The following is a 111246-nucleotide window of genomic DNA, read 5'->3' as shown; positions in this document are numbered from 1 at the left end:
GCGGTCACCGCAGGCCGCTGTGGGAGGATCGGCGCTGTGGGTGCCCCTTACACGGGGACGCGCCCGCACCGCACGATCACCGCGTACCGAGACGTACGCATCCGTACAACGTCGCACCCACGAGGAGCGTGCCCATGTCGCCGAATCCGGTCGCCGAGACCGTCGCCTCTTTGATGCCCAGGGCGAAGGAGGAGCTCGCCGAACTGGTGGCCTTCCGGTCGGTGGCGGACTTCGACCAATTCCCGCGCCGAGAGAGCGAGGGCGCCGCCCGCTGGGTCGCGGACGCGCTGACCGCCGAGGGCTTCCAGGACGTGGCCCTGCTCGACACTCCCGACGGCACCCAGTCGGTCTACGGCTACCTGCCCGGCCCGGAGGGCGCCAGGACCGTCCTGCTGTACGCCCACTACGACGTGCAGCCGCCGCTGGACGAGGCGGCCTGGACGACCCCGCCCTTCGAGCTGACCGAGCGGGACGGGCGCTGGTACGGGCGCGGCGCCGCCGACTGCAAGGGCGGCGTGATCATGCACCTGCTGGCCCTGCGCGCACTGAAGGCCGACGGCGGGATCCCCGTGCACGTGAAGGTGATCGCCGAGGGCTCCGAGGAGATGGGCACGGGCGGCCTGGAGCGCTACGCGGAGCAGCACCCGGAACTGCTGGAGGCGGACAGCGTCGTCATCGGCGACGCGGGCAACTTCCGGGTCGGCCTGCCGACCGTGACCGCGACGCTGCGCGGCATGACCATGGTCCGCGTGCAGATCGACACGCTCGCCGGCAACCTGCACTCGGGCCAGTTCGGCGGTGCCGCGCCCGACGCGCTGGCCGCGCTGATCCGGGTGCTGGACTCCTTGCGCGCGGAGGACGGTTCGACGGCCGTCGAGGGGCTCGCCCCGGGCGCGGCCTGGGAGGGGCTGGAGTACGCGGAGGAGCAGTTCCGCCAGGACGCCAAGGTGCTGGACGGGGTGGAGCTGATCGGGTCCGGGACGGTCGCCGACCGCATCTGGGCGCGTCCGGCCGTCACCGTCATCGGCATCGACTGCCCGCCGGTCGTCGGGGCCACCCCGTCCGTGCAGGCCAGTGCCCGCGCGCTGATCAGCCTGCGCGTGCCGCCGGGGACGGACGCGGGCGAGGCGACCAAGCTGCTCCAGGCGCACCTGGAGGCGCACACGCCGTGGGGGGCGCGGGTGAGCGTCGAACAGGTCGGTGAGGGGCAGCCGTTCCGGGCCGACACCGCGAGCCCCGCGTACCAGGCGATGGCGGCGGCGATGGCGGTGGCGTACCCGGGCCAGGAGATGCAGTACGCGGGGCAGGGCGGGTCCATCCCGCTGTGCAACACGCTGGCCGGGCTGTATCCGCGGGCGGAGATCCTGCTCATCGGGTTGAGCGAGCCGGAGGCGCAGATCCACGCGGTCGACGAGAGCGTGTCCCCCGACGAGCTGGAGCGGCTGTCGGTGGCGGAGGCGCTGTTCCTGCGCAACTACGCGGCGAGCTGACCGCCCCGCTCCCGCACGGCGGTCGACCGCCTCATTCCGCACGGCGGTCGACCGCCTCATTCCGCCCGGCGAGTCGACCTTCCGTTCCTTCGCGGCGAGTCGACCTCCCGTTTCTTCGCGGCGAGTTGACCGCCCCGTTCCTGCACGGCAAGTCGACCGCTCTGCTCCTGAGAGAAGGCCCCCGTCAGCGGACGGGGGCCTTCTCTTCGGTCGCCGCGGGAGCGTCCCCGGCCGCCTACTCGGCCGGAGGCTGCCGGCCGCGGTCCCTGACCGACTTCTCGACGATGCGCGCACACTCGGTGAACACCTTCACCTGATCCGGCGTCAGGTCCTTCACGGAGATCCGCTCCAGCGAGCGCCACATCTCGGCGATGGGCTCTTCGAGGGCACGGCCGGCGTCGGTGAGGCGGACCACCATGACCCGCCGGTCGTGAGGAGCCGGCTCGCGGGTGAGCAGCCCCGCCTCCTGCATGCGCCGCAGGGACTTGGAGACGGTGGAGTGGTCGAGGCCTGCCCGTTCCAGCAGTTCGGCCTGGGTCCGGCCGTCGTGGTCGAAGAGCTGCATCAGCAGCAGTTCCTGCCCTGGATGCAGGTTCATGGCGCGCAGCATGGCGGCGGCGTGGGCGCGGTGGGCGCGGGCGAGTTGGAAGATGGCGTAGCTCAACGGTCCCTCGGCCGCCGCACCGGGCAGCTCCGACGAGGTGGTGTCTGACATGGCTGCTCCTTCAGGGCACGGGCGGTGCGGGTCGGATCAGTGGACGGTGAGGACGATCTTCCCTCGGTTGTGCCCCGCGTCGCTGGCCCACTGGGCATCGGCCGCTTCGGCGAGCGGGTAGGCGGCGCTGATCGTGGTGACCAGTGTGCCGTCGGCGGCCTGCCGGGCGAGTTCGCCGAGGCGGGCGGCGGAGCGGCGCTGGGGGCCTTCGGCGAAGACGACGCCGAGTTCGGCGGCGCGGAAGTCGGCGGTGGTGACGATCCGGTCGGTGCCGCCGCGCAGGGTGATGGAGTCCTCCAGCGCGCCCTTGCCCGCGGCGTCGAAGACGGCGTCCACCCCTTCGGGGGCGACGGCGCGCACCCGCTCGACCAGGTTGTCCCCGTAGACCAGCGCGGTCGCGCCGAGTGAGGTGACGTACTCCTGGTTGGCCGGTCCGGCGGTGCCGATGACGCGGGCGCCGCGGGCGACGGCCAACTGGACGGCGATGGTGCCGAGCGCACCGGATGCGCCGTGGATCAGCAGCGTCTCACCGGAGGTGACGTCGAGCAGGTCCAGGACCCGTTCGGCGCCGTCGGTGGCGACCGGCAGGGCGGCGGCGTGCTTCCAGTCCAGGCCGGACGGCTTGGGCGCCAGGACGGCCGCGGACGCCAGGGCGTACTGCGCGTAGGAGCCGGTGTCGGACCAGCCGAGCACCTCGTCCCCCACGTGCAGGTGGTCGACGCCCTCGCCCACGGCGTCGACCACACCGGCGATCTCTCCCCCGGGCACGGCGGGCAGCGTGGTGGGGAAGACGGCCTCCATGCCGCCGGACCGGATCTTGCCGTCGACCGGGTTGACGCCGACGGCCCGGACCCGCACCCGGACCTGGCCGGGGCCGGGCCGGGGAGTGTCGATCTCCGCCTCGTGCAGGACGTCGGTGCCGCCGAACGTGTCGAAAACGATGGCCTTCATGGCCGCTCTCCTCTGGTGGGAAGCTGCCGACCCATTCTGTGGCCGACCACATAAACGTAGCACCATTTATGTGGCTAGCCAAGTAATCGAGGGGCGGTGGGACACGGAAGTGACGAGCACCGGCATTCCCACGGCTGCGTCAGAGGAGCTGCGCCAGGGTGTCGGCTCCCCAACTCGCCCTCTGTCAAGGCGAGTTCAGGCGCGGACATCCCTCGTGCCGCTGCCGCGGGCAGGAATGGCCGCGGCAGGGTCCTGTGCCGTCTCGCCTGCTTCGGTGAGGGCTCGCCGCCCGAGCCTGCCGCCCATCAACAGCATCGCCGTGGCGGCCAGGACGCAGTCCCCGCTGATGGTCCGCCGGTCCGCTCGGCGGGTGGACCGGTCCCGGAGGGGACCGTCGAGCGGCGGGGCCGCAACCGGCTCGCACGACAGCGAGGCGACCGTACCGGCACGTGCGGCCCCGCATTCGCGACGACCAGGGCCGCGTCCCGGGCGAGGACCCGCCGGCTGCGCTCGCGCTCCGCCCGGATGTGAGGGGCGTCAGCCGACCGGGACCCCGGCCTCCAGGTAGAACGCCGCTCCGCGTTCCCGAGCCCGCAGCGCCCACCGCAGCCGCTCGTAGCGCACGGGCGGCAGCAGGCCGGCGGCCTCCTCCTCGGTGACGAAGCGCCAGTCGCGCAGCTCCGGGCCGGGCAGCAGCAGCCGGGCGGCATCGGCGGAGTCGAGGACCCCGCCGTCGAACAGCAGCCGCAGACCGCCGTAGCCGGGCGGCTGCGGGCGTTCCCAGTCGACGACGAGCAGACCGGGCGCCTCGTCGAGGCGGATGCCGGTCTCCTCGGCGACCTCCCGCATCCCGGCCCGGGCCGGCGCCTCGCCGGGTTCGACGACTCCGCCGGGGAACTCCCAGCCGGCCTTGTACGTCGGGTCGACGAGCAGCACGCGGTCGCGCTCGTCGAACAGGAGGACCCCGGCGGCGAGGGTCTCGGCGGTGGGCTCGGGCGTCTGCACGATGTCGCACAGGGGCGCCGCACCGCTGGTGACCGCCTCCGCTATCCGGGCCGCGGCCTGGCGCGGGGTGAGGTGGCTGGTGTCGACCGGATGGGCGTCGGCGGTGAGCCAGGAGGCGAGGGCGGCCCGGTAGGGCTCGATGTGGTCGAAGGACCACTGGCGTATGCGCTCCTCGCCGTCGGGGAGGCCCGGTGGTATCTCGCGTCCGGCTATACGCTCGCGCAGTATCGTTTCGGCCGGGGCGAGCAGGATGTGGCTGACGGCGATCCTGCGGGCGGCCAGACCACCGAAGATCTCGTCCCGGTACTCCTGGCGCAGCAGGGTCATGGGGACCACCAGGGTCCCGCCGAGCTCGGCGAGCATCGCGGCCGCCGTGTCGATCACGAGCCGCCGCCAGATCGGCAGCTCCTGGAAGTCGCCGGCCTCGGCGAGGTGTTTGGGCGGCAGCAGGAACCGCAGCGCTCCGCCGATGACCTCGGGGTCGAAGAGCGTGCTGTTCGGGATCAGTTCGATCAGTTCCTGTGCGGTGGTGGTCTTCCCCGCACCGAACGCGCCGTTGATCCAGACGACGGTCACAGGTCCCCCTCTTCTGTTGGCCCCCTGAGGCTTGCCCGCTCCACCCTGCCACGGAAACCAGCCCCAGTTGAGGGCGCATGACGACGGCGCCGGCGCCCCGCGGTACGGGGGCGCCGGCGCCGTGGGCCGGTGGGCGGCTCGTCAGCCCTTCTTGTTCACCTGGTTCCCGTCCTCGCGGTCCAGGGACAGGCTGTCCTTGGCGACGACGGTGTCGTCGAGGGTCTTGAGGGCCTTGTCCACGTTCAGGTTGCCGAGGCCGTCCCCGAGCGCGTGCGACGGGGTGACCGCCGCGACGACGAAGCCGGTGGCGAGGGAGGCGATGGCGAGCATGCTGCGCTTCTTCATGCCCGGAACAACGCCCCGACCCGGTGCGGGGTCACGCAGCCGCCCGCGGCCGGGGGAACCACGGCCCCGGTCTCAGCCGCCGCCCCAGGCGTCCGGTCCCCCGCCGCGCCACTCGATCAGCCCCGACGCCGCCACGTACGTCTCGTCGGCGTCCTCGATGCCCGCCCGGCGGAGGAACTCGGCGATGTCCAGCAGCCCGTAGGCGATACCGAGGAACTGGTCGTCCACCCGCACCCGCCGGCCGTTGTCCGCGGCGGGCGGGTAGACCACGACGGGTTTCGCGGAAGCCATGCCACCAGGTTCGGCGGGAACGGCCCGCGGCGCCCCCCGGAGGGGGCCGTTCGACCGACCCACGCGAGCGGCCCCGGCGGGAGCACGCTTCGCACGGGCCGATCCGGCAGGCAGACCACCGGGCGGAGACCGACCCCCGGCAGGGCACACCCACCGTGTGGCCGGTCCACCGGATGCCGGCCCGCCGGATGCCCGCCCGCTCGACACCGGCCCACCGGAGGGCGCCGCCGAGCCCCCTCAGCCGCCCACGTACTCCGCGAGGTGCTGCCCGGTCAGGGTGGAGCGGGCCTCGACCAGGTCGGCCGGGGTGCCCTCGAAGACGATCCGGCCTCCGTCGTGTCCGGCCCCGGGACCCAGGTCGACGATCCAGTCGGCGTGGGCCATCACGGCCTGGTGGTGCTCGATGACGATGACCGACTTGCCGGAGTCGACCAGCCGGTCGAGCAGGCCCAGCAGCTGCTCCACGTCCGCGAGGTGCAGGCCGGTGGTCGGCTCGTCCAGGACGTAGACGCCGCCCTTGTCGGCCATGTGCGTGGCCAGCTTCAGCCGCTGCCGCTCGCCGCCCGAGAGCGTGGTGAGCGGCTGGCCGAGCGTCAGGTAGCCGAGCCCGACGTCGGCGAGCCGCTCCAGGATCCGGTGCGCGGCCGGGGTGCGGGCCTCGCCGGCGGCGAAGAACTCCTCGGCCTCGGACACCGGCATCGCCAGCACCTCGCTGATGTCCCGGCCGCCGAGGTGGTACTCCAGCACCGACGCCTGGAACCGCTTGCCCTCGCAGTCCTCGCACGGTGTGTCGACGCCGGCCATCATGCCGAGGTCCACGTAAACGACCCCGGCCCCGTTGCAGGTGGGGCAGGCGCCCTCGGAGTTGGCGCTGAACAGGGCCGGCTTCACACCGTTGACCTTGGCGAACGCCTTGCGGATCGGGTCGAGCAGCCCCGTGTAGGTGGCGGGGTTGCTGCGCCGCGAGCCCTTGATCGGACTCTGGTCGACGGCGATCACACCGGCGTCGGCGGGCATCGAGCCGTGCAGGAGCGAGCTCTTGCCGGAGCCGGCGACACCCGTGACGACCGTGAGCACGCCCAGCGGGACGTCGACGTCGACGTCCTGGAGGTTGTTGGCCGAGGCCCCGCGGATCTCCAGGGCGCCGGTGGGCTTGCGGACGCTGTCCTTGATCCTGGCCCGGTCGCCGAGGTGCCGCCCGGTGACGGTGTCGGCGGAGCGCAGGCCCTCGACCGTGCCCTCGAAGCAGACCGTGCCGCCCGCCGTGCCGGCGCCGGGACCGAGGTCCACGACGTGGTCGGCGATCTCGATGGCCTCCGGCTTGTGCTCCACGACGAGCACCGTGTTGCCCTTGTCGCGCAGGCGCAGCAGCAGGTTGTTCATCCGCTGGATGTCGTGCGGGTGCAGGCCGACGGTGGGCTCGTCGAAGACGTAGGTGACGTCGGTGAGGGAGGAGCCCAGGTGCCGGATCATCTTCACGCGCTGGGCCTCGCCACCGGAGAGGGTGCCCGCGGGCCGGTCGAGCGCGAGATAGCCGAGGCCGATCTCCACGAACGAGTCGAGCGTCCCCTGCAGCGCGGTGAGCAGCGGTGCCACCGACGGCTCGTCCAGCTGCCGCACCCACTCGGCCAGGTCGCGGATCTCCATGGCGCAGGCGTCGGCGATGGAGACCTCGCCGATCCTCGAGTTCCGGGCGCCCTCGCTGAGCCGGGTCCCGCCGCACTCGGGGCAGGCGGTGAAGGTGACCGCCCGCTCCACGAAGGCGCGGATGTGCGGCTGCATCGCCTCCTTGTCCTTGGACAGGAAGGACTTCTGGATCTTGGGGATCAGGCCCTCGTAGGTGAGGTTGACGCCGTTGACCTTGACCTTGGTCGGCTCCCCGTAGAGGAAGGCCTGCATCTCCTTCTTGGTGAACCGCCGGATCGGCTTGTCCGGGTCGAGGAAGCCGGACTGGGCGTACAGGTCGACGGTCCAGACGTTGTCCGACTTCCATCCGGGGATGGTGAAGGCGCCCTCGGAGATCGACTTCGAGTCGTCGTAGAGCTGGGTGAGGTCGATGTCGGAGACCTTGCCGCGGCCCTCGCAGCGGGTGCACATGCCGCCGGTCCGCGAGAACGTCGCCTTGACGGTCTTGGTCTTCTCCGCGCCGCGCTCGACGCGGATGCCGCCGGACGCGCTGACGGAGGCGGTGTTGAAGGAGTACGCGCTCGGGGGGCCGATGTGCGGCTCGGCGAGGCGGCTGAAGAGGATGCGCAGCATGGCGTTGGCGTCGGTGGCGGTGCCGACGGTGGAGCGGGGGTCGCCGCCCATGCGCTGCTGGTCGACGGCGATGGCGGTGGTCAGCCCGTCGAGCACGTCGACCTCGGGGCGCGCCCGGTTGGGCATGAAGCCCTGCAGGAACGCGCTGTAGGTCTCGTTGATCAGCCGCTGCGACTCGGCCGCGATCGTGTCGAACACCAGCGAGCTCTTGCCCGAGCCCGAGACACCGGTGAACACCGTCAGCCGCCGCTTGGGGATCTCGATGCTGACGTCCTTGAGGTTGTTCTCCCGTGCGCCGTGCACGCGGATCACGTCATGGCTGTCGGCGACGTGCGGCTCGGGCGGCTGTCCGTCCGCCGTCCTGGCCTTGCTCATGGTGTCTCCATCTGTCGGGCGGGCCTGCCGCGCTCGGACGATCTCGTCCCCCGCGCCGGGCCGTCGGGCCCGGGGCGGGGTGCGCGCTCCCGTGGTGGCACGGGGGCACGGTGGGAGGTGTGCGGGGGGCAGCTACTGCGGCTTCAGCTGCTGGATGCGGACCATGTTGCCCGCGGGATCGCGGAAGGCGCAGTCGCGGACGCCGTACGGCTGGTCCACCGGCTCCTGCACGACCTCGGCGTCGCCGGCCTGCAGCCGCTCGAAAACACCGTCGACGTCGGTGGTGGCCAGGACGATGCTGCCGTAGGTCCCCTTGGCCATCATCTCGGCGACGGTGCGGCGCTCCTCCTCGGTGACGCCGGGGTCGGCGGCCGGGGGGTGCAGCACGATGTTGGTGTCGGGCCGGCCGGCGGGGCCGACCGTGATCCAGCGCATGCCGCCGTAGCCGACGTCGTTGCGCACGTCGAAGCCGAGGGTGTCCCGGTAGAACGCCAGGGAGGCGTCGGGGTCGTCGTGCGGGAGGAAGCTGGCGTGAATGGTGAGGTCCATGGCCCTCACGCTAGTTTCGGCCCGCGGCGGGCGCTTCTCGATTTCTGACCGGTCTGGTGACCTGCTTGGCCACGCACGACGGGATGCCCGCGGTGGCGCGTGCGGCCTCGCGCCGGTAGGCGCTGGGCGGCATGCCGACCAGTTCCGTGAAGCGGGTGCTGAAGGTGCCGAGCGAGGAGCAGCCGACCTCGAAGCACACCTCGGTGACGCTGAGGTCGCCGCGGCGCAGCAGCGCCATCGCCCGCTCGATGCGCCGGGTCATCAGGTAGCTGTACGGGGATTCCCCGTACGCCTGCCGGAACGCGCGGCTGAGGTGCCCGGCCGACATGTGCACGCCCCGGGCCAGCGCCTCCACGTCCAGGGGCTGCGCGTACTCCCGGTCGATCCGGTCCTTGACCCGGCGCAGCCGGGCGAGGTCGCGCAGGCGCTGCTCCGGGACGGGTCTGCTGCTGCTCACACGCGCGATCGTGCCACATCGCACGGACATGCGGTCGATTTTCGGGACGGCCCCCCTCGTCTCCCCCGCCTCGTGGTCGGGGCGGGAGCGAGGAGCCCTCCGCCTCGCGAGCGGTGCCGGTGTCAGGGTCGGTGCCGGTGCCGGTGCCGGTGCCGGTGCCTGAACGTTCCTGCCCGGTGTCAGACCCCCGCGCCCGCCGTGTCCGTCCGCTTGGCCAGGGCCGCCGCCGCGGCCCCCACCAGCCCCGCGTCGGTGCCCGTCTGGGCGGGCGCGACGGTCAGGTTCCGGACGAAGGACAGGGTGGCGTAGGCACGCAGGGCCTTGCGCAGCGGGGCGAAGAGGACGTCGCCCGCCTTGCCCACGCCCCCGCCGATCACCGCGACGTCGATCTCCACCAGGGTGGCCGTGGCCGCGATCCCCGCCGCGAGGGCCTGCGCGGCCCGCTCGAAGGACGCCACGGCGACCGGGTCGCCGGACCGGGCGGCGGCGGCCACCGCGGCGGCGGAGGTGTCCCCGTCGGGGCCGGGCCGCCAGCCGTTCTCCAGGGCGCGCCGGGCGATGTTCGGGCCGCTCGCGATGCGCTCCACGCAGCCGCGCGATCCGCACGGGCACGGATCGCCGTCGAGGTCGACACTGATGTGCCCGATGTGCCCGGCGTTCCCGGTGGGCCCCGCGTGCAGCCGCCCGCCGAGCACCAGACCGCCGCCGACACCCGTGGAGACCACCATGCACAGCGCGTTGTCGTGACCGCGCGCCGCGCCCTGCCAGTGCTCGGCGGCCGTGATCGCCACACCGTCGCCGATCAGCTCCACCGGCAGGTTCCCGGTGGCGGCGCGGACCCGGGAGACGAGCGGGTAGGCGCGCCATCCGGGCACGTTCACCGGGCTCACCGTGCCCGCCGCGGCGTCCACGGGTCCGGCGCTGCCGATCCCGACCGCCGTCGCACGACCCCACAGCGGTGAGAGGCAGAGTTCGCCGAGCACCCCTTCCACGGCCCGCATCACGGTGTCCCCGTCCTCGCGGGCGGGCGTCGGCCGCTGGGCGCGGACCAGGATCCGGCCGCCGCCGTCCACGAGTGCCCCGGCGATCTTGGTGCCGCCGATGTCGAGCGCGGCCACTAGGTCGGTGTGCATCAGTGTCGGATCTCCCCGTTGAGCATGTGAAAAATGCCGAGAACAGCCATCGAGCAGGGCAAACCGTGTGCCGGCACCGCAGTGGGGGACGGGCCGGAGATTGCGGTGGACAGTCTCTCCCGAGGCTGACAACGTTGTCCAGGCTCTATGCTCGACGCCACATCCTCATACAAAACCCCGGACCTACGCACCCCGTGGACGACAGGACAGGACACCGCACCGTGCCCCAGACCCACCTCCGATCCGCCACGCGCTACGGAAACCGTCCGACCATGAAGGACGTGGCCGCCCGCGCCGGGGTCGGCCTCAAGACGGTCTCCAGGGTCGTGAACGGGGAGCCCGGCGTCACGCCGGAGACGGAGCGGCGGGTCCAGGAGGCGATCGACGCCCTCGGCTTCCGCCGCAACGACAGCGCGCGGGTGCTGCGCAAGGGCCGCACCGCCAGCATCGGGCTGGTCCTTGAGGACCTCGCCGACCCGTTCTACGGGCCGCTGAGCCGGGCCGTGGAGGAGGTCGCCCGGGCGCACGGGGCGCTGCTGATCAACGGCTCCAGCGCCGAGGACCCGGACCGGGAGCAGGAGCTGGTGCTGGCCCTGTGCGCTCGGCGGGTGGACGGGCTGGTGGTGATCCCCGCCGGGGACGACCACCGGTACCTGGAACCGGAGCTCAAGGCCGGCGTGGCCACGGTGTTCGTGGACCGCCCGGCCGGGCACATCGACGCCGACGTGGTGCTGTCGGACAACTTCGGCGGCGCCCGCGACGGGGTCGCCCACCTGATCGCCCACGGCCACCGCCGGATCGGCTTCATCGGCGACATGCCGCGCATCCACACGGCCGCGGAGCGCCTGCGCGGCTACCGGGCCGCGATGGAGGACGCGGGCATACCGGTGGCGGACTCCTGGATGTCCCTCGGGGTCACCGGCCCGGAGCGGGTGCGCAGGGCCGCCGAGGAGATGCTGGCCGGCCCGGATCCGGTCACCGCGATATTCGCCGGCAACAACCGCGTGACGGTCACCGTGATCCGGGTGCTCGCCGCGCACGCCCGCCGCGTGGCCCTCGTCGGTTTCGACGACATCGAGCTCGCCGACCTGCTCCAGCCGGGCGTGACGGTCGTCGCCCAGGACGCCGCCGCCATCGGCCGCACCGCCGCGGAACGCCTCTTCCGGCAGCTCGACGGTTCCCCGGCGGCGCCCGCGCGCATCGAGCTGCCCACCCGTCTGATCACCCGCGGCTCGGGCGAGCTGCCTCCGGCGGACTGAGCGGCCGGTGGGCGGGCACGCGGACCGCACGCTGCGGGCACTCGGACTGGACGGGGTGCCGCGCGAGGAGCCGCTGCTCTACCCCGGTGCCTGGCCCGCCGGCTCCGGACTGCTCGACGGCGACCGGTACCTGCCGCTGGACCGCCTCCGCCACGACGAGCGCACGCCCGTCCTCGCCATCGGGTCCAACGGCTGTCCGGGCCAGCTGCGGCACAAGCTGCGCGCGGCCGGGGCCACCTCCCCGCTGCCGATGGTGAAGGCGCGGGTCACCGGTGTCGACGCGGGGGTGTCGGCCCACGTCAGCCTCGCCGGGTACGTCTCGGCCTCGCCCGTCCTCGTGCCGGGCACGGTACGGGAGCTGTTCGTCCTGTGGCTCGACGCAGGGCAGCTCGCGGCGATCGACGCCAGCGAGGGCGTGCCCATGCCGGGCGGCAACTTCGACCGGGCATGGCTGCCCGACCCCGGTGTGCGGGTCGAACTCGCCGACGGCAGCCGCCTGCCCGGGGTGTTCGCCTACGTCAACCGGCACGGGGTCCTGCACGACGGCACCGGCGCGCCGCGCGTCCACCCGGGCCAGCGGGAGCTGCTCGCGGGTCTGCTGGCGGGCCTTCCGCGCCTGCGGGAGCTGTTCGGCGTGCTCCCCGAGGAGTTCTGCGCACGGGCCCGGGCCGACCGGCGGCTGTGCGAGCGGGGCACGCGGCTGTTCGCCGAGGAGGACCTGGTGACGGCCTCCGGCCTCGAGCGGTACGCCGCGGTGTGGTCGGCGCTGGCTCAGCAGTACCGCAGCCCCGGGACCGGCGCGTCGTTGTCGCCGCCCTTGACGTAGACGTCGCTGACCCACACGTCCCGGTTGCCGCTGTCGTCGTCGGTCCTGGCCCACCAGACGTTCGTCCAGCGGCCGTCGGTCTCCCGGCGGCCGAGGTTCTGCTGGCAGTAGAAGTAGTTGGTGCCGGCGTTGAGGATGCCGGCCTTGGTGCCGGAGGCGGTGTACGAGGCGGCGGTCTTCCAGACGTGGCAGTTGTACTTGCCGCCGCCGATGGCGTGGCAGGCCGGGGTTTGGGTGGCCGTACTGCCGTCCGTCGCGCCCCGGTTCCCGGTACCGGCGGTGCCGGGGTCGCCGCCGTCCGGGGTGCGCCCGTCCGTGCCGCCCGACCCGCCCTCGGGGGCCTTGGCGGCCGGCGGGGTGGCGGATCCCCGGGGAGACGCCTCCTTGCCGGTGGCGGGCTTGGTCGTGCCGTCGTCCGGCCGCGTCGCCGGCCTGCGGGCGCCGTCGTCGGTGCGGGCGGATCGCGAGGCGGCGGCGGCATCGGTGCGCGCGTCCTCCCCGGCGCCGTCCGAGCCTGCGAGCAGGGCGGCCGTGGTCCCGGCGGCGGCCAGGACGACCGTGACGGCCGCGGCGGCGAGCAGGGCCCGGGACGAGCGGCGCCGGGGCGCGGAGGGCGTGGGCAGGGGCCCGGTCGGGGGCTGCCGCACCGTCCCGGCGGGACCGGCGGCTGCCGGGCTCACGGCGGTGACGTCGTGGGCGCCCGGACCGGAACCCGGCCCGGCGGTCTCCTGCCGGCCGGACCCCTCCGGCCCGGCATCCGTCCCCGCGCCGGGCCGCTCGGGCGCGGATCCGGGCGTCGCACCGCCCGCAGGCACCGGCTGATCCGGCTCGGGCGCCTGCGGCCGCAGGGGCTGCGGCGGGCCGAAGCCCGGCGGCACGGAGGGGAGGCTGCGCTCGGTCGCGGCGCGCGGGGACGGGGCGGCCGGGCCGCGCCGCAGCGTGGACGTCGGCCTGTCGGCGCTGCCCGCGTCCGCGACCGACCCGAGCAGCGCGCGGGCCTGCTCCGCCTCCGGGCGGGACTCCGGGCGCTTGTCCATCAGCCGCCGCAGGACGGGAGCGAGCGGACCGGCCCGGCGGGGTTCCGGGAGCGGCTCGGTGACGATCGCGGTGAGGGTGGAGAAGGTGGACGTCCGGCGGAAGGGCGAGGCGCCCTCCACCGCCGCGTAGAGCGTGGCGCCCAGCGCCCAGATGTCGGAGGCGGGACCGGGGTCGGCGCCCTGGGCGCGCTCGGGGGCCAGGTAGTCGAGGGAGCCGACGAGTTCGCCGCTGCGGGTGAGGTGGGTGGCCGAGCCGTCGCCCGGGTCGTCCATGGTGGCGATGCCGAAGTCGGTGAGGACGACCCGGCCGGAGCGGTCGAGCAGGATGTTGCCCGGCTTCACGTCCCGGTGCAGGACGCCCACCCGGTGGGCCGCGGCCAGCGCGTCCACGACCTCGGCGCCGATCCCGGCGGCCTCGTGCGGGTCGAGCGTGCCGCGCTCGCGCAGGACGTCGTCCAGGGACGGCCCGTCGACCAGTTCCATGATGATGAGCGGGCGGCCGTCGGCCTCGGCGATGTCGTGCACGGCGACGACGCCCGGGTGGCGGACCCGGGCCGCGGCACGCGCCTCGCGCTGCATGCGCAGGCGCAGCGCGGCCAGTTCGGGACCGGCGACGTCGGTGTAGGTGCGCAGTTCCTTGACGGCGACCTCACGGCCGAGGACCTCGTCGACCGCCTTCCACACGACTCCCATGCCGCCGCGCCCCAGCCGGCCGGTGACGCGGTAGCGGCCCGCCAGCAGGCGGCCGGCTCCCTCGTCGTGTCCGTACTCCCCCGTCGACACCGCTGCCCCGTTCCCCTGACCCGTCGGACCGGCCGTGGCGCCGGTGCGTGGCGTACAGGTTACGGGGCGGCGGTGACGTGCCCGGCCGGTGCCGGCAGCTGTGACAGGGCCGGTACGTACAGGTGGCGCGGGGCCTCAGGCGGACGCCGTCAGGTCACCGCGCCGGGGCATCGCGAAGCCCTCCAGGTCGGCACGGGTCAGGCCGGTCAGCCGGGCCACCTCCCCGATGTCCAGGGCGCCGCAGTCCAGGCCGCGCAGCAGATAGCCGCTGAGGGCCTTGGCGGTGGCGGGCTCGTCCATGACGTCGCCGCCGGAGCGGTTGGCGTAGCGGGTGAGACGGGCGGCTGCCTGCTCGAAGCCCTCGCGGTAGAAGGCGAAGACGGCCGCGTAGCGGGTGGGGATGTGGCCCGGGTGCATGTCCCAGCCCTGGTAGTAGGCGCGGGCCAGGGCGCGGCGGGTGAGGCCGTAGTGCAGGCGCCAGGCGGCGTGCACCTTCTCGGTGGGACCGACGGGCAGGACGTTGGTGGAGCCGTCGCAGACGCGTACGCCCGTGCCGGCCGCGGCGACCTGCATGACGGCCTTGGCGTGGTCGGCCGCGGGGTGGTCGCTGGCCTGGTGGGCGGCGGAGACGCCGAGGCAGGCGCTGTAGTCGAAGGTGCCGTAGTGCAGTCCGGTGGCGCGGCCCTCGGCGGCCTGGATCATGCGGGCCACGGTGGCGGTGCCGTCGGCGGCGAGGATGGACTGGCTGGTCTCGATCTGGATCTCGAAGCCGATCCGGCCGGGTTCGAGGCCGTGGGTCTTCTCGAAGGCGTCCAGCAGCCGGGCCATGGCGGTGACCTGCTCGGCGTAGGTCACCTTGGGCAGGGTGAGGACCAGCCCGGCGGGCAGACCCCCGGCCTCCATCAGGCCGGTGAGGAAGATGTCGAGGGTGCGGATGCCCCGGGCGCGCACGGCCGCTTCCATGCACTTCATGCGGATGCCCATGTAGGGGGTTGCGGTGCCCTCCGCGTAGGCCTCGGCGACGATCCGGGCTGCGCGGGCGGCGGCCTCGTCCTCCTCGGCGTCGGGGCGGTTGCCGTAGCCGTCCTCGAAGTCGACGCGGAGGTCCTCGATCGGTTCGCGTTCCAGCTTGGCGCGCACGCGGGCGTGGACGGGCTCGGCGAGTTCCTCGGGCAGGCCGAGGACGGCGGCGAAGGAGGCGGGGTCGGGGGCGTGCTCGTCGAGGGCGGCGAGGGCCCGGTCGCCCCAGGAGCGGATCGTGTCGGCGGCGAAGGCGTCGCCGGGGACGTAGACCGTGTGCACGGGCTGGCGGGTGCCGGGGTCCCCGGGGTAGCGGCGCTCCAGTTCGGCGTCGACCGGCGCGAGGGAGGCGCTGATCTCCTCGCTGACGGCGCCCGCGAGGCTCGTCGCCACCTTCTCCTGCCGGCCCTGACCCATCCCGAACCCCTCCTGTTTTCCGCTGTACGGAATCAACAATCCGTAGAGCGAAGTTATCGGCCGACCTCCGGCCCGGTCAACACCGTCGTGACATGCGGTTCCCCATCTCAGGCTCCCCGGGGCTGCAGTCCCGCCCCCATCTTCCGTATTCAGCAGGCAACCTTCATCCTGACGTGCGAGGGAGTGGACCACGTGTCGAACGAGGCCGGAGTGACGCGCCGCCACGGGCTCAAGGCGGCGGCCGCCGCCGCTGTCGCAGGACCGCTGCTCACCACAGCGGGCGCCACCCGCTCCGCCACCGCCGGCGAGCACCCGGGGGCCCTGGACGTCATGACGTTCAACGTGCGCTTCGCGACCGTCGTCGACGAGACCCCGCGCTGGTCCGTGCGCCGGCCGGTGATGCGGGAACTGCTCCGCCGCGAGCGACCGCACCTGCTCGGCACCCAGGAAGGGCTCTACCGGCAGGTGCGCATGATCGAGGCGGATCTCGGCGAGCACTACGACTGGATAGGCACCGGACGCGGGGGCGGCAGCAAGGACGAGTTCATGGCGGTCTTCTACGACACGCGCAGACTCGAGCCCCTCGAGTTCGACCACTTCTGGCTGTCCGGCACCCCGTACACGATCGCGTCGAACACGTGGGACGCGGACTGGCTGCGCATGGTGACCTGGGTCCGCTTCGCCGACCTCGCCGCCGGCGGACGGCAGTTCTACGCCCTCAACACCCACCTGGACAGCGTCAGCCAGTACGCCCGGGAACGCTCCGCGCGGCTCATCGGCGAGACGATCGCCGGCTGGGACCGGTCGCTGCCCGTCGTCGTCACCGGCGACTTCAACGCGGAAGCCCACCACAACCGGGTGTACGACCTCATGCTGGAGACCGGGCTGGTCGACGCCTGGGACGCGGCGGCCTCACGGGGCCCCGCGTACGGGACGCACCACCGCTACCGGACGCCCCTGCCCGGCGGGCGGCGCATCGACTGGATCCTCACCAGCCCCGGGGTGACCACGCACTGGGCCGGGATGAACACCTTCAGCCTGGACGGGACCTACCCGAGCGACCATCTGCCGGTGCAGGCCTCGATGACCCTGGGATGAGCAGGGGCCCCCGTGACCGGCCGGTCACGGGGGCCCCTGCTGCCGCCGGGAGGCGATCAGCCCTTGCGGGCCTTGATCTCCTCGGTCAGGGCCGGGACGACGTCGAACAGGTCGCCGACGACGCCGTAGTCGACGAGGTCGAAGATCGGGGCCTCGGCGTCCTTGTTGACCGCGACGATCGTCTTCGAGGTCTGCATGCCGGCACGGTGCTGGATCGCGCCGGAGATGCCGTTGGCGATGTAGAGCTGCGGCGAGACCGACTTGCCGGTCTGGCCGACCTGGTTGGTGTGCGGGTACCAGCCGGCGTCCACCGCGGCACGCGAGGCGCCGACGGCCGCGCCGAGGGAGTCGGCGAGGGCCTCGATGAGCGCGAAGTTCTCCGCGCCGTTCACGCCACGGCCGCCGGAGACCACGATCGCGGCCTCGGTCAGCTCCGGACGGCCCGTGGACTCACGCGGCGTGCGGCCGGTGACCTTGGTGCCGGTGGCCTGCGCGGAGAAGGACACGCTCAGCGCCTCGACGGTGCCGGCGGCCGGGGCGGCCTCCACGGCGGCGCTGTTCGGCTTGACCGTGATGACCGGAGTGCCCTTGGAGACGCGGGACTTGGTGGTGTAGGACGCGGCGAACACCGACTGGGTGGCCACCGGGCCCTCGTCGCCGGCCTCGAGGTCGACGGCGTCGGTGATGATGCCGGAGCCGAGACGCAGCGCCAGGCGGGCGGCGATCTCCTTGCCCTCGGCGGAGGACGGCACCAGCACGGCGGCCGGGGACACGGCCTCGTGGGCGGCCTGCAGGGCGTCCACCTTCGGGACGACCAGGTAGTCGGCGTACTCGGCGGCCTCGTGCGTGAGGACCTTGACCGCGCCGTGCTCGGCGAGGACGGCGGCGGTGTCGCCGGCGCCGTTGCCCAGCGCGACGGCGACCGGCTCGCCGATGCGGCGGGCGAGGGTCAGCAGCTCCAGGGTGGGCTTGCGGACGGCACCGTCCACGTGGTCGACGTAGACGAGAACTTCAGCCATGGGACTTCTTCTCTCCTGCTTGCGAAAGATGAGGGACGGTCGACGGTCGGGCTCAGATGAACTTCTGGCCCGCGAGGAACTCAGCGAGCTGCTTGCCGCCCTCGCCCTCGTCCTTGACGATCGTGCCCGCGGTGCGGGCCGGGCGCTCGGCCGCGCCGTCGACGGCCGTCCAGGAGCCCTCCAGGCCGACCTCCTCCGCCTCGATGTCGAGGTCGGACAGGTCCCAGGACTCCACCGGCTTCTTCTTGGCCGCCATGATGCCCTTGAAGGAGGGGTAGCGCGCCTCGCCCGACTGGTCGGTCACGGAGACGACCGCCGGCAGGGAGGCCTCCAGGTTCTCGGAGGCGGCGTCGCCGTCGCGGCGGCCCTTGACCGTGCCGTCCTCGACCGAGACCTCGGAGAGCAGGGTGACCTGCGGGACGCCCAGCCGCTCGGCGAGCAGCGCGGGGACGACGCCCATGGTGCCGTCGGTGGAGGCCATGCCGGAGATGACCAGGTCGTAACCGGCCTTCTCGATCGCCTTGGCCAGGATCAGGGAGGTGCCGATGGCGTCGGTGCCGTGGATGTCGTCGTCCTCGACGTGGATCGCCTTGTCGGCGCCCATGGACAGCGCCTTGCGCAGGGCGTCCTTGGCGTCCTCGGGGCCCACCGTCAGAACGGTGATCTCCACGTCGTCGTCGGAGTTCTCGGAGATCTGCAGCGCCTGCTCGACCGCGTACTCGTCGAGCTCGGAGAGCAGACCGTCCACGTCGTCCCGGTCGACGGTCAGGTCATCGGCGAAGTGCCGGTCGCCAGTGGCGTCGGGCACGTACTTCACAGTGACAACGATCCTCAAGCTCACGCCGGCTCTCCTACTGCATCGTCATTTCTCGGCTGCCTCTTGCAGGCAGCATAGGCGCCTCAAGCGGCCGATCCCGGTCGGGGCGACCCACGCTCCGAGCGAAATATTACTCGTCAGTACACAGAGTTCGTTCCCGCTAAGCAAGCGCTTTGAACTGTGACCTTCGCAACGCAGCGTAACCGGAACTCGACGGTCGCGCAGCCCGGTGGGGAGCGGCGTTCAGCCGCCGAGCCGGTGGAAGGCGCCCTGGTGGTAGAGCAGGGGGCGGCCGGCGCCCGTGGCGTCTCCGTGCACCACCTCGGCGATGACGAGCCGGTGGTCGCCCGCGGGCACCCGGGCCACGATCCGGCCCACCAGCCAGGCGGACACGCCGTCCAGCACGGGGACGCCCTCGGGGCCTTCGTGCCAGACGGTGGGCGGGGCGAAGCGGTCGGCCCCGCTGCGGGCGAAGGTGGCGGCCAGCTCCTGCTGGTGCTCGCCGAGCACGTGGACGCCGACGTGCCCGGCCTCGGCCAGCGCGGGCCAGCTGGACGCGCCGGTGCCGACACCGAACGAGAACAGGGGCGGCTCGGCGGACACGGAGGTCAGGGAGGTGGCGGTGAAGCCCACCGGACCGTCCTCGCCACGGGCGGTGACGACGGCGACGCCCGCGGCGTGCCGCCGGAACACCGAGCGCAGCAGGCCGGTCGTGGTCAGGAGGTCCGCAGGCATGCGGTCAGGCTGACGATAAATGGCCGGCGCAGTCAAGTTCGTTCCCTGATGTGGGAGATGGCTCACTGACGGTTTCACGGCGCGTCCACCGCCTCGCCCAGCGCGGCGATGACGTCGGCCTTGCGGGGCTGCCCGGCGGCCCTGCGCACCACCCGGCCGCCGGCGTCCAGGACCAGCACGGTCGGCGTCTTGAGGACGTCGAACCGGCGCACGAGGTCCAGGTGGGCCTCGGCGTCGATCTCGACGTGGGCCACGCCCGGGACCAGTCCGGCGACCTCGCCGAGCACCCGCCGGGTGGCGCGGCAGGGCGCGCAGAAGGCGCTGGAGAACTGCACCAGCGTCGCCCGCTCCCCCAGATCGGCGCCCAGGTCCGCCGCATCGAGCCGCTTGCCGTCGTCCCGCCCGCGCACCCGCACTCTCCCGCTCCGCCGCTTGTGCAGCACTCCGAAGGCGCTCGCCGCCGCGAGCACCGCCACGCACACCACCAGTCCGGTCATCACCTGCTGCAAGCGTTCACGAGACCGCAAAGATTCCCGCCCCCACAACGGCGCCCGGCTGCGGAATGCTTGCTTCCCATGGACATCGATGCAAGAGGGCCGCGTTTCGGCGCGGTGGTCACCACCGTCGTGCTGGCGGCCGTCCTGGTGACGGGCAGCGCGTGGCTGCTGGCGTGGCAGACGCTGGCGTTCCTGCTGGGCGCGGCCGGCGGGGTGCGGCGCTCGCCCTACGGCGTGCTGTTCGCCCGCCTCGTGCGGCCCCGGCTCGGGCCGCCGGCCGCGTTCGAGGCGCCCGAGCCGCCGCGCTTCGCCCAGGCGGTCGGGCTGCTGTTCGCCGGACTGGGTCTCGTCGGTTTCACCGTCGGCCCCGAGTGGCTGGGGTTCGCGGCGACCGGCGCGGCGCTCGCGGCGGCCTTCCTCAATGCGGCGTTCGGGTACTGCCTGGGCTGCGAGTTGTACCTGCTCGTGCGGCGCGCGACGGTGCGCGCGGAGTAATGCGGACGTAAAAGCACGAGGTGAGATCGACGGGCGACGTGACGAGAATCTCTCCGGCTGCGGGCACGAGGACTGGCTACCCGGCCGTTCTTCGGGCACCATCTGCGACAAGCCGTAAACCTACGGCTGCGTAACTTGTCCGCTGGGAATCCCTTCCCAGGCAGAGCAGGAAGGGTCCGAACCGCCCATGGCAGAGCTCGTCTACCGTCCCGTCGTCGGCTTCGCCCGCACGCTGTTCAAGGTGTGGGACCTCAAGATCGACTGTCAGGGTTCGGAGAACATCCCGCGCTCGGGCGGCGCCGTACTGGTGAGCAACCACATCAGCTACCTGGACTTCGTCTTCAACGGCCTGGCCGCGCTGCCCCAGAAGCGCCTGGTGCGCTTCATGGCCAAGGAGTCGGTCTTCCGCCACCGGGTCTCCGGCCCGCTGATGCGCGGGATGAAGCACATCCCGGTGGACCGCAAGCAGGGCGAGGCGGCGTACGCGCACGCCCTGGACTCGCTGCGCTCGGGCGAGATCGTCGGGGTGTTCCCCGAGGCGACGATCTCGCCGTCGTTCACGCTGAAGAGCTTCAAGTCCGGCGCCGCGCGCCTGGCGCAGGAGGCCGGCGTACCGCTGATCCCGATGGCGGTGTGGGGCACGCAGCGACTGTGGACCAAGGGCCAGCCGCGCAACTTCAAGCGCAGCCACCTCCCGATCACGATCCGCGTGGGCGAGGCGATCGAGGCCTCCCGCGACAAGTACGCCGGCGCGCTCACCCGGCAGGTGCGCGAGCGCGTGCAGGAGCTGCTGGAGGCTGCCCAGCGCGCCTACCCCGTCCGCCCGAAGGGCCCGGACGACACCTGGTGGATGCCGGCCCACCTCGGGGGCACGGCCCCGACGCCTGAGCAGGTCCGGGCGGCGGAGGCGCACTGACGCCGGGGCGGCCCCGGCTCAGACGCAGGACTCGGGCGCGCGTACGTCGATCGCGGCGCCCGGGCTGAACTTCGCCAGCAGCTCGGCGAGCTCCCGCGCGGCCTCCTGGACCTCGGCGACGGGCAGGGGCGCCATGCTCTCCAGCAGGAAGATGCCGGACGTCGTCCGTTCGGTGAGGCGCGTGCGCGGCCCCTGGCGCCAGTTCCAGCGCCGACAGGTGACGCCCCGGTCGTCGCACCAGACGACCTCGCCCGCGTCGGGGTGCTCGACGGTCTCCTCACCGCCGGCGACGGTCACGAACTCCTCCCCGCCCGTGGCACGGAGCAGGCGCATGCCGCCCTCGATCCGGTCGAGGTCCTCGCCGCCGACCGGGATCAGGTGGGCGACGGACACGGCGTTGTAGAGGTCGACGAGCAGGTTGATGCGGGGCAGCCCGGCGTCGGACAGGGCCCGCTTGGCCAGTGCCTCGGCGGAGTTGCGCGTGCGGGACGGCTTCGAGCCGAAGGCCGTGTACGTCTCGCGCCAGGCGGCCATGTGCGGGTCCTCGTGCGGGGCGCGGCCGTCCAGCCGGGCCGCCAGACGCCGGGCCGATGCGTCCAGCAGGGCCGCACTCGCCTCGGTGCTGGGCCCGTTGACCAGGCCGTGGGCCTCGACGGCGACATGGGTGAAGCCGGGCGCGAGGGCGCGTACGCCGTCCGACACGGTCAGGGTGAGCGTCATGGTGGGGGCCTTGCCTCGGGAGTGCGGTCGGGGCGGTCGGCCGGGTGCCGCTCGCGGGGCGGCCGGGGCGACCACTGCGGTGCAGCATACCGGACCTCAAAGTCCAGTCGACTGGACGCACAGTGCCGTACGACAGCCCCCTCCCGGATACCCGGGACCGCCCACGCCTTCGACACCGAACGCGTCCGCCGCGCCCCTCGGTGAGGTGCGCGGCGGACGTGTGCAGGGACCGCGGGACGGAGGTCCCCGGGTGGTGGCTAGCGGGCCATCTCTTCCTTCAGGGCCGCGAGGAACGCGTCCACGTCGTCCTCGGTCGTGTCGAAGGAGCACATCCAGCGGACGTCGCCCGCGGCCTCGTCCCAGAAGTAGAACCGGAACCGCTGCTGCAGGCGCTCGCTGACGTCGTGCGGCAGCCGGGCGAACACCGCGTTGGCCTGGACCGGGTAGAGGATCTCCACCCCGTGCACCGAGCGCACGCCCTCGGCCAGGCGCTGCGCCATCTCGTTGGCGTGCCGGGCGTTGCGCAGCCACAGGTTCCGGGCGAGCAGGGCCTCCAGCTGCACCGACACGAACCGCATCTTCGAGGCGAGCTGCATGGACAGCTTGCGCAGGTGCTTCATGTGGCGCACGGCGTCCTGGTTGATCACCACGACCGCCTCGCCGAACAGGGCGCCGTTCTTCGTGCCGCCCAGGGACAGCAGGTCGACGCCGGCCGCGTTCGTGAGCGTCCGCAGGGGGACGTCCAGGGTGGCGGCGGCGTTGGCCAGCCGGGAGCCGTCCAGGTGCACCTTCATGCCCAGCGCGTGGGCGTGGTCGCACAGCGCCCGTATCTCGTCGGGCGTGTAGACCGTGCCCAGCTCGGTGGCCTGGGTGATCGACACGACCTGCGGCATCGCGCGGTGCTCGTCGTCCCAGCCGTAGGCCTGCCGGTCGATCAGCTCGGGGGTGAGCTTGCCGTCGGGCGTGGGCACGGTGAGCAGCTTCAGGCCGCCGACGCGCTCGGGTGCGCCGCCCTCGTCGACGTTGATGTGCGCGCTCTCGGCGCAGATCACCGCGCCCCAGCGGTCGGTGACCGCCTGGAGCGCGACGACGTTGGCGCCGGTGCCGTTGAAGACCGGGAACGCCTCGGCCGTGGGGCCGAAGTGGCTGCGCACCAGGTGCTGCAGGTTCTCGGTGTACGCGTCCTCGCCGTAGGCGACCTGGTGCCCGCCGTTGGCCACGGCCAGGGCGGCGAGCACCTCCGGGTGCACGCCGGCGTAGTTGTCGCTGGCGAAACCGCGGGTCTCGGGGTCGTGGTGGCGGCGGGCGTCGGTCTTCGGCGGGTTCACGGCTTCTCGGTGAGCCACAGACGTTTTCCGTTCACTTCGGCGGCGGGCTTGTCCCAGACCTCGGTGATGGCCTCGGCCAGGTCCTTGACGTCGGTGAAGCCCGCGAACTTCGCGTTGGGGCGGTCGGCGCGCATGGCGTCGTGCACCAGTGCCTTCACCACCAGGATCGCAGCCGCCGAGGTCGGGCCCTCGGGGCCCCCGGCCTTGCGGAAGTAGTCGGCCATGGCCAGTGTCCAGGCCTCCGCCGCGGCCTTTCCGGCGGCGTAGGCGGCGTTGCCCGCGGTGGGCCTGCTCGCCCCCGCGGCGCTGATCAGCACGTAGCGTCCGCGGTCGCTGCGCTGCAGCCCCTCGTGGAAGGCGAGGGAGGTGTGCTGCACGGTGCGGACCAGCAGCATCTCCAGGAAGTCCCAGTCGTCGAGGCTGGTCCTGGTGAAGGTCTCGCTGCCGCGCCAGCCGCCGACGAGGTGGACCAGGCCGTCGACGCGGCCGAAGTCCTTCTCGATGCGGTCGGCCCAGTCGCGGGTGGCCTGCAGGTCGAGCAGGTCGACCGTGTCACCGGTGACGGTGGCGCCGCCGGTGGCGTAGCTCGCCGCGTCGACGGCCTCGGCCAGCCGCTCCGGATCGTTGTCGGAGCCGATGACGGTGGCTCCCGCCTCGGCCAGCCTGATCAGCGCGGCCCGGCCGGCGGGCCCGCCCGCTCCGGCCACCGCGATCACCGCACCGCTGAGCGCCCCGTTCCCCGCCATGGTCTTCGCCTCCTGAGCAGTGTTCTCGGTACGCCGATCGCTCACGCGGCGATCCGCTCGGTGCTGTCCGCAGTGATGCCCTTGGTGGAGGCGATCACGTTCTTCAGCTTCTTGGACAGTGCCTCATAGAACATGCTCAGCGGAAACTCGTCCGGAAGCACGTCGTCGACGAGCTTGCGCGGCGGCTGCGTCAGGTCCAGGGCGTCGGGGCCCTTGGCCCACGTGGAGCCCGGGTGCGGGGAGAGGTAGGTGGAGACGAGCTCGTAGCCGGCGAACCAGTGGACGAGCTTGGGGCGGTCGATGCCGTCGCGGTACAGCTGCTCGATCTCGCCGCACAGCTGGTTGGTGACCTGCGGGGCGCGCTCCCAGTCGATGCTGAGCCGGTTGTCGGTCCAGCGGACGACGTCGTGCTTGTGGAGGTAGGCGAAGAGGAGCTGGCCGCCGAGGCCGTCGTAGTTGCGGACCCGCTCGCCGGTGACGGGGAAGCGGAACATGCGGTCGAAGAGGACCGCGACCTGCACGTCCCGGGCCTGCGGGACACCGTCCCGGGCGAGCTTCACGGCCTCCTTGAAGGCGGTGAGGTCGCAGCGCAGCTCCTCCAGGCCGTACATCCAGAACGGCTGGCGCTGCTTGATCATGAACGGGTCGAAGGGCAGGTCGCCGTGGCTGTGGGTGCGGTCGTGGACCATGTCCCACAGGACGAAGGCCTCCTCGCAGCGCTTCTGGTCGTGGACCATCGCGGCCACGTCCTCCGGCAGCTCCAGGCCCAGGATGTCGACGGCGGCGTCGGTGACGCGCCGGAAGCGGGCGGCCTCGCGGTCGCAGAAGATGCCGCCCCAGGTGAACCGCTCCGGGGCCTCGCGCACGGCGATGGTCTCGGGGAACAGGACGGCCGAGTTGGTGTCGTAGCCGGCCGTGAAGTCCTCGAACGTGATGCCGCAGAAGAGCGGGTTGTCGTAGCGGGTGCGCTCCAGCTCGGCCAGCCAGTCCGGCCAGACCATGCGCAGCACGACCGCCTCGAGGTTGCGGTCCGGGTTGCCGTTCTGCGTGTACATCGGGAAGACGACCAGGTGCTGCAGCCCGTCCGCCCGGTTCGCGGCGGGCTGGAAGGCCAGCAGCGAGTCGAGGAAGTCGGGCACCTGGAAACCGCCGTCGGCCCAGCGGGTGAGGTCCTTGGCCAGGGCCTCGTGGTAGGCGGCGTCGTGCGGGAGCAGCGGGGAGAGCTCCTGGACCGCGTCCACGACCTGGCGGACGGCGAGCTCGGCGTCCGCCGCGGCGGGCGCGCCCTCGGCGCCGAAGTCGATCGACCCGTCCTTGGACTGCCAGGGCCGGATCCGCTCCACGGCATCCTTGAGCACGGGCCATGCCGGGTGCTCCACCACCCTGGCCACGGGAGGAACCGTCTCCTCCGAACCCACTTGCACAAGAATTTCCGTCATGTCACACCCTCCACGGGAGAATCTCACGTATGCAGACCGTATACACACGAGGTTCCGTCCAGCAAGGGCCGCCTCGGGAAAATATCCTGCCTCACCCGGGTCTTCACCGCACTTTTTCCTGTCAACCATGCTTCTGCCCATGCCTGGACGGGGCATGCGCGCACCTCTGCGCAGGGGGCCGGTGCAGGCGATACGGTCGAGTGGGCCGCCAGGCCCCCGCAGCCGCCTGTCGACGGAAGGAAGTCGTGTCTTGAACCTCCTCACGATCGGTCACCGCGGAGTCATGGGTGTGGAGCCCGAGAACACCCTCCGGTCCTTCGTCGCCGCCCAGGAGGCGGGGCTCGACGCCATCGAACTGGACCTGCACCTGAGCAAGGACGGCGCGCTGGTCGTCATGCACGACGCGGACGTGGACCGCACCACCGACGGCACGGGGCCGATCGCCGAGAAGACCCTCGCGGAGCTGCGGGCGCTGGACGCGGGACGAGGCGAGCGGGTGCCGGTCTTCGAGGAGGTCCTGGAGGCCGTCCATGCGCCCCTCCAGGCCGAGATCAAGGACGTGCAGGCGGCGCGCGCCCTGGCCGAGGTGATCAACGCGCGCGGGCTGGCCGCCCGGGTGGAGGTGTCCTCGTTCCACGACGAGGCGGTCGCGGAGATCGCCCGCCTGGTGCCGGGCGTGCGCACCGCGCTGGTGGCCAGCCGCTACGGCACCGACGTCGTTGACCGTGCGGTGGCGGTGGGGGCCGCGACGGTCTGCCTGAACATCCGGCGGCTCACCCTGGAGATCGTGGAGCGGGCCCGGGCGGCCGATCTGCGGATCATCGGGTGGGTGGTGAACACGCAGGACCACCTGCGCCTGGTCCGGGCGTTCGGGCTCGACGGCGCGACCACCGACCACCCGGACATCAAGCGCACGGGCCGCTTCACGGCGTAGGGCCGCGGCCCCGGGGCCGGGTGGCTACCCGAGCCGCTTGACCAGCAGCTCGAACTCCAGGTCGTCGCGCTGCGGAAGACCGAACCGCTCGTCGCCGTACGGGAACGGGGTCATCCGGCCCGTGCGGCGGTAGCCGCGCCGCTCGTACCAGGCGATGAGGTCCTCGCGCACGGAGATCACGGTCATCTGCATCTCCGTCACGCCCCAGGCCTCGCGGGCCTGCCGCTCCGCCTCCGCGATGATCAGCTTGCCGAGCCCGGCGCCCTGGAGCGCGGGACTGACCGCGAACATCCCGAAGTAGGCGTGCTCGCCCTGGTGCTCCAGCTGGCAGCAGGCGACGATCCGGCCGTCGCGCTCCACCGCGAGCAGCCTGCTGCCGGGCGACTCGACGACCTCCAGCACGCCCTGCGGATCGGTCCGCTGCCCTTCGAGGATGTCCGCCTCGGTGGTCCACCCGGCCCGGCTGGCCTCGCCCCGGTACGCCGATTCGATCAGCGCGACCAGTTCGTCCACGTCGGTGTCCGTGGCGTCCCGGAAGGTCAGTGCGGTGGTGGCGGTCTCCATGGGCGTGCGTCTCCGTCTTCCTGGCGCGGCTCGGGCAGGGACGAGCGTAACCCCGCCGCCGGGCCGCGCCGCTAGGCTCCGCGGCATGGTGCATGTACTCAGCAGCCGGATCCTGCTCCGCCCCACCGATCCCGAGCGGTCCCGCGCCTTCTACGGGGAGCAGCTGGGCCTCGCCGTGTACCGGGAGTTCGGCACGGGTCCCGAGCGCGGCACGGTCTACTTCCTCGGCGGCGGCTTCCTGGAGGTGTCGGGCCGGGCCGCCTCCCGCACGGAGCCGGCGGTACGGCTGTGGCTGCAGGTGGACGACGCGGCGGCGGCCGAGGCGGAGCTGCGCGCGAAGGGCGTGGAGATCGTGCGGCCCCCGGTGCGTGAGCCGTGGGGGCTGGTCGAGATGTGGATCGCCGACCCGGACGGCACCCCGATCGTGCTGGTCGAGGTACCGGCGGACCACCCGATCCGCCACCGGCCCGGCATCTGAGGCGAGCGGGGCCGGTACTCGACCGCATCCCCTCCGTGGAGGCCGGTGCTCCGCCGGCGTCCCCGGATGGCATCCGCTCCCGGCGGCGGCTTAGCGTGCTGGAGGGGGCCTCCTGCGGAAGGAACGCCATGAAGCTCGACGCACCGGTGACCGGCGGGCCCTGCTGGGCGGAGCTCGGCACGAGCGACCTGGAGGAGGCCCGGCGGTTCTACACGCGCCTGTTCGGCTGGCGGCCGCAGACCGACCCCCGCCAGGAGGCGGGCGGCTACACCGTCGCCCACCTCGGGGACGCGGCCGTCGCCGCCCTCGCTCCCCTCTACCAGCCCTCCCAGCCGGTGGGGTGGAACGTGGCGTTCGCGGTGACGGAGGCGGACGCGGCCGCCCGAGCGGTGACCGAGGCGGGCGGGACGGTGCTGCTGGACCCGGTGGACATGTTCGACGCGGGCCGCTTGGTGGTGGCGGCCGACCCGGGCGGTGCGGTGTTCCAGCTCTGGCAGGCGGGCACCTTCCCGGGCGCCGGGCTGTTCAACGCGCCGGGCACGCTCGGCTGGGTGGAACTCTTCACCCGGGACCCGGAGCAGGCCGTCGCGTTCTACGGCCGCGTGTTCGGCTGGAGCATCCGCGCCTCGGACCGCTACACGCAGTGGGGGCTCGACGGCGCGGACTTCGGCGGCATGGTGACGATGGACGACAAGTTCCCGCCGGAGGTGCCGCCCCACTGGCTGCCCTACTTCGCCGTCGCCGACGTGGACGGGACGACCGCCGTCGTCCAGCGGCACGGCACGGTCCTGATGGTCCCGACGTCCGTCCCCGACGGTCCGCGCATCGCGGTGCTGCGGGATCCGCAGGGCGCGATGTTCGGGGTGTATCCGGCGGAGTACGACTTCTGAGCGAGGCCGGCGGGGGTGCCCTCCCGGCGCCGGTGCCGTCCGGTCCCCGGCAGGGCGGGTACGGTCCCAGCGCCCTGCCCCGGCTTCCCGCCGCTGCGTGCTCCCCTCAGGACCGCAGCGCCCCCAGGCGGCCCTCCAGCTGGCCGAGCAACTCACCCAGCAGAGCGGCGAGTTCCCCTTGCTCGGGGCTGTCCAGGCCCGACAGCGCGGCGGCCTCGTAGGCGAGCTGGGAGGGCAGGACGGCGTCGACCAGGTCGCGGCCGGCGTCGGTGAGGCGGAGGTGGACGACCCGGCGGTCGCGGTCGTCACCACGGCGCTCGACCAGGCCGCGCTCGGAGAGCTGCTTGAGCCGCTTGGTGACGGCGGCACCGGAGGAGAACGTCTCCCGGGCCAGCTCCCCGGGGGTCAGCTCGTGCCCGGTCCGCCGCAGCGCGCCCAGCAGATCGAACTCCGGCCGGCTGAGGCCCGCCCGGCGCAGGGGCGCGTCCTCGGCCTGCTGGAGGAGCGCGGCGCAGCGGTTGATCCGCCCGATGACCTCCATCGGGCCGGTGTCGAGCCCGGGGTGCACCGACCGCCACTGCCGGACGACGGCGGCGACGGTGTCGCCCCGGCGACCGGGGGCCGGACCGCCCCCGCCCTCGTCGGCAGCGCGAGACACTCCCACGGCCTCGCCGCCGGCGGCCTGACCGGCTCCACTCCCGTCGGAAGCGCAAGACTCCCCTGCGGCCCCGACGCCGGGGTCCTCGGCCCCGGACGGCCGTTCCCGGGCAGCGGCCGTGCCTCCTCCGACCCCTTGCCGTGATCCGGCCCCCCGTCCGTTCCCCCGGGGTGACGATCCCTCGGTCGGCGTCATGCCCGTACGTCCTCCGTCTCCGTGCCCGCGCTCCGCTGCGGGAGCAGCCCCTGGCGTCGTGCCGTAGCGGCGAGCGTACGGTGTCCGGACTGCTCGGTGAGCACGACCCTCTCGTGGGGCAGGGCCCGCTGCCACCATTCACCGGCCGCGGCGTCGGCGGCGGCCCGCAGATCGGCCAGGGCCGCCGCGAGCGCGCGGCGGGCCGATTCCAGGGCGGCCGGATCGGGGTCCGGCCCGGCCGGCAGCCGGGCGGCCTCCTCACGGGCCCGGTCGGCGGCCGCCAGGGCGCGCTCCACCCGGTCGCCCGCACGGCGGTCGGTGACCACCACCGCGGCGGCGAAACCGACCAGCGCACCGACGACGGTGTCCACGACGCGCTCCTTCATCAGCTCCCCGGGCGCCTGGTACCCGGCGAACTCCGTGATGAGCAGCGCCATCGGCGTCACGCAGACACTGCCCAGCCAGTAGTTGCGGCTGATGAGCACCTCCGCGCCGAAGCCGAAGGCCAGGCAGCACAGCACGAGGGCGGCAGGGCCGAGGTGGGCCAGCGGCACGACGGCCAGGAAGACGAGGACGCCGGCGACGTTGCCCACCACGCGCTGCACCGCGCGGCCCCAGGTGAGGGTGAGGTTGGCCTGGTAGAGGGAGGCGGCGGTGACCAGCGCCCAGTACGGGCGGCCGATGCCCAGGGCGAGGGAGGCGTACCCGGCGAGGGCGCAGCCGAGCGCCGTGCGGGCCGCGAGCGGGGTCAGGGGGCCCAGGCGGCTCCACAGCGGCCGGGCCGCCGCCGGCCCGAGGAGTTCCTCGGCGGCGGCGGGCGGGAGACCGGCCCGGGGCACGGGCCCGGTGCCGCGCAGTTCGTCGGCCCAGGCGCGCAGCCGGCCGACGTCCGCCTCCGCCGGGGCGGCGAGGGCCACCTCGGCGCGCACGACGAGCCGCGCCAGTGCCCGCCGGGTCCGCGAGGGGGCCTTGGTGGACAGCAGCGACTGCCAGGCCGTCTGCACGGCGGCGTAGCCGGCCGCGCGGGCCCGGTCCGTTTCCGTCCCGGCGGTTGCGGCGCACGCGGCGGCCGCCTTCAGCGCGGCGGCGGTGGCCCGGCGCTCCGGGCCGTGCGGGCGCAGCAGTCCGGGCGCCATGCACACCAGCCAGGCCCAGGCCCCCGTGGCGGCGGCGAGGGCCAGGTGGCCCGGGACCTGGGCGAGGGTCTGCGGCGCGAACAGCGAGGCCGAGGTGACGAACGTGAGGACGACGTTGCCCGGCGGACCGACGCGGGTGGCGTCGCACAGCACCTTCTGCGCGGCCGCGAGCAGCGCTCCGACGGTGACCAGGACGACGGCGCTGCCGGTGACCGAGGCGGCGACCAGGGCGGCGCCGAGACCGCCGAGCATGCCGAGCACCACCCACAGCAGGGCCCGGGCCCGGGCGGCATAGGGCCGGTTGTGGGTGTACAGGGCGCACAGGGACCCGGCCATCGTGTACATCGCCAGGTCGAGCCGCCCGAGCGCCAGGAGCGTCAGGTTGGGCGGTGCCGTCGAGGCCACCACGCTCAGCGCGGGCTTGAACCAGATCTCGGAGGGCCGGCCGAGGCGCAGCACGCCCGCCGGCGGAAGGCGCCGAGGGGCTGTGGCGGAGGGGGTGGTGCTCATGGCGTTCCAGATTAACAGGTGTTTTACTCGCGAAAGATCTGCTCTCACCTGCCGTGCTCCGGGGAATGCTCCCCGTGTACACCCTTGCGCTCGCGTGCGCACCGCCCGGCCCGGGCATCGAATGACCGACCGTCGAACGGGGAGGTACGCGTGCACGGACCGGCATCGTCCGGCTGGCTGCTGGTGGCGCTCTGCGCGGTGACCGGCGCCTACTGCCTGCTGCGGATGCGCGGCGGGGCCGAGGGGGAACGCGGTGCGGCGGGTGGCGAGGCGCTGATGGGCTTCGGGATGGCGGTGATGGCGGTCCCGGCCGCGGTGTTCACACCGCCCGCGTGGGCCTGGCCCGCGTACGCGGTGGTGTTCGGGGCGGCGGGCCTGCACGCGCTGTGGGCCGCGCGGTCCGGCGCGCACCACCTGCACCATCTGGTGGGGGCCGGGGCGATGGTCTACATGTCCGTCGTCATGGCGGGCTCCCCCGCCCACGCGCACGGCGGGGGCGGCTCGGGGGTTCCGCTGCTGACGGGTGCGCTGCTGCTGTACTTCACCGGGTACGTGCTGCTCGCCGGGGTGCGGCTGGTGCCGGTCGCGGCCGTGGCCGGGAGCGGGGGCGCGGGTGCGGCCGGGGGCGGGAGCACGGGTGCGGCCGGGTGGGGCGACCGGCCGGAGCTGGCGCGGGCCTGCCGCCTGTCCATGGGGATGGCGATGGTGGCGATGCTGCTGACGTTGTGACACCGGAGCGTCGCGCCGCTGCGGCCGACGGGGACGGCGGCGCCGCTGCCCGCGGGCGGCACGCCCCGCGCGCTTCGGCCGCCGCTCCCTCCCGGCGCGAGCCCCGGCACCGGGCAGGCGTCCACCCGGCTTCGGCTGTCCCCGCGCGGAGTTCGGGGGACTCGGCCGCTCACCTGGCTCCGACGGCCGGGGTCGGCTCGGGCGGGCTCCCGAGCCCCCGGCGGCACCGGTACCGGCCCGCCGCCCGAACGCGGCGCGGGTCGGTTCCGGCCCGGGGCTGCGGATTTCGTTGCCTGCGTCACTTCGGCCCCACGAGCCGTACCGCTGGGAGGCGCTCCGCTCATAGGCTGCGGCCATGATGCTCCCCGCGGCGCTGCTGCTGCTCGGCGCCCTGACGGCCGTGGTCGCTCCCCGGCTGCTCGCCCGGGCGGACTGGCCGGACCGCGAGCCGGTGGTGGCGCTGTGGGTCTGGCAGTGCGTGGTGGCGGCCGTGCTGATGTGCTGTGCGCTGTCGATGACGCTGAGTGCGGCGGCGGCCTGGCACGCGGTCGGCGGGCACGTCTTCGCGCCGGCGCCCGGCCCGGTCGTCGAGGCCTACGCCCTCGGCACGGCCGGCAACTGGGCGGCGAGCACCGCGGTGGTGCTGGCCTGCGGCGGGTTGTGGAGCGCGGCGATGCTGGTCCGTGAGATCGGCCGGGCGCGTGCCCGGCGCCGCCGCCGCCGCGCCGACCTCCTGGTCCGGGCCCCGCTGATGCCGGGCGAGGTGGCCGTGTCCGGCCGGCTCGTCGTCCTGGAGAGCGAGCGGCCCGACGCCTGGTGGGTGCCCGGCACCCCGGCGCAACTGGTCGTCACCACGGCCGCGTTGCACCGGCTGAAGGGCCGGCAGCTGGACGCCGTCCTGGCCCATGAGCAGGGACACGCCCGCGCCCGGCACGACTGGCTGCTGAACTGCTCCTCGGCCCTCGCGGGCGGCTTCCCGCGGGTGCCGGTGTTCGCCGCCTTCCGCGACGAGATGCACCGCCTGGTCGAACTCGCCGCCGACGACACGGCGTCGCGCCGCTTCGGCCGGCTGACCACGGCCCTGGCCCTGGTCGAACTGAACGAGCACCGGGGCGTGTTCGGCCCCTGCCCGACGCCGCACGCTCATGTTCCGGCCCGGGTGCACCGGTTGCTCACTCCCCCGGACCGCCTGTCCCCCTCGCGGCGGCTGCGGCTGACGGCGGCGGCCGCGCTGGTGCCGGTGGTGCCGGTGCTGGTGGCGTTCGTCCCGGGGCTGCGGGCCCTGGGCTGATCCCGGCCGCGGCGGTTCCGGCCGGGTGGACGAGGGGTGTCCGGGGCGCGTCACCCGGGTGACGGCAGATCGTTCCCGTGCTGGTTTCGGATCCCCGGGTTCGGCGAGTATCGCTGTATGCACCCCTCGTCCGTCGACTCCCCGCCCCGCCCGGAGCACCGCACCACCGCCACGCTCGCGGGTGCCCTGGCCCTGTGCTCGGCCCTGCTGCTGACCCTCGTCGCGGCGAGATGGAGTCCGCTCGTGGCCGCGGACGGCGACATCGCGGCCACCGCGCACCGCTGGGCGGTCGACGAGGGCGGCGTCACTCAGGCGTGCCGCATCCTGACGGACTGGGTCTGGGACCCGTGGACGATGCGGTTGCTGTGCGCGGCCGTCGTCGTGGCGCTGGTGGTGCGGTTCGCGGCGAGATGGACGGCGGTGTGGCTGGCGGTGGCGGTGGCCTGCGGCACGCTGCTGCAGCAGGGTCTGAAGGCGGCCGTGGACCGGCCCCGACCGGTGTGGCCCGACCCGGTCGACTCGGCCCACTACGCGGCCTTCCCCTCCGGGCACGCGATGACCGCCACGGTGGTGTGCGGACTGCTGCTGTGGCTGCTGCACCGCCACGGCGTGACCCGCGCGGTGTGGTGCACGGCCCTGGCCGTCGCCGTCGTCTCCGTCGTGGGGGTCGGCCTGACGCGGATCTGGCTGGGCGTGCACTGGCCGTCGGACGTGGTGGGCGGCTGGCTGCTGGGCGCGACGGTGGTGGCCCTGGCGGTGTGGGCGCACGCCCGGTGGCAGCCGCGGCGGGCGGACGGACAGGACTGAGAACTCCGGGCCCGTGTCCGGCCGGCAGGTCGAGGCCGGGGCCGGCGAGCGGTCCCAGCCACCCCATGGACCGGCTGAAGGCCCGGCGGGAGATCACCGGCTCGCAAAGCGCCCACGACCGACCCTCCGTACTGCCTCGAACCGGCCCCGCACGGCCCGAGCCCCCACCACCGGTGTACCGCAATCGCCACCGGCCGTACGGCGGCGACTCGTAGGATCGCCCCATGAACGCCGTGCTGTTCGACTTCTCCGGGACCCTCTTCCGGGTCGAGTCCGCCGACGCCTGGCTGCGCGGGGTCATGGCGGGACGGGAAGCACCGCTCTCCGAGTCCGAGCTGGCCGCCGCCGCGCGGGCGCTGGAAGCGGTCGGGGCGTTGCCCGGCGGCGGGGATCCGGCGCGCATCCCGGCGGAGCTGGCCGGCACCTGGAGGGTCCGCGACCGCAGCGCCGCCCTGCACCGGGCCGCCTACACCGGGCTGTCCCGCCAGGTCGCGCTGCCCGACCCGGCGCTGCACGACGCGCTGTACGAGCGGCACATGACCCCGGCCGCGTGGGCCCCCTACCCGGACGCCCCGGAGGTGCTGCGGACCCTGCGCGGGCGCGGCATCCCGGTGGGGGTGGTCAGCAACATCGGCTGGGACCTGCGGCCGGTCTTCCGCGAGCACGGCCTGGACCGCTACGTGGACACCTACGTCCTGTCCTTCGAGCACGGCGTCCAGAAGCCCGACCCGCGGCTGTTCGCGACCGCGTGCGAGGCGCTGGGCGCCGACCCCCGCAGGACGCTCATGGTCGGGGACAACCGGGAGGCGGACGGCGGCGCCACGGCTCTGGGCTGCGGGGTGCACTTCGTGGACCACCTGCCGGTGGCCGAGCGGCCCGCCGGGCTGCTGCCCGTGCTGGAGCTGGTGGGCTGAGTCCCGCGGCGCGAAGCCTCGCTCCGCCCGCGGGCCGGGAAGTGGTAGCCCGGGGACACCACCTGGGAGTTCGCACGTCTGCCTCGGACGATCCCCCGCGTCGCCCGAGGCAGACGGCATCGCCGGCCCAGACCGGGCAGGTCTGGCCGGGCGTCCTCCGAGTATAGTTGGCTGGCAGCCAGTCAACGCAGGAGTTACAGGATGTCCCCGCGCAGCGCCTCGGTCAACGAAGAGTTGCGGCGGCGTTCCCGGGAGCGGCTCCTGCAGGCGGCGGTCGAGCTCGTGAGCGAGCGCGGCTACGAGGCCACCACGCTGGGCGACATCGCCGACCGGGCCGGTTCGGCGCGCGGTCTGGTCTCGTACTACTTCCCCGGCAAGCGGCAGCTGGTGCAGTCCGCCGTGCACCGGCTCATGCACCGCACCCTGGAGGAGGCGCTGGAGCGCGAGCCGCGCACCGAGGACGGCCGGGAGCGGATGGCCCGGGCCATCGACGCGATCCTGGGCCTGGCCCGGGACCGGCCGGTGCTGATGCGCCAGCACATGGCGGGGATCCTGGACACCGAGGGCTTCATGCAGTGCCCGGAGCAGCGCCGGCTGGCGGAGCTGCTGCGCGACACGATGGCGCGGCACGGTTCGCGGGACGTCGACCGCGACTACCCGATGATGCGGGCCCTGCTGATGGGGGCGGTGTACGCGGCCCTGGTGCCGGGCGCGCCGATGCCGGTCCCGGTGCTGCGGGCCGAGCTGTTCAAGCGCTACGGGCTCGGCCGGGAGCTGGGGCTCCCGCCGGAGGCCGGGGCCTGCGGCGGGAGCGGCGACGAGGATCTGTCGCGGTTCTTCGCGACCGGGGCCGCACCGCGGTGCGGTCCGCCGGATCAGTCGAAGTAGTCGGGCTGAGTCTGCACGTTGAGCTCACGCTGGTGGACCCGGCGGGCCGGATCCGTGCGCCGGTCGTCGATCTTCAGGACGTCGAAGCCCCGGGCCATCTCGTTCGAGTAGATGTGGCCGTTGTAGTAGTACGCCGACCAGGAACCGCCCGACCTGATCGTGTCGGTGGTCAGCGGACCGCGATCGAAGTACGCGATCTCCCTGGGCTCGTCCGAGTCGGTGAACTCCCAGACGGAGACGCCGCCCTGGTACCAGGCCTGGACCATGATGTCCCTGCCCTTGACCGGGATGAGCGAGCCGTTGTGGGCGACGCAGTTCTCGGTGTCCGCCTGGTGGCGGGGGATCTTGAAGTAGCTGCGGAAGACGAGCTTGCGCTGGTCGCCCTTGCCGACGATGTCGTAGATGCCGTCCGCGCCGCGGTCCGGGCCTATCTCCGCGTTGCAGGTGGCCGCGCCGCCGCCGCCCAGCTCGTCGGTGAAGACGACCTTGTTCGCCCGCTGGTTGAACGTCGCGGAGTGCCAGAACGCGAAGTTCACGTTGTCCTGGACCCGGTCGATGACCCTGGGGTGTTCCGGGTCCTCGATGGAGAACAGGATGCCGTCGCCCATGCAGGCGCCCGCAGCCAGGTCCCTCGACGGGAGCACCGTGATGTCGTGGCAGCCGGTGGTCTTGGAGACGCCCGGGTTGACCGGGCCGCCCGGGTTGCCGCCGCCGTCCGGTCCCTCACCGGGGAACAGCACGGGGAAGCCGACGACCTCGGCCTTCTCGGGGGCGCGGCGCGGCACTTTGATGACGGAGATGCCGTCGTGCGGCGGCTGGCAGTCGGGGTAGGCGGCGTTCGGCGAGTACGAGGAGACGTACACGTAGACGTTGCGGCGCTCGGGCACCAGCGTGTGGGTGTGCGAGCCGCAGGCGGTCTCCACGGCGGCGACGTACCGCGGGTTGCGCTTGTCGCTGATGTCGAAGACCTTCATGCCCTCCCACGAGGACTTCTCGGTCGCCGGCTGGGTGGTGCTGGAGCAACTGCTGTCGCTGCGCGAGGAGTCCGTCGACAGGAACAGCAGGTCGCCGGAGACGGAGATGTCGTTCTGCGAACCGGGGCACAGGACTTGGGCGACGGTCTCCGGCGCCCTGGGGTTGCCGATGTCGAAGATGGTGAAGCCGTCGTAGTTGCCGGCGAACGCGTACCGGCCCTGGAAGGCGAGGTCCGAGTTCGTGCCCTGCAGCACGTCCTTGGGGACGTTGGCCAGGTGCTGGATGTTGTCGGAGTGGACGATCTCGTTCTGGCCGGGTATGTCTCCGCTGCGGATGGCTTCGCGCACCTCGGCCTGGGCGCTCCTAGAGACCTCCTTCGGGGCGGGCGAGGCGTCTCCGGGGTCGGGGGTGGCCCCTGCCGGAGCCGCCGTGAGGAGCGCGGCCAGCAGTCCACCGGCGGCTGCGACGACTCCCAGTCGTCTGCGGCGTGTTCTGCGGTCGTTCAACAGGATCACTGTTTTCCTCCCTGGTTCCGTTCACTGCGGAACGGTTCACGCACCACGCAGTATCGTCTTCGCCATGCACATACCAATAGGGGGCAACAGAATCGCAATGAAGTTTTGCGATCAATGACCCGCGGAAGCGTGCCAGTACGCGGCCGCACCACGAGGTGCGCCCCAACCCGTCCGCCCCAGGAGGTCGTTGTGCTCTACCGTCGTGCGTCCCGTACGTCCCGCGCGTCCGCCGTCACGACGGGGCTGGTCGTCCTGGCGGTGCTCGGCGCGGGGGGATGCGACTCCGGTGGGGACAAGAAGGCGGCGGCGGACGGTCCCGCGGTGATCGCGCCGGGTGAGCCGGGCGAGGCCAACCGCACCCTGTCCGCCGAGGAGGCAGCGGAGACGCGCACGGAGAACGACTCCCCCAACTCCGCCGACGTCTCCTACGTCCGCATGATGATCGAGCACCACGCGCAGGCGCTGGTGATGACCGAACTCGTGCCAAGACGAGCGGAGTCGAAGGACGTCGAGCGCATCGCCGAGCGCATCGCGGCCGGGCAGAAGCCCGAGATCCAGGCCATGAAAGGCTGGCTGAAGTCGTACGGCAAACCGCTGAAGGCCGAACGGCACGACCACGCGGCGATGCCCGGCATGGCGACCGAGGCCCAGCTGAAGAAGCTCCGGGCGGCCGAGGGCCGCGCGTTCGACCGCCTCTTCCTCACCCTGATGACGACCCATCACCAGGGCGCGATCACCATGGCCACGGAAGTGAAGGGGCAGGGCAACAACATCCGCGTCGAGGAGATGGCCGACGAGGTCATCGCGCAGCAGACGAGTGAGATCACGCGGATGCGGAACATGCTCTGACCGCACCGCCGGTGGCGGCCGGGCCGTCGCGGCACGCGGGCCGCCGGAGGGTCAGCGTCTGGCCCGGCGCGCCGGGAGCAGACCCGCGTCCCTGGCCTGGCCGATCAGCCGCAGCGAGGTGCGGCGGCCGTGACCGGTCGCGGACATCACGGCGAGGACCGGGTCGCTTCCGTCCCGCTGGGCCGCGCGGTACTCCCGCGCGACGAGTCGCCGCCCGTCGGCTCCGCGCGGGCGCACCGGCCGGGCGCGGCGGCCCGAGCCGCCCCCCGCGGCCTGGGAGCCGTCGGCGCACGCCTCGGCGACCGCCTCCTCGATCCAGTCGGCGAGCACCGCCAGGTCGTCCAGGGTCAGCGCGGGCTGCGCCCGCACCTCCTCGACGCAGACGCTGCCGCCGGCCACCAGTGCCAGCGCGTCGACACGGGCTCCGTCCGGGAAGGCCAGACGGAACTCGAACCAGCGCGTGGCGCCCTCGCTCTCCCGCACTTCCCACGCGGGGCGCACGGACACCGCACCGTCCGCCGGAGAGCGATCAGAAAGATGAAGAAAGGATGCTTCGAGCACACACGGAACGTAACCGCATGATCACATTCCCTACAGATCGGACACGCGCCCCCGGCCCCGCACTGCACCCTGTCAGCGCAGCCGCAGGCGCGGCTGCGAAAGGCCCGGGCCGCAGGAGCGCGCGAGCCGGAGGAGGACGCCCGCCCGCCTCGCCCGTCAGTCCGCGAGGCGGGCGGCCTGCCGGGTCGCGGCCTCCAGCAGCGCGTCCAGCAGGCCGGGGAACAGGGCCTCCAGGTCGTCGCGCCGCAGTCCGTTCATCTTGGCCGTCCCGCGGTACACCTGCCGGATCACCCCGCTCTCCCGCAGCACGCGGAAGTGGTGGGTCGTCGTCGACTTGGTGACCGGCAGCTCGAAGTGGGAGCAGGACAACTCCCCGCTGGCGGTGGCGAGTTCGCGCACGATCCGCAGCCGCATGGGGTCGGCCAGCGCGTGCAGCACGCCCTCCAGCCGAACCTCGTCCCGCAGGGGGTGCGGCAGATCACGGCTCCTCACGGCGGGCGTCGTCACGGCGGCCTCACTTCCTCGGGAGCTTCCATAGTACGAGAACCATCATAGTTTGACACTCGCCGTACTACGATGGCTATCGTACGAATAGCCCCCGGCCCCGTGACGAATGGAATCCGCCGTGACCCCGCTCTTCGAGCCCTTCACCCTGCGCGATGTGACGATCCCGAACCGCGTGTGGATGCCCCCGATGTGCCAGTACTCGGCCGCACCGGAGGGCCCGGAGGCCGGCGTCCCCACCGACTGGCACTTCGCCCACTACGCCGCCCGCGCGACCGGGGGCACGGGCCTGATCGTGGTCGAGGCCACCGCCGTGTCCCCGGAGGGCCGTATCACGCCGTACGACCTGGGCATCTGGAACGACAGGCAGGTGGAGGCCTTCCGCCGGATCACCCGCTTCCTCGCGAAGCAGGGCACCGTCCCGGCGATCCAGCTCGCCCACGCCGGCCGCAAGGCGTCGACGGAGCGGCCCTGGAAGGGCGGCGCCCCGGTCGGCCCCGAGGCTCACGGGTGGGACTCCGTCGCCCCGAGCGCGCTCGCCTTCGACGAGCGGCACCCGGTCCCGGCCGAACTGACGGCCGGGCAGATCGAGGACCTCGTCGAGCAGTTCGCCGCCGCGGCCCGTCGCGCGCTGGCCGCCGGCTTCGAGATCGCCGAGATCCACGGGGCCCACGGCTACCTGATCAACGAGTTCCTCTCACCGCACTCCAACCACCGCACCGACGCCTACGGCGGCTCCTACGAGAACCGCACCCGCTTCGCGCTCGACGTGGTCGACGCCGTGCGCGCGGTGTGGCCGGACGACAAGCCGCTGTTCTTCCGCGTCTCGGCGACCGACTGGCTCCACGAGGGCGGCTGGACGGCGGACGACACCGTCCGCTTCGCGGGTGACCTGCGCGCCCACGGAGTCGACCTGCTGGACGTCTCCACCGGCGGCAACGCCTCCGGGGTGCGCATCCCCACCGGCCCCGGCTACCAGGTGCCCTTCGCCGCCCGGGTCCGCGACGAGGCGGGCCTTCCGGTCGCCGCCGTCGGCCTGATCACCGAGGCGGAGCAGGCGGAGAAGATCCTGGCCAACGGCGAGGCCGACGCCGTCCTGCTGGGCCGCGAGCTGCTGCGCAACCCCTCCTGGGCCCGGCACGCGGCGCGGGAACTCGGCGGCGAGGTGAGGGTGCCGGACCAGTACCACCGCTCCGTCTGACTCCGCTCCCCCGCATTCACGGCCGAACCGGTCGTGCACGTCGCCTTCCCGGGCGCGACGCGGCCGGTTCGGCGTTCCGCCCGGAGGGCTTCCGCCTCCGCCGCGCCACGCCGGGAACCGATCCGCCGGTCGGTCACGGCTGCCCACGCCCCGACGGCCGGCGTGCGCGTTCCGCCGGATCGCCACCGCCGTGGGCAAGTACTGGGTGACCAAGCGCGGTCCGGCCTTCATGACGCACGGCTGGACGCCGCCGTGACACGGCTGAGGCAGCGGCTCTCGGAGGCGACACGGACGACGGCACGCCGCCTCGTGGAGGAGATGGCCCTGGTGCTCCAGGCCTCCCTGCTGGTGCGGCACGCCCCGCCCGCCGTCGCCGACGCCTTCTGCGCGACCCGGCTCGGCGGCGACTGGGGGCACGCCTTCGGAACACTGCCCGAGGGGGCCGCCCTGGACGCGGTCGTGGCGCCGGCTCTGCCCGGGGACTGACCCACAGTCGGCCAACCAGCACACAGATCGCGCACAGTCACCCCCCGATTCCGCTTCGTTGTCGGTGCCGTGGTGCAGACTCCCCGTCAGTCGGCACTTCGCCTGGGGAGGACAACGTGTTCAGCGGGATCGACGAGGTCGACTGGGCCTCGCTGCGGTACGCGGACGGCAGTGCGCAGGACCTGCCGGGGCTGCTGCGCGCCCTGGCCTCCGCCGACCCCGCCGAGCGGGGAAGCGCGCTCGACGGGATGTACGGCGCCGTGCACCACCGGGGGGACGTGCACGACGCCGCGCTCGCGTGCGTCCCGTTCCTCCTCTCGCTCGCCGTCCGCGAGGAGGTGCCGGACCGGGCGGGCGTGGTGGAACTCCTCGTCAGCATCGGCGACCCCGGCGGTGACGGCGGCGAACTCGCCGCGCGGGCCCGGGCCGCGCTGCGCGCGCGTGCCGAGGTGTTCGTACGGCTCGCGGCGGACACCGACAGCGGCGTGCGCCGCGTCGTGCCGGGGGCGCTCGTGCGGTTCCTCGACGGGCCGGCCCGGGTGCTGACGCTGCTGCGCGAGCGCATCCTCGTGGAACGGGACGACCGGGTGCTGACGGCCCTGGCCGAGGCGCTCGGCCTGTTCGTCCGGCGGTACGGGCACGCGGCGCCGGCCCGGCCCTCGCGGCGGCGCCGGTTCCGCCGGGGCGTCGACCACGGCGCCGAGGCCGTGCGTCTGCTGGAGGCGCTGAGCGGGCCTCCGTACGGTCCGGCCCTGCGGCTCGCCGCACTCGGTCAGCTCGCCGGGTGCGCCCCCGAGCGGCTGCCCTCCGACCTCGTCCCGGTCGCCGTCGGGCTGCTCAGGGAGAGATCCGGGCGCCGGGCCGCGACGGGATGTGCCTGCGGGGGGCCCGGCCCCGAGACCCTCGCCGGACGGCTGCGCCGGCTGCGTCCGTCCGACGAGGAGGGCTCCCGGCTGCTGCGCACCCTGCACGCCGGGCTCGGCAGCCGCGTGGCCGACCGGGCCGAGCTGCTGTGCGGGCAGTTGACCAGCCCCGATCCCCTCGACCGGTGCAACGGGGTGTGGATGGCGGCCGGGTTCGTCCGGGAGTGGCGCGACGGCCACGAGCGGCCGGTCGCCCTCATCGGTGCCCAACTCGGCTCCGCCGAGGACCGGTTGCACGACGCCGCGGTGACCGTCCTGGCGGAGCTCCACGCCCTCGCCGCACCCGCCGCCGACCGGCTCCACGCCTTGGTGACGTCCCGTCCCGAGTACCGGACACGGCACGGCGAGCGGGGCACCCCGGCCCTGGGCGGTGCGCTCAAGGCCCTGGCCGCAGCCGGGGACGCGCGGGCCGTGCCGGTGCTCGCCGACGTGCTGGCCGGCCCGGTCGTGCCGCACGAACTGGGCCGGGTGGTGCCCCACCTGGGCCGGGCGGCCGCACCGCTGGCACCGGCCCTGCGCCGACGGCTCGCCCGCGTACCGCTCGACGGGGCCTGCGTCCATGAGCAGGCCGTCCCCCTGCTGTCCGCACTCGGGGCCCTGGGCGACGTCCCGTCCCTGCCGTCCGTACTGCGGCTGCTGCGCGGCATGCCGCAGCGGACGCGGGGCCGTGACGCCGTCATGGACGCGGCCCTCCGCGCCCTGGGTGCCTTCGGCGGCGGCGCGCGCGAGGCGATACCGGACCTCAGGGCGTTGCTCGGAGGCAGCGCCGCGGTCGCCGCCGCCGAGGCGCTGTGGCAGGTGTCGGGGGACGCGGACGCGGTGGTGCCGACGCTGCTGCGGGAGGCGGCGGGGCCGGGGAGGGACCGGCGGCGCCGCGCGGCGGCCGTCCTCGCCCGGCTCGGATCGGCGGCGCGCCCGGCCCTGCCGGTGCTGCGCCGGATGGCCGGCTCCGGTGATCCGGCGGACCGCGCGCCGGCGGCGTGCGCGGTGTGGCGGACGACCGGGGAACCGGACGAGGTCCTGCCGGTCCTCCGGGCTCTCTGGACCGGCCATCCGCACACGCGGCCGGAGATCGCGGGCTGCGCCGCCGCCCTGGGGCCCGGGGGCGCCCCCCTGCACGACCTCCTCCGCGCGGAACTCACATCCCCCCGGCGGCACCGGGCCGACCTGGCAGGCAGCCGGGCCCTCCACGAGGACCTGGTGCTGCTGCGGCTGTGCGGGCAGGCGCTCGAGGGCGGCGGCTGAGGTGTCCCGGTGGCGCTCCGGGGGCGTGGCGCGGCGCCGGCTGTCCCGTCCGGCCCTCATCCCGTCGTGCGGCCCCACATCGGGCCGAAGCGGGCCCATTCGGCGTCCCAGGAGTCGATGCGGCGGCGCTCCAGGCGGCGGCTCACCGCACCGCCGAAGAGCAGCGGCACGGTCGCGGCGCAGACGCCCGCCGCCCCGCCGGTCAGCACCGCCCGCAGGCGCGCCTGGGACGCGGTCAGCGGCCGGGTCGCCTGGCGGCCCTCCAGGTCCGTCCACACGCTGACGGGCGCCCCCGCCGGAGTTCCCGCCGGGACCCGGATCTGACCGGTCCGTGAGGAGCCGTCGGGCGCCGTCCACCGCGCGGTCGCCCAGACCTGGTCGGCGCGGGAGGAGGATCCGCTGTCCCGGACCGCCGCACCGGGGGCCCGCTCGGCGAGGTGGGCCACGACAGGGCGCCATTCCGCATGTTCGCGGGCGAGCCCTTCCTCGACCGAGCGGCAGACCGTGGTCGCGGCGAGCACTCCGGCGGCGGCGGTGAGCAGCCAGACGCCCAGCAGGACCCAGGCCTCCAGCCTGTCGGCCCGGCGCTTGAGCGGATTGCGGCGCCAGCGCCACAGCCACACCGTCGGACCACGCAACGCCATCGAAGGCACCTCCTCGCCGGCGGCCGGCCGGGCCGCCGCCCTCCCATACGCGCGGGGACCGTCCGGTGCTCACTGCACGTACCCGCGGTGCGGATAGCGTGCGGACCGGACCGGTGCCGTACCGGCCGCGACACCCCGTTGACCTGCGCCGGAACCGGGTCCGGAGGTGACTGTCAGTGGTCGGGTGCAGACTGGCCGGTGTCGGAGGAGAAGGCGTCGACGACGACGCCGCGGAGGTGATCGGCATGACCGAGGTACTGCTCGCCGTGGGCACGCGCAAGGGCCTGTTCATCGGGCGCCGCCGGGACGGCGGGGCGTGGGAGTTCGACGAGAGTCCCTACTTCAACGCGCAGGCCGTGTACTCGGTCGCCATCGACACCCGCACCGCGTCCCCGCGGCTGCTGGCGGGCGGCGACAGCGCGCACTGGGGACCGTCCGTGTTCCACTCCGACGACCTGGGCCGGACCTGGACCGAACCGGCCCGGCCGGCCGTCAGGTTCCCCAAGGACACCGGGGCTTCCCTGGAGCGGGTGTGGCAGCTGCACCCGGCCGCGGCCGAACCCGATGTGGTGTACGCGGGCACGGAACCGGCCGCGCTGTACCGCTCGGAGGACCGCGGCGAGACCTTCGACCTGGTGCGGCCGCTGTGGGAGCACCCGACGCGCTCGAAGTGGGTGCCGGGCGGCGGCGGTGAAGGACTGCACACGGTCCTCACCGACGCCCGCGACCCGAGAGCGGTGACGGTGGCAGTCTCGACCGCCGGAGTCTTCCGCACCCTGGACGGCGGCACGAGCTGGACGCCCTCCAACTCCGGTGTGTCGGCGGTGTTCCTGCCCGACCCGAACCCGGAGTTCGGCCAGTGCGTGCACAAGGTCGCGCGGGACGCGGCGGACCCGGACCGGCTGTACCTCCAGAACCACTGGGGGGTGTACCGCAGCGACGACGCGGGCGCCCACTGGACGGACATCGGCGAGGGCCTGCCGTCCACGTTCGGCTTCGCCGCGGCGGCCCACCCGCACCGGGGCGACACGGCGTACGTGTTCCCCATCAACGCCGACGCCGACCGGGTCCCGGCGGACCGTCGCTGCCGGGTCTACCGGACGGCGGACGCGGGCAAGAGCTGGGAGCCGTTGTCGGCGGGCCTGCCCCAGGACGACCACTACGGCACGGTGCTGCGCGACGCGCTGTGCACGGACGACGCCGACCCGGCGGGCGTCTACTTCGGCAACCGCAACGGCGAGGTGTTCGCCTCGGCGGACGACGGGGACAGCTGGCAGCAGCTGGCCTCGCACCTGCCGGACGTGCTGTGCGTGCGCGCGGCGGTCGTCGGCTGAGCAGAAACACGGGCCGCTCCGATCCGGAAGGCCCCGCCCGGATCTGCGAGGGATCGCGGATGGCGACGGGGCCGCGGGCGGGCCGGCAGGACCGCGGGCGGGCCGGCAGGTTACGGCAGCCGCCAGTCGACCGGCTGGCCGCCCAGCTTCACCAGGAGGTCGTTGGCCCGGCTGAAGGGGCGCGAGCCGAAGAAGCCGCGGTCCGCCGACATCGGTGAGGGGTGGGCCGACTCGATCGCCGGGAGGTCGCCCAGCAGGGGCCGCAGGTTGCGGGCGTCGCGGCCCCACAGGATCGACACCAGCGGCTTGCCGCGCGCGGCCAGCGCCCGGATCGCCTGCTCGGTGACCTCCTCCCAGCCCTTGCCGCGGTGCGCGCCCGGTTTGCGCGGCGCGGTGGTGAGGGCCCGGTTGAGCAGCAGGACGCCCTGCCGGGTCCACGGCGTCAGGTCGCCGTTGGACGGGCGGGGCAGGCCGAGGTCGGAGTGCATCTCGCGGAAGATGTTCTCCAGGCTCCCCGGCAGCGAGCGCACCTCGGGCGCCACGGCGAAGCTCAGCCCGATGGCCATCCCCGGTGTGGGGTAGGGGTCCTGGCCGACGATCAGGACGCGGACGTCGTCGAAGGGTTGCTGGAAGGCGCGCAGGACGTTCGCGCCGGCCGGCAGGTAGGTCCGGCCCGCCGCTATCTCGGCGCGCAGGAAGTCGCCCATGGCGGCGATGCGTTCGGCCGCGGGTTCCAGGGCCTTCGCCCAGCCTGCTTCGACAAGTTCGTGCAACGGTCGTGGTGCCACGACGCGTCACTCTACTGGCAGACGCGAGGCACTGGCGCCCGCCACCGGTCGTCCCCCCACGGCCGCGCTCGCGCCGCTAGTCTTCCTCCCCGTCGAGGTCGTGGACCCGGACCGGGCGGAACGCGCGGCCGGACCGCCGTGAAGGAGGGATCGTGTCGCGTCCCGTGGACTCCGGGTTCCTCGCCGTGGACTCCGGTGGATCCGGACTCCGGGTGGTGGTGGGGACCGCCGAGCGCGGACCGCTGGCCCGGCGGGCCTCCGCCGAACCCGTCCGCACCGGCGCGAAGGGCATCGATCCCGAGCACTTCATGGCGCAACTCCTCCCTCTCGTGCGGGCGTCGGCGGCGGAGGCCGGACCGGTCCGGCTGACCGCCGCCGTCGTGGGCGCCGCCGGGCTGGCCACCCTGGGCGAGGCCCTGCGTGCGGAGCTGCCGGGCGCTCTGGCGCGGGAGCTGGGTGTGCGGCGGGTGGCACTGGCCGCCGACGCGGTGACGGCGTACGCGGGGGCCCTCGGTGCCCGTCCGGGCGCCGTCGTCGCCGGAGGTACCGGCCTGATCGCGATCGGTACGGATCTGACCGGCTGGCGCCGGGCGGACGGCTGGGGACACCTGCTGGGCGACTGCGGGGGCGGGGCCTGGATCGGGCGGGCCGGGCTGGAGGCGGCGCTGCGCGCCCACGACGGCCGGGAGGGCGGTTCGGCCCGGTTGCTGGCCTGTGCCCAGGAGGCGTTCGGACCCGCGCCGGGGCTGCCCGGCGCGCTGTACCCGCGCCCCGACCGGCCCGCCGTCCTCGCGTCGTTCGCGCCCCGCGTGGCGGGCTGCGCGGACGAGGACCCGGTCGCGGCGGGCATCCTGCGTGCGGCGGCGCGGCACATGGCCGACTCCGCGGCAGCCGTGTGCCCGCCGGGCGGGGAGCCGTGCGTGGCCGCCACGGGCGGCCTGTTCAAGCTGGGCGAGGCACTTCTCGGACCGCTGGACGAGGAGCTGGCGCGGCGGCTGCCGCGGGCACGCCGGGTGCCCGCCGAGGGGGACCCCCTGCACGGCGCGGTGCGCCTGGCGGCCGAGTTGAGCGCCGGCGCCCTCGCCCTGCCGGGTGACGAGACCATGCTCAGCGTCACCACTCTGACGGGCGATTGACCCCTTCACACCCGAACCGTACGCAAGCCATCCGACAAAACGGGACGGATACCGCTCACCTGCACCCTCCCCGAACAGGGGAGCCCAGGAAGCCAGTAACATGCGACGCCATGAGTTCCCCCACTGGGCCCGCGTCCGGCCTGCCAGTACGAATGCCGCGCCCCCGCCAGCCCGGACGGCACCGCCGCCCCGAGCCGCTGGTGGCTCCCGAGGGCGCGCCCGCGCTCGTCCTCGCGGTCCCGGGCACGCCCAGCAGCGCCACGCGTGGGCTCGCCGAGGAGGTCGTGAGCATCGCGCGCTCCGAGCTGCCCGGCCTGGACGCCCGTATCGGGTACCTGGACGGGGACAACGAGGAGTTCCCGACCCTGCAGTCGGTCCTCACGTACGCCGCCGAGGAGCGCACCGCCCGCTTCGAGCAGGCGCGTGCCGCGGGTCTGGACGTGCGGGAGCCGGACGGGCCGGTCGCCGTCGTGGTGCCGCTGCTCGCCGGTCCGGACAGCGCGCTGCTGCGCCGGGTCCGTCAGGCCGTGATGGAGAGCCGTATCGCCGCCGAGCTGACGGACGTGCTCGGTCCGCACCCGCTGCTCGCCGAGGCGCTGCACGTGCGGCTGTCGGAGGCCGGTCTGGCGCGTGCCGACCGTGCCCGGCTGTTCACGGTGGCGACCGCCGCCGACGGCATCGTCCTGGCGTCCGTGGGCGGTGACGAGGCGGTGCAGGCGGCCGGGATCACCGGCATGCTGCTCGCCGCCCGCCTGGCCGTGCCGGTGATGGCGGCGGCCCTGGACCAGGAGGGTTCCATCGCGTCCGTGGCCGAGCAGCTGCGCTCCTCCGGCTCGCAGCAGCTGGCCCTCGCGCCCTACCTGATCGGCCCGGAGATCGAGCCGGGGCTGGTCGAGGAGGCCGCGAAGGAGGCCGGGTGTTCCGCCTCGGAGTCGCTCGGCGCCTACCCGGCGATCGGGAAGCTGGCCCTCGCGAAGTACACGACGGCCCTGGGCATCACGCCGCAGCAGGCGCAGAGCACCCCGGCGCGCTGACCCGCGCCGTCGAATCGCACGACTGAAGGCCCGCTCCGCTCCGGAGCGGGCCTTCGCCATGGTGCGCGTCCTCCCCGTTCGCGCGGGAGGCTCCTGGACGCCGGCGGTCAGCCGATGATCACGCAGGACGCCGCCGGGAGCGCGATGGAGCCGGCGAGGTGCGGGACGCCCGTGTCCGGGTCCACCGTGAACCAGGTGACGTCGCCCGAGCGCTCGTGGGCGACGTACAGGTGGCGGCCGTGGGCCGTGAGGGCGCGCGGCCAGTGCCCCCCGCAGGGAACCGTGGTGAGCAGCCGCAGGCCCTCGTCCTCCACGGCGAGTACGGACAGGACGTCCTCACCGCGGGTGGCGGTCCACACGAAGCGGCCGTCGGACGACACGGCGATGCCCGACGGGTAGGCGTCGCCCTCCGGCACGCCGGGCAGGACCCCGGTCTCCGCGAGGGGTGTCAGCACGCCCCCCTCCGCGTCCCAGCGGCAGGCGGTGACGGACGGGCTCAGCTCGTTGACGACGTACGCGCGCGTGCCGTCCGGGTGGAAGGCCAGATGGCGGGGCCCGGAGCCGGACCCGAGCGCGGTCTCCCGGTGCAGGACCGGGACACCGTCGGTCAGGGCGCACACCCGGACCGAGTCGGTGCCGAGGTCGACGCTGACGGCCCAGCGTCCGCTCGGGTCGGACTGGACCTGGTGGGCGTGCGGTTGCCGTTGGCGGTCCGGGTGCGGGCCGGAGCCGGTGTGCCGGATCGCGCCCGACGCCGTCCCGGCGAGGGCGCCGTCGGGACGCAGGGGGACGGCGGTGACGCCGCCGGAGCCGTAGTCGGCGGTGAGGACGTGCCCGGCGTACAGGCCGAGGTGGGTCGGCCCGTCCCCGACCCGGACGGCCGGCCCGGCCGGCTCGGGCTTGTCGCCGCCCAGCCGGTACGCCGCCACCGCGCCCTCAAAGGTCTCGCTGACCGCGTAGAGGAGGTCGCCGCCGGGCGAGAGGGCCAGGTAGGACGGGTCGGGGACGGCGTCGAAGCTGCTCAGGACGGTGAGCGCGCCGCTGTGGGCGTCGACCTCCGCGGTGACGAGGCCGGGACCGCCGGCCGTCGTGAACGATCCGATGTACGCCCGTCCGCCGTCCGCCACCGCTGTCCCCTCTCGTCCCCGAGCCGTCCGGAAGGACCGCGCAGCCGATCATGCGCGGTCTAGACCAACGGGTCAAGAGTGCCCGGGGAGCCGTCAGGCCCCGACCAGTGGGGAGCCCGAGGGGGCGCGCAGGGGCCGGGAGAGCTCGGCGAGAGCCCGCTCCAGGCCGTGCAGATGGGCCAGCGCGGGCTCCGCGACGGACGCCTCGTCCGCGTCGAGGGCGATGTCCCGGCCCTCGGTGAGTGCCTCGACCGCGTTCTCCACGCGCCGGCAGGCCGCGGCCAGGCGGGCGTCGTGGGAGGCCTCCGGGTCGGCGGCCACGGCGACCAGGCCGCGGATCTCCCGGGCGCAGTCGTCGAGGAGATGCAGCACGTGCCGGGCCCGGCGCTTGCGCCCGAGGACCGGATTGAGCGGGTGCACCAGCGGGGCGACCGAGAGCCGCACCCGGGCGAGGAGCTGCTCCAGCTCCGCCACCCGCGGGGTGGGGTCGGCCTCCGGTACGCCCGCCAGGCGCCGGGCCGTCTCGGTGGCGCAGGCGTGCACACAGCCCAGGGCGCGGCGGATCCAGGCGTCGGTGACGCTGTGGGTGGTGACCGGCAGCACGAGGATCACGGCCAGGACCGCGCCCAGCGCCCCGACCACGGTCTCGGCGAGGCGCAGGGCGAGCAGACCGGGGCCGAGCACCCCGAGGAGGCCGTACAGCAGCCCGGCGAGGAGCGTCACCCAGAGCATCATCCAGGTGTAGGAGACGGCCGCCGTGTAGAAGATGCCGAAGACGCAGAGGGCGGCGAGCAGCGCGGTGGCGACCGGTTCCCCGTGGACGGGCACGGCGATCAGCAGGCCGAGGCCGATCCCGATGACCGTGCCGAGCAGCCGCCGGAAGCCGCGCACCAGGGTCTCGCCGCGCGAGGTGGTGTTGACGAAGATCCACCAGGTGGCGCCGACGGCCCAGTACCAGCGCTGACCGGACACCAGCTGCCCCACGATCAGGGCGAAGCCGGCGCCCGCGGTCGCCTGGACCGCCTGGCGGGTGGTGACGCGGGCCAGCCCGGTGCCGCCCGGCGGGGCGGGCGGGACGGGCAGGGGCAGCCGGCGCTCGTAGCACCACAGGCCGAAGCGCACCGCGGCGGCGGCCAGGACGGACAGCAGGACCGCGGCGTACAGCTCGGGAAGCTGGCCGGTCGTGGCGTGCAGGAACTGCGCCACGAAGAAGTTCATGAAGGCGAACACGCCGAGGCTGTGACCGCGCGGGCCCCACCGGCGCGCGTACACCCCCGCGCCGACCACGGCGAGGAAGGTGAGGTCCCGGGCGACCGGGTGGTCGTGGAGTACGGCCGCCGCCGTGAGGACGGGCAGTCCGACGAGGGGCAGCAGCGCGGTGGTGACGGCCTGGCCGCGGACGGTGGCGTCGGTGACGGTGAACAGGGCGAGCAGCGCGGCGAGGCCGCCGGTGACGGCGCCCGTGAGGGAATGCCCGGCGAAGCCGCACAGGGCGACCGCCAGCGTGATACCGAGCACCGCGCGCGTGGCGAACCGCAACCGCGTCCGCCCCGGATCCGGAGCCGTGAACACCCTCTTCAGCACCGCTTACCGCCCCCTTCGTCAGCGCGTGTCGCGCAGGCATGAAAAAGGCGCCGCGGGGGTCCGCAGCGCCATCGACTCACCTATAGGAGCATCCCTGTCGCCACTGGCTCAACTCGCTGCTTCTAGACTGGGCCATTGGTACAGCCGTGGCGGTGCGGGAACGGCCACGGCAGAGCCATCGGACGAGGAGGACGTGCCATGCCCGTGGACGAGCTCGACACCCGCATCCTGCGGCTGCTGCTGGAGCAGCCGCGCACCAGTGTGCGCGAGTACGCCCGGATCCTCGGGGTGGCCCGGGGCACGCTCCAGGCGCGGCTCGACCGGCTGGAGCGGAACGGCGTGATCACCGGCACCGCGCCGGCCCTCTCCCCCGCCGCGCTCGGGCATCCGGTGCTGGCGTTCGTGCACGTCGAGGTCACCCAGGGGCATCTCGACGAGGTGGGCGACGAGCTGGCGGCCGTGCCGGAGATCGTCGAGGCGTTCTCGATCACGGGTGGCGGAGACCTGCTGGCCCGGGTCGTGGCGCGGGACAACGCCCACCTGGAGGACGTCGTCCAGAAGCTGATCAGCATGCCCGGGGTCGTGCGCACCCGCACGGAGGTCGCCCTGCGCGAGCGCGTCGCGCACCGGCTGCTTCCCCTGGTCGAGTCGATCGGGCGGTCCGCCCGCGGCTGACCTCGCGAGGCCTGCGGACGAGCCTGCGAGGCGTGAGCCTGCGAGGCGTGCGGACGGCGTCCGCGCTCGCGCACGACCTCCCGAAGCCCCGCGGACGGCCTCGGAGAGCATGGCGAACGGCCTCTGAGAGCATGGCGGCATGAGCGGGCTCCGGGGTACTTCGGTCATCTTCGATCTCGACGGCACGCTGGTGGACAGCGAGCCGAACTACTTCGAGGCCGGCCGGCAGACCCTCGCCGCCTACGGCGTGCCGGACTTCACGTGGAAGGACCACGAGCGGTACGTCGGCATCAGCACCCGGGAGACCGTCGCGGACTGGAAGGACCGGTACGCCCTGCCGGCCACCGTGGAGGAACTGCTCGCCGCGACGAACCGGCGCTACCTGGAACTGGCCCGCAGCGGCACCCGCGCCTACCCGGAGATGCGCGGTTTCGTGGAGCTCCTGGCCGCCGACGGTGTGCCCATGGCCGTCGCCTCGGGCTCCTCGCCGGAGGCCGTCGCGGCGGTGCTGACCGGCACCGGGCTCGACGCGCACCTGCGCACGGCGGTCTCCGCCGACGAGGTCGCGCACGGCAAGCCCGCACCCGACGTCTTCCTGGAGGCGGCCCGCCGCCTCGGCGCCTCCCCGGCCGACTGCGTCGTCCTGGAGGACGCCGCGCCGGGCGCCGCCGCCGCGCACGCGGCCGGCATGCGCTGCATCGCCGTGCCGTACGTCCCGGCGCAGGCGGACTCCCCGGAGTTCGCCACGGCCGGCCTCCTCCTCCGGGGCGGACAGCGGGAGTTCACGGCGCGCACCGCGTACGACTGGCTCGTGGAGTCGGCCGCCCTCTCCTGACGACCGCGCGAACGTACGAAATTTTTTGCGGCGGAGCTGATTGTTTCGCCTCCGCCGTCCGTACCTCCTGGTGTTGGGCCGTTCATCTCCAGGAGGCACGATGCGCATCTCGCGCAGCACGGCAGGAACCGCGTTCGTGGGCGGTGCGATGATCCTTACGCTCACCGCGCTCGCCTATCCCAGCATGCTGGGCGTGCAGAACACGGCCGCCAGCCAGGACCGCATCATCGCGAACACCCAGTGGGGCCCGCTGACCGAGGCCGACCGCGACTTCGTGGTCCGCGTGCGTGCGGCCGGGCTGTGGGAGTACCCGCTGGGGCAGATGGCGATGGAGAAGGGCACGACGCCGGCGATGAAGGAGGTCGCCAAGCACCTGCTGGTGGGACACGGCCGCCTCGACGCGTCGTGCCGCAAGCTCGGCACGGACCTGGGCATCACGCTGCCGAACGAGCCCTCCCCGCAGCAGCAGCAGTTCGTGGCGACGGCGGAGGGCGCCAGCGGCAAGGAGTTCGACTCCACGGCGGTGACGATCATGCGCGTCGCGCACGGCAGCATCTTCCCGGCCGTCGCCAAGATCCGTGCGACCACCCGGAACAGCCTGGTGCGGGAACTCGCCGACCAGACCAACGACACCGTGCTCGACCACATCACCATCCTGGAGAAGACCGGCCTGGTCAATCACGAGCAGGTGGCCTTCCAGATCACCGCCCCGGCGAAGCTGCCGCAGGACCAGACGACGCCCCCGCCGCCGCAGGCGGGTGCGCCGGTCCGGGTGCTGCCGGTCCCCGAGAACCTGAAGGACTTCCAGACGGTCGCCCCGAATCCGTCCTTCGCGCCGCAGCCGTCCCCCACGGCGGGCTGAGCGGGAGCGGCGGCGGGCATCCCCTGCGGGCGGGGGTGGTCGGCGGGTGTCCCGTCCGGCTGCGACCCGGCGGCCACCCGGTCCGGGCCCGGGACCGGTTCACCTGCCCTGGCGCGCCCCTGCCTCGGGCCGGATCACCCCGGGCGGCGGGACGAGCCCGGCCCGCCCAGGTGCGCTTCGCACGGGCTCGGACCGGTCGTCCCGCGGCCGGTCACCGCCCGTTCCTCCTGCGTCACGAGCGCCGGCGGGGCTTGCCGCGCCTGCCGCCGCCCTTGCCGGTGCCTCCCCCGGCTTTCCGGGTGCCTCCGCCGCCCTTCGCGGTTCCGCCCTTCGCGGCTCCGCCGCTGCCGCTCCCGCGGCGGTTCGCGCCGCTCGGCCGTCCGGCTGCCGCCGGCTTCCGCCGTGCCCCGTCCTGGTCCGCGCGCCGGGACTTGTCCTGGTCCTGGGGCTGCGTACGGCCCCGCGTGCTGTTGACCGTCCGGCCGCGGACGATGCCGATGAAGTCCTCGATCAGGTCCGTCTTCGCCTCCTCGGGCCAGGCCAGGGCCACGCTCGACGCGGGCGCGTCCTTCAGGGGGCGGTGCGTGAGGTCCTTGCGGTGGTGGAGCCGGGCCAGCGACAGGGGGACGACCAGAACGCCGATGCCGGCCGCGACCAGTTCGATCGCGTCGGCCGTGGTGGCGGGCCGTTCGAGGGCGGGCCGTCCGGGCAGGCCGTGCTCCCAGTCGAGGACGTCGTCCAGGGGGTGCAGCACGATGTCGTCGATCAGATCCTCCGGCGCGACCTCGTCGACGGCCGTGACCAGGTGGTCCTTGGGCACGACGACGACCGTCTGCTCGGTGTAGAGGGGGATCGCGCTGAAGAACGCCCGGTCCACCGGCAGCCGCACGAGGCCCGCGTCGGCGTCACCCTCGCGCAGCCGCCCGTCCGCGTCCGGCGCGGGTACCTGCGTGAGCGTCAGCGGGACACCGGGGTGCCGCTCGCTCCAGACGCGTACCCACTTGTCGGGCATCACCCCGGGTACGTAGGCGAGCCGGAACGAGGGAGACGCAGCCGAGTCTGTCACCCGGCCAGGTTACCGGCCCAGGTCAGCGGCCGTGACGGACGGAAGGCTCCCGGCCGGCCCCGCGCGGTGGCCGTGGTCGGCGGCCGGCCGCACGCTCGATACGCTGGACGGCATGACGTCGCACCAGAGCACCCAGACGATGAAGCCCGCCACCGCGGCGAAGAAGCTGGGTGTGTACCTCGAGGCCACCCCCGCCGAGTTCCGGGAGGGTGTCGTCTCACGCGCCGAGCTGAACGAGCTCCAGGCGAACCCGCCTCAGTGGCTGCAGGAGTTGCGGCGCACCGGCCCGCACCCCCGCCCCGTCGTGGCGGCCAAGCTGGGCGTCTCCATCGCGGGCCTGGCCCGCGGCGGCGTCACCGAGCCGCTCACCACCGAGCAGATCGAGGCGCTGAAGCAGGAGAACCCCGAGTGGCTCCAGCGGGAGCGCGCGACCCAGGCGGAGGTCCGCAAGGAGGCGGCCCGCATCAAGAAGAAGAACGCCGAGCGCGGCTGACCCGGCCCCGTTCCGCACGATCCTGCACGGCCCCGCCCGGTTTCCCCGGTCGGGGCCGTCGCCGTGCCGGCCGGACCCGGTGCGGCGCCGGTGCGGCGCCCGTCCGACCCGAGGCGGGCCGACCGGACCCGATGCGGTGCCGACCGGACACGGTGCCGTGCCGGCCGGACCCGATGCCGTGCCGGTCCGGATCGTGGCGACGAGTGCACGGAGTTGACCGGCACCTTTGCGGATCGCGCCCGCTGCCGTTCGCTTCCGACCGCTGTCCGCACCACCCGAACGCCAGGCCGCGCCACCCCTTCCGGGCCGTAGAAGTATCTACCAGCATGGCTACGGCCGGGCGGGACGCGGAGCACCGCGGGCCTCCCGGCCCGTGTCCCGCGCGCCCGCGGGCGCGGTGCCGCCGACTGTGCCCGGGGTGAGCATGCGCAGCGTCATGTGGAAACAAGCCGTCGAATGGCTCGCCGCGGCCGCCACGGACCCCCAGGCGTGCAAGCGGGAGTGGGACTACGGCGCGGGCACCATGCTCGTGGAGGCCGGGCGGTATTGGGACGTGCTCAGTGTTCCCGACCGGCTGGGGCTGATCGCGCTGGACATCCTGTGGCGCGACCCGCTGAGCCTGCCCGGCCCGACCCTGGTCGACTCGGCCGCGCGCAGGGTGGGGTTCTTCCTGCCGCCCGACCCGGTCAGCGAGTGGGTCGGTGACGGAGTCCGGCACGTGGGCCGGGGTTCCTGGATCGCCGTGCCGCCGCCGTACCGGCCCGCCGGACGGCTGGAGTGGCTCGTCCCGCCGGACGGCTCCGGCGCGCTGCACGCACCCGGCACCCTCGAAGCGGCCCTGCGGGAGGCCACCGGCACCCTCGCCGTGCTGGCTCCCGTCAGCGCGGAGCCGGTGGTGACGGACGGCTGGTGACGACGGCACCCTGCCGGACTGCTCGACCGGGGCAGGCGCATCCGGTAACACTGACCTGACACCGGGACGACGGTACGACGGCGGGGAGAGGCCATGTCACAGCGCCCTGACCTCCGACAGCGCAGGAGTGTGCTGGAGCACGAGTGGTCACGCTGGGTGCCGCGGCTGAGCGTCCCGGGGGCACGTCCGGGCGGCAGCGCGGCCCTGCGGCACGAGGTGACGGAGTCCTGGGCGCGTTCCCTGAGCAGTGTCGACCCGGGCCGGGACAGCGCCCCGGTCGCCGACGGCGGGGCGGTGCACCAGCGGTGGACGTCCTCGCCGCTGTACGGGCCGGTCTCCGGCCTCGCCGGGGAGCTGCGCAGCATCGCCGAGGACGCCGGGTTCGTCACGGCCGTCACCGACGAGTCCGGCACCATCCTGTGGACGTGCGGCGGCCCGGCCATGCGGCGGCAGGCCGAGCGGGTCAACTTCGCCCCCGGCGGCCGCTGGGACGAGCAGGCGATGGGCACCAACGCGCTCTCCCTCGCGCTGCGCACCGGCCGTCCCAGCTCCGTCTTCTCCGCCGAGCACCTGGTGTCCGCCCTGCACGGCTGGGTCTGCTACTGCGCGCCGGTGCACGCTCCCGACGGCCGGGTCCTCGGCGTGCTGGACCTCTCCACCACCTGGGACCGCTCGCACCCGCTGGCGATGTCGACCGTCCGGAGCCTGGTGACCACCGTCGAGGCCCGCCTGACGACCGAGCCGCACCGGCCCGGCCGGCTGCGGATCAGCTGCCTGGGTGCCGAGCGCGTCGTACAGGGAGGGCGCCGACTCGCCCTGCGGCCGCGCCAGTTGGAGATCCTCACCCTGCTCGCGCTGGAGCCGGACGGCTTCACGGCCGAACGGCTGCGCGCCGCGCTCTACGGGGACCGTCCGGTCACGTCCTCCACCTTCAAGGCGGAGATCTCCCATCTGCGCCGGGCCCTGGGCGGCGGCGTCTCCGCCCGGCGCTACGCCCTGACGGTCCCCGTGGCCTGCGACGCCGTCGAGGTGCTGCGTGCGCTGGAGGAAGGCGACACGGACGCCGCGCTGCGCCGCTACGGCGGTCCGCTCCTGCCCCGCTCCGAGGCGCCCGGCATCGAGGAGTGGCGCACCCGCCTGGAGGTGGCCGTGCGGGAGGCCGTACTGGCGAGCCACCGCCCGGAGCACGCCCTGCGCTACGGCGAACGGGCCCCGTACGACACGGAGATACACGAGCACGCGCTCGACCTCCTGGGGCCGCGGGACACCCGGCGTGCGATCGCAGCGGGCCGGCTGACGGCGGCCCTGCGCGACTGACCGTCCGCCGGGCGGCCGGTGCTCCGGCGCACCAACCTTGCGCCAACCTCCCGGGAGCACAGTGGGCGGCGTCCCGACGGCACGGACCGTCGCCCGCCCTTCACCGAGGAGAGCCGCCATGGTGTACGCGCAGCCCGGAACGGACGGCAGCATCGTCACCTTCGCCCGCCGCTACGACAACTTCATCGGCGGCGACTGGACAGCGCCCGTCGAGGGCCGCTACTTCGAGAACCCGACTCCCGTGACCGGCAAGGTGTTCTGCGAGGTCGCCCGCTCCACCGCGGCCGACGTCGACCTCGCCCTGGACGCGGCGCACCGGGCGGCCGACGCGTGGGGCCGCACCTCCACCGCCGAGCGCGCGAGGGTGCTCAACCGGATCGCGGACCGCATCGAGGAGAACCTGGAGAGGATCGCCGTCGCGGAGACCTGGGAGAACGGCAAGCCGGTCCGTGAGACCCTGGCCGCCGACATCCCCCTGGCCGTCGACCACTTCCGGTACTTCGCCGGTGTGGTCCGCGCCCAGGAGGGCAGCATCGCGGAGATCGACGCCGACACGGTCGCCTACCACTTCCACGAACCGCTGGGCGTGGTCGGGCAGATCATCCCCTGGAACTTCCCGATCCTCATGGCCGCCTGGAAGCTGGCACCCGCGCTGGCCGCCGGGAACTGCGTCGTCATCAAGCCGGCCGAGCAGACGCCGGTGAGCCTGCTCTACGTCGTCGACCTGATCGCCGACCTGCTCCCGCCCGGCGTGCTCAACGTCGTCAACGGCTTCGGCGTCGAGGCGGGCAAACCGCTGGCCTCCAGCCCCCGGGTGGCGAAGGTGGCGTTCACCGGGGAGACCACGACCGGGCGCCTGATCATGCAGTACGCCAGCGAGAACATCATCCCGGTGACGCTGGAACTGGGCGGCAAGAGCCCGAACATCTTCCTGCCGGACGTCACGGCCGCCGACGACGACTTCCTGGACAAGGCGGTCGAGGGCTTCGTGATGTTCGCCCTCAACCAGGGCGAGGTCTGCACCTGCCCGTCCCGCGCGCTGATCCCCTCGTCGATCTACGACGACTTCATGGCCCGCTGCGTCGCCCGCACCGAGGCCATCGTCGGCGGCGACCCGCTGGACCCGGCCACCATGATCGGGGCGCAGGCGAGCAACGACCAGTACGAGAAGATCCTCTCCTACCTGGACATCGGCCGGAAGGAGGGCGCCGAGGTCGTCACCGGCGGCAACCCCCGGACCGTGCCCGGCCTGGAGGGCGGTTACTACATCGAGCCGACCGTCTTCCGCGGCACCAACGACATGCGCATCTTCCAGGAGGAGATCTTCGGCCCGGTGGTGTCGGTCACGACGTACGACTCGGTCGACGAGGCTCTCAAGATCGCCAACGACACCCTCTACGGGCTGGGCGCCGGTGTCTGGAGCCGCGACGGCAACACCGCCTACCGCCTGGGCCGCGAGATCAAGGCGGGCCGCGTGTGGACCAACTGCTACCACGCGTACCCGGCGCACGCGGCGTTCGGCGGCTACAAGAAGTCCGGCATCGGACGCGAGACGCACAAGATGATGCTGGACCACTACCAGCAGACGAAGAACCTGCTGGTGTCCTACTCGCCGAAGAAGCTGGGCTTCTTCTAGGCCTGACGCAAGGCCTGATGCTGGGCCGGGAGCAGGGCTGAGGCGGTCTGCAGCGCGGACTGCCGGGTCGCCCGGCGGCACGCACCGTGGTGCGCCGGGCAACCCGGGCCGGGTGGGTCAGGTGCGGGTCCAGCGCTGGTTGCCGCCGCCGGAGCAGGAGTACAGCTGGATCAGGGTGCCGTTGGCGGTGCCGGCCGAGACGGCGTCGAGGCAGAGGCCGGACTGGACGCCGACGATGGTTCCGTCGGAGTTCAGGCGCCACTTCTGGTTGTCGCCGCCCCAGCAGCCGTAGATCTGGACCTTGGCGCCGTTGCCGGTGCCGGCGGCGTCCAGGCACTTGTTGCCGTAGACCCTGAGCTCTCCGGCGTCGGTGTACGCCCACTGCTGGTTGGTGCCGCTGTGGCAGTCCCACAGCTGGAGCTGGGTGCCGTCGGTGGTGCTGGTGCCGGGCACGTCCAGGCAGCGGCCGGACGCGGCGTTCTTGATCTGCCCGGAGCCCGTGGGGGGCGTCGTCGAGCCGCCGTTGAGGGCGTTGAGGACGGCGGTGTAGGCGGGCTTCTTGCTGCCGTCGCCGTTGAACAGCAGCGGCGTGTCACCCGAACGCCACGAGTCGGTGTCGCGCACGCCCCAGACGGTGATGCCGAGGCAGCGCGGGACGGCCAGGCAGTCGTTGGTCACACTCGCGTAGGTGGAGGCGGGGGCGCCCTGGATGTCGAGTTCGGTCACGGCGACGTCGACGCCGAGGGCGGCGAAACTCTGCAGAGTGGTGCGGAAGTTGCTGTTGTAGGGGCTGCCGCTGTTGAAGTGCGCCTGGAAGCCCACGCAGTCGATCGGTACGCCGCGCTGCTTGAAGTCACGGACCATGTTGTACACGCCCTGGGTCTTGGCCCAGGTCCAGTTCTCGATGTTGTAGTCGTTGTAGCAGAGCTTGGCCGCCGGGTCCGCGGCGCGTGCGGTGCGGAAGGCGACCTCGATCCAGTCGTTGCCGGTGCGCTGCAGGTTGGAGTCGCGCCGGGCTCCCGAACTGCCGTCGGCGAACGCCTCGTTCACGACGTCCCACTGGGCGATCCGGCCCTTGTAGTGGGCCATCACGCCGTTGATGTGGTCGATCATCGCCTGGCGCAGCTGGCTGCCGCCGAGGCTCTGCATCCAGCCCGGCTGCTGGGAGTGCCACGCCAGCGTGTGGCCGCGGACCTGCTTGCCGTTCTGCACCGCCCAGTTGAACACGCGGTCGGCGGCGGTGAAGTTGAACTGTCCGCGCTGCGGTTCGGTGGCGTCGATCTTCATCTCGTTCTCGGCCGTCACCGAGTTGAACTCGCGGGACGCGATCGACGTGTAGGCGGAGTCGCCCAGTTTGCCCGAGGCGATGGCGGTGCCGAAGTAGCGGCCGCTCTGCGCCGCCGCGGCGCCGAGCGTGCTTTCCGCGGCGTGCGCGGGCGGCGGCGCGATCAGTGCGGCGACCGCGCACAGGACACCGACGACCAGCGCCGGCAGCAACCGGCGGATCGTCCGGCGGGCGGTTCCGGGTAGGGCGTACAAGCCCATGGCTGTGCCTCCAGAGTAGAGATCACGGACGGTCGGGTGCGCAGGGAAGGCCTCGCTCGACAGGGCTGCTCAGGCCCCTCCGTTCGCCATGTTCGACATGTCGAACAGTGGCCGGGTCTTCGGAGGGAAGAGTGCGGGATTGACAGTGGCTCGTCAACACCTGAGTCCAGAGAAAGTTTCTACTTCTTCTTCGAAACATTCGAAGGGCCCTTGCACAGCGATTGTTTGCGGACACATCGGTGCCGGGCCTTGACCGGCGCACCGCTGATTCCTAGCTTGTGCCGTCGATGATGCGAGGATCGATCGAAACTTTCGACAGTGCCCGAGGAGGCCCTCCGATGTGGTTCCGCCCCCCGTTACCGGTCCGTCCGAGGCGTCTGATCGCCGTCCTCACGCCCCTGTTGCTCGCGGCCGCCTTCCTCGGCGCCCAGCCCGCCCGTGCGGCGGCCGTGGACCCGGGCGCCTCCTACGTGCTGGTCAACCGCAACAGCGGCAAGGCCCTGGACGTCCACAACCTGGCGACCGGCGACGGCGCCCGCATCACCCAGTGGACCAGGAACGACCAGAACCAGCAGCAGTGGCGGTTCGTCGACTCCGGCGGTGGCTGGTACCGCGTCATGTCCCGTCACTCGGGCAAGGTGCTCGACGTCCACAACTGGTCCACCGCGAACGGCGGATCGATCGTCCAGTGGACCGACGTGAACGCCGCCAACCAGCAGTGGCGGCTGGCCGACAGCTCGGACGGCTACGTGCGGCTCATCTCGCGCCACAGCGGCAAGGCCCTCGAAGTGCAGGGCGGCTCCACCGCCGACAACGCGAACATCGTCCAGTACGACGACTGGGGCGGCGCCAACCAGCAATGGCAGCTCGTCAAGGTCGGAACCGGCGACGGGCCCGGCACGTGCGATCTCCCGGCCGCCTACCGCTGGAGCTCGACGGGCGCCCTGGCGCAGCCCAGGCAGGGGTGGGTCTCACTGAAGGACTTCACCGTCGCCCCCTACAACGGCAGGCAGCTCGTCTACGCGACCACGCACGACACGGGGACGCGGTGGGGCTCGATGAACTTCGGCCCGTTCGGCGACTGGTCCGAGATGGCGTCGGCCGGCCAGAACGCGATGGCGAACTCGGCCGTCGCGCCCACGCTCTTCCACTTCGCGCCGAAGAACATCTGGGTGCTGGCCTATCAGTGGGGCCGGACGGCCTTCTCCTACCGGACGTCGAGCGACCCGGCCGACCCCAACGGCTGGTCGTCCGAGCAGGTGCTCTTCTCCGGCAGCATCACGGGCTCCGGCACGGGGCCCATCGACCAGACGCTCATCGGCGACGGCACGAACATGTACCTGTTCTTCGCCGGTGACAACGGCAAGATCTACCGGGCCGGCATGCCGATCGGGAACTTCCCGGGCAGCTTCGGCTCGACCTCCACCGTGGTCATGAGCGACACGACGAACAACCTGTTCGAGGCCCCGCAGGTCTACAAGCTGCAGGGCCAGAACCGCTACCTCATGATCGTCGAGGCGATCGGCTCGCAGGGCCGCTACTTCCGCTCGTTCACGGCCACCAGCCTGAACGGCTCCTGGACGCCCCAGGCCGCGACCGAGAGCAACCCCTTCGCCGGCAAGGCCAACAGCGGCGCCACCTGGACGAACGACATCAGCCACGGCGAACTGATCCGCACGAGCGCCGACCAGACCATGACCGTCGACCCCTGCCACCTGCAACTGCTCTACCAGGGCCGCAGTCCGGCCTCGGGCGGCGACTACGGCCTGCTGCCCTACCGTCCGGGTCTGCTGACCCTGCGTTCCGCCGCCGTTCGCTGACGGCCGCGTCCCGGGGCGGCGGGACACCCGGGGCCGCACGGGCCCCGGCGTCCCGTCGCCCTCCGCCCCTCCACCGCATCCGGTCGGTGATCCACGGCGGAAGTCCTCCGGAGTCACAGCTCGACGAGCGGTCCGGAGGCGACGTATGGAATTGAGAGGTGCGCGGATCCTGGTGCCGGGAGCGACCGGGGAGATCGGTGGGGCACTCGCCCTGCGACTGCACTCCCTGGGTGCCCGTACGGCCCTCGCCGGCCGCGATCCGCACGCGCTCACCCGTGTGGCGGCGGCCTGCGCGGGTGCTCCTTCCCGGACGTTCGAGGCCTGGGACCTCGACTCCTGCGCCCGGACCGTCGACTGGGCGGCCCACGAGCTGGGCGGCCTGGACGGTGTCGTGGTGTGCGTCGGCGTCGCCGCCTTCGGGCCGGTGCGGGAGGTCGGCGACGCGGTCGGCGAGCACCTGGCGGCCGTCAACGCGCTGGCGCCCATGGCGTTCCTGCGCGCCGCCACGGCCCACGTCCGCGAGGGCGGGGTGCTCGCGGCAGTCACCGGGACGGTCGCCGAGGCGGCACCGGCACGGATGGCGGACTACGCGGCGGCCAAGGCGGCACTGGCCACCTGGCTGACGGCCGTCCGGCGGGAGCAGCGGCGCACGGGCGTGACCGTCCTGGAGATCGGACTGCCCCACATGGACACGGGGTTCGCCGGCCGTGCCGTCGCCGGTCAGGCGCCGCCGCTGTCGCGGGGGATGCCGGTCGAGCGGGCCGTGGACGCGATCGTCGAGGCACTGTCGACGGGGGCCGTCTACGTGCGCCCGCGTGCTGGCGCGGCGCTCGACGTGGTCCGGTAGCGCGGTATGCAGAGGAGACGTCTCCCCTCCGAGCTGCCGGCCCGTCCCACGTGGTCCTCCCGCTCGGCCGAGGCCCTGACCCCCCTTGCTCCCCGGCCGGTGCGGCACGTGCTGTTCCGGCAGCGCTGGCACGACCTGGTCTTCCTGCACTGGCCCGCCGACCCCGCCGAGGTGGCGCCGCTCCTGCCGCCCGGAACCGTGCCCGACCTGCACGAGGGCCGCACCTACGTCGGCCTGGTCTTCTTCCGCATGCAGGACCTCGCCTTCGGCCGCACCCCGCCGCTGCCCTTCCTCGGCACGTTCGACGAGGTCAACGTCCGCCTGTACAGCCGCGACGCGCTGGGCCGGCGCGGGGTGGTCTTCCGCTCCCTCGACTGCGACAGGCTGCTGCCGGTGCTGACGGCCCGTGCCGCGTTCGGACTGCCGTACCGGTGGTCCCGTATCCGCAGGCGCTGGTTCGAGGACCGGCTGCTGTACACCACCGAGCGGCGCGGACCGGCGGGCGCGGGGGCCCGGGTCTGGGTGGAGGTGGCGGGAACGCCGGCGGCAGCCGGTCCGCTGGAGCAGTTCCTCACCTGCCGGTGGGGCCTGCACGAGCGGTTCCTGGGGCGTACCTACTACCTGCCCAACGCCCACCCGGCCTGGTCGTTCCGCACGTGCTCCCTGCTGGGCTGGGACGACGGCCTCACGGCCGCCGCGGGAGTGTCCCGCCCGCGCGGGGAGCCCGTCAGCGTCCTCTACTCCCCCGGTCTCCCGGTGCGGTTCGGCCCGCCGGAGGCACTCCCCGGCTCCGGTGGGCCGTTCGGATGACCACGGCGGGGGCCGCGGTCATCCGCCGGGCACCTGCCGGTCCATCGCGGTCAGCAGCTCCGCCGCGGCCCACCGCGGCCCCCGTGCGCGTACGGCTGCGGCCAGAGCCCGCAGGTTCGGGGCGGCGGTGCTCCACACCGTCTCCAGGGCCGCCGGGACGTCCGACGGTTTCAGGTCGTTCGGATCGAGCACCAGCCCCGCTCCCGCGCGCTCGGCGTCCCGGGCCACGGCGAACTGGTCGCTGGAGAACGGCAGGACCAGCGCCGGCACACCCGCCCGCAGGCACTCGGTGAAGGAGTTGCCGCCGCCGTGGTGCACCATGGCGTCCACCTGCTCCAGCAGCGCCCGTTGCGGGACCTGGGGCAGGACGAGGACCCGCTCGTCCGCGAGGTCGGCCAGCGCCCCGGCCCGCTCGCCGGCCGCCACCACGACGGACACGTCCGGCAGGCCCTCGAGGACACCCGTGGCCACGGAACGCAGGACGTCGTCGCGCGCGGACAGAAACGTGCCGAGGGCGATCAGCACCACCCGCTCGCCCGCCGCGCGCAGGGCGTCGAGGCGGGTCCGCCATCGCGCGTCCAGGGGCTCCGGGTCGGCCGCCATGTGCCCGGCGAACAGACGGGCGGGTCCCGGCGGCGGCAGTGGCAGCCACGGCAGGTCCGGATAGGCGTGGACGACGGCGTGCGGTGAGCTCAGGGCGAAGGCCCGGCCCGGGGCCGGCCGGGAGGGCGCGTGGCGGCGGGCGAACTCCGCGAACAGGCCGGTGAAGGCCGTGTCGTTGCGCCGGGCGGCGTACCGCAGTTCGGCCAGCCGGTCCGGAGCGGGCTGCAGAGCCTCCGGCCAGTCGTACGGGACGCCGAACCAGGCGTCGGGGCCGGACAGCACATAGCTGGGATGGCCGGGGCAGAACGTGGCGTAGGGCAGGCCCAGGCAGTGCAGGGCGAGTGTGACCGGGTAGCTGAGCTGGTCCACCACGTACCAGTCGGGGCGCAGCCGCCGGTCCGCCGCGCGCAGCGCGTCGAGCACGCCGTCCGGGTCGGCGAGCATGTCCGCGTGCCGGTGGCGGGCCTGGGTGAGCAGGGTGGCCACGGCCCCCTCCCGGGTGGCGTCGAGGAACTCCCGCAGACGGGCCGCCTCCCGCGCGTCCTGCTCGGTCGCCTCGGCCACCCCCGTGTTGGCGTTGCGGGTCACGGACAGCGGTACGAACTCCACCGCCGCCCGCCGCGCCAGGTGCTCGAACGCCGGCGCACACGCGAAGAAGACCTCCGCGCCGAGGTCGCGCAGAGCGCCGGCCAGGACCGACAGGGGCTGTGCGTGGGACAGGAACGGGGGGCTGACGACGACGACACGTGGCATGCCGACCCTTCGGTGGGAGGCCCCCGCCCGGATGCGGGGGCCGGCGCGACGGGCGCACCGCGGCCGTGTCCGGCCGCCCGGCCCCCGGGGTGGTCACCGCGGGCTGCGAGGTGCATCCGCCGGGCCTGCACCTCGGGAAACACCCTCGTCGGAGCCGTATCGAGACAGGAGAGCGCGTGGCCACCCCCGCCTTCGCAGCCACCTCGGCGACCCCTGGGCCGGGCACGCCGTCGCCCCCCTCCCCGGGGGACGGTGACGCCCTGGTGGCGGCCCGAACCGCCTTCTTCGACGGCTCCGGATGGAGCGCGCACGGCGCGGGAGCGCGAGCCGGCTGGCGCCCGCCCGGCAGGCCGGGCGAACTGCTGCGGCTGCTGGAGGCGGAGTACGGACTCCGCCCCCGTCGCGTGCCGCCCGCAGACGTGCTCGGGCTCGGCCACGAGGACGCGGCCGTCGCCGGTCTGCGGCGCGCGGCCCGCCTGGGCGTGCCGCTGACGCCGGAGGCGCTGCTGGCCCACCGCGGCGGCACCCCGTGGCTGACGGCCGCGCAGAGCGAGCTGTGGCCGGAGTCGGTGCGCTGGCACGGCCCCCGGCACGCGGAGGACGTTCTGCGCACCCTGCTCACCGGGACGTGCGGCGAACCGGCCGTCAGCCAGTGGCTGGACCTCGCCGTGGCCGCCGGTCTGCGTCCCCTCACGGCGGCCGAGGCCGCGCGCATCGCGCAGCCCGGCGCGGACCGGTCCGTGCGCCACTCCGTGTGGCGCTACCTGCACACGCTGCCCGGCGGACCGGAACACCTGCCCGCCCCTTCCACGGCCGAAGACGTGTACGAGCGGATGCTGCTGGCCCCGCCGGTGCTCCTGCCCGGCCCGACAGCCGGCGGACGGACGGGCGTGCTGGTGGGCCAGAGCATGCTGCTGGGCGGGCTGGACACGCCCGGGCAGGGGCTGAGCGGCGGACTGTCCGTGCTGCTCGGCGGGCTGGGCGACCGGCTGGCCGGGACGGACGGGATCGCCGGTGTCCTGACGATCGTGACCGCCGGCCGGCAGGACCTGGCGCGGGACGGCCGGCTCGTCCTCGAACGGGGCCCGGGTCACCTGGTGCTGCGGCTGCCCCTGGACGCACCGGTCGCACCGGCCCCGGCCGAGATGCACCGCCATCGCCCCGCACTCGCGTGGTGGGCGACCCGGCTCCTCACGGGCCTGCCCCGGCTGGTGGACGTCGTGCACGTGAGGTACGCGGACGACGGCAGCCTGGCGCTCGCCGACGCCGCCGAACGTCTCGGCGCCGCCCTGGTCTTCACGGCCACGCCCGACCCCCACCGCGGACTCGCCGAGCGCCACGCGGACCCCGCTCCGGCCGACCCGGGGGCGGCGGAGGCCCTGCGGCACGATCTGCACCGGGTGTTCGTCGCCGACCGTCTCGTGGAGCGGGCGGACACGGTCGTCGGCATCCCCGGACGCGGCGGCACCCGGGACCTCGTCCGGCACTTCCCGGGACTCGGCAGGCTCAACGAGGGGGCCGGGCCCGCCGCGCCGCCCGAGGGCATCGCCCCGTACCGGCCCGCACCCGACGAGAGCGAGCGCCGGCAGGAGGCGCTGGCGGCGCTCTACGGCGGCGGGGGACGCTCCGACGCCCTGGACGACGCCGACCGCGGGCTGCCCGTGCTGCTGTGCGTGGGCCGGCTGCACCCCGTCAAGCAGCAGGACCTGCTGGTGCGGGCGTGGCTGTCGGCGGGCGCGTACCGCACCACCGCACTGGTGCTGGTCGGCGGCAGCGCGGCCGGCGCGACGCCCGCCGAGGACGACATGCGGCGCCGCATCGACGCGCTGCTGGAGGCCGTCCCGCACGCGTCCCGGCGGCTGGCCCGATTGCCCGCGCTGCCCAATGCCGAGGTGCGCCGGCTGGAACGGGCCCTGGGGCAGCGCACGGCGGACGCGGCCACCTGGTACGTGTGCCCCAGCGTGAAGGAGGAGTTCGGTATCGCGGTGCTGGAGGCGATGGACGCCGGTCTGCCCGTCGCCGGGCCCCGGCGCGGCGGGGTGGCGCACTACCTCCGGGACGGGGTCGAGGGCCTTCTGATGGACACCTCCGGCCCGGCCGGGCTGATCGAGGGCCTGTCGCGCATCGCGAGCACGTCGCAGGAGGACCGGCGCCGTTACGCGGAGGCGGGACGGCAGTTGGTGGCGGAGCGGTTCTCGGTGGGCCGCATGGCCGACGCACTGGCCGCGGAATACGTGGCGCTGCGCGGGCGGTGACACCCGGGTTCACGGTGGGCGGGAAAGTGGCCGGACCCGTGTCACGCATGACCCGGTCCACCGTTCCGCCCAGGGTGCTGTCGGCGCCGAGCGGATGAGCACGGCGCCGTGGAGGTCGGTGCACAGGACGCGCTCGACGACGGCGTGGTATCCGCCGTCGAGGCGCCGATGGCGCCGACGCGCGCCGGGGTCAGCCCAGTTGGCCGTCCAGCCACTGCAGGACGTCCGGCGTCACCGGGTCGGTCAGGTCGGCGAACTCCTCGTGCTTCTTCAGGTACTTGGCCACATAGGGGCAGACCGGAACGATCCGCTTGCCGGAGGCGCGCACGTCGGCGAGCGCGCGGCCGACCAGTTCGGAGGCCAGGCCGCGGCCGGCGAAGGCGTCGTCGATCTCGGTGTGGAAGAAGACGCGCTGCTCACCGCGGTCGCGGTAGGCCGTCAGCCCGGCGCGCCGGCCGTCGACGTGGATCTCGTACCGCTGCCGCTCGTCGACGCGCTGCACGGCGGGGGCGGTGGAGGACTCACTCATGGAAAGCCTTTCGTACGGAAGTCGGTGGCCGGGGTCAGGGGCGCCGGGGGTTGCGGCGGGGGGTGATGACGGCGTTCGGCAGGGCGGGGGCGGGCAGACGCCGCCCGGGGTAGCCCTCGACCTCGCCGAAGCGGTCGGATTCCGCCTGCCAGTCCTCGCGGGCCCGGACGATGTCCTCGTGGCTGCGGCCGATGAAGTTCCACCACATGACGATCTCCTCCTCGAAGGGGGGACCGCCGAGCAGGACCGTGCGCGCCGGGGTGGCCGAGTCGTTGACCACGGTCAGGGTGTCGGTGCCGCAGGGCAGGTGGCCGAGGTCCGTGGGGCGCAGCGCGGTGCCGGACAGGCGGACGTCTCCGCTGTCCACGAGCAGGCCGTGTTCGAAGGCGGGGTCCACGGGGAGGGTGAGCACCGCGCCCGGCCCGAGGACGATCTCGGCGCCGAGCAGGGGCGTGAAGGTGCGCACCGGTGAGGTGCTGCCCGCGAGCGTGCCGAGGAAGACCTTGATCTCGGCTCCGTCGCGGTGGACCGTCTCGGGGACGTGGTGCTGGAAGTCGCGGGGAGCGTGCCGGTGCGCCTCGGGCAGGGCCACCCAGAGCTGGACGCCGTGCAGGACGGTGGTGCCCGGGGTGGAGACCTCGGAGTGGGCGATGCCGTGACCGCCGGTCATCAGGTTCATCTCACCGGGCCGGACCAGGGCGTGGGTGCCGATGGAGTCGCGGTGCTCGATCTCCCCGCTGAACAGCCAGCTCACCGTCTGCAGCCCGGTGTGGGGATGCGGCGGCACGTCCATGCCCGTGCCGGAGGCGTCGACCGGGCCGTAGTGGTCGGCGAAGCACCAGGCTCCGATCAGGGTGCGGGCGCGCTGCGGCAGCGTCCGGCGCACGAGCAGCGCACGCGGGCCGCCGAGCGGCACCTCACGCGCCGACAGGACCTCGACGGCGGCGCCCGGCCCGGCCCCGGCGTCACCGGCCGCCGTCCCGCACTTCAGCGCCACCGGTTCGGCTTCCACGTTGCTCACCGGGACCACCCCTCGCCCGCTCTAGTTGTCACATCAACTATGATGCCACGCAGGCAGGTCGGAGGCCACGGCACACCGGTGCCGCGACCGGACGGCCCGAGGGAGGCGTGACGTGAGCGACCGGACCACCGGCCCGGCACATCCGAGGATCTTCGTCGACAAGCGGAGCCCCCAGGCCTTCCGGGCGATGGTGCGGGCCTCGGAGGCGGTCAAGGCGACGGCCGCCGAGGCGGGACTGGACCGCACGACCGTGGAGCTGGTCAATCTCCGCGTGTCCCAGCTGAACGGCTGCGCCTACTGCCTCGACCTGCACACCCGCAAGGCCCTGGAGGCGGGCGAGTCCGCGCAGCGGCTGGGGGTGCTGCCCGCCTGGCGGGAGACGGACGTGTTCACTCCCGTGGAGCGGGCCGCCCTGGAGCTCGCCGAGGCGACGAACGACCCCACGGACACGGCCGCGCAGACGTCCGCCTACGCGGCGGCCCGCGAGGTGCTGACCGAGGATCAGATCTCGGCGGCGATCTGGGTGGCGATCACCATCGGCGCGTTCAACCGCGTGTCGGTCATGAGCGGGCACCCCGTGCGCCGCGCCTGACGGCGCGGCCCCCCCGCCGCCCGTTCGCCCGCCGGCCGGCCGCGCCGTGCCCCACGCCCCATGCCTCACGCCACATGCACTGTGCCCCGTGGGTGTCAGAGCGCGTCGTCCGGCCGACGGATCCCGCCGTCCTCGTGCGCCTGGCGCGTTCCGCCCTCCCGGTTCGCCCCGCGGGGTCCGTCCTCCCCCTTCACCCCGCGGCGCGTGTCCTCTCCCTGCACCCCGCGGCGTCCGTCCTCCTCGTCCATCCCGGCGAGGACGCGCTCGGACAGCTCGGCGAGCACGCGGAGTTCGGCGGGCGTGGCGTGGTCCAGGAAGAGGGTGCGGACGGCCTCCACGTGACGCGGCGCGGCGGCCGCGATCGCCGCGCGTCCCGCGTCGGTGATCACGACGAACGCGCCGCGTCCGTCCTCGGGGCACTCCTCCCGGGCGACCAGACCGCGTCCGGCCATGCGCGCGATGTGGTGGGACATGCGGCTCTTCTCCCACTCCAGTGCGCGGGCCAGGTCCTGGTGGCGTTGCCGCCCGTCCGGGGCGTCCGTGAGGTGGACCAGCACCGCGAAGTCGGCCGTCGACATCCTCGACTCCGACTGCAGCAGCCGTCCGAGGCGCCCGCCCAGCCGTTCCTGCAAGCGGACGAAGCCGCGCCACGCGCGCTGCTCCTCGGGTGTCAGCCCACGCACTGTCTCCGCCATGGCACGAGTGTAGGCAGGGGTGACGGGTCGTCCCCGGGCCGTGCGGGCGGGCCGGCCCGGGGTTCCCCCCGGGCCGGGCCGGCTCAGCCGCGGCCCGTCGCGGAGGCGAAGCCGAGCCAGGTGTGGCGGTTGTTCCACCAGCACCAGCCGACCTTCGGGGCGTTGCGGCGCTCGCGCCCGTCGCGGCCGGTGCCGTTGCTGATCCAGACGGCCGGGGTGCGGGCGTCCAGGGTGCCGTCGGCCTTGCGCAGACGGGAACCGATGGTCATGAAGCAGCGGTTGCGCTCCAGGGCCTCCGGCTGCTGCAGGATCCAGTGCAGGCCCTCGGTGAGCACGAGCGGGGTGCGGTGCTCCCTGGTGAGGGCGGGGAGGGCCTCGTCCGGGCTCCAGTTGGACATGCGGTCGCCCCGGTCGACGCCGGAGACGAAGTAGAGGGCGGTGTCGGGCAGTTCGGCGGCACAGGGGGTGAACGCGTCGACGTCGGGCATGTCGACCACCACGAAGCCCTGCTTGCCGTCCCGGCGCAGCAGGGGCGCGAGGGCGGAGGCCGGCACCAGGTCGGGGTGCACGGCCAGGAGGGAGCCGTCGGCGCCGGCCCGGGCGGCGGCGTCACGGATCTCGTCGGCGGCCAGTCCGGCGATCTCGTGCACCCCCAGCTCGATCAGCCGTTCCGCCTGCGCGCTCGGGGCGGGAAGCGCGGGGAGGACGGTGGACGGGGCGAGCGCGGTGTCGGGCATGAGGCTCCTCGGGTCAGCGGCAGGGGTGAGCCATGAAAGAACGACGGGGCTGACGGAAGTGTTCCCTCCACGTCACGGGGTGGCGCCGCCCCGCGCCTGCCCGCCCTGCAACGGCGCTCCCGGTGACGGTCGTACGGCGCCGCCGCCCGTGTCTGCCCGGCCTTCGGTGGTGCTGCCCGTGCCGGGCAGCCCCTGGCGTTGCCACTCGCGGGGCGTCATGCCGTACGCGGCGCGGAAGGCGCGGCTGAAGTGGCTCGGGCTGACGAAGCCCCAGTGCCGGGCGACGGCCGCGACGCCCCGGTCCGCCGTGCCGGGGCCGAGGAGGTCCCGGCGGCACCGCTCCAGCCGTTGCGTCCGGATCCACTCCCCCACGGTGACGCCCTCGGCCCGGAACAGCTTGTGGAGGTAGCGGACGGACATGAAGTGCGCCGCGGCGATGAGCGGCGGTGACAGCTCGGGATCGGACAGGTGGCGCAGGATGTGGTCCTTGACGCGTACCAGCGTGGCGGCCGCCGCCTGCTCCGCCTGGGGCGCGTACCGGCCGCTCCGCTCGTCGATCAGCACGGCCAGCAGTTCGAGGGCGGTCGCGGCGAACCGGCGGCCGGCGCTGGGGCCGAGGTGCGGTGCCTCGCGTGCCAGGCGGGCGAAGTAGGAGGCGACCAGCGCGGCGCTGCCCTCACGCCCGGAGAAGGCGGTGGCGGTCAGCGCCCGCAGGTCCTCGTCGCGCACCCTGAGCTCCTCGCGCGGGAACTGGAAGGAGGTGAAGCGGAATGCGCCCGGCACCTTCTTGCGGAACGGGCGTGCGGCATCGGACAGGGAGAACTCGCCCGGCCCGATGCGGGTCTCCCGGCCGTCCTGTTCCTTCACCGAGGAACCGCGCTGCTGGAGGGTGAGGATGAGGGCGTCCTCGCCGTCCCGGGCGATCAGCCGCCGGCTGCGCGTGACGACCTGGGGGCCCGCCTGCACCTGCGAGACGCGCAAAGGCCCGAGGCGGTCACCGACGATCCGCCCCGGGGACGGCTCGTCCTGCAGGAGCCGCACGTCGAGCGGGACGAACGTGTGCGACACCGCGTGGTGCCAGCGCTCCCCCCGGTCGGCCGGCGGCAGTGACGCGGTGGAAAGGACGACGGGCACCTGGCTCCCCCTCGGACGTCGTCGGGGCCGGCGGCACGGACCTGCCGCAGACCCCGATGATGTCATCCGGCCCGGCCGCGGCGGTGCGGCGGCGAGCCGAGGGGGACGCCGCTCACTTGGCCAGGAAGGCCAGGAGCGCCGCGTTGACCTCCTCCGCGTGCGTCCACAGCAGGCCGTGCGGGGCGCCCTCGATCTCCACGTAGTCGGCGGCGGCGAGCGCCTTGTGGAAGGGCCGGCCGGTTCCCTCCACCGGCAGGATCCGGTCGGCGGTGCCGTGCAGGATCAGGGCGGGCACGTCGATCGCCGGGATGTCGGCCCGGAAGTCGGTGTACCAGGTGGCGGGGGCGGCAGCGGCGGCGAAGGAGCCGCCCCGGGCGGCCACCTGCCAGCTGTTGCGGACGGCCTCCTCGCTGATCCGGGTGCCGAGGTTCTCGTCGAGGTTGTAGAAGTCCTGGTAGAAGTCGGTGTAGTAGGCGTAGCGGTCGGCCTTCACCGCGGCGATGATCCCGTCGAAGAACTCCTTCGGGGCGACGCCGTCGGGGTTGTCGTCGGACTTCAGCAGGCAGGGCTCCAGCGAGGCGAGGAAGGCGACCTTGGCGACGCGCGCGGAGCCGTGGCGCGCGATGTAGCGGGCGACTTCGCCGGTGCCCATGGAGAAGCCGACGAGGACGGCGTCCCTGAGGTCGAGGGTCTCCATCACGGTGTTCAGGTCGTCCGCGAAGGTGTCGTAGTCGTAGCCGGTCGTCGGCTGCGACGACTGCCCGAAGCCGCGCCGGTCGTAGGTGATCACGCGGTGGCCGGCGTCGAGCAGCGCGGCGCTCTGCCGTTCCCAGGAGTGGCCGTCGAGGGGGAAGCCGTGGATGAGCACGACCGGCTGCCCGGACCCGTGGTCCTCGTAGTAGAGGTCGATGGAGGTGGAGTTCTCCTGGCCCACGGTGATGTACGGCATGTGCTGCGTCCTCGCTTCCGGGCGACTGGTGACGGTACGGGGCCACGCTAGGCCGCGGGGCTTCGGCCCGGTTGCCGCGCCGTGCACGGCGCCTTGCCCGTGGGTGCACATCCGGCCCGTGACCTGCCCGGGGTCACTCGGGCAGCGGCCGGTCGTCCACCACGTGCTTCATGACGAGCGTGGAGTTCAGACGCTGCACGCCGGGCAGCCGGGCGAGTTGACGGTCGTACAGCTGCTGGAACGCGGCGAGGTCGGTGGTGGCCACGCGCAGCAGGTAGTCCGGGTCGCCGAACAGGCGCTGCGCCTGGAGGACGTGCGGGACGGCGGCGACGCCCTCCTCGAACGCGGAGACCGTGTCGGCGTCCTCCCAGCGCAGCGTCACGAAGACCAGCGCCTCGAAGTTCAGGCCCACGGCACCGGGGTCCACCACCGCGCGGTACCCGCGGATCGCGCCCTCGCGCTCCAGGTCGCGCAGCCGGCGGTGACAGGGCGAGACGCTCAGCTTCACGCGGGCCGCGAGCTCGGTGACGGTGAGACGGCCGTCCCGCTGGAGCTCAGTAAGAATTTTCCGGTCGAGGGCATCCATGGCGAAGATTCTGCCTCAGAACCCGCGATCAAGGAGAAAATGAAGGAACACTTTCGGCCGGATCCGGCCTAGCCTTCCTCTCGCACCACGGCACGTGAGAGGGATCGCTTCATGGACACGACGACGCTGGCGGCCTTCCTGGCCGTGGATCTGCTGCTGGTGTTCACCCCGGGCGCGGACTGGGCCTACGCCGTCACCGCGGGCCTGCGGGACCGGACGGTCGTGCCCGCGGTGGCCGGGCTGGTCGCGGGCTACGCCGGGTACACCCTGCTGGCGGTCGCGGGCCTGGTGGTGGTCGTGGCCGGGTCGGCGACCCTGCTGACCGCGCTGACCGTCGCCGGGGCGGGCTATCTGGTGTGGCTCGGCGCGAGCCTGCTGCGGCAGCCCTCCGCGTCCGCTCCCGCCGGGGAGGCCGCCGGCGCGGACGGCTCCTCGGCGCTGCGGGTGATGCTCCGGGGCGCCGGGACCAGCGGGCTGAACCCCAAGGCGCTGCTGCTGTACTTCTCGCTGTTCCCGCAGTTCATCGACCCGGCGGGCGGCTGGCCCGTCGCCGGGCAGACGGGGCTGCTGGGTGCGCTGCACATGACCGTGTGCGCGGTCGTGTACCTGGCCGTCGGCGTCCTGGCCCGCACGGTCCTGCGGGCCCGGCCGGCCGCGGCGCGTGCGGTCACCCGGGTCTCCGGCGTGCTGATGATCGGCATCGGCGCCGTGCTGCTGGCCGAGCGCGCGACGGGGGTCTGGCCGAGCGCCTGACCGGGGCGCGGACCGGAGCCGTCGTGGTGTCGGCGCGCGGTCGCCGCGGGGCCTGCCGCGCGTGCCGGAGCAGGACGGCGGTCACCCGGGGGCCCCGCTGCGGGCGCGCCCGCGGCGGCCGGTGGCGCGACAATCGGGGCAGGAACCCGTGAACGGTCGAGAGGCGTCACACCGGAGGCACCGTGGAGGGACGCGTACCGGAGGGCCTGGCGGTCGTCGTCGACGCCGGCGGGGCGGTCATGGTGTGGAGCGACGGCGCCCGCCTGCTGCTCGGGTTCGACTCCGCCGACGTGGTGGGCAGGCCCGTGACGGACCTGCTCGCCGCCGGGCTCCCGGAGTCCACGCGGCGGCATGTGGCCGACGGGCTCCGCTGGGCCGGCGAGGTGGCGCTGCGGCACCGGGACGGCGACCGGGTCGTGGTCCGGCTGCAGGGGACGCCGCTGGTGGACGCGGACGGCGGTCGGCTGTGGCTGGTGACCGGGACCGCGCCGGCGTACCGGGCCGGACCGGCCGAGCCGGCGACCCTCCCCCTGTGGGACCTCGCACTGGCCCAACTGCCCGTGCCCGTGGCGGTCTACGACCGGGACGCCCGGCTGGTCGCCGCCAACGAGACCATGACCGAGGTGATGGGCCGCACCGAGGAGGAGATGAAGGGCCTCACCCTCCGGGAGATCGAACCCAACCCGCCCTTCGACGAGTACGACCGCCTCCAGCGCCAGGTCCTGCGCACCGGCGAGACGCTCTTCCACGAGTCGCACGGCAAGGCCCCGGGCGAGATCCGGCGGCACGCCTGGTCGATGTTCATGTCCCCGCTGAAGGACAAGACGGGCGCCGTGCGGGGCATGTCGGCGACCGTGTTCGACACGACGGAGCAGTCCTGGGCCCGCCGCCGGCTGGCGGTGCTCAACGAGGCCGGCACGCGGATCGGCAGCACCCTCGACATCACCCGGACGGCCGAGGAGCTGGCCGAGGTCGCCGTGGCCGGCGGGTTCGCCGACTTCGTCACCGTGGACCTGCTGGAGTCCGTCACCGTGGGCGACGAGCCGGGCCCGCTGCCGCGGGACACCCCCGTGACGGTGCGGCGCACCGCGCAGCGGTCGGTGCTGCGGGGCTGCCCGGAGTCGGTGGTCGCCTCCGGCGACACCACCCGCTACCCGGTGGGGACGCTCCCGCTGCGCACCCTGGCCGCGGGCCGGGCCAGCCTGCACCGGCCGGGCGATCCGGAGCTGCGGGGGTGGGTCGCCTCCTCCTCCGCCCGGGCCGAGACCGTGGCCCGGCACATGATCCACTCGGTGGTGCTGGCACCGCTGCGCGCCCGGGGAGTCACCCTGGGCCTGGTCCACTTCCTGCGGCACCGGACCGCGGAGCCGTTCAGCGAGGACGATCTGCTGCTCGCCGAGGAGATCGTCACCCGGGCCGCGGTGAGCGTGGACAACGCCCGCCGCTTCACCCGGGAGCGCCGCACGGCTCTGGCGCTCCAGCGCAGCCTGCTGCCGCGGCGGCCGCCGCGGCTGGCGGCCGTCGACGTCGCCTACCGCTACCTGCCGGCCGGCTACGGCGCGGACATCGGCGGTGACTGGTTCGACGTCATCCCGCTGTCCGGCGCCCGGGTGGCCCTGGTGGTGGGGGACGTGGTGGGCCACGGCGTGCACGCCTCGGCCACGATGGGCCGGTTGCGCACCGCCGTCCGCACCCTCGCGGACGTCGACCTCCCGCCCGACGAGCTGCTCACCCGGCTGGACGACCTGGTCGTCCGGCTGGACCGGGACGAGGGTCCCGGCGCGCGCGGAGCGGACACGCAGTCCGGGCAGGTGGGCGCCACCTGCCTGTACGCCGTGTACGACCCGGTCTCCCGGCGCTGCACGGCGGCCCGCGCCGGGCACCCGCCGCCCGCGCTGGTCACGCCCGGCGGTGCGGTGCGGCTGATGGACCTGCCGGCCGGGCCGCCGCTGGGCCTGGGCGGTCTGCCCTTCGAGGCCGGGGAGCTGCAACTGGAGGAGGGGACCCTGCTCGCCCTGTACACGGACGGCCTCGTCACGGCTCCGGAGCACGACATCGAGAACGGCGTCGGCCTGCTGTGCCGCGCGCTGGGCGATCGTGCGGGCACACTGGACGAGACCTGCGACCGGGTGCTGCGCACACTGCCGGCGGGCAGGCCCGCCGACGACATCGTGCTGATGCTGGCCCGTACGTCCGCGCTCGACGCCGGGCGGGTGCGCAGCTGGCAGCTGCCGCCGGAGCCCTCCGCGGTGGCCCGGGCCCGCAGGATGGCGGGTCAGCAGCTGGCCGCATGGGGGCTGTCGGAGGCCGAGTTCGCGACCGAGCTGATCGTCAGCGAACTCGTCACCAACGCGCTGCGGTACGGCGGCGCCCCCGTCGAGCTGCGCTTGATCCGCGACGCGAGTCTCATCTGCGAGGTGTCCGACGGCAGCAGCACCGCACCGCACCTGCGCCGGGCCCGGGTCTTCGACGAGGGCGGACGGGGGCTGATGCTCGTCGCGCAGCTCGCCGAGCGCTGGGGCAGCCGGCAGACGGCCACGGGCAAGACCATCTGGGCCGAACAGGCCCTGCCCTCGGGCAGGCCGTGAGTCGGCCCGCGCTTCCCCCATTTCAGCGCGGCGCCGCGCACCGGCCGACGTGCCCATCGTCCAGGCCGGAGTCGAAGAGGCCGCGGGTGACAAGGGCGTGGCACGCCGGCAGAGCGTCGACGCGCCCTCCTCGTGGTCCGGTCGGCGGCGCACGGGGCTTGCGGTCCCCTACCCGTGCGGGCCGATACTGGACGACCGGCCACCGCCGTGTCGGGGAGGGACCGTATGACCGTACGCACGGGACGTGTCGAACTGACGCCCGCGGCAGAGGAGTTGCTGCGGCGCCTGACCGCCGCGCACGGGCCGGTGATGTTCCACCAGTCCGGCGGCTGCTGCGACGGCAGCGCGCCGATGTGCTATCCGCGCGGCGAGTTCCGGGTGGGTGCCTCGGACGTCCTGCTGGGCCGGGTGGGCGGTGACACCCCGTTCTGGATGAGCGGCGACCAGTTCCGCTACTGGTCGCACACCCACCTCACCGTGGACGTGGTCCCGGGCCGGGGCAGCGGCTTCTCGCTGGAGGCCCCCGAGGGCGTCCGTTTCCTGCTGCGCTCCCGCCTGCTCACGGACGAGGAACTGCGCCGCATGGAGTCGGAGCCGCCCCTGCCGACCGGCGCGGACGAGACCGCGTAACCGCGGGGATCCCGGCGCCGGTCGGGCTGCGGGGTGTGTCCGGCGCGCGGCTCGGCCGGACTCACAGGGGGCCGGGTGTCGTTCCGCCCTTGAGGCGTTCCAGGTCGGAGGGGCGGACCTGGATGACGACCAGGGCGATCAGCGCGGCCACGGCGGTGAAGACGGCCGCCATGATGAACGCGGCCGAGACGCCGGCGGTGAGGATCTCGTCGGACCAGGGCTTGGGCAGTTGCCCGGTGCGCTCGAACCGCAGCCGTTCCACCGGTGTCGCCTGGCGCAGGAAGTCGGGGACCTGCTTCTCGGCCTCGTTGGTGCTGGCCGTGCCGTACATGGTCACCAGGATGGACAACCCGAGGGAGCCGCCGACCTGCTGGGTGGCGTTGAGGAGCCCGGAGGCCGCGCCGGTCTCGGGGGTGGGCACGTTGGACAGCGCCATCAGGGTCAGCGAGACGAACTCCATGCCCATCCCGAGGCTGAAGACCAGCATCGGGCCGAGGACACTGCCCGCGTAGGTGGAGTGCACGTCGGTCAGGGTGAGCCAGCCCAGTCCGATCGCCGCCAGGATCGCGCCCGTCACCATGAAGGGCTTGGGCCCGTAGACGGGCAGGAACCGCGAGGCCAGGCCGGCGCCGACGGCGATGACCGCGCTGACCGGCAGGAAGGCGAGACCGGCGGCCAACGGGCTGAAGTCCAGCACGTTCTGCACGAACAGGGTCAGGAAGAAGAACATCCCGAAGATCGCGGCGGCGAGGCACAGCATGATGCCGTAGGTGCCCGCGCGGTTGCGGTCGGCGAACATGTGCAGCGGCGTGATGGGCTGTCTCGAGCGCCGCTCCACCAGGACGAACGCCACCAGCAGGACGACCGCCGCGGCGAACGAGCCCAGGGTGAGCGGGTCCCGCCAGCCGTCCTGCGCCGCCCGGATGAAGCCGTACACGAGCAGCACCATGCCCGCCGTGGAGGTGAGGGCGCCGGTGATGTCGAAGCGGCCGGGGTGGCGTTCGGACTCGCGGATCCACTTGGGGGTGGCGAGCACGATCAGCAGTCCGATGGGCACGTTGACGAACAGCACCCACCGCCAGTTGAGCCACTCCACCAGCATCCCGCCGGCCAGCAGGCCGATCGCGCCGCCGCCTGCCGAGACCGCGGCGAACACCCCGAAGGCGCGGTTGCGTTCCGGTCCCTCGCGGAAGGTGGTGCTGATCAGTGCGAGGGAGGTCGGGGAGGCGATCGCGCCGCCCACGCCCTGGAGGGCGCGTGCGCCGAGGAGTTGGCCGGAGTTCTGGGCGAACCCCCCGAGCAGGGAGGCGAACACGAAGAGGAGCACGCCGAAGATGAAGACGCGCCGCCGTCCCAGGATGTCGCCGGCCCGGCCGCCGAGCAGCAACAGGCCGCCGAAGGTGAGGGTGTAGGCGTTCACGACCCACGACAGGCTCGTGGTGGAGAAGTCCAGATCGCTCTGGATGTGCGGCAGAGCGATGTTGACGATGGTGATGTCGAGTACGACCATCAGCTGGCACGAGGCGATGACCAGAAGCGCCATGGCGTTTCCGCCACCACCGGATTCCCTGGTGGTGGTCGCCTGTGGTGCGGCCGGCTGCGGGCTGCTGCCTGCGGTGTCCACCGTTCGACGGTACGCCCGCCTCCTGGGCCTCACCACTCGACCGGCCCCGGCCGGCCACCACCGGGCACGTGGGCGCCCGAACTGAAATCTCCGGGGCGGACGGCGATAATCCGAGCGTGATCCGCGTTCTGCTCGTCGAGCACAGCCGTCTCGTGCGCGGGGCGTTCCACGCCTTGCTGTCGCGCGAGGACGACATCGAGGTCGTCGCCGAGGCCGACGGCGAGGGCGACGTGCTCGCGCGGGCGCTGGCGTGCCGGCCGGACGTGGCCGTGATCGACGTGGACTCCCGCGAGGGCGAGGAACTGGCCGTGCGGGGCGAGCTGCGGGAGCGGCTGCCGGAGTGCCGGATGCTGCTGATGATGGCCTCGACGACACCCGAGCGGCTGCGCCGCCTGCTGGATCTGCACGCCGCCGGGGTCATCAGCACCGACGCCCCGCCGGACCGGCTGGTGTACGGCGTGCGCAAGCTGGTGCGGGGGCAGCGGTTCGTCGACCCGGAGTTCGCGCTGGCGGCGCTGGACGCGGGCGTGAACCCGCTGACCCCGCGCGAGGTGGAGGTGCTGCGGCTGACCGCCGACGGCACGCCCACCCGGGAGATCGCCGAGCGGCTGTGCCTGTCCGTGGCGACGGTCCGCAACCATCTGTCGGCGATCACCCGCAAGACGGGCGGCCGCAACCGCATCGACGCCATCCGGATCGCCACCGAGTCGGGCTGGGTCTGAGCGCCCGCCGCCTCCGTGCCCCGGGCGCCCGGGGGCGCCCCTGAACGCCCCCGGACCGAGGAACGGCCGGGCAGGTCATCGAGGTGTACCTGCCCGGCCCCCGCGGGCCCTCGCGCCCTGTCCCGGGATCTGCCACGAGCATGGCAGAGGCGGCAGGCCGCGGACCAGCACCGTTTGTCACGCCTTCGACGTGAAGCCGTCATCCGCCACCCGGGAGGAACGCCGATGCGGGATGGGTGTTCGGCCGGTGGCTCAGCCCAGGAAGCTCAGGCGCACCGTGCGGTCCGGGTTGTCCCGGTTGGTGTCCACCAGGCACACCGACTGCCAGGTGCCCAGCTCCAGGCGGCCGTCGACGACCGGCAGGGTCGCGTGGGGCGGGACGAGGGCGGGCAGGACGTGGTCGCGGCCGTGGCCGGGGCTGCCGTGCCGGTGCTGCCAGCGGTCGTCGGCGGGGAGCAGGGTGTGCAGCGCGGACAGCAGGTCGTCGTCGCTGCCGGCGCCGGTCTCGAGGACGGCGATCCCGGCGGTGGCGTGCGGGACGAAGACGTTCAGCAGGCCGTCGCGGCCGGCGGCGGCCTCGCGCAGGAACGCCTCGCAGTCACCGGTGATGTCGAGGACCCTCTCCGCGGATCCGGTGCTGACGTTCAGGACTCGAGTGGTGAAGGCATCAGACATGCCCTCCATCCTGGCCCATGCGCCCGGCACCGCCCGGCCACCCCGCCCGGAGGGAAGATCCACGCCTTCGGCCGCGTTGGTAGAAGCGTGAACAATCCGCGCGAGGTGCAGACAGTCGTCATCGGCGCCGGTCAGGCAGGGCTGGCGGCCGCCCACCACCTGCGGCGTGCCGGCTTCGCGCCGGACCGCGACTTCGTCGTGCTGGACCACTCCCCCGGTCCCGGGGGCGCCTGGCAGTTCCGCTGGCCGTCGCTCACGTACGGCAAGGTGCACGGGATGCACGCGCTGCCGGGCATGGAGCTCACGGACGCGGATCCCGCGCGGCCGTCGGCCGAGGTGATCAGCGAGTACTTCGACCGGTACGAGCGGGTCTTCGACCTGCGGGTCAGGCGCCCCGTCGAGGTACGGGCGGTGCGCGAGGGCACCGGCGGCCGGCTCCTGGTGGAGACCTCGGACGGCGACTGGTCGACGCGGACCCTGATCAACGCGACCGGCACCTGGGACCGGCCGTTCTGGCCGCACTACCCGGGCCAGGAGAGCTTCCGCGGACGGCAGCTGCACACGGCTCAGTACCCCGGGCCCGAAACCTTCGCCGGGCAGCGGGTCGTCGTGGTGGGTGGGGGCGCCTCGGGCACCCAGCACCTGCTGGAGATCGCCGGGCACGCGGCGGCCACCACCTGGGTGACCCGGCGTCCGCCCGTGTTCCGCGAGGGACCGTTCGACGAGAACGCGGGCCGGGCGGCGGTCGCGCTCGTCGAGGAGCGGGTGCGGCAGGGACTGCCGCCCCGCAGCGTCGTCTCGGTCACCGGGCTGCCGCTCGACGACGCGATCCGGCGGGGCATCGAGGACGGGGTGCTGGACCGGCAGCCGATGTTCGACCGCATCACCCCCACGGGCGTGGAGTGGAAGGACGGCCGGCACGTCGACGCCGACGTCATCCTCTGGGCCACCGGTTTCCGCGCCGCGATCGACCACCTCGCTCCGCTGCGGCTGCGCGGCCCGGGCGGCGGTATCCGCATGGAGGGCACGCGCACGGTCGCGGACCCGCGGATACACCTGGTCGGCTACGGCCCCTCGGCCAGCACGATCGGGGCCAACCGCGCGGGCCGCGCGGCGGTCCGCGACATCAGGCGCCTGCTGGACCGGGAGCCGGCGGCCGCCGGGGCGGCGCAGGGCCGGCCGCCGTCACCGCACACCGTGGCCCCACCCCGCCACCTCACCCCGCCGCCCGTGCCTGCGGGCTCTTCTGCCGGGCGTTGAACTCCGCGACGTTGCGCTGGTGTTGCTGGTAGTCGGCGGTGAAGCGGGTGTCGCCCGGGCGGACGGTGACGAAGTACAGCCAGTCGCCCGGAGGCGGGTTGACGGCCGCGCGCATCGCCTGCTCGCCCGGGTTGTCGATGGGCGTCGGCGGCAGGCCCATGCGCTGGTACGAGTTGTAGGGGCTGTCCATCTGCGTGTCGCGCAGCGTCGTACGGAGGGTGGAGCGGCCGAGGGCGTAGTTGAGGGTGGAGTCCATCTGGAGCGGCATGCCGCGCTCCAGCCGGTTGAAGACGACCCGGGCGACCTTGCCCATGTCCGCCTTGGTGGCCGCCTCCGCCTGCACGATGCTGGCGATGGTGACGGCCTGGTAGACGTTCATGGCGTTGCGCTGGGCTCCGGCGGCGATGGGAGCGCCGTTGAACTTCTCGTTCGCGGTGTCGACCATCAGCGACAGCAGTTTCTCGGGCGTCGTCTTCTCGCCCAGCGGATACGTCGCCGGGAAGAGGTAGCCCTCGGGGTTGCCGTCGGCGTCGTTCGGCAGTTTCAGCGCGGCCTTGGCGACGACCTTCTTCGTGCTGCCCGCGGGCAGTTCGAGGGCCTTGTCGACGGCCGTGTAGACCTGGCTCGCGCGCCAGCCCTCCGGGACGACCAGGGTCGTGGGCCGCGGGTCGTCCCCGGGCGTCAGGGTCAGCAGCGGCACCGCCACGGCGGTACCGACCACGACGGCTCCGGTCACGACGAGGGCGATGCGGCCCCGGCGCGTCAGTCGAATCGTGCTCCGTGGCGGAGTGTTCTTCTGCATGCGGGCACGGTAACCCGCATATCGTCACAAACCCGGCATATTTTCATTTTGTCGGTTGCAGTTGGGCGTCCCGGCGTACCAGGGCGGCGTACCGGCCGTCCTGCTCCAGCAGTTCCTCGTGGGTGCCGCGTTCGACCGCGCGCCCCGCGTCGAGCACGACGATCTGGTCGGCGCCCCGCACGGTGGACAGCCGGTGCGCGATGGTCAGCGTCGTGCGGTTCGCCGACAGCGCGTCGATGGCGTCCTGCACGGCCGCCTCGGTGCGGGTGTCCAGCGCGCTGGTGGCCTCGTCGAGGATGAGGACCGGCGGGTCGCGCAGGATGGTGCGGGCGATGGCCAGTCGCTGCTTCTCGCCTCCGGAGAAGCGGTGTCCTCGCTCGCCGACGACCGTGTCGTAGCCGTCGGGCAGGGCCGCGATGTGGTCGTGGATCTGCGCCGCCCGTGCCGCCCGCCGCAGTTCCTCGTCGGTGGCGTCGGGTTTGGCGAAGCGCAGGTTGTCGGCGACCGAGGCGTGGAAGAGGTACGTCTCCTGCGAGACGACGCCGACCGCGCGCGCCAGGGTGTCGAAGTCGAGGTCCCGCACGTCGACCCCGTCGAGGGTCACGCGGCCGCCGGTCACGTCGTACAGGCGGGGCACCAGGTAGCCGAGGGTGGACTTGCCGGCGCCGGTCGGGCCGACCACGGCGAGGCTGCCCCCGGCCGGCACGGTGAGGTCGATGCCGTCGAGGATCGGACCGCCCTTGTCGCCGTAGCCGAAGGTGACGTTCTCGAAGCGGATCTCGCCCTTGACGCGGTCGAGGCGGACCGGGTCCGGCCGCTCGGTGATGTCGATCGGCAGGTCGAGGTACTCGAAGATGCGCTGGAACAGCGCGAGCGAGGTCTGGATCTGCACCCCGGTCGACAGCAGGCTGACGGCGGGGCGGAACAGGCCCTGCTGGAGCGAGACGAACGCCACGATCGTGCCGATGGACACCGCGGGGCCGCCCAGTTGGAGGGCCATGCCGGCGGTCCAGTAGATGACGGCGGGCAGGGCGGCCATGACGATGGTGATGACGGCCATGCGCCACCGGCCGGCCATGTTCGAGCGCACTTCGAGGTCGACGAGGTCCTCGGACTCGTCGGCGAAGGACTTCGTGAGGGAGTCGGAGCGGCCCATGGTCCGCCCGAGCAGGATGCCGCTGACGGAGAGCGACTCGGTGACCGTGGCCGCCATGGCCGCCATCTGCTTCTGGCGCTGCGTGGTGATCTTCCGCCGTTCGTCGCCGACGCGGCGGCTGATCCACACGAAGACCGGCAGCAACAGCAGCGAGACGATCGTCAGCCGCCAGTCCAGGGCGATCATCGCGACGATCGTGGCGACCACGCTGGTCAGGTTGGAGACCAGGGAGGTCGCCGTCGAGGTGACGGTGGCCTGCATGCCGCCGATGTCGTTGGCGATGCGCGACTGCACCTCACCGGTGCGGGTGCGCGTGAAGAACGCCAGGGACATGCGCTGGAGCCGGCCGTACACGGCGGTGCGCAGGTCGTGCATGACGCGCTGGCCGACGGTCGTGGAGATCAGGGTCTGCAGGACCCCGAAGACGCTGGTCAGGACGGCGCTGAGGATCATGCCGAGGGCGAGCAGGCTCAGCAGGCCCGTGCGCCCCTGCGGGATCGCGACGTCCAGGATCTCCTTCAGCAGGAAGGGCGTGGCGACCGAGACGAGTGACGCGGCGCCGACCAGCAGGCCGACGATCGCGAGGCGGCCCCGGTAGGGGCGGAACAGACCGAGGATGCGGCGGACCTGCCGGGGCTGCTCCTGCATGCCGTCGGGCGGGGTCCAGGCGATGACGGGGTCGGGACGCATGGGCTCCTTCGCGGGTGGTGCCGCCGGGGTGCGGCGGGTCGGACCGTCGTTCATTGTTACCTCAACTCACAATGAACGTCATCCTGATATTGTTCCCGGCATGACCACGCCCGACGCCGACGGACTTCTCGCCGAGCAGCTGCTGCGGCTCACCCGCCGGGTGCATCGCATCCAGAAGCGTCATCTGCAGCAGCGAGAGCTGGGCGTCACACCGGCCCAGTCGCGGCTGCTGCGCACGCTCGCGCACTGGGGTTCGCCGCCGCGCATGGCCGATCTGGCCGAGCGGCTGGAGGTGGTGCCGCGTGCCGTGACGACCCTGGTGGACGGGCTGGAGGCGAGCGGGAAGGTGCGGCGGGTCCCCGACCCGGCGAACCGGCGCGTCATCCGCATCGAGCTCACGGACGAGGGCCGGTCCACGCTGCGCGAGCTGCACACCGTGCGCAGGTCGGCGGCGGAGGAGATCCTCGCCCCGCTGACGGAGGACCAGCGCGAGACGCTGGGCGGGCTGCTGGACACGCTGATCGACGGGACGCCGGCGGAGCGCTGCTGACCGCCCGGACGCGCTCCTCCGGGCTGCGGCACGCACAGGGTCGGCCCGGCCGCCACCGGTTGTGTGACAGACGGGAGCGGTACTCCGGTCAGCACCGGTTGCGGCAGCACTGCGAGCCGATGGCGGACGCGTCTTGCGAGCTCGCGTTCCGTCATGGGGGTCTCCCAGAGACGGGAGACCCACCTGTCAATAGCGTCCGTCAGTTCTGGACCTAGGCCGCCAGGTGGGCCTTGTCCCCCATCACGACCACGGGATGCCGGCGCGGGTCGAGCGTGCGCAGCAGGTACCTCATCGCCGACTTGGGCACACTGACGCAGGCCGACGTGCCGCTGCCGTGATCCATGTGCAACCAGATTCCGCCGCCCTTCTTCTGACCCTCGGGGCGGGTCGGATCGTTCGGCGGGGTGCCCTTGACGCGGTTGTAGTCGATGGCGATCACGTAGTCGAAGTCGTGCCAGTGCGACCGGGCCCACCAGCGCGGGGCGGCGAAGGCCGCGGAGCGGGTGTACGGCAGCCCGGATCCCGGGTCCGGCAGCACGCCGCCGGCGTCGCTGAGGGTGAACACGCCCACGGGGCTGCGGTCGTCGTCCTCGTGGTGGTCGGTGGTCCAGCCCTTCTTGCCGTTGTGCCCGTCCCAGCCGCGCTCCCGCTGCCAGGTCGAACCGTGCTTGGTGTAGAGGACGACCCTGGCGTCGGCGGAGTCCTTCCCGTCCCCGTAGACCGCGACGACCTGACGGGAACCGGACGGGATCCGCCGCTGGAGCCGGTCCCCTACCCCGGGGATGCGGGTCGGATCGGCCGTGGCCGCGTGGGTGCGGGTCGCCGGGCGCGCGGCGTCCGTCCCACCGCCGCCCTGCGCGCCGCCGCAGGCGGACAGAACCGTCAGGAAAGAGGCGGCGACCGCCGTCGCGGTCACCGCTCGTCGTACGCCACCACTGTGCATCGCTCCATGGTCGCACCGCGCTCCGGGCGGCAGCGGGCCGGGTCGCCCGCTCGACGGCCGTGTCCCGTCCGGCCGTCGGCCGGAAAACCGTTTGCCTCCGGCCGCGTCGCAACGCGAACCTGTCACGGTTTGCTGCCTTCGGCCCCGCACCTCTCCCGCTCCTCCCCCCTCCCTTCCCGTCCGCTCCCCTCCGCTCCCCTCCCCCTTCCGCCTGACACGAGCCACTGGGACGTCATGCAGATCCAAGACCTTCCGTATCCCGACCCGGGCGTACCGGACACGCGTTCGGGCTCCCGCTTCCTGTGGTGGCTGTTCCGGAACCAGCTGGGCGGGCAGCTGAAGGCGCTCGCCTGGGGCCTGCTGCACTTCGGCTGCGTCGCCGCGCTGCCGTTTTGCGTGGGTGTCGCCGTGCAGGCCGTCGTCGACCGCTCCGGGTCGCAACTCGCCCTGGCGGGCGGGCTGCTGGCGCTGGCCTGCGCCGGAAGCGCGCTCGGCGACACCTTCCTGCACCGCGCGGCCGTCACCAACTGGATCACGGCGGCGGCCCGGGTCCAGCAGCTCCTCGCCCGCAAGGCCGCACGACTGGGCTCGGCACTGACCCGGCGGGTGGCGGCCGGTGAGGTCGTGGCGGTCTCCACGGGCGACGTGGAGAAGATCGGCTGGTTCGTGGAGGCCCTGTCCCGCTTCACCGCGGCCGTCGTCACGGTCGTGCTGGTCTGCGCCGCGCTGCTCGTCCACCAGCCCTCGCTCGGTGTCGTCGTCGCCGCGGGCCTGCCCGTGGTGGCGCTGGCCGTGCTCCCGTTGCTGCCGCGCGCCACCCGGCGCGCCGACGTCCAGCGCGAGAAGGCGGGCCGCGCCACCGAACTCGCCTCCGACACCGTCGCCGGTCTGCGCGTGCTGCGCGGCATCGGCGGTGAGGAGCTGTTCCTCGACCGCTACCGCCGCGCCTCCCAGGAGGTCCGGCACGCGGCCGTGCGCAGCGCCCGCATGTGGTCCCTGATCTCGGCGATCCAGGTACTGCTGCCCGGCCTGCTGCTGGTCGGCCTCGTCTGGTACGGCGTGCACCTGGCGCGCCAGGGCCGGATCACGGTCGGCGAACTGGTCACCGTCTACAGCTCGGTGATGATCCTCAGCTATCCGCTGCGCCACTTCGAGGAGATCGCCATGGCGTACTCCTTCTCCCGGCCCTCCGCACGGCGCGCGGCGGGTGTGCTGGCGCTGGAGCGGGCGACGGACAGCAAGGGCACGCGGGCGGCCGCTCGCCTCTCGGGAGACCTGTACGACCCTCGGACCGGGCTGCTCGCCCGCGCGGGGCAGCTCACGGCGGTGGTGTGCGGCGACCCGGACGCGGCGGGCCGGCTGGCCGAACGCCTGGGCGGGCACCCGTCGCAGGAGGGCACCTCCGTACTGCTCGGAGGTGTCCCGCTCGACGAACTCCCGCTGGCGGACGCCCGGTCGGCCGTCCTGGTCCAGGACAAGGACCCGGTGCTGCTGTCGGGCACCCTGCGGGAACTGCTCGACGTGCCCGCCTCCGGTGAGGTGGAGCCGCGGCGGGCGCTGGCGGCCGCGCAGTGCGACGACGTGCTGGCGGCGCTGGTGCAGGGCTCGCTGGACGCCGACGACCCCATGGACGCGCGGATCACCGAGCGCGGCCGGTCGCTGTCCGGCGGTCAGCGCCAGCGGCTCGCCCTCGCCCGCTCACTGGTCACGGACCCGCGGGTCCTCGTGCTGGACGAGCCGACCTCGGCCGTCGACTCGCACACCGAGGCCCGGATCGCGGCCGGCGTACGCGAGGTGCGCGCAGGGCGCACGACCGTGGTGTTCACCTCCTCCCCGTTGCTGCTGGACCGGGCCGACCGGGTCGCCTTCCTGCACGAGGGCGAGGTCGTTGCGGCCGGGACCCACCGGGAGCTGGTGCTGAGCGAGCCGCGCTACCGGGCGGTGGTCACGCGGGAGACCGACGACGAGGCGGCGACGGCGCCGGACGGCCGGCAGGACGACGCTCCGCACGACGACGCTGCGCGGGAGGGCAATCCGCGGGCGGGCGATCCGCAGGAGGTCGGCCCCCGGGGAGACGGTCGGCAGGACCGGGGCCCTAGGGACGACGTCCTGCGGGCCGAGCTGATGGAGGCGGACGTGATGCGGGACCTGGAAGAGATCGAGGAGAAGGCATGATCGGCGTCGCACCACCGGCCTACGACCCGGCGGCCCCGACGACGGCGAGCACCCTGCCGGTCGGCGCCCCGGCGACCGTCCGCGCCTACGTCACCGAACTGCTGCGCCGGCACCGGCGCGCGTTCGCGGTCCTGGTCGCCGTCAACACCGTGGCCGTCCTCGCCTCGATGGCCGGACCGTGGCTGCTGGGCGGGCTCGTGGAGCGGGTGTCCGACGGGGCGCGTGACCTGCGGCTGGAACTCACCGCGGGTCTCTTCCTGACCGCACTGGTCGTGCAGGCCCTGTTCGTCCGCGAGGTGCGGCTGCGGGGCGCGGTGCTGGGCGAGCGGATGCTGGCCGACCTGCGCGAGGACTTCCTCATCCGCTCGGTCGGACTGCCGCCAGGCGTGCTGGAGCGGGCCGGCACCGGTGACCTGCTGTCGCGGATCACGACCGACATCGACCGGCTGGGCAACGCGATGCGCGAGGCCGTGCCGCAGCTGTCGATCGGTGTGGTGTGGGTGGTCGTGCTGATGGGCGGGCTGGTCGCCACCGCGCCACCGCTGGCCCTCGCCGTGCTGGTCGCCCTGCCGCTGCTGATCGCCGGCTGCCGCTGGTACTTCCGGCGGGCGCCCTCGGCCTACCGTTCGGAGGCCGCCGGCTACGCCGCCGTGGCCGCCGCGCTGGCCGAGACCGTCGACGCCGGGCGCACCGTCGAGGCACACCGCCTCGGCGACCGCCGCATCGCGCTGTCGGAGCGACGGATCCGGGAGTGGACCGCCTGGGAGCGGTACACGCTCTGGCTGCGGTCGGTGCTCTTCCCGGTCATCAACGTCACCCACTTCACCGTGCTCGCCTCGGTGCTGATGATCGGCGGCGTGTTCGCCCTGGAGGGGTGGATCGACGTCGGCCAGCTCACCACCGGCGCGCTCATCGCCCAGATGCTGGTCGACCCGGTCGGGCTGATCCTGCGCTGGTACGACGAGCTGCAGGTGGCGCAGGTGTCCCTGGCCCGGCTGGTCGGCGTGCGGGACATCCAGCCCGACCGGGGCGATCCGGCGACGTCCCCCGAGGGGCGGCACGTGCGCGCCGACCGGGTGCACTTCGGCTACCTGGAGGGCGTGGACGTCCTGCGCAAGGTGTCCCTGGAGGTCTCCCCCGGCACCCGGCTGGCCCTGGTCGGCCCCTCGGGCGCGGGCAAGTCCACGCTGGGACGGCTGCTCGCCGGGATCTACGCGCCCCGGGACGGCCGGATCACGCTGGGCGAGGCGGAGCTGTCCCGCATGCCCGCCGAACGCGTCCGTGAGCACGTGGCGCTGGTCAACCAGGAGCATCACGTGTTCGTCGGGTCCCTGCGCGACAACCTCCGGCTGGCCAGGACTGGGGCGGTCGACGCCGAGCTGTGGGCCGCACTGGGCGCGGTCGACGCGGACGGATGGGCCCGGGCGCTGGAGGACGGCCTGGACACCGAGGTCGGCTCGGGCGGCCTCGCGCTCACCCCCGCCCAGGCCCAGCAGATCGCGCTGGCCCGCCTGGTGCTGGCCGACCCGCACACGCTCGTTCTCGACGAGGCGACGTCCCTGCTCGACCCACGCGCCGCCCGCCACCTGGAACGCTCACTGGCCCGGGTCCTCGACGGCCGCACCGTCGTCGCCATCGCCCACCGGCTGCACACCGCGCACGACGCGGACGTCATCGCCGTGGTCGAGAACGGGCGGATCAGCGAACTGGGCAGCCACGACGAACTGGTCGCGGCCGACGGTGCGTACGCGGCGCTGTGGCGGTCCTGGCACGGGTGAGGGCTGCGGGCGCGGGCCCGGGCCCCGCGGCGTCCTGGCGTTGCGCGGTCCCGAGGCTCGGTGGAACTCTGGAATCAGGCACCGGCTCGGGGAAGCCCGAGGGGCCGCGGCAGCGGCGGCGCCCCGCGCGGCACCAGGTTCCGCCGAGGCGCCGGGCGGTGCCCCCGTCCGGTGCGGCGCCGGGCGGCACCCCGTCCGGTGCGGCGGCGGGCGGTGCCCCGTCCGGTGCGGTCGCGGCCGGCGCGGCCCGGGTATGAGCGGGCCCGTCCCACCCCCTGGAGGTACCCGTGAGCAGCTCCGACGGCTGGGGAGACGACGTCTACCAGCCGGAACAGAACGAGCAGAGGGAGGACACCGGGGTGCTCGACTCCGAGGACACCCTGGAATACGACGGCGTCGACGATCCTCTCGACCGGGGCTGGTCCCCTCCGGAGCGGCCCTGGGCCGTCGAGCACCTGGGTGTCACGGCGGCCGAGCGGCTGCGCGGCGAGACGCTCGACCAGCGGCTCGCGGAGGAGCTCCCGGACGGGGCGGCCTACGACGGTGACGGTCTCGGGGACTGCGAGGGCACCGACGGGGAACTCCTCGACAACGAGGTCGGTGCGGCCCGCTCCGGCCGCCTGGTCGCCCCCGACGAGGGCGCCCACGAGGACGAGGAGTCCGCACTGGTCGCCCTGGACGTGGGCATCGACGGAGCCGCGGCGTCGGCCGAGGAGGCCGCCGTGCACATCGTCGACGAGGACACCCTGCCCGGCTGAACCGGGGCGTCCGCCCCGCCGGCCGACCGAAGCCGCCGCAGCCGCCCGAGTCGCCCGAGTCCCCGAGGAGCATCCATGCAGCAGGACAAGCACCCCGACTACCACCCCGTCGTCTTCCGCGACCGCGCCGCCGGGTACGCGTTCCTCACCCGGTCCACCGCCACCAGCGACCACACCATCGAGTGGGACGACGGCGAGACCTACCCGGTCGTGGACGTGGAGATCTCCTCGGAGAGCCACCCCTTCTACACGGGCAAGGCCCGCACGGTGGACACGGAGGGCCGCGTCGCGGCGTTCGAGCGGCGCTACGGCAGCGGCAGCTGAGGTCCCTCCGGCTCCCTGCCGGCTGTCCCCCGGGCGGGCCGGCCGGCGGCTGGCTGTCCCCCGGGCGGTCCGGGTCGCTGCGGGCCGTCCCCCGGGCGGTCAGATCACGTTGAGCGCCGCCGCAGAGCCCACCCCGCCGAGCAGCATGAACACCGGCATCAGCACCTTCAGCTCGACCCAGCTGCCCGCCCGGAAGCGCATGAACTTCGGCGGACCCACCGGATACCAGCGCTTGCGGCCGACGGGGATGGGCCACAGGATCGGGCAGCCGGACACCGTGAGGGCGTCTCCGATGTCGTGCACGATCGCACCGAGCACGACCGGAAGCCCCAGCCACACGTACTCCTGTCCCGGCTCCGTGAACAGCCAGTCCGCCCCGTTCCCCGGCTGGTCCAGCACACCCGCGAGGATCCACGCGGTGGTCGCCGCGAGCAGCCACACCAGCACCTCGCTGCTGGAGCCCCGGGTGGCCCGCCACAGCAGGCCCTCGATGGCCAGGACCATGTGCACGAAGAGGACCGCCAGCACGCCCCAGCGGTCGCTGGTGACCGCCACCGCCGAGGTGCCCGCCCCGATCAGCACCGCCCACAGCCAGGTGTGCGTGAGCGTGCGGTGCCCCCCGGAGCGGCGCGGATCGCCCTGCTTCTTCGTCGCCTTGTAGACCGCGTAGGACAGCTTGTCGACGATCTCGCACAGCCAGCGCGACACCGGCCCGAAGGACCGGGAGATGGTGGCCGCCTTGTGGTCGAGGTCCGGGGCGAGGGCGGCACCTGCGCAGATCAGCGCGCCGACCAGGAGGACCGGCCAGGGCATCGGATGCCCGGCGGCGGCCGCGGCCGCACCGACACCGAGCCAGGCGGCGGCGCCCGACAGTGAGTGTGCTGGTCCCATCATGGCCGTGCCCGCCCCATTCCTCGTGTGCCGCAGTCCAGTTGACCGGGAGCGCCGACGCGTGGTCGGCGCCCCAGGGTAGCGTTCGTGATCTTCCAGGCCGCAGCCGATTCCCGCATCGGACACCGGGCCAGGCAAGATGGGGGCGTGACCCTCATCGATCAGCTGCCGCGGACCGCCGACCCCGACGCCCTGTACGACGCCTTCGAGTCGTGGGCCGGCGAGCGGGGGCTCACGCTCTACCCCCACCAGGAGGAGGCGCTGATCGAGGTGGTCTCCGGCGCGAACGTGATCGTGTCGACGCCCACCGGGTCCGGCAAGAGCATGATCGCGGCGGGCGCGCACTTCGCGGCGCTCGCGCGCGACGAGGTCACCTTCTACACCGCCCCGATCAAGGCGCTGGTGTCGGAGAAGTTCTTCGAGCTGTGCAAGATCTTCGGCACCGAGAACGTCGGCATGCTCACCGGCGACGCCTCGGTCAACGCCGACGCCCCCGTCATCTGCTGCACCGCCGAGGTCCTGGCGTCGATCGCGCTGCGCGACGGCAAGGACGCCGACGTCGGCCAGGTCGTGATGGACGAGTTCCACTTCTACGCGGAGGGCGACCGCGGCTGGGCCTGGCAGATCCCGATCCTGGAGCTGCCGCAGGCGCAGTTCGTGCTGATGTCGGCGACGCTCGGTGACGTCTCCTTCTTCGAGAAGGACCTCACCCGCCGTACCGGGCGCCCCACGGCGGTGGTCCGGTCCGCCACCCGTCCGGTGCCGCTGTCCTACGAGTACCGCTACACCCCCCTCACCGAGACGCTCACCGATCTGCTCCAGGCCCGGCAGGCGCCCGTCTACATCGTGCACTTCACGCAGGCGCAGGCGGTGGAGCGGGCTCAGGCGCTGATGAGCATCAACATGTGCTCGAAGGAGGAGAAGGAGCAGATCGCCGATCTGATCGGCAACTTCCGCTTCACCACCAAGTTCGGCCGCAATCTCTCCCGTTACGTCCGGCACGGGATCGGTGTCCACCACGCCGGCATGCTGCCCAAGTACCGCCGCCTGGTGGAGAAGCTCGCCCAGGCCGGTCTGCTGAAGGTCATCTGCGGCACCGACACCCTCGGCGTCGGCGTCAACGTGCCCATTCGCACCGTGCTGTTCACGGCCCTCACCAAGTACGACGGCACCCGCGTGCGCACCCTGCGCGCCCGGGAGTTCCACCAGATCGCCGGCCGCGCCGGACGGGCCGGGTTCGACACCGAGGGCTTCGTGGTCGCCCAGGCGCCCGAGCACGTCGTGGAGAACGAGAAGGCCCTCGCCAAGGCCGGAGACGATCCCAAGAAGCGCCGCAAGGTCGTCCGCAAGAAGGCCCCGGAGGGCTTCGTTGCCTGGTCCGAGCAGACCTTCGAGAAGCTGATCGGCTCCGAACCGGAGCCGCTGACCTCGCGCTTCCGCGTGACGCACACCATGCTGCTGTCGGTCATCGCCCGGCCCGGCAACGCCTTCGAGGCCATGCGCCGCCTGCTGGAGGACAACCACGAGCCGCGCAAGCAGCAGCTGCGGCACATCCGCCGGGCCATCGCGATCTACCGCTCGCTGCTCGACGGCGGCATCGTCGAGAAGCTCGACCAGCCGGACGCCGAGGGCCGCATCGTCCGCCTCACGGTCGACCTCCAGCAGGACTTCGCCCTCAACCAGCCCTTGTCCACGTTCGCGCTCGCCGCCTTCGAACTGCTCGATCCCGAGTCGCCGTCGTACGCCCTCGACATGGTGTCCGTCGTGGAGTCGACCCTCGACGACCCGCGGCAGATCCTCGCCGCCCAGCAGAACAAGGCGCGCGGCGAGGCCGTGGCCCAGATGAAGGCGGACGGCGTCGAGTACGAGGAGCGCATGGAGCGCCTCCAGGACATCACCTACCCCAAGCCCCTGGAGGAGCTGCTCTTCCACGCGTACAACACGTACCGCAAGAGCCACCCCTGGGTCGGCGACCACCCGCTGTCCCCGAAGTCGGTCATCCGTGACATGTACGAACGCGCCCTCTCCTTCACCGAGTTGGTGTCGCACTACGAGCTGGCCCGCACCGAGGGCATCGTGCTGCGCTACCTGGCCAGCGCCTACAAGGCCCTCGACCACACCGTCCCCGACGACCTCAAGTCCGAGGACCTGCAGGACCTGATCGAGTGGCTGGGCGAGATGGTCCGCCAGGTCGACTCCAGCCTGCTCGACGAGTGGGAGCAGCTCGCCAACCCGGAGGAGATGACCGCCGAGGAGGCCCAGGAGAAGGCCGACGAGGTCAAGCCCGTCACCGCCAACGCGCGTGCCTTCCGGGTCCTGGTCCGCAACGCCATGTTCCGCCGGGTCGAACTGGCCGCCCTCGACCAGGTCGGCGAACTGGGCGAGATGGACGCCGAGTCCGGCTGGGACGCCGAGGCGTGGGGCGAGGCCATGGACACGTACTGGGACGAGTACGACGACCTCGGCACCGGCCCCGACGCCCGCGGACCGAAGCTGCTCATCATCGAGGAGGAGCCGGAGAACGCCCTGTGGCGGGTCCGGCAGATCTTCCACGACCCGAACGGCGACCACGACTGGGGCATCAGCGCGGAGATCGACCTCACCGCCTCCGACGCCGAGGGCCGTGCGGTCGTCCGCGTCACCGACGTCGGCCAGCTCTGACCGGCCCGGCAGCAGCGAACACAGGAGAAGCCCAGCCCATGACGACCAACCCCGCCGAGAGCCTCGTCGACCTGCTCGACCTGGAGCAGATCGAGGTCGACATCTTCCGCGGCCGCAGCCCCGAGGAGTCCCTGCAGCGGGTCTTCGGCGGGCAGGTGGCGGGCCAGGCGCTGGTCGCCGCCGGCCGCACCACGGAGGGCGACCGGCCCGTGCACTCGCTGCACGCCTACTTCCTGCGGCCCGGCCGGCCGGGAGTGCCGATCGTCTACCAGGTGGAGCACGTCCGCGACGGGCGCTCCTTCACCACGCGGCGGGTCACGGCCGTGCAGCAGGGCCGCACGATCTTCAACCTCACCGCGTCCTTCCACAAGCCGGAGGAGGGCAGCTTCGAGCACCAGCTGCCGCCGGCCCGCAAGGTCCCCGACCCCGAGTCCCTGCCGACGGTCACCGACGAGATCCGCGAGCACCTGGGCGCCCTGCCCGAGCAGCTCGAGCGGATGGCCCGCCGGCAGCCCTTCGACATCCGCTATGTGGACCGGCTGCGCTGGACCACCGAGGAGGTCCGGGACGCCGAGCCGCGCAGCGCCGTGTGGATGCGCGCCGTCGGACCGCTCGGCGACGACCCGCTCGTGCACACCTGCGCCCTCACCTACGCCAGCGACATGACCCTCCTGGACGCCGTGCGCATCCCGATCGAACCCCTGTGGGGACCGCGCGGCTTCGACATGGCGTCGCTGGACCACGCCATGTGGTTCCACCGCCCCTTCCGGGCGGACGACTGGCTGCTCTACGACCAGGAGTCGCCCATCGCGGTCGGCGGCCGCGGTCTGGCCCGGGGCCGCATCTACGACCTGGAGGGACGGCTGGTCGTCTCCGTCGTCCAGGAGGGGCTCTTCCGGAAGCTGGGCTGAGCCGCCCTTCACCGGTACGGGTCCACGGGGCCGGGCCTCGGATCGCGCCCGGGGCCCTGTCCGGTGACCATGGCAGGGGAAGGCCCAGCCGGCGTCACGCGCCCGCCGCAACCGGGAGGTGACCACGCTGCACACCGTGCTCCCCGTCCTGTTCGCCATCTGCGCTGCCTTCAGCAACGCCGTCGCGACCGTGCTGCAGCGCAAGGCGGCTCTCACCGTGCCGCGTACCCAGGGCTTCCGGGCCGGGCTGATGCTCGACCTGCTGCGGCGGCCGGTCTGGCTGGCCGGCATCGTCGCGGTGATCGGCGCCGCCGTCTGCCAGGCGGTGGCCCTGGCGACGGGGCCGCTGACGATCGTGCAACCGCTGTTCGTACTGGAACTTCCGCTCACTCTGGTCGTCGCCTCCCTTCTGATGCATCGGCATCTGCCCGGTGCCGGCTGGCTGGCCGTCGCGGTGGTGGTGGCCGGGCTCGCCGTCGCCCTGGCCGCGGCCTCCCCGTCCGGGAACCGCACCCATGTGCCGCTGGACCGCTGGATTCCCGCGCTGGCCGTGTGCGCGGGGGTGGTCGTCGTCCTTTCCCTCACCGCCCTCAGACGCCCGGAGGGCCGGGCCCGTGCCGCCTGCCTGGGGACCGCCACGGCGATCAGCTACGCGGTGACCGCCGCGCTGATGAAGGCGGCCACCCACATCCTCGACGAGCAGGGACTGGTGGCTTTCCTCACCACCTGGCAGACCTACGCCTTCGCGGTGACCGGAGTGTGCGCGCTGTTCCTGCTGGAGAACGCCATGCAGGCCGGACCGCTGGTCGCCTCCCAGCCGGCGCTCACCCTCGGCGACGCGCTGGTGAGCCTTGCTCTCGGCATCCTGCTGTACGAGGAGACCATCCGCTCGGGGTGGTGGCTGGTGCCTCAGCTGTTCGGGGTCGCCCTGATCGCCGCCGGGGTCCTGGCGCTGTCCCGCATCCCCCTCACCCGGTCGCTGGTCGCTCCGGACGACGAGCAGGAGCCGGTGGCGATGCCTTGAACACGGCCGGCTTCTGGCGTCGGCCTCTGTACCGGAGGCGGCTCAACAGTCCGCCGGCGCGCGCCTCATGGCGGGTTCCCGGACCGGTGGCGCCCCGGTGGGCGCCGGAGCCGGTTGCCCGCCGGGCGAGGGCGGCGCCAGGTCGCGCGACGAGGACCGGCGTGTGCCGCGCGGCGGAGGCGGGATCCGGGAGTCGTTCGCGCGCCGTCTCCGGCCTGTGCGCCAGGTCGCTTGCCGTCTCCAACCTGTGGGCCAGGTCGCGTGCCGTCTCCAGCCTGTGCGCCAGGTCCGCGCGGAACCATGCGACTTCGTCCGGTTCGCTCGCCGTCATGAGCGTCGCGGCCAGTTCGGCGGCGGGTGAACCGGGAGCGCCGTGCGTGGGCAGGCGCGGGCGGCACCGGTCCAGCCGCGCGCGCTCCTCGGGGTCCGGCACGACGTCCGTGACATCGGCCGGACCGAGGAGACAGGCGACGGCTGCGGCCCGGGCCCACGGGTCGTCCCCGGCCTGCCGCGTCAGGAACCCGATGTGCCGTCCCCGCCAGTTGCGGGGCCGCCGGTCCGTTCCCGCCTTCTGCGCTGCGCGGATCTCCGCGGGTGTGCGGCGGTCGGTCAGCAGCTGGGTGTTGCCCTCCTCGGCCGCGAAGCGGCTCAGCTCCTCGGCCAGGTAGAGCCAGACGACGGTGCGGTAGCGGTTGAGGTAGAAGCGGACCGGCACCAGGAGGCCGAAACGCGCCAGGGCCGTGAACCTGCCCGGAGCCACTCCCATCAGCTCGGCGCCCTCGTGCGTGCCGACCGTCGCGACGCGCCGGCGCAGTACCTCGGGGAAGCCCTTCTCGGCGCGAAGCCGGTCGATCTCGGCCCGGGCCACGCGTCGTCCTCCGCCGCCCTCGTCGGGCACGGTACGGATGAGGCCCAGCTGCACCGCCAGGTCGAACTCGCCTCGCTTGAGGTCCAGTTCGCGGGCGGCCCGGCTGGGCACACAGGAGGTACGGTCGGTCGTGGTGCTGGTGCGGGACATGGTCGGTCTCCCCCGTGGAGTTGGCGGCTGACGCCGGTCGCGATCGCCGTGGAACAGACCGTATCCGTTCCGCAACTGCGCGTGGCACGCCTGTGGACAACTCCACGGAGGCGACGAAAGTGCAGGTCAGAGATCTGTGATCGGCTTCTGCTCGGGTCGGCGCGCGTCCACGTCGAGATGCTCGCCGACCCGGTTGACCAGAAGTGTCATCTCGTAGGCGATCTGGCCGATGTCGGCTTCCGCGCCGCTCAGGACGCACAGGCAGCTGCCCGTGCCGGCCGCGGTGACGAAGAGGACCGCGTCGTCGAACTCGATCATCGTCTGGCGTACGCCGCCCGCTCCGAAGTGCCGTCCTGATCCCTTGGCCAGGCTGTGCAGTCCGGACGACACGGCCGCGAGGTGCTCGGCGTCCTCGCGGCGCAGTCCGGTGCTCGACCCGGTGACCAGACCGTCGTTGGACAGGACCAGTGCGTGCCGCACGTCGTGGACGCGTTCGGTCAGATCGTCGAGCAGCCAGCCCAGCCCCTGGTTCTGCGGCATCTTCCGTTCTCCCCGTTTTCTCCCCGTACGATTCCCCTCCTTTTCGGAGGATCTCCATGCCAGCCTTCCCCACGACCGGGGCCGGGGCAAGGAGGATGGAAGCCATGGCACAGAAGATGACCGACGCGCAATGGCGGGAGTTCGTCTCCCACGGCACCCGCACCGCGAAGCTCTCGACCGTCCGCGCCGACGGCAGCCCGCACGTGGCGCCGATCTGGTTCGTGTTGGACGGCGACGAGCTGGTGTTCAACACCGGCAAGAGCACCGTGAAGGGACGCAACATCATGCGGGACGGCCGGGTCGCCCTGTGCGTCGACGACGACCGGCCGCCGTTCTCGTTCGTCGTGGTGCAGGGCCGCGCCCGCGTCTCGGAGGACCTGGACGAGGTGCGGCGCTGGGCCACCCGCATCGGCGCCCGCTACATGGGCGCCGAGCGTGCCGAGGAGTTCGGTGCCCGCAACGGCGTCCCGGGTGAACTCCTCGTGCGCGTGACCGTCGACAAGGTCCTGGCGGAGGCCGACGTCGCCGACTGAGGGCGGCAGTTGTGCGGTCGGCGGCGTCGCGTGTTCAGCTCACGGAGTCGAGCAGCCGGGCGGTGTGCATCCGCCCGGCGTACTCGACGAGCCGGATCAGCACCTCCTTGCCCGAGTCGCGTTCGCGTGCGTCGCACAGCACCACCGGGGTGCCCCGGTCGAGATCGAGAGCGCGCGAGACGTCCGGGGCGTGGTGCCTGCGGGCCCCCGAGAAGCAGTTGACGGCCACCACGAACGGAATCCGCCGGTGCTCGAAGTAGTCGACCGCGGGAAAGCAGTCCTCCAGACGCCGGGTGTCGGCGAGGACCACCGCGCCGAGCGCCCCCTGCGCCAGTTCGTCCCACAGGAACCAGAACCGGTCCTGGCCCGGGGTGCCGAACAGGTACAGCGAGAGCCCGGACCGGATGGTGATGCGCCCGAAGTCCATGGCGACGGTCGTGGTCGTCTTGTGGTCCACTCCGTCGGTGTCGTCGACCGACCGGCCCGCTTCGCTGAGCAGTTCCTCGGTGCGCAGGGGGCGGATCTCGCTCACCGCCCCCACCAGGGTCGTCTTGCCCACGCCGAACCCGCCGGCGACCAGAATCTTCAACGCGAGAGCGGCGGTGTCGCCGCCGGCGGCGTCGGAGTGCTCGGAGACCATTGATCACTTCTCTCGGGAGTACCGGCAATGATGTCGTGGTGCGAAGGGGCGGCGGACCGGCGAGCGACGGTCCGCGTCGGATGTCCGGGTGGTGGCCCGGCCGGCTACAGCGCCCTGAGCCCTTCGATCACCTCGCGCAGGATGCGCTCGTCGGGCAGTTGAGCGGGCGGAACCGGGCGGCTGACGGTGACGCAGCCCAGTTCCAGCAGATCGCCGAGGAGGACCCGCACCACGCCCACCGGGAGGTTCGTGCCGGCGGCGAGTTCGGCGACCGACTGGGTCTCGACGCGGCACAGGCCGAGGATGTTGCGGTGCTCCGGGCCGAGCGGGGCGTCGTCCGTACCGGGCGCGGCCGGGTCCAGGGTGACCAGCGCGATCAGGTCGAACCGCACGCCCTCAGGGCCGGACCGGGTCCGTCCGCCGGTCAGCGCGTAGGGGCGGACGAGCGGCCCGGCCTCGACGTCGTACCACTGGCTGCCCTGGTCGTGCGCGGTGCTGGTCAGGTCCTCGGTCATCTGTGCGGGCCGTTCTGCTCGTTCATCCGGCGGCCGGTGGGCGCGAGCCGACGCGGGGCGCGGTGCCCAGGTGTTCGCCGACGCGTTTGACCAGGCGGGCCATCTCGTAGGCGACCAGGCCGATGTCGGCGCTGACAGCGGTGAGGAGGGCGAGGCAGGAGCCGTCGCCCGCCGCGGCCACGAACAGGAAGCCCTCGTCCATCTCGACCATGGTCTGACGCACCCCGCCGGCCCCGAAGTGCCGTCCCGCTCCCTTGGCGAGGCTGTGGAAGCCGGAGGCGACCGCGGCGAGGTGTTCGGCGTCCTCGCGCCGCAGGTCGCTCGAGGCGCCCACCGCGAGACCGTCGTTGGACAGCACGACGGCGTGCCGGATCTCGCTCACCCGGAGTGTCAGATCGTCCAGCAGCCAGTCGAGTTCGCCGGAGCGCCGGGCGGTGTGCGTGCTCGGGTCCTGGATCATGCGGGGTCTCCTTCGCTGCTGTCGTGGCCCGGCGCCGGGTGGGACGTGGTTCCGCGGCCGGGTCGCCTGCCTCCGCCGCGTGCCCAGCCGTCGCGGTAGGCGGCCATGCGGTCCCGTACGAGTTCGGGTGTGCGCGTGTCGTCCCGCGGTGCGGGTGCGGCGGGCGGTTCTTCGGGGCGCGCTTCGCGCAGTTGGGGGGCGAGACTGGCCTGGCGTACCCGCCGCGGCAGGTCGTCGGAGTGTTCCGGCTGCTCCGGGGGCCGGTGCAGTCGCAAGGCGGCGACTCCTGGTGGTGAGGTCGGACTCATGGACTCGCCGTGATGCGGAGCCTCCGGGTGGCTCACCCTGCCGGTCCTGCTCACCGTCCCGGCAGGGCGTTCCGGCTCGCCGGCCGCCCCGGCGTACCGCTCGGCCTCGGGGTGGCTTCCCGTCTCGGTGGGGGGACCTGTCTCGACGGCGTGGCTGTCCGCGGTGTCGCGTTGCGGCCTTCCAGGGTGCCCCTGGGAGGTGACATGGTCCGTGCGTTCCGCGTGGCTCGCCGTCCCGGTGGCGGCCGGTACGGAGGCCATGAGGGCGCGCCGGTCGGCCTGGGCGGGGACGGCGTCCGGCAGGCTGCTGCCGTCGGGCACGCGCGCGTGAGCCCCTTCCGCGGAGGGGGCCGTGCGGGCCGGGTCCTCGGGGGAACGTTCCGCCGTACCGGTGTGCAGCAGGGCCGTGGGCAGCAGGACGACGGCGGTGGTGCCGCCGTACGGAGAGGTCCTCAGGTGGACCTTGACGTCGTGGCGGGCGGCGAGCCGGCTGACCACGAACAGCCCGAGCCGGTCGCTGTCGAACAGGTCGAGCGCCTCGGACTGCGCGATGCGGCGGTTGGCTTCGGCGAGGGTCTCCTTGCCCATGCCGAGGCCGCGGTCCTCGACCTCCACGGCATAGCCGTTGCCGACGGGTTCTCCGGTGACCCGCACGCGCGTGTGCGGGGGTGAGAACTGGGCGGCGTTCTCGATGAGTTCGGCCAGCAGATGGGTGAGGTCGGCGACGGCCGCTCCGGCGACGGCAGCCTCGGGCAGCCGGCGCACCTCCACGCGCGCGTAGTCCTCCACTTCGGAGACGGCGGCGCGGACCACGTTGGTCAGCGACACGGGCATGCGCCACGCCCGTCCGGGAGCGGCCCCGGAGAGGATGATCAGGCTCTCGGCGTGACGCCGCATGCGGGTGGTGAGGTGGTCGAGCCGGAAGAGGTCGCTCAGTTCGTTCGGGTCGTCGGAGCGGCGTTCCATGCTGTCCAGCAGGCTGAGCTGCCGGTGGACGAGGATCTGGCTGCGGCGGGCCAGGTTGACGAAGACGCCGGAGATGCCGCTGGCGAGTTCGGCGCGCTCCACGGCGGCTCGCAGGGCGGCCCGGTGGACCGTGCCGAGGGCCTCGGCCACCTGACCGGTCTCGTCGTCGGAGGGCGGCGTCGGCGGGACCTCGGCGCGGATGTCGATGTCCTCGCCCGCGCGCAGCTTCCGCATGGCGTCGGGCAGTTTGCGGCGGGCGATCTCCAGGGCGGTGTTGCGCAGGCTCACCAGTTCCACCACGAGGCCGCGTCCGATGCGCACGGAGATGACGAGCGAGGCGGCGACGGCTGCGAGACCGAACAGGACGGCGGCACCGGCCGGGGTGAGCAGGCCCCGGGTGAACGGGTCGGCCCGCTCCGCCACGCTGCGGGCGGCGTCGCCCTCGATGGTGCGCATGCCGTTCTGGACGCGCGCGTGGGCGGTGGTCCAGGTGTCCTCGGGGACCGCGTCCACCGCGCGGGCGCCCGAGCCGGCGGCCAGCACCTTGTCCTCGACGGCGGCGAGGGTGTCGTGGGCGCCGTTGCTCTCCAGGGTGCTCCAGGCCGCCCGCTCGGTGCCGCGCAGGTCCGCCACGGCGGAGCCGGTGAGCGTGCGGCGCACCTGGACCGCGCCGGTGAACCGCCGCAGCCGCTCGCCGTCGAGGGCACCGCTCAGGCGGGCGCCGGCCAGCAGCGCGTCCTCCTGCGCCAGCGCCTCGCCCGCGCGTGAGAACTCCAGCAGCACGCGCGCGTCGGAGCCGAGGGCGGCGTCCTGGATGCCGGTGAGGGAGCCGATCGCGCCGAACGCCGTGCCGATGGTGGTCGTGTACCGCTCGTACGTCTCCTCCCAGCCCACGCGCCGGTCGAGCACCGCCGTGCGCAGCGGCCCGAGTTGCTCGGCACCGGTGACGAACTCCCGGAGGCGGGGGGAGACACCGGCGGGCAGCTCTTCGCTGTCGGCGACGGTGTTGTTCCGGCCGAGCCGGAGTTTCGCGACGGCGGCGTCGGTGCGGCGGGCCAGTCGGTCCAGTTCGTCGGCGCGTACGGCCGACGGCTCGGTGGCGCGGCGGACCGCCGCCGCCCGTTCGGCCTGGAGAGCGGCGACCGCGGCGGTGACGGGGGCGCGGACCGCGGCGTCGACGCGCTGGACCTGCCGCAGGCGTGAGACGTCCTGGGCGGTGGTGACGGTGGCGTACGCCCACAGGGCCAGGAGGGAGACGACGGGCACCATCAGCAGGCAGACGATCTTGGCCCGCACGGTCCGCGGTCGTATCCGCCAGCGTTCGCCTCGCGCGGGAGCGCCGTCCGCGCCGTCGCCCTCGGGCACGTCGAGCCCCTCGTCGGCCGGTGGCCCGGCGTGTGCGCGACGGCCGCGCACGGGCGGGGGTGGGGTGACGGCGCCGGCTGTGGGCGTCCTCCGGGGTGTGCGCATGGACTCCTCGCTCGGGAGTGGTCGGGGCGTGCCGCCGGTGCCGCGGCGGGGGCGGGATGCGGCCGTCGGCCGCACGTCGAGTGGCTGGGACGGCAGTGCGGGCCGCACGGTGGGTGGCTGGGAGGCCGCGGTGCCGGCCTTACGGTGAGTGGTGGGGTCGTGGCGACCGCCCGGTGGGTGGTGGGGAGTCGCGACCGCTCGGTGGGTGGTGGGGAGTGGCGACCGCTCGGTGGGTGGCTAGGAGGCGGCGGTGCCGACCGTCCGCTGGGCCGACGCGGAGGCCTCCCGCTCCCCCGCCGTCGGTGACAGCGCGACGAAGGCCGAGGTCAGGAAGAGGTAGGACCCCAGACCGACCGCGAGCGGGAAGATGAACTGCATCGCGGTGGCCCCGGGCAGGAGCTCCGCGGACGGGGTCACGCCCACGTCGACCGCGAACATGCCGGTGTAGTGCATGCTGCTGACGGCGGCGCCCATGATCAGCGAGGCGACGGTGACCGCCACCGGCGACTTGATGTTGAGCGCCGCCCACAGGGCCGCCGTGGCGGCGACGACGGCGATGAGGACCGACAGGCCGACGAGCAGCGGGTCGTACGTCACGTCACCGTGCAGGCGCACGGCCGCCATGCCCAGGTAGTGCATGCTCGCGACGCCGAGGCCGGTGGTGAGTCCGCCGAGGAAGAGGGCCCGGCCGCGGTCCCGTCCGTAGCCGACGGCGAAGACGCCGGCGCAGACGACGACCATGGCGACCACCAGGCTCAGCAGCGTGAGCGGTACGTCGTAGCGGATGTCGGTGCCGGTGACGCTGAAGCCGAGCATGGCCACGAAGTGCATGGTCCAGATGCCGGTGCCGATCGCCGAGGCGGCGGTGAGGAGCCAGTTGCGGCGCGAGCGCCCGGTGGCGGCGAGCGCGCGGACGGTGCAGCGCAGTCCCAGTGCGGCGCCGGTGCAGGCCATCACGTACGACAGCACGGGGGTCAGCCACCCCAGGGCGGCGTGGTCCAGGTGTCCCATGGCCCCGGGACGCTAGACCCGGGCAGACCGCGTGAAGGGGGCGCATTTCGAAAGTCGTTGCAATCTGGCGCAAGGGTGCCTCGGAACGATCGGATCACGCTCGAACGTGTGCACCGAGGCGTCATCCGTGCCGGTGAGGAATCATGCCGTACATGAGCGACGACCAGACGCGTGTCCAGGAGTTCTTCACAGCCCGCGCCGCGGACTGGGACAGCCGGTTTCCCGACGACGGGCCGGCCTACGCCGCCGCGGTCGCGGGGCTCGGACTGCGCACGGGTGGCCGGGTGCTGGACGCCGGGTGCGGTACGGGTCGCGCCCTGCCGCCGCTGCGTGCCGCCGTGGGGCCCTCGGGAGTCGTGCTCGGGGTCGATGTGACACCGGCGATGCTGCGCGAGGCCGTCCGGGCCGGGCGGGACCGGGAGGGGGCGCTGCTGCTCGCGGACGTCGCCGCTCTGCCCCTGCGGTCGGGATCACTCGACGCCGTGTTCGGCGCGGGTCTCGTCTCCCACCTGCCGGATCCGGCGGAGAACCTGCGTGAACTCGCGCGCGTGGTGCGCCCCGGCGGCCTGCTCGCCCTGTTCCACCCGATCGGCAGGGCCGCCCTCGCGGCCCGTCACGGCCGCGCGCTCACCCCGGACGATCTGCGTGCCGAGCCCAATCTCCGCCCGCTGCTGGCCGGTTCGGGCTGGCAGCTGACGTCGTACGTGGACGAGGACGACCGCTTCCTCGCGCTGGCGGTGCGCTCGGACACGTGAACGTCCCGGCGTGCAGGCCGTCGTGAGGGGGGCGAGGCGGCTGCCGCGACGACGCGCGGGACGGCGCGCTCCAGGATCGGGCGCGGGACGGCGCGCCCCACGGCGCTGCGGTCCGCGCGTCACCCGGTCCTGTCGTCCGGTACTTCCTCGCCTCGCACCGGGCCGCTTCGTACCGGGCAGCCCCGCAGGCCGGGGACCGGACGGGTGCCGAGGTCGGCGATCCGGTAGCCGTTCGGGTAGCCCTTGATCTCCCGGTTCTGGCGGGCGAAGTGCGGGGCGCGGCGCGGCGGCAGCAACCGGACGGCTCGGCCCCGCAGGCGGACCGCGCGGCGCACCCACGCGCGCGTGGCGGCACTCGGCGGGGTGTAGCGGAAGGCGCGCAGGAGGGAGTCGTCCAGCAGCGACAGGGTCGTGGTGCGCAGGAGGGGCGCGAGCGGAGCCGGGTACCAGGAGGCCATCAGGTCCAGCGTGGCGTCGGAGACGCGCCGCGCGTCCGCGTCCCAGGCGAAGTGGGCCGCTTCGTAGGTGTCGAGCAGCGACTCGAACTCCTCGTAGGTGCCGGGAATGTCCTTGATGCCCATGTGCCGGCCCAGCGTGCGGTAGTGGACGGCGGAGGCCACGACCTCGTGGCGGGACATCCGCCGCCAGCCGTAGGCGTCGATCCACCGCTTGGGCATGACCACGAACGTGCACAGGACGTAGCGCATGTCGTCGTCGCTGATGTCGTAGCTGCGGTGCATGCCGTTGATGCGGCGGATCGCGGTCCTGCCCTGGTCGCTGCCGAAGCCGTGCTCCACGACGGCGTCCAGCAGCAGGGAGGTGTCGTCGTAGCGCTTCTGCGCGCGCTCGGTGAGCTCCGCCGTCCGGGCGAGCAGCCGGCCGATGCTCGGGACGGCGTACGTGCGGTAGAGCGCCAGTTCCAGGGCGCGCGTGTGGTCCCAGGGGAATTCGTAGGCCACGCTCAGGCGGTAGATGTCCGTGGCCTGCCGGTACGGGTCCATACGCCGGATCTGTTCCAGTCGCGCGAATCGCTTCACCGTGCCGTCCCCCTTCTGCCGACAGTCCCGCAACTTTACGTTGGACGGGAGGAGATGACAGACAGGCGGTTCACGCACGCCCGGGGAGAGGTGGTCCGCATGTGGGGCAGGGTCCGCAAGGCCGGGGACAGGGTCGCGCACGCCTTGCGCACGGAACCGAAGAGCGAGGGGGACAGGCGTCCGCACAACCTGTTCGAGGCCGCGGCGTCCTACGTCACGGCCTGCGCCGAGGACGACCAGGAACGGGCCGACGAGGCGGCCGGCTGGGTCTCGCCGGAGGCCTTGTCCTTCGGCGTGAACGAACTGGCCTGCCGGGCCGTGGTCGCCATCGCGCGGGAGCGCGGCCGGTCACCGGAGACGGTGGCCCGTGAGCTGCTGGGGCTCCCCGCGGCATGACCTACGGCATGACGGACCTCTCCGCGACGGCCGTTTCGCCCCCGTCCGCCGGAAAGCTGCAGCTCGCGCGCCCGGACCAGGTCGTGACAAGCGGCTTGCGCGCGCACTAGGGTGCGCGCGGTTGGACGAACCGATGGGGAGGCTGGGATGGCCGGGACGGACGAGGTCGCCGTCACCGCCGAGGACGACGCGCTCTATGTGCTCACGGCGGTGCTGCTGACGCCGGCGAAGTTCCCGAGTGTGCTCGGCGACGACTACCCCGAGGCCTGCGCGGCGCTCGGTCTCGCCCCGCTCGCGGACGGGTACGGGCTGGTGCTCGGCCAGGACGGTGAGGGCGCCCGGTGGACCGTGGTCACCGACGACGTCTCCCTGGTGGCCGTCGCGATCGCCTCGTGGGACTGCGGCATGGAGTACGAGCTGTCCCCGGACGAGCGGACGGTCGTGTCCGCGCTGCCCGGCTGGCCGCTCGCGGTCGCCGTCGCGGCGCCCGGTGTGCCCGCGCCGCACGACCCCGGCCCGGACGTCGACGACCGCCCCCCGCTGACTCCGCCCGACACGACCGTCTGGGGCCCGGCCCAGCGGCGTCTCGGCGCGGACGAGATCGCCCTGCAGTGGGCGATGTGGCGGGATCAGGTCGACGACACGGCCTTCTCCAAGCCCTCCGCCTCCGCGAACGAGGACCGCGGCCCGCACGACGGCGGCCCCCAGGAGGCAGTCCCGGGGGACACAGACCCCCGGGACACAGGCCCCCAGGCCGCTGACCCTCAGGCCGCAGGCCCCCGCGACGGCGGAGAGAAGGGTCGGAGGGTGGGACACAGTGGCATCCGGCGGGCCCTCGCCGAGGCCCGCACCTACATCGACACACCGCCGCCGCTGGGCCGGGTCCGCTCGTCGTTCGCACCGGGTGACGCCCGGATCCTGCGGGCCGACGGCCCCGGCTGGTCCCTGGTCGCCCGGACCGACGACATCGCGTTCGTGCTGCTGGACGACGAGCCGGGCGAGGTCCTGCCCGTGGGCAGGGGGCCGGAGCTGCCGGGCCTGCTCGAAGCACTGGACAAGATGGCCGTACGACCCAACTGAGCCGCACGGAGCCGGGCTCCGGGTTCACCCGCGCCCACACCCGCCGGGCGCGGGCACGCCGGGCCACCTCGCCCGGCGGGACGGCACGTGTCGACCTGCGCGGCTCCTCAGAGCCTCACCGGCCGATCTCCTTGCGCGTGGCACGGCGCAGCCTGCGCCGCTGTGACGGATCCAGGGTGAGGTACGCCGCGGCCGGGACCCCCACGATGATCAAGAGGGCTGCCCACCAGGGCAGCCAGATCAGCAGCAGGAGCCCGACCGCCACACCTCCCACGGCGATCTTGGCGTTGTTGGACATGTCGTCGCCTCCTTCGCGGCCGTTGCCGCTCTCTGTCCCGGAAACGGACCCGCGCCCGCGCCGGTTCCGATCCGCGACCCTGAGACATCCCTGAGGCAGGACCCCGAAACGCCCCTGAGAGCTCCATGGTGACCCAGCTCACTCGCCTGCCATACCCATCCGCGGCAGAAGTGCTGTACTCTCGGCGACTCCGTTCCGCTAGTCAAATTTGAGGACTTAGCCATAACCGAGCAGTCGACCCCAGTGGAAGCTTCCTCCGCCCTCCTCGAACTGACCCGGTGTCACGCCGTGTTCCTGCCCGGCGACCCGCCACGCACGGGCCGCATCGCCTTTTGGCGGCCCGACGGCACGCTTCCCCCCGTACCCGGGCTGTCCGCCGCGGCGGACCCGTCCCCCGCCGATCCGGCCGTCCTCGATCTGGACGTCGTCACACCCGGCGACGAAGGGGTGGAGACAACGACGGTGCCCGCCGCCCTGCTCCCGGTGCGCGCAGCCCTGCCGGTGCTGACACGCGCGCGTGCCGACGCCCGAGGGCACCGGTCCGCGGTGTTCTGGGGTGCGGCCACCCTCCACGCGCTGCATCTCCTGTCGCGCGGCCTGCTGCTTCCGGGCCTGTCCCCGGATGATCACGACGCCTGGCGCGCCGGCCCGCTGCACGCCGAGGACGGCGAGGCCGTACGGCGCCTCGCCGCCGCGATGCCGCCGGAAGCCCACTCCGTGCCCCTGGACGGGCGGAGGCCGTTGCGGCTGCCCGAGCCGGAGACGCTCCTGCGGGCCTTCCTCGACGCGGTGGCCGACGTCCTCCCCCGCTCCCCCGCCGCGCCCTTGGTGACCGGGGGTGCCGCCTACGCCGCGCACAGCCCGGTGCACCTGCCCGAACAGCGCGGCTGGGCGGCCGACATCGCCGCGGGCCACGACGCGGGCGTACGACTGTCGCTGCGGATCGAGGCGGACGGGCTGACGGACGTCGGCACGGACGCCCTGCCGGAAGCGGAGAGCGCCGGCGCCGAGGACCTCGACACAGAAGACCTCGCCACGGAACGCCTCGACACGGAGGACCTCGACGCGGAGGACCTCGACACGGAGGACCTCGACGCGGACGTGGTCTTCCGGGCCGTGCTGCAGGTCCACAGCGTCAGTGATCCGGCGCTGGTGGCGGACGCCGCGGACGTCTGGGCCGGCAACGAGGCCTTCGGCCCCCGCGCGCGGATGGACGCCCTGCTCGCCCTGCGGCGGGCGGCCCGGGCCTGGACGCCGCTCACGCCCCTGCTGTCGGCGGCGGTGCCGGACGCCGTGGTACTCGCCGACGAGGAGGTGGCCGACCTCCTGGGCACCGGAGCGCGCGCCCTGGCCGCGGCCGGGACGGAGGTGCACTGGCCCAAGGGCCTGACCCAGCAGCTCACCACGCACGCGCACGTGGGCCCGTCCGACGGCGGGACGCAGCCGGGTGGGGCACACCAGCCCGGACGGGGTTCGGGGGCGACACCGTCGTTCCTCTCCGCCGACGCTCTGCTCGCCTTCTCCTGGACGTTCGCACTGGGCGACCGGCAGCTGAGCCGCGCGGAGCTGGACCGTCTCGCCGAGGCCAAGCGCCCCGTGGTGCGGCTGCGGGACCAGTGGGTCCTGGTCGACCCGCAGGAAGTGCGCCTGGCCCGCTCGCGGCAGGACCACAAGGTCGCTCCGGTGGACGCCCTGGGCGCCGCCCTGACCGGCTGGGCCGAGGTCGACGGCCACCGGGTGGAGGTACGGCCCACGGGATGGCTGGCGGCGCTGAAGGAACGGCTCGCCGACCCCGAGGCGCAGCAGCCCGTCGAGCAGCCCGCCGCCCTCGCGGCCACCCTGCGCGACTACCAGCGGCGGGGGCTCAACTGGCTGGCGGGCATGACCTCGCTCGGACTGGGCTGCTGCCTCGCCGACGACATGGGTCTGGGCAAGACCGTCACCCTGATCTCCCTGCATCTGCACCGGCAGACCGAGGCGCAGTCCGCGGGACCCACCCTCGTGGTCTGCCCGACGTCCCTGATGGGCAACTGGCAGCGGGAGATCGAACGGTTCGCCCCGGGCGTCCCCGTCCGGCGCTTCCACGGCTCGCGACGCTCCCTTCAGGACCTGGCGCAGGGCGAGTTCGTCCTCACCACCTACGGCACGATGCGCCTGGACGCCGGCCGGCTCGGTGAGGTGCCCTGGGGCATGCTCGTGGCGGACGAGGCCCAGCACGTGAAGAACCCGTACTCCTCGACCGCCCGCGAGCTGCGTTCCATCGGCGCACGCGCGCGCGTGGCCCTCACCGGCACCCCGGTGGAGAACAACCTGTCGGAGCTGTGGGCCATCCTCGACTGGGCGACTCCTGGACTGCTGGGCCGGCTCGGCACCTTCCGGCGGCGGTACGCCGAGGCGGTCGAGGGCGGCCGGGACCCCGCGGCCGCCGACCGGCTGGCCCGGCTGGTGCGGCCGTTCCTGCTGCGCCGCCGCAAGTCCGACCCCGGCATCGCACCGGAGCTGCCGCCGAAGACGGAGACCGACCACGCCGTGTCGCTCACCCAGGAGCAGGCCGCGCTGTACGAAGCCGTGGTGCGTGAGGCGCTGGCGGAGATCTCCGACGCCGGCAGCATGGCCCGGCGGGGGCTGATCGTGAAGCTGCTGACGGGTCTCAAGCAGATCTGCAACCACCCGGCCCAGTACCTCAAGGAGGAGCGGCCGGTGCTCTCCGGGCGCTCCGGGAAGCTGGAGCTGCTGGACGAACTGCTGGCCACGATCCTCGCCGAGGGGGCCGGTGTGCTGGTCTTCACGCAGTACGTGCAGATGGCCCGACTCCTGGAACGCCACCTGGCCGCCCGCGGTACGCCGTCCCAGTTCCTGCACGGCGGGACGTCCGTCGCCGAACGCGAGGCCATGGTGCGGCGCTTCCAGGACGGTGAGGTGCCGGTGTTCCTGCTGTCGCTCAAGGCGGCGGGCACCGGGCTGAACCTGACCCGGGCCGAGCACGTCGTGCACTACGACCGCTGGTGGAACCCGGCCGTGGAGGCACAGGCGACCGACCGTGCGTACCGGATCGGCCAGACGCGGCCGGTGCAGGTGCACCGGATCGTCGCGGAGGGAACGGTCGAGGACCGCATCGCCGCACTGCTGGCCCGCAAACGGCAGCTCGCGGACGCGGTCCTGGGCGCCGGCGAGTCCGCGCTGACGGAGCTGACGGACGCCGAACTGGCCGACCTGGTCGAGCTGCGAGGGGATCTGCGATGAACCGCCACGACGACGGCCCGGAGCGCACGTTCGCCGCACTGCCGCCCGCGCGCGGGAAGGCGTTCGCGCAGAGCTGGTGGGGCCGGGCCTGGCTGAAGGCACTGGAGGACACCGCGCTCGACCTGGCGCAGCTGAAGACGGGCCGGCGGCTCGCCCGCGCGGGAGCGGTCGGTGCCGTGTCGGTGCGTCCCGGGCGGCTCACGGCCGTCGTGCAGGACCGCGACGGCACGGCCCACCGGGCCGATGTGCTGCTCTCCGAGCTCACCCCCGCTCAGTGGGACCGCTTCCTGGACATGGCGGTGGAACGGGCCGGTCACGTGGCCGCGCTGCTGGACCGGGAGATGCCGCCGCACCTGGTCGAGGATGCGGCGGCGGCAGGCGTCGAACTGCTGCCCGGGATCGGCGACCTGGAGCCGGAGTGCGGCTGCGAGGCCTGGGACCACTGCGGGCACACGGCCGCGCTCTGCTACGAGGTGGCACGCCTGCTGGACCAGGACCCGTTCGTCCTGCTGCTGATGCGGGGACGCACAGAGTCCGCGCTGCTGGAGGACCTCCAGGCGCGCACCGGGGCGTCCGCCGTTGCGGAGTCCGACGAGCCGGCCGGTGTGGACGCGGCCGAGGCCTACGCGGCCGGCGACATCCTGCCGCCGCTTCCGGCCCCGCCCGGCCTGCCCGCCGAGCCCGGGACGCCGCCTGCCCTCGACACCGCGACACCTCCCGCCCCCGGCATCGACCCGCCGGCGCTGGAGTACCTGGCCGCGCGCACCGCCGTCCACGCCCACCGGCTGCTCGCGCAGGCGCTCGAAGGCGCTCTCGCGGCGGAGCTGACGGCCGGGCAGGACGCGGTGCGGCTGGCCGCCGGTGACCCGGCGCGGGAGGTGGCCGACCGGCTCGCCGACGGGTCGGGACGCGGCCCCGAGGGGCTGGCGACGGCCGTCCGTGCCTGGCGTCTGGGCGGCCCGGACGCCCTGTCCGTCCTCGACGAGGAACGGCCGGTCGAGGGCGAAGCCCTCGCACGCGCGCGTGCCGCCTTGGAGGCGGCCTGGGACGCGGACGAACGGCCGCGCCTGGCCGCGCGGGACAACCGGTGGACAACGGCCGGCTCGGCCGCGCAACTGCGGCTCGGCCGCGACGGCCGCTGGTGGCCCTACCGCAGGGAACAGGGCCGCTGGCAGCCCGCGGGAGAGCCC

General features: G+C 73.6%; 104 protein-coding genes and 2 pseudogenes (1 of these 106 cut by a window edge). 52 read left to right on the top strand and 54 right to left on the bottom strand.

From position 1 onward, the window contains the following. Positions 1–134 precede the first annotated feature (134 nt). Positions 135–1490 carry a dipeptidase gene (locus tag ACFYWG_RS06825; RefSeq protein ID WP_389199755.1) on the top strand — a complete coding sequence of 452 codons (1356 nt, stop codon included), beginning with the start codon at positions 135–137 and terminating at the stop codon, positions 1488–1490. 235 nt (positions 1491–1725) lie between these two features. On the opposite strand, the gene ACFYWG_RS06820 is transcribed toward ACFYWG_RS06825, so the two are convergent. The 9 genes from ACFYWG_RS06820 to ACFYWG_RS06780 all read right to left on the bottom strand — a co-directional run bounded on the left by ACFYWG_RS06820 (position 1726) and on the right by ACFYWG_RS06780 (position 10146). Next, positions 1726–2205, bottom strand: a complete 480-nt coding sequence (locus tag ACFYWG_RS06820; protein ID WP_376334201.1) for a MarR family winged helix-turn-helix transcriptional regulator — start codon at positions 2203–2205, stop codon at positions 1726–1728. Between the two features lie 36 nt (positions 2206–2241). After that, the gene (locus ACFYWG_RS06815) at positions 2242–3156 is read right to left on the bottom strand and encodes an NADP-dependent oxidoreductase (protein WP_389199753.1); all 915 of its coding nucleotides are present in this window, start codon (positions 3154–3156) and stop codon (positions 2242–2244) included. Positions 3157–3693: 537 nt separating this feature from the next. Further along, positions 3694–4737: an NUDIX domain-containing protein gene (locus tag ACFYWG_RS06810; RefSeq protein ID WP_385414657.1), complete on the bottom strand. Its 1044-nt coding sequence runs from the start codon at positions 4735–4737 to the stop codon at positions 3694–3696. A gap of 141 nt (positions 4738–4878) precedes the next feature. Continuing rightward, a complete protein-coding gene (locus ACFYWG_RS06805) occupies positions 4879–5082 on the bottom strand; it encodes a hypothetical protein (RefSeq protein WP_376334195.1) in 204 nt (67 codons plus the stop codon). A 72-nt stretch (positions 5083–5154) separates the two neighbouring features. Then, positions 5155–5373 (bottom strand): hypothetical protein, encoded by a 219-nt coding sequence (locus tag ACFYWG_RS06800; RefSeq protein WP_376334193.1) that lies wholly within the window; start codon positions 5371–5373, stop codon positions 5155–5157. Positions 5374–5610: 237 nt separating this feature from the next. Then, positions 5611–8007: an ATP-binding cassette domain-containing protein gene (locus ACFYWG_RS06795; RefSeq protein ID WP_389199750.1), complete on the bottom strand. Its 2397-nt coding sequence runs from the start codon at positions 8005–8007 to the stop codon at positions 5611–5613. Between the two features lie 132 nt (positions 8008–8139). Beyond that, the gene (locus ACFYWG_RS06790) at positions 8140–8556 is read right to left on the bottom strand and encodes a VOC family protein (protein ID WP_383511069.1); all 417 of its coding nucleotides are present in this window, start codon (positions 8554–8556) and stop codon (positions 8140–8142) included. A 10-nt stretch (positions 8557–8566) separates the two neighbouring features. Then, complete coding sequence (locus ACFYWG_RS06785; RefSeq protein ID WP_389199748.1) at positions 8567–9043, bottom strand: helix-turn-helix transcriptional regulator; 477 nt, start codon at positions 9041–9043, stop codon at positions 8567–8569. A 149-nt stretch (positions 9044–9192) separates the two neighbouring features. Then, positions 9193–10146, bottom strand: a complete 954-nt coding sequence (locus tag ACFYWG_RS06780) for an ROK family protein (RefSeq protein ID WP_385414663.1) — start codon at positions 10144–10146, stop codon at positions 9193–9195. A 194-nt stretch (positions 10147–10340) separates the two neighbouring features. On the opposite strand from ACFYWG_RS06780, the gene ACFYWG_RS06775 reads away from it, so the two are divergent. Both ACFYWG_RS06775 and ACFYWG_RS06770 read left to right on the top strand, forming a co-directional pair. Beyond that, positions 10341–11405, top strand: coding sequence for a LacI family DNA-binding transcriptional regulator (locus ACFYWG_RS06775; protein WP_389199746.1), 1065 nt, complete (start codon positions 10341–10343; stop codon positions 11403–11405). A 7-nt stretch (positions 11406–11412) separates the two neighbouring features. Further along, positions 11413–12231 carry a hypothetical protein gene (locus tag ACFYWG_RS06770; RefSeq protein WP_389199744.1) on the top strand — a complete coding sequence of 273 codons (819 nt, stop codon included), beginning with the start codon at positions 11413–11415 and terminating at the stop codon, positions 12229–12231. On the opposite strand, the gene ACFYWG_RS06765 is transcribed toward ACFYWG_RS06770, so the two are convergent. Both ACFYWG_RS06765 and ACFYWG_RS06760 read right to left on the bottom strand, forming a co-directional pair. Beyond that, positions 12177–14051, bottom strand: coding sequence for a protein kinase (locus ACFYWG_RS06765; protein WP_389199743.1), 1875 nt, complete (start codon positions 14049–14051; stop codon positions 12177–12179). The genes ACFYWG_RS06770 and ACFYWG_RS06765 overlap by 55 nt on opposite strands. A 135-nt stretch (positions 14052–14186) precedes the next feature. Further along, entirely contained in the window at positions 14187–15488 is a 1302-nt protein-coding gene (locus ACFYWG_RS06760; protein ID WP_389199742.1) for a DUF6986 family protein, read from the bottom strand. A 192-nt stretch (positions 15489–15680) separates the two neighbouring features. On the opposite strand from ACFYWG_RS06760, the gene ACFYWG_RS06755 reads away from it, so the two are divergent. Continuing rightward, positions 15681–16586 (top strand): endonuclease/exonuclease/phosphatase family protein, encoded by a 906-nt coding sequence (locus ACFYWG_RS06755; protein ID WP_389199740.1) that lies wholly within the window; start codon positions 15681–15683, stop codon positions 16584–16586. 56 nt (positions 16587–16642) lie between these two features. On the opposite strand, the gene ACFYWG_RS06750 is transcribed toward ACFYWG_RS06755, so the two are convergent. The 4 genes from ACFYWG_RS06750 to ACFYWG_RS06735 form a co-directional block, all read right to left on the bottom strand. Continuing rightward, a complete protein-coding gene (locus ACFYWG_RS06750; RefSeq protein WP_383510752.1) occupies positions 16643–17605 on the bottom strand; it encodes an electron transfer flavoprotein subunit alpha/FixB family protein in 963 nt (320 codons plus the stop codon). A gap of 52 nt (positions 17606–17657) precedes the next feature. Then, positions 17658–18446, bottom strand: a complete 789-nt coding sequence (locus ACFYWG_RS06745) for an electron transfer flavoprotein subunit beta/FixA family protein (RefSeq protein ID WP_376326397.1) — start codon at positions 18444–18446, stop codon at positions 17658–17660. Positions 18447–18665: 219 nt separating this feature from the next. Continuing rightward, positions 18666–19157 (bottom strand): flavin reductase family protein, encoded by a 492-nt coding sequence (locus tag ACFYWG_RS06740; RefSeq protein WP_383510754.1) that lies wholly within the window; start codon positions 19155–19157, stop codon positions 18666–18668. A gap of 74 nt (positions 19158–19231) precedes the next feature. Then, positions 19232–19654, bottom strand: coding sequence for a thioredoxin family protein (locus ACFYWG_RS06735; RefSeq protein ID WP_376326421.1), 423 nt, complete (start codon positions 19652–19654; stop codon positions 19232–19234). A gap of 78 nt (positions 19655–19732) precedes the next feature. Between ACFYWG_RS06735 and ACFYWG_RS06730 the strand changes: the two genes are divergently transcribed. Both ACFYWG_RS06730 and ACFYWG_RS06725 read left to right on the top strand, forming a co-directional pair. Then, a complete protein-coding gene (locus ACFYWG_RS06730; protein WP_376326393.1) occupies positions 19733–20149 on the top strand; it encodes a DUF4395 domain-containing protein in 417 nt (138 codons plus the stop codon). A gap of 187 nt (positions 20150–20336) precedes the next feature. After that, positions 20337–21065 (top strand): lysophospholipid acyltransferase family protein, encoded by a 729-nt coding sequence (locus ACFYWG_RS06725; RefSeq protein WP_376326392.1) that lies wholly within the window; start codon positions 20337–20339, stop codon positions 21063–21065. An 18-nt stretch (positions 21066–21083) separates the two neighbouring features. Here the strand turns inward: ACFYWG_RS06725 and ACFYWG_RS06720 are convergent, their stop codons facing one another. From ACFYWG_RS06720 to ACFYWG_RS06705, 4 genes are all read right to left on the bottom strand, one after another. Continuing rightward, on the bottom strand, positions 21084–21785 hold the full coding sequence (locus ACFYWG_RS06720; RefSeq protein WP_389199737.1) for a B3/4 domain-containing protein: 702 nt from the start codon (positions 21783–21785) through the stop codon (positions 21084–21086). Positions 21786–22042: 257 nt separating this feature from the next. After that, positions 22043–23113 carry a threonine aldolase family protein gene (locus tag ACFYWG_RS06715; RefSeq protein WP_389199735.1) on the bottom strand — a complete coding sequence of 357 codons (1071 nt, stop codon included), beginning with the start codon at positions 23111–23113 and terminating at the stop codon, positions 22043–22045. After that, positions 23110–23859, bottom strand: a complete 750-nt coding sequence (locus ACFYWG_RS06710; protein ID WP_385414848.1) for an SDR family NAD(P)-dependent oxidoreductase — start codon at positions 23857–23859, stop codon at positions 23110–23112. The genes ACFYWG_RS06715 and ACFYWG_RS06710 overlap by 4 nt, the downstream gene beginning before the upstream one ends. Positions 23860–23900: 41 nt before the next feature. Beyond that, positions 23901–25298 (bottom strand): DUF6421 family protein, encoded by a 1398-nt coding sequence (locus ACFYWG_RS06705; protein ID WP_389199733.1) that lies wholly within the window; start codon positions 25296–25298, stop codon positions 23901–23903. A gap of 250 nt (positions 25299–25548) precedes the next feature. Between ACFYWG_RS06705 and ACFYWG_RS06700 the strand changes: the two genes are divergently transcribed. Then, positions 25549–26232, top strand: coding sequence for a glycerophosphodiester phosphodiesterase (locus ACFYWG_RS06700; protein ID WP_389199731.1), 684 nt, complete (start codon positions 25549–25551; stop codon positions 26230–26232). A 24-nt stretch (positions 26233–26256) separates the two neighbouring features. On the opposite strand, the gene ACFYWG_RS06695 is transcribed toward ACFYWG_RS06700, so the two are convergent. Further along, on the bottom strand, positions 26257–26796 hold the full coding sequence (locus ACFYWG_RS06695; protein ID WP_376326382.1) for a GNAT family N-acetyltransferase: 540 nt from the start codon (positions 26794–26796) through the stop codon (positions 26257–26259). Positions 26797–26881: 85 nt separating this feature from the next. Between ACFYWG_RS06695 and ACFYWG_RS06690 the strand changes: the two genes are divergently transcribed. Together ACFYWG_RS06690 and ACFYWG_RS06685 are read left to right on the top strand one after the other, a co-directional pair. After that, complete coding sequence (locus ACFYWG_RS06690) at positions 26882–27274, top strand: VOC family protein (protein WP_385414687.1); 393 nt, start codon at positions 26882–26884, stop codon at positions 27272–27274. Positions 27275–27402: 128 nt separating this feature from the next. Continuing rightward, positions 27403–28164, top strand: coding sequence for a VOC family protein (locus tag ACFYWG_RS06685; protein WP_383510765.1), 762 nt, complete (start codon positions 27403–27405; stop codon positions 28162–28164). A 106-nt stretch (positions 28165–28270) separates the two neighbouring features. On the opposite strand, the gene ACFYWG_RS06680 is transcribed toward ACFYWG_RS06685, so the two are convergent. Both ACFYWG_RS06680 and ACFYWG_RS06675 read right to left on the bottom strand, forming a co-directional pair. Next, positions 28271–28828: a MarR family winged helix-turn-helix transcriptional regulator gene (locus ACFYWG_RS06680; protein ID WP_383510767.1), complete on the bottom strand. Its 558-nt coding sequence runs from the start codon at positions 28826–28828 to the stop codon at positions 28271–28273. A gap of 185 nt (positions 28829–29013) precedes the next feature. Then, positions 29014–30663 carry an FUSC family protein gene (locus tag ACFYWG_RS06675; RefSeq protein ID WP_389199728.1) on the bottom strand — a complete coding sequence of 550 codons (1650 nt, stop codon included), beginning with the start codon at positions 30661–30663 and terminating at the stop codon, positions 29014–29016. Positions 30664–30813: 150 nt separating this feature from the next. Between ACFYWG_RS06675 and ACFYWG_RS06670 the strand changes: the two genes are divergently transcribed. From ACFYWG_RS06670 to ACFYWG_RS06650, 5 genes are all read left to right on the top strand, one after another. Further along, positions 30814–31392, top strand: coding sequence for a DUF5134 domain-containing protein (locus tag ACFYWG_RS06670; RefSeq protein ID WP_389199726.1), 579 nt, complete (start codon positions 30814–30816; stop codon positions 31390–31392). A gap of 355 nt (positions 31393–31747) precedes the next feature. Continuing rightward, positions 31748–32683: a M56 family metallopeptidase gene (locus ACFYWG_RS06665; protein WP_389199724.1), complete on the top strand. Its 936-nt coding sequence runs from the start codon at positions 31748–31750 to the stop codon at positions 32681–32683. Between the two features lie 117 nt (positions 32684–32800). Beyond that, on the top strand, positions 32801–33490 hold the full coding sequence (locus ACFYWG_RS06660) for a phosphatase PAP2 family protein (protein WP_383508108.1): 690 nt from the start codon (positions 32801–32803) through the stop codon (positions 33488–33490). Between the two features lie 224 nt (positions 33491–33714). Next, the gene (locus tag ACFYWG_RS06655) at positions 33715–34404 is read left to right on the top strand and encodes an HAD family hydrolase (protein WP_389199722.1); all 690 of its coding nucleotides are present in this window, start codon (positions 33715–33717) and stop codon (positions 34402–34404) included. A gap of 201 nt (positions 34405–34605) precedes the next feature. Continuing rightward, positions 34606–35292: a TetR/AcrR family transcriptional regulator gene (locus ACFYWG_RS06650; RefSeq protein WP_376326366.1), complete on the top strand. Its 687-nt coding sequence runs from the start codon at positions 34606–34608 to the stop codon at positions 35290–35292. Here ACFYWG_RS06650 and ACFYWG_RS06645 read toward each other — a convergent pair. Next, the gene (locus tag ACFYWG_RS06645; protein ID WP_389199719.1) at positions 35280–36782 is read right to left on the bottom strand and encodes an LVIVD repeat-containing protein; all 1503 of its coding nucleotides are present in this window, start codon (positions 36780–36782) and stop codon (positions 35280–35282) included. The two genes, ACFYWG_RS06650 and ACFYWG_RS06645, sit on opposite strands and share 13 nt — an antisense overlap. A 189-nt stretch (positions 36783–36971) precedes the next feature. On the opposite strand from ACFYWG_RS06645, the gene ACFYWG_RS06640 reads away from it, so the two are divergent. After that, positions 36972–37631 (top strand): DUF305 domain-containing protein, encoded by a 660-nt coding sequence (locus tag ACFYWG_RS06640; protein WP_389199717.1) that lies wholly within the window; start codon positions 36972–36974, stop codon positions 37629–37631. Positions 37632–37682: 51 nt separating this feature from the next. On the opposite strand, the gene ACFYWG_RS06635 is transcribed toward ACFYWG_RS06640, so the two are convergent. Both ACFYWG_RS06635 and ACFYWG_RS06630 read right to left on the bottom strand, forming a co-directional pair. Further along, positions 37683–38138 (bottom strand): DUF6214 family protein, encoded by a 456-nt coding sequence (locus ACFYWG_RS06635; protein ID WP_383508125.1) that lies wholly within the window; start codon positions 38136–38138, stop codon positions 37683–37685. Positions 38139–38348: 210 nt separating this feature from the next. Continuing rightward, positions 38349–38699 carry an ArsR/SmtB family transcription factor gene (locus tag ACFYWG_RS06630; RefSeq protein ID WP_383508126.1) on the bottom strand — a complete coding sequence of 117 codons (351 nt, stop codon included), beginning with the start codon at positions 38697–38699 and terminating at the stop codon, positions 38349–38351. Positions 38700–38817: 118 nt separating this feature from the next. On the opposite strand from ACFYWG_RS06630, the gene ACFYWG_RS06625 reads away from it, so the two are divergent. The 3 genes and pseudogenes from ACFYWG_RS06625 (at position 38818) to ACFYWG_RS06615 (ending at position 42551) form a co-directional block, all read left to right on the top strand. Then, the gene (locus tag ACFYWG_RS06625; protein WP_389199714.1) at positions 38818–39897 is read left to right on the top strand and encodes an NADH:flavin oxidoreductase/NADH oxidase; all 1080 of its coding nucleotides are present in this window, start codon (positions 38818–38820) and stop codon (positions 39895–39897) included. Between the two features lie 166 nt (positions 39898–40063). Then, positions 40064–40383, top strand: a pseudogene (locus tag ACFYWG_RS06620) (hypothetical protein); the annotation flags it as partial. 116 nt (positions 40384–40499) lie between these two features. Next, positions 40500–42551, top strand: coding sequence for a HEAT repeat domain-containing protein (locus tag ACFYWG_RS06615; protein ID WP_389199712.1), 2052 nt, complete (start codon positions 40500–40502; stop codon positions 42549–42551). Between the two features lie 56 nt (positions 42552–42607). Here the strand turns inward: ACFYWG_RS06615 and ACFYWG_RS06610 are convergent, their stop codons facing one another. Continuing rightward, positions 42608–43195 carry a hypothetical protein gene (locus tag ACFYWG_RS06610; RefSeq protein ID WP_385414717.1) on the bottom strand — a complete coding sequence of 196 codons (588 nt, stop codon included), beginning with the start codon at positions 43193–43195 and terminating at the stop codon, positions 42608–42610. Between the two features lie 176 nt (positions 43196–43371). Between ACFYWG_RS06610 and ACFYWG_RS06605 the strand changes: the two genes are divergently transcribed. Further along, positions 43372–44529 carry a WD40/YVTN/BNR-like repeat-containing protein gene (locus tag ACFYWG_RS06605; protein ID WP_376326350.1) on the top strand — a complete coding sequence of 386 codons (1158 nt, stop codon included), beginning with the start codon at positions 43372–43374 and terminating at the stop codon, positions 44527–44529. 110 nt (positions 44530–44639) lie between these two features. Here ACFYWG_RS06605 and ACFYWG_RS06600 read toward each other — a convergent pair whose 3' ends face one another. Beyond that, positions 44640–45317, bottom strand: a complete 678-nt coding sequence (locus tag ACFYWG_RS06600; protein WP_383508138.1) for a uracil-DNA glycosylase — start codon at positions 45315–45317, stop codon at positions 44640–44642. Between the two features lie 152 nt (positions 45318–45469). On the opposite strand from ACFYWG_RS06600, the gene ACFYWG_RS06595 reads away from it, so the two are divergent. Continuing rightward, complete coding sequence (locus ACFYWG_RS06595; RefSeq protein ID WP_389199709.1) at positions 45470–46453, top strand: N-acetylglucosamine kinase; 984 nt, start codon at positions 45470–45472, stop codon at positions 46451–46453. A 110-nt stretch (positions 46454–46563) separates the two neighbouring features. Continuing rightward, positions 46564–47487, top strand: coding sequence for a sirohydrochlorin chelatase (locus tag ACFYWG_RS06590; RefSeq protein ID WP_383508144.1), 924 nt, complete (start codon positions 46564–46566; stop codon positions 47485–47487). Positions 47488–47594: 107 nt separating this feature from the next. Here ACFYWG_RS06590 and ACFYWG_RS06585 read toward each other — a convergent pair whose 3' ends face one another. Together ACFYWG_RS06585 and ACFYWG_RS06580 are read right to left on the bottom strand one after the other, a co-directional pair. Continuing rightward, positions 47595–48614 (bottom strand): lactonase family protein, encoded by a 1020-nt coding sequence (locus tag ACFYWG_RS06585; protein WP_389199707.1) that lies wholly within the window; start codon positions 48612–48614, stop codon positions 47595–47597. A 93-nt stretch (positions 48615–48707) separates the two neighbouring features. Continuing rightward, entirely contained in the window at positions 48708–50198 is a 1491-nt protein-coding gene (locus ACFYWG_RS06580) for an FUSC family protein (RefSeq protein ID WP_389199705.1), read from the bottom strand. 198 nt (positions 50199–50396) lie between these two features. Here ACFYWG_RS06580 and ACFYWG_RS06575 point away from each other — a divergent pair, with 198 nt between their 5' ends. The 3 genes from ACFYWG_RS06575 to ACFYWG_RS06565 all read left to right on the top strand — a co-directional run bounded on the left by ACFYWG_RS06575 (position 50397) and on the right by ACFYWG_RS06565 (position 52570). Then, positions 50397–50873 (top strand): Lrp/AsnC family transcriptional regulator, encoded by a 477-nt coding sequence (locus ACFYWG_RS06575; RefSeq protein WP_376326341.1) that lies wholly within the window; start codon positions 50397–50399, stop codon positions 50871–50873. A 139-nt stretch (positions 50874–51012) separates the two neighbouring features. Further along, positions 51013–51708: an HAD family hydrolase gene (locus tag ACFYWG_RS06570; RefSeq protein ID WP_389199703.1), complete on the top strand. Its 696-nt coding sequence runs from the start codon at positions 51013–51015 to the stop codon at positions 51706–51708. 100 nt (positions 51709–51808) lie between these two features. Further along, positions 51809–52570 (top strand): DUF4142 domain-containing protein, encoded by a 762-nt coding sequence (locus ACFYWG_RS06565; protein WP_376326337.1) that lies wholly within the window; start codon positions 51809–51811, stop codon positions 52568–52570. A 232-nt stretch (positions 52571–52802) separates the two neighbouring features. Here the strand turns inward: ACFYWG_RS06565 and ACFYWG_RS06560 are convergent, their stop codons facing one another. After that, entirely contained in the window at positions 52803–53636 is an 834-nt protein-coding gene (locus ACFYWG_RS06560; protein WP_389199701.1) for a LysR family transcriptional regulator substrate-binding protein, read from the bottom strand. 112 nt (positions 53637–53748) lie between these two features. On the opposite strand from ACFYWG_RS06560, the gene ACFYWG_RS06555 reads away from it, so the two are divergent. The 4 genes from ACFYWG_RS06555 (at position 53749) to adh (ending at position 57995) form a co-directional block, all read left to right on the top strand. Beyond that, a complete protein-coding gene (locus ACFYWG_RS06555; RefSeq protein WP_376326334.1) occupies positions 53749–54129 on the top strand; it encodes a DUF5997 family protein in 381 nt (126 codons plus the stop codon). Positions 54130–54553: 424 nt separating this feature from the next. Further along, a complete protein-coding gene (locus tag ACFYWG_RS06550) occupies positions 54554–55042 on the top strand; it encodes a hypothetical protein (RefSeq protein ID WP_376326415.1) in 489 nt (162 codons plus the stop codon). 93 nt (positions 55043–55135) lie between these two features. Continuing rightward, positions 55136–56359 carry a GAF domain-containing protein gene (locus tag ACFYWG_RS06545; protein ID WP_383508159.1) on the top strand — a complete coding sequence of 408 codons (1224 nt, stop codon included), beginning with the start codon at positions 55136–55138 and terminating at the stop codon, positions 56357–56359. A 118-nt stretch (positions 56360–56477) separates the two neighbouring features. Continuing rightward, the gene (gene adh, locus ACFYWG_RS06540) at positions 56478–57995 is read left to right on the top strand and encodes an aldehyde dehydrogenase (protein WP_376326331.1); all 1518 of its coding nucleotides are present in this window, start codon (positions 56478–56480) and stop codon (positions 57993–57995) included. Between the two features lie 117 nt (positions 57996–58112). Here adh and ACFYWG_RS06535 read toward each other — a convergent pair whose 3' ends face one another. After that, a complete protein-coding gene (locus ACFYWG_RS06535; protein ID WP_385414739.1) occupies positions 58113–59540 on the bottom strand; it encodes an endo-1,4-beta-xylanase in 1428 nt (475 codons plus the stop codon). A gap of 338 nt (positions 59541–59878) precedes the next feature. On the opposite strand from ACFYWG_RS06535, the gene ACFYWG_RS06530 reads away from it, so the two are divergent. From ACFYWG_RS06530 to ACFYWG_RS06520, 3 genes are all read left to right on the top strand, one after another. After that, positions 59879–61360: a non-reducing end alpha-L-arabinofuranosidase family hydrolase gene (locus tag ACFYWG_RS06530; protein WP_389199698.1), complete on the top strand. Its 1482-nt coding sequence runs from the start codon at positions 59879–59881 to the stop codon at positions 61358–61360. 145 nt (positions 61361–61505) lie between these two features. Further along, complete coding sequence (locus tag ACFYWG_RS06525) at positions 61506–62207, top strand: SDR family NAD(P)-dependent oxidoreductase (RefSeq protein ID WP_383507240.1); 702 nt, start codon at positions 61506–61508, stop codon at positions 62205–62207. A 6-nt stretch (positions 62208–62213) separates the two neighbouring features. Next, positions 62214–63017, top strand: a complete 804-nt coding sequence (locus ACFYWG_RS06520) for a YqjF family protein (RefSeq protein ID WP_389199695.1) — start codon at positions 62214–62216, stop codon at positions 63015–63017. Positions 63018–63035: 18 nt separating this feature from the next. On the opposite strand, the gene ACFYWG_RS06515 is transcribed toward ACFYWG_RS06520, so the two are convergent. Continuing rightward, the gene (locus ACFYWG_RS06515) at positions 63036–64373 is read right to left on the bottom strand and encodes a glycosyltransferase (protein ID WP_389199693.1); all 1338 of its coding nucleotides are present in this window, start codon (positions 64371–64373) and stop codon (positions 63036–63038) included. Between the two features lie 176 nt (positions 64374–64549). Here ACFYWG_RS06515 and ACFYWG_RS06510 point away from each other — a divergent pair, with 176 nt between their 5' ends. Then, complete coding sequence (locus tag ACFYWG_RS06510; RefSeq protein ID WP_389199691.1) at positions 64550–66628, top strand: glycosyltransferase; 2079 nt, start codon at positions 64550–64552, stop codon at positions 66626–66628. Positions 66629–66818: 190 nt separating this feature from the next. Here the strand turns inward: ACFYWG_RS06510 and ACFYWG_RS06505 are convergent, their stop codons facing one another. Continuing rightward, positions 66819–67157 (bottom strand): GNAT family N-acetyltransferase, encoded by a 339-nt coding sequence (locus ACFYWG_RS06505; RefSeq protein WP_385414752.1) that lies wholly within the window; start codon positions 67155–67157, stop codon positions 66819–66821. 34 nt (positions 67158–67191) lie between these two features. Beyond that, complete coding sequence (locus ACFYWG_RS06500; protein WP_376326317.1) at positions 67192–68178, bottom strand: pirin family protein; 987 nt, start codon at positions 68176–68178, stop codon at positions 67192–67194. Between the two features lie 112 nt (positions 68179–68290). Here ACFYWG_RS06500 and ACFYWG_RS06495 point away from each other — a divergent pair, with 112 nt between their 5' ends. Further along, a complete protein-coding gene (locus ACFYWG_RS06495) occupies positions 68291–68770 on the top strand; it encodes a carboxymuconolactone decarboxylase family protein (protein ID WP_383507255.1) in 480 nt (159 codons plus the stop codon). 236 nt (positions 68771–69006) lie between these two features. Here ACFYWG_RS06495 and ACFYWG_RS06490 read toward each other — a convergent pair. The 5 genes and pseudogenes from ACFYWG_RS06490 to ACFYWG_RS06470 all read right to left on the bottom strand — a co-directional run. Beyond that, positions 69007–69465 (bottom strand): annotated as a pseudogene (locus ACFYWG_RS06490) (MarR family winged helix-turn-helix transcriptional regulator); the annotation flags it as partial. Between the two features lie 83 nt (positions 69466–69548). Next, positions 69549–70202 carry a DUF5701 family protein gene (locus tag ACFYWG_RS06485; protein WP_385414755.1) on the bottom strand — a complete coding sequence of 218 codons (654 nt, stop codon included), beginning with the start codon at positions 70200–70202 and terminating at the stop codon, positions 69549–69551. A gap of 72 nt (positions 70203–70274) precedes the next feature. Continuing rightward, on the bottom strand, positions 70275–71336 hold the full coding sequence (locus tag ACFYWG_RS06480) for a helix-turn-helix domain-containing protein (RefSeq protein WP_385414757.1): 1062 nt from the start codon (positions 71334–71336) through the stop codon (positions 70275–70277). Positions 71337–71448: 112 nt separating this feature from the next. Further along, positions 71449–72285 carry an alpha/beta fold hydrolase gene (locus ACFYWG_RS06475; protein ID WP_376326310.1) on the bottom strand — a complete coding sequence of 279 codons (837 nt, stop codon included), beginning with the start codon at positions 72283–72285 and terminating at the stop codon, positions 71449–71451. A gap of 133 nt (positions 72286–72418) precedes the next feature. Continuing rightward, positions 72419–72871 carry an Lrp/AsnC family transcriptional regulator gene (locus tag ACFYWG_RS06470; RefSeq protein WP_376326309.1) on the bottom strand — a complete coding sequence of 151 codons (453 nt, stop codon included), beginning with the start codon at positions 72869–72871 and terminating at the stop codon, positions 72419–72421. Between the two features lie 111 nt (positions 72872–72982). On the opposite strand from ACFYWG_RS06470, the gene ACFYWG_RS06465 reads away from it, so the two are divergent. The 3 genes from ACFYWG_RS06465 to ACFYWG_RS06455 all read left to right on the top strand — a co-directional run bounded on the left by ACFYWG_RS06465 (position 72983) and on the right by ACFYWG_RS06455 (position 76842). Continuing rightward, positions 72983–73624, top strand: a complete 642-nt coding sequence (locus ACFYWG_RS06465) for a LysE family translocator (protein WP_385414761.1) — start codon at positions 72983–72985, stop codon at positions 73622–73624. 182 nt (positions 73625–73806) lie between these two features. After that, positions 73807–76212: a SpoIIE family protein phosphatase gene (locus tag ACFYWG_RS06460; protein WP_389199685.1), complete on the top strand. Its 2406-nt coding sequence runs from the start codon at positions 73807–73809 to the stop codon at positions 76210–76212. A gap of 225 nt (positions 76213–76437) precedes the next feature. After that, a complete protein-coding gene (locus ACFYWG_RS06455; protein WP_385414766.1) occupies positions 76438–76842 on the top strand; it encodes a DUF779 domain-containing protein in 405 nt (134 codons plus the stop codon). A 61-nt stretch (positions 76843–76903) separates the two neighbouring features. On the opposite strand, the gene ACFYWG_RS06450 is transcribed toward ACFYWG_RS06455, so the two are convergent. Beyond that, positions 76904–78385, bottom strand: coding sequence for an MFS transporter (locus ACFYWG_RS06450; RefSeq protein ID WP_376326413.1), 1482 nt, complete (start codon positions 78383–78385; stop codon positions 76904–76906). 197 nt (positions 78386–78582) lie between these two features. Here ACFYWG_RS06450 and ACFYWG_RS06445 point away from each other — a divergent pair, with 197 nt between their 5' ends. Next, positions 78583–79188: a response regulator transcription factor gene (locus tag ACFYWG_RS06445; RefSeq protein WP_376326304.1), complete on the top strand. Its 606-nt coding sequence runs from the start codon at positions 78583–78585 to the stop codon at positions 79186–79188. Positions 79189–79440: 252 nt separating this feature from the next. Here the strand turns inward: ACFYWG_RS06445 and ACFYWG_RS06440 are convergent, their stop codons facing one another. After that, on the bottom strand, positions 79441–79863 hold the full coding sequence (locus ACFYWG_RS06440; RefSeq protein ID WP_383507275.1) for a secondary thiamine-phosphate synthase enzyme YjbQ: 423 nt from the start codon (positions 79861–79863) through the stop codon (positions 79441–79443). A gap of 87 nt (positions 79864–79950) precedes the next feature. Here ACFYWG_RS06440 and ACFYWG_RS06435 point away from each other — a divergent pair, with 87 nt between their 5' ends. Continuing rightward, positions 79951–81123, top strand: a complete 1173-nt coding sequence (locus tag ACFYWG_RS06435) for an NAD(P)-binding domain-containing protein (protein ID WP_389199682.1) — start codon at positions 79951–79953, stop codon at positions 81121–81123. On the opposite strand, the gene mltG is transcribed toward ACFYWG_RS06435, so the two are convergent. Beyond that, positions 81080–81925: an endolytic transglycosylase MltG gene (gene mltG / locus ACFYWG_RS06430; protein ID WP_389199680.1), complete on the bottom strand. Its 846-nt coding sequence runs from the start codon at positions 81923–81925 to the stop codon at positions 81080–81082. The two genes, ACFYWG_RS06435 and mltG, sit on opposite strands and share 44 nt — an antisense overlap. A gap of 43 nt (positions 81926–81968) precedes the next feature. Continuing rightward, positions 81969–83771, bottom strand: a complete 1803-nt coding sequence (locus tag ACFYWG_RS06425) for an ABC transporter ATP-binding protein (protein WP_389199677.1) — start codon at positions 83769–83771, stop codon at positions 81969–81971. A 100-nt stretch (positions 83772–83871) separates the two neighbouring features. On the opposite strand from ACFYWG_RS06425, the gene ACFYWG_RS06420 reads away from it, so the two are divergent. Then, entirely contained in the window at positions 83872–84321 is a 450-nt protein-coding gene (locus ACFYWG_RS06420; RefSeq protein ID WP_389199675.1) for a MarR family winged helix-turn-helix transcriptional regulator, read from the top strand. Positions 84322–84532: 211 nt separating this feature from the next. Here ACFYWG_RS06420 and ACFYWG_RS06415 read toward each other — a convergent pair whose 3' ends face one another. Continuing rightward, entirely contained in the window at positions 84533–85264 is a 732-nt protein-coding gene (locus ACFYWG_RS06415; protein WP_385414778.1) for a hypothetical protein, read from the bottom strand. 234 nt (positions 85265–85498) lie between these two features. On the opposite strand from ACFYWG_RS06415, the gene ACFYWG_RS06410 reads away from it, so the two are divergent. From ACFYWG_RS06410 to ACFYWG_RS06395, 4 genes are all read left to right on the top strand, one after another. Next, positions 85499–87439, top strand: a complete 1941-nt coding sequence (locus tag ACFYWG_RS06410) for an ABC transporter ATP-binding protein (protein ID WP_389199672.1) — start codon at positions 85499–85501, stop codon at positions 87437–87439. After that, on the top strand, positions 87436–89217 hold the full coding sequence (locus ACFYWG_RS06405) for an ABC transporter ATP-binding protein (RefSeq protein ID WP_389199670.1): 1782 nt from the start codon (positions 87436–87438) through the stop codon (positions 89215–89217). The genes ACFYWG_RS06410 and ACFYWG_RS06405 overlap by 4 nt, the downstream gene beginning before the upstream one ends. Before the next feature lie 287 nt (positions 89218–89504). Continuing rightward, positions 89505–89975 (top strand): DUF5709 domain-containing protein, encoded by a 471-nt coding sequence (locus ACFYWG_RS06400; protein ID WP_383507300.1) that lies wholly within the window; start codon positions 89505–89507, stop codon positions 89973–89975. 75 nt (positions 89976–90050) lie between these two features. Continuing rightward, a complete protein-coding gene (locus tag ACFYWG_RS06395) occupies positions 90051–90299 on the top strand; it encodes a type B 50S ribosomal protein L31 (protein WP_376326283.1) in 249 nt (82 codons plus the stop codon). A gap of 99 nt (positions 90300–90398) precedes the next feature. On the opposite strand, the gene ACFYWG_RS06390 is transcribed toward ACFYWG_RS06395, so the two are convergent. Next, positions 90399–91193, bottom strand: coding sequence for a metal-dependent hydrolase (locus ACFYWG_RS06390; RefSeq protein ID WP_389199667.1), 795 nt, complete (start codon positions 91191–91193; stop codon positions 90399–90401). A 144-nt stretch (positions 91194–91337) separates the two neighbouring features. On the opposite strand from ACFYWG_RS06390, the gene ACFYWG_RS06385 reads away from it, so the two are divergent. The 3 genes from ACFYWG_RS06385 (at position 91338) to ACFYWG_RS06375 (ending at position 95786) form a co-directional block, all read left to right on the top strand. Continuing rightward, positions 91338–93851 (top strand): DEAD/DEAH box helicase, encoded by a 2514-nt coding sequence (locus ACFYWG_RS06385; protein ID WP_376326281.1) that lies wholly within the window; start codon positions 91338–91340, stop codon positions 93849–93851. Positions 93852–93889: 38 nt separating this feature from the next. Continuing rightward, positions 93890–94762, top strand: a complete 873-nt coding sequence (locus ACFYWG_RS06380) for an acyl-CoA thioesterase (protein ID WP_376326279.1) — start codon at positions 93890–93892, stop codon at positions 94760–94762. Between the two features lie 127 nt (positions 94763–94889). After that, positions 94890–95786, top strand: a complete 897-nt coding sequence (locus tag ACFYWG_RS06375; protein ID WP_376326411.1) for a DMT family transporter — start codon at positions 94890–94892, stop codon at positions 95784–95786. Here ACFYWG_RS06375 and ACFYWG_RS06370 read toward each other — a convergent pair. Both ACFYWG_RS06370 and ACFYWG_RS06365 read right to left on the bottom strand, forming a co-directional pair. Next, positions 95731–96804 carry a DUF6397 family protein gene (locus tag ACFYWG_RS06370; RefSeq protein WP_389199664.1) on the bottom strand — a complete coding sequence of 358 codons (1074 nt, stop codon included), beginning with the start codon at positions 96802–96804 and terminating at the stop codon, positions 95731–95733. The two genes, ACFYWG_RS06375 and ACFYWG_RS06370, sit on opposite strands and share 56 nt — an antisense overlap. A gap of 126 nt (positions 96805–96930) precedes the next feature. Next, positions 96931–97344, bottom strand: coding sequence for a roadblock/LC7 domain-containing protein (locus ACFYWG_RS06365; RefSeq protein WP_376326276.1), 414 nt, complete (start codon positions 97342–97344; stop codon positions 96931–96933). A gap of 104 nt (positions 97345–97448) precedes the next feature. On the opposite strand from ACFYWG_RS06365, the gene ACFYWG_RS06360 reads away from it, so the two are divergent. After that, positions 97449–97877 (top strand): PPOX class F420-dependent oxidoreductase, encoded by a 429-nt coding sequence (locus ACFYWG_RS06360; protein ID WP_376326274.1) that lies wholly within the window; start codon positions 97449–97451, stop codon positions 97875–97877. Between the two features lie 34 nt (positions 97878–97911). Here the strand turns inward: ACFYWG_RS06360 and ACFYWG_RS06355 are convergent, their stop codons facing one another. From ACFYWG_RS06355 to ACFYWG_RS06335, 5 genes are all read right to left on the bottom strand, one after another. Further along, positions 97912–98517, bottom strand: coding sequence for an ATP/GTP-binding protein (locus tag ACFYWG_RS06355; RefSeq protein WP_376326272.1), 606 nt, complete (start codon positions 98515–98517; stop codon positions 97912–97914). Positions 98518–98621: 104 nt separating this feature from the next. Next, positions 98622–99032, bottom strand: coding sequence for a DUF742 domain-containing protein (locus ACFYWG_RS06350; protein ID WP_376326270.1), 411 nt, complete (start codon positions 99030–99032; stop codon positions 98622–98624). Between the two features lie 22 nt (positions 99033–99054). Further along, positions 99055–99492 (bottom strand): roadblock/LC7 domain-containing protein, encoded by a 438-nt coding sequence (locus ACFYWG_RS06345; protein WP_376326268.1) that lies wholly within the window; start codon positions 99490–99492, stop codon positions 99055–99057. Beyond that, on the bottom strand, positions 99489–102236 hold the full coding sequence (locus tag ACFYWG_RS06340) for a nitrate- and nitrite sensing domain-containing protein (RefSeq protein ID WP_389199660.1): 2748 nt from the start codon (positions 102234–102236) through the stop codon (positions 99489–99491). Before ACFYWG_RS06340 ends, ACFYWG_RS06345 begins: the two co-directional genes overlap by 4 nt. A 237-nt stretch (positions 102237–102473) precedes the next feature. After that, positions 102474–103247, bottom strand: coding sequence for an MHYT domain-containing protein (locus ACFYWG_RS06335; protein WP_376326266.1), 774 nt, complete (start codon positions 103245–103247; stop codon positions 102474–102476). A 152-nt stretch (positions 103248–103399) separates the two neighbouring features. Between ACFYWG_RS06335 and ACFYWG_RS06330 the strand changes: the two genes are divergently transcribed. Further along, entirely contained in the window at positions 103400–104002 is a 603-nt protein-coding gene (locus tag ACFYWG_RS06330) for a class I SAM-dependent methyltransferase (protein WP_389199658.1), read from the top strand. Between the two features lie 119 nt (positions 104003–104121). Here ACFYWG_RS06330 and ACFYWG_RS06325 read toward each other — a convergent pair whose 3' ends face one another. Next, positions 104122–105039, bottom strand: a complete 918-nt coding sequence (locus ACFYWG_RS06325; RefSeq protein ID WP_383509635.1) for an oxygenase MpaB family protein — start codon at positions 105037–105039, stop codon at positions 104122–104124. A 99-nt stretch (positions 105040–105138) separates the two neighbouring features. On the opposite strand from ACFYWG_RS06325, the gene ACFYWG_RS06320 reads away from it, so the two are divergent. Together ACFYWG_RS06320 and ACFYWG_RS06315 are read left to right on the top strand one after the other, a co-directional pair. After that, on the top strand, positions 105139–105435 hold the full coding sequence (locus ACFYWG_RS06320; RefSeq protein WP_383509652.1) for a hypothetical protein: 297 nt from the start codon (positions 105139–105141) through the stop codon (positions 105433–105435). A 147-nt stretch (positions 105436–105582) separates the two neighbouring features. Further along, positions 105583–106515, top strand: coding sequence for a hypothetical protein (locus tag ACFYWG_RS06315; protein ID WP_383509633.1), 933 nt, complete (start codon positions 105583–105585; stop codon positions 106513–106515). Positions 106516–106630: 115 nt separating this feature from the next. On the opposite strand, the gene ACFYWG_RS06310 is transcribed toward ACFYWG_RS06315, so the two are convergent. After that, positions 106631–106813 (bottom strand): hypothetical protein, encoded by a 183-nt coding sequence (locus ACFYWG_RS06310; RefSeq protein ID WP_383509631.1) that lies wholly within the window; start codon positions 106811–106813, stop codon positions 106631–106633. A 243-nt stretch (positions 106814–107056) separates the two neighbouring features. On the opposite strand from ACFYWG_RS06310, the gene ACFYWG_RS06305 reads away from it, so the two are divergent. After that, a complete protein-coding gene (locus ACFYWG_RS06305; RefSeq protein ID WP_389199655.1) occupies positions 107057–110056 on the top strand; it encodes a DEAD/DEAH box helicase in 3000 nt (999 codons plus the stop codon). Continuing rightward, positions 110053–111246: the 5' portion of an SWF or SNF family helicase gene (locus ACFYWG_RS06300; protein ID WP_389199653.1), read on the top strand. The gene runs 66 nt beyond the window's last position; the window shows 1194 of its 1260 coding nt (coding positions 1–1194); it begins with the start codon at positions 110053–110055; its stop codon lies beyond the right edge, outside the window. Before ACFYWG_RS06305 ends, ACFYWG_RS06300 begins: the two co-directional genes overlap by 4 nt.

This window comes from Streptomyces sp. NPDC003456 (assembly GCF_042878735.1).
Lineage (GTDB): Bacteria > Actinomycetota > Actinomycetes > Streptomycetales > Streptomycetaceae > Streptomyces.
This window is presented reverse-complemented; position numbering and strand designations above follow the sequence as displayed.

Excerpts from the sequence above, each read along its gene's own strand:
- ACFYWG_RS06455 (WP_385414766.1), top strand. The coding sequence starts at position 76,438 with ATGACCGTACGCACGGGACGTGTCGAACTGACGCCCGCGGCAGAGGAG.
- ACFYWG_RS06695 (WP_376326382.1), bottom strand. The coding sequence starts at position 26,796 with ATGGAGACCGCCACCACCGCACTGACCTTCCGGGACGCCACGGACACC.
- ACFYWG_RS06665 (WP_389199724.1), top strand. The coding sequence starts at position 31,748 with ATGATGCTCCCCGCGGCGCTGCTGCTGCTCGGCGCCCTGACGGCCGTG.
- ACFYWG_RS06575 (WP_376326341.1), top strand. The coding sequence starts at position 50,397 with ATGCCCGTGGACGAGCTCGACACCCGCATCCTGCGGCTGCTGCTGGAG.
- ACFYWG_RS06820 (WP_376334201.1), bottom strand. The coding sequence starts at position 2,205 with ATGTCAGACACCACCTCGTCGGAGCTGCCCGGTGCGGCGGCCGAGGGA.
- ACFYWG_RS06555 (WP_376326334.1), top strand. The coding sequence starts at position 53,749 with ATGACGTCGCACCAGAGCACCCAGACGATGAAGCCCGCCACCGCGGCG.
- ACFYWG_RS06795 (WP_389199750.1), bottom strand. The coding sequence starts at position 8,007 with ATGAGCAAGGCCAGGACGGCGGACGGACAGCCGCCCGAGCCGCACGTC.
- ACFYWG_RS06720 (WP_389199737.1), bottom strand. The coding sequence starts at position 21,785 with ATGACGCTCACCCTGACCGTGTCGGACGGCGTACGCGCCCTCGCGCCC.
- ACFYWG_RS06805 (WP_376334195.1), bottom strand. The coding sequence starts at position 5,082 with ATGAAGAAGCGCAGCATGCTCGCCATCGCCTCCCTCGCCACCGGCTTC.
- ACFYWG_RS06740 (WP_383510754.1), bottom strand. The coding sequence starts at position 19,157 with ATGCCTGCGGACCTCCTGACCACGACCGGCCTGCTGCGCTCGGTGTTC.
- ACFYWG_RS06380 (WP_376326279.1), top strand. The coding sequence starts at position 93,890 with ATGACGACCAACCCCGCCGAGAGCCTCGTCGACCTGCTCGACCTGGAG.
- ACFYWG_RS06475 (WP_376326310.1), bottom strand. The coding sequence starts at position 72,285 with ATGCCGTACATCACCGTGGGCCAGGAGAACTCCACCTCCATCGACCTC.
- ACFYWG_RS06710 (WP_385414848.1), bottom strand. The coding sequence starts at position 23,859 with ATGGCGGGGAACGGGGCGCTCAGCGGTGCGGTGATCGCGGTGGCCGGA.
- ACFYWG_RS06800 (WP_376334193.1), bottom strand. The coding sequence starts at position 5,373 with ATGGCTTCCGCGAAACCCGTCGTGGTCTACCCGCCCGCCGCGGACAAC.
- ACFYWG_RS06685 (WP_383510765.1), top strand. The coding sequence starts at position 27,403 with ATGAAGCTCGACGCACCGGTGACCGGCGGGCCCTGCTGGGCGGAGCTC.
- adh (WP_376326331.1), top strand. The coding sequence starts at position 56,478 with ATGGTGTACGCGCAGCCCGGAACGGACGGCAGCATCGTCACCTTCGCC.
- ACFYWG_RS06390 (WP_389199667.1), bottom strand. The coding sequence starts at position 91,193 with ATGATGGGACCAGCACACTCACTGTCGGGCGCCGCCGCCTGGCTCGGT.
- ACFYWG_RS06675 (WP_389199728.1), bottom strand. The coding sequence starts at position 30,663 with ATGAGCACCACCCCCTCCGCCACAGCCCCTCGGCGCCTTCCGCCGGCG.
- ACFYWG_RS06725 (WP_376326392.1), top strand. The coding sequence starts at position 20,337 with ATGGCAGAGCTCGTCTACCGTCCCGTCGTCGGCTTCGCCCGCACGCTG.
- ACFYWG_RS06650 (WP_376326366.1), top strand. The coding sequence starts at position 34,606 with ATGTCCCCGCGCAGCGCCTCGGTCAACGAAGAGTTGCGGCGGCGTTCC.
- mltG (WP_389199680.1), bottom strand. The coding sequence starts at position 81,925 with ATGCAGAAGAACACTCCGCCACGGAGCACGATTCGACTGACGCGCCGG.
- ACFYWG_RS06450 (WP_376326413.1), bottom strand. The coding sequence starts at position 78,385 with ATGGCGCTTCTGGTCATCGCCTCGTGCCAGCTGATGGTCGTACTCGAC.
- ACFYWG_RS06355 (WP_376326272.1), bottom strand. The coding sequence starts at position 98,517 with ATGGTCTCCGAGCACTCCGACGCCGCCGGCGGCGACACCGCCGCTCTC.
- ACFYWG_RS06440 (WP_383507275.1), bottom strand. The coding sequence starts at position 79,863 with ATGTCTGATGCCTTCACCACTCGAGTCCTGAACGTCAGCACCGGATCC.
- ACFYWG_RS06785 (WP_389199748.1), bottom strand. The coding sequence starts at position 9,043 with ATGTCCGTGCGATGTGGCACGATCGCGCGTGTGAGCAGCAGCAGACCC.
- ACFYWG_RS06370 (WP_389199664.1), bottom strand. The coding sequence starts at position 96,804 with ATGTCCCGCACCAGCACCACGACCGACCGTACCTCCTGTGTGCCCAGC.
- ACFYWG_RS06315 (WP_383509633.1), top strand. The coding sequence starts at position 105,583 with ATGGCCGGGACGGACGAGGTCGCCGTCACCGCCGAGGACGACGCGCTC.
- ACFYWG_RS06365 (WP_376326276.1), bottom strand. The coding sequence starts at position 97,344 with ATGCCGCAGAACCAGGGGCTGGGCTGGCTGCTCGACGATCTGACCGAA.
- ACFYWG_RS06825 (WP_389199755.1), top strand. The coding sequence starts at position 135 with ATGTCGCCGAATCCGGTCGCCGAGACCGTCGCCTCTTTGATGCCCAGG.
- ACFYWG_RS06410 (WP_389199672.1), top strand. The coding sequence starts at position 85,499 with ATGCAGATCCAAGACCTTCCGTATCCCGACCCGGGCGTACCGGACACG.
- ACFYWG_RS06705 (WP_389199733.1), bottom strand. The coding sequence starts at position 25,298 with ATGACGGAAATTCTTGTGCAAGTGGGTTCGGAGGAGACGGTTCCTCCC.
- ACFYWG_RS06330 (WP_389199658.1), top strand. The coding sequence starts at position 103,400 with ATGAGCGACGACCAGACGCGTGTCCAGGAGTTCTTCACAGCCCGCGCC.
- ACFYWG_RS06590 (WP_383508144.1), top strand. The coding sequence starts at position 46,564 with ATGAGTTCCCCCACTGGGCCCGCGTCCGGCCTGCCAGTACGAATGCCG.
- ACFYWG_RS06570 (WP_389199703.1), top strand. The coding sequence starts at position 51,013 with ATGAGCGGGCTCCGGGGTACTTCGGTCATCTTCGATCTCGACGGCACG.
- ACFYWG_RS06360 (WP_376326274.1), top strand. The coding sequence starts at position 97,449 with ATGGCACAGAAGATGACCGACGCGCAATGGCGGGAGTTCGTCTCCCAC.
- ACFYWG_RS06520 (WP_389199695.1), top strand. The coding sequence starts at position 62,214 with ATGCAGAGGAGACGTCTCCCCTCCGAGCTGCCGGCCCGTCCCACGTGG.
- ACFYWG_RS06345 (WP_376326268.1), bottom strand. The coding sequence starts at position 99,492 with ATGATCCAGGACCCGAGCACGCACACCGCCCGGCGCTCCGGCGAACTC.
- ACFYWG_RS06690 (WP_385414687.1), top strand. The coding sequence starts at position 26,882 with ATGGTGCATGTACTCAGCAGCCGGATCCTGCTCCGCCCCACCGATCCC.
- ACFYWG_RS06790 (WP_383511069.1), bottom strand. The coding sequence starts at position 8,556 with ATGGACCTCACCATTCACGCCAGCTTCCTCCCGCACGACGACCCCGAC.
- ACFYWG_RS06550 (WP_376326415.1), top strand. The coding sequence starts at position 54,554 with ATGCGCAGCGTCATGTGGAAACAAGCCGTCGAATGGCTCGCCGCGGCC.
- ACFYWG_RS06465 (WP_385414761.1), top strand. The coding sequence starts at position 72,983 with ATGGACACGACGACGCTGGCGGCCTTCCTGGCCGTGGATCTGCTGCTG.
- ACFYWG_RS06335 (WP_376326266.1), bottom strand. The coding sequence starts at position 103,247 with ATGGGACACCTGGACCACGCCGCCCTGGGGTGGCTGACCCCCGTGCTG.
- ACFYWG_RS06760 (WP_389199742.1), bottom strand. The coding sequence starts at position 15,488 with ATGGGTCAGGGCCGGCAGGAGAAGGTGGCGACGAGCCTCGCGGGCGCC.
- ACFYWG_RS06310 (WP_383509631.1), bottom strand. The coding sequence starts at position 106,813 with ATGTCCAACAACGCCAAGATCGCCGTGGGAGGTGTGGCGGTCGGGCTC.
- ACFYWG_RS06735 (WP_376326421.1), bottom strand. The coding sequence starts at position 19,654 with ATGACCGGACTGGTGGTGTGCGTGGCGGTGCTCGCGGCGGCGAGCGCC.
- ACFYWG_RS06415 (WP_385414778.1), bottom strand. The coding sequence starts at position 85,264 with ATGCACAGTGGTGGCGTACGACGAGCGGTGACCGCGACGGCGGTCGCC.
- ACFYWG_RS06405 (WP_389199670.1), top strand. The coding sequence starts at position 87,436 with ATGATCGGCGTCGCACCACCGGCCTACGACCCGGCGGCCCCGACGACG.
- ACFYWG_RS06420 (WP_389199675.1), top strand. The coding sequence starts at position 83,872 with ATGACCACGCCCGACGCCGACGGACTTCTCGCCGAGCAGCTGCTGCGG.
- ACFYWG_RS06660 (WP_383508108.1), top strand. The coding sequence starts at position 32,801 with ATGCACCCCTCGTCCGTCGACTCCCCGCCCCGCCCGGAGCACCGCACC.
- ACFYWG_RS06505 (WP_385414752.1), bottom strand. The coding sequence starts at position 67,157 with ATGAGTGAGTCCTCCACCGCCCCCGCCGTGCAGCGCGTCGACGAGCGG.
- ACFYWG_RS06565 (WP_376326337.1), top strand. The coding sequence starts at position 51,809 with ATGCGCATCTCGCGCAGCACGGCAGGAACCGCGTTCGTGGGCGGTGCG.
- ACFYWG_RS06530 (WP_389199698.1), top strand. The coding sequence starts at position 59,879 with ATGTGGTTCCGCCCCCCGTTACCGGTCCGTCCGAGGCGTCTGATCGCC.
- ACFYWG_RS06425 (WP_389199677.1), bottom strand. The coding sequence starts at position 83,771 with ATGCGTCCCGACCCCGTCATCGCCTGGACCCCGCCCGACGGCATGCAG.
- ACFYWG_RS06655 (WP_389199722.1), top strand. The coding sequence starts at position 33,715 with ATGAACGCCGTGCTGTTCGACTTCTCCGGGACCCTCTTCCGGGTCGAG.
- ACFYWG_RS06750 (WP_383510752.1), bottom strand. The coding sequence starts at position 17,605 with ATGGCTGAAGTTCTCGTCTACGTCGACCACGTGGACGGTGCCGTCCGC.
- ACFYWG_RS06350 (WP_376326270.1), bottom strand. The coding sequence starts at position 99,032 with ATGACCGAGGACCTGACCAGCACCGCGCACGACCAGGGCAGCCAGTGG.
- ACFYWG_RS06730 (WP_376326393.1), top strand. The coding sequence starts at position 19,733 with ATGGACATCGATGCAAGAGGGCCGCGTTTCGGCGCGGTGGTCACCACC.
- ACFYWG_RS06545 (WP_383508159.1), top strand. The coding sequence starts at position 55,136 with ATGTCACAGCGCCCTGACCTCCGACAGCGCAGGAGTGTGCTGGAGCAC.
- ACFYWG_RS06515 (WP_389199693.1), bottom strand. The coding sequence starts at position 64,373 with ATGCCACGTGTCGTCGTCGTCAGCCCCCCGTTCCTGTCCCACGCACAG.
- ACFYWG_RS06485 (WP_385414755.1), bottom strand. The coding sequence starts at position 70,202 with ATGCCCGACACCGCGCTCGCCCCGTCCACCGTCCTCCCCGCGCTTCCC.
- ACFYWG_RS06320 (WP_383509652.1), top strand. The coding sequence starts at position 105,139 with ATGTGGGGCAGGGTCCGCAAGGCCGGGGACAGGGTCGCGCACGCCTTG.
- ACFYWG_RS06525 (WP_383507240.1), top strand. The coding sequence starts at position 61,506 with ATGGAATTGAGAGGTGCGCGGATCCTGGTGCCGGGAGCGACCGGGGAG.
- ACFYWG_RS06340 (WP_389199660.1), bottom strand. The coding sequence starts at position 102,236 with ATGCGCACACCCCGGAGGACGCCCACAGCCGGCGCCGTCACCCCACCC.
- ACFYWG_RS06535 (WP_385414739.1), bottom strand. The coding sequence starts at position 59,540 with ATGGGCTTGTACGCCCTACCCGGAACCGCCCGCCGGACGATCCGCCGG.
- ACFYWG_RS06470 (WP_376326309.1), bottom strand. The coding sequence starts at position 72,871 with ATGGATGCCCTCGACCGGAAAATTCTTACTGAGCTCCAGCGGGACGGC.
- ACFYWG_RS06395 (WP_376326283.1), top strand. The coding sequence starts at position 90,051 with ATGCAGCAGGACAAGCACCCCGACTACCACCCCGTCGTCTTCCGCGAC.
- ACFYWG_RS06815 (WP_389199753.1), bottom strand. The coding sequence starts at position 3,156 with ATGAAGGCCATCGTTTTCGACACGTTCGGCGGCACCGACGTCCTGCAC.
- ACFYWG_RS06610 (WP_385414717.1), bottom strand. The coding sequence starts at position 43,195 with ATGGCGTTGCGTGGTCCGACGGTGTGGCTGTGGCGCTGGCGCCGCAAT.
- ACFYWG_RS06780 (WP_385414663.1), bottom strand. The coding sequence starts at position 10,146 with ATGCACACCGACCTAGTGGCCGCGCTCGACATCGGCGGCACCAAGATC.